The organism is Sporomusa aerivorans (assembly GCF_041428895.1).
Lineage (GTDB): Bacteria > Bacillota > Negativicutes > Sporomusales > Sporomusaceae > Sporomusa > Sporomusa aerivorans.
Genome location: NZ_CP156926.1, coordinates 4,314,524 through 4,400,000, shown reverse-complemented (window position 1 = coordinate 4,400,000; position 85,477 = coordinate 4,314,524). Strand labels below are relative to the sequence as shown.

The window sequence follows — 85,477 nt, the reverse complement described above, 5'->3', positions numbered from 1 at the left end:
TGGTACTATACGGGGACTATACTGCGTATGGTCCTATTACCGTGATAAATAGTACTGGAATTAGCAGGAAATAAGTTGTAGAAACTTGAATATATATCCTATGGCATGATGCTATAGGGGGCGATACTATGCAAAATGTTAACCGTGAGAGGCGAATCTATTTCCTGGATAATCTGAGATCTTTCATTGTTTTGCTTGTAGTTGTTTTTCATGCATCAATGGCTTATATGCCAAATGCTCCTTGGTGGTGGTATGTTCTTGATACACAAAGAAACTCTTTCTTTGATGGCTTTGTGTTAATTAATGATGTATTTATGATGCCGATCATGTTTTTTATTGCCGGCTATTTTTCGGTTAAATCATTAGTCAGACATAGTGCGGCCGCATTTGTCCGTGATAAAGTGACTCGTTTAATCATTCCCTGGATTATTGGTGTTATCTTTCTAGCGCCGGCAATTACGTATTTTATTTACATTACCCGCTCGCAAACACCGCCGGCTTATTTATACTACTGGTTTAATTTATTTTTCGGAAAGTCATATCAACAGGCGCATTATTGGTTTTTAGGTGCATTGGCTTTACTTTGTTTAATACTGGCTTTTGTGTATAGCTGCGGTTGGTTAAAGACGACACTGCTGAAAGCCAACAAACCTTCGACTGCTTTTTTGACGCTATTTGTACTTATTGGCAGTGTCGTTTTTTTCGGTGTTAACACTATAATAAATGATTATGAGTGGGTCAATGTGAAATATATACTGCTCATTCAGCCGACGCGATTTGTTTTATATATTCTCTATTTTATGCTTGGTGTATATGCTTATCGCCGCCAGTGGTTTATTCCCGGGGGGTATTGCCCCCGGCCGCTGAAATGGTCGTTGAGCGCAATCATTACTGGCTTTTTGTTTCTATATGGTAAATCTGCGTTTGCAGGTAATGGCGCTTTACCGGTGTTGGCTGCTAATGCATTATTGCATACACTATTTTGTTTGTGCGCAGTATTTGCACTGTTCGGTATTTTTCAGCGATGGGTGAATAGCCGGTCTTATATTTGGCGCCGGCTAGCTGCAAATTCGTACGCAATTTATTTTGTTCACCAGTTTCCGGTATTTATACTTAATTACGCATTGCTTAACCTGAAATACGGACCTTTTATTAAGTTTTTTATATCGGGCAGTTTGGCGGTAATTCTCAGTTATATTGTTAGTGTACTTTTCCTAAATCGGCTTCCAGTGTTTGGTACAGTGTCCAGTAGTCGTAACAAGATTTCACCGCCAACATATTGACATTACGTAGGTGTACTGATATTATAGACATATTCAAATATTGTTTTTCTGATAGAGGCGCGGCAGACCAAGAGTATGTATTGCGAGCTGGCAGCAATGATGATACAGAAAGGGGCTGACCGCCGAAGTGGAAGTTTTGGCCGAAAACTTTTGCTGGTCTTGCATTTAAGAAATGCAAGATTGTCACCTGATTGATTCCAGGTGGAGCGCTATCTTGCACAGCTGATAAGAACAAAGTTGTTGTCTTTAAGCAGTTTGCGGGGTTTAGCGCAAACTGCTTTTATATTACTATTCTTGAAGGGTAGGCGAAACAATTGGCTGAGAAAAAATTACCGTTTACAAAGGAACAATTAGTAGATGTCATTAAGCAATTCCCGACACCGTTTCATATTTATGATGAAAGAGCTATCCGGCAAAATGTACGCAAACTGACGCAGGCTTTTAGCTGGGCTCCGGAATTTAAAGAATATTTTGCTGTGAAAGCTACGCCGAATCCTCATATATTAAAAATATTGCGGGAAGAAGGGCTGGGGGCAGACTGCAGTTCATTGCCTGAGCTCCTATTAGCTGAAAAAGTCGGTATGAAAGGCGAAGAGATTATTTTAACCTCTAATGACACTCCGGCGATTGAGTTTAAAAAAGCACGTGAATTAGGTGCAATTATTAACTTGGACGATATTAGTCATATTGATTACCTTGAGAAACATGCCGGTATTCCAGAAATGATTTCCTTCCGTTATAATCCCGGTCCGCTGCGTGAAGGCGGTAACTCAATTATTGGCAATCCCGAGGAATCTAAGTATGGTTTGACCCGTAAACAGTTGCTGGATGCCTATCGAATTATGCAGGCAAGAGGTGTAAAGCGATTTGGTATTCACACCATGGTTATTTCCAATGAGCTAGATCCGAACTATTTTATTGAAACCGCTAACATGATGTTTGACCTCATTATTGAGATCAAACGTACCCTGGATATTCAGATTGAGTTTGTTAACTTCGGCGGCGGTATTGGCATTCCCTATCGTCCTGAGCAAGAACCAGTTGATATTACTGTTATTAGCCAGGGGATTAAAAAGGCCTATGAAAGTAAAATTGTCGCTAATGGACTGGCTCCCCTCAAAATTGCCATGGAGTGCGGCCGTGTGATTACAGGACCATATGGTTATCTGGTTTCAACCGTATTGCATAAAAAAGAAATTTACAAAAACTACGTTGGCCTGGATGCCTGCATGGCTAACCTGATGCGTCCTGCTCTCTATGGTGCATACCATCATATCACTGTGTTAGGCAAAGAGGATTGGCCGTTGGGCTATATCTATGATGTTACCGGTTCTTTATGTGAGAACAACGACAAGTTTGCTGTTAACCGTAAGCTGCCAATGTTAGATATTGGTGATGTAGTAGTGATTCATGACGCAGGGGCGCATGGTCATGCTATGGGCTTTAATTACAATGGTAAACTGCGTTCGGCAGAACTTATGCTGAAACCGGATGGCAGCGTGGAACTTATTCGCAGAGCGGAGACAATAGAGGATTATTTTGCAACCATCGATTTTGCAAGTTTATCCAACGACTAACCTGCTCTAAGACCCTGCTTCAACGAGTGGGAGCTATAGCCCTACGGGCACAGGCGAGCGGCTAAGTTCACTTTATAGAAACTTTAAGAAACACTTGTCCTGTGGCAAGTGTTTCTTTGCTTTATAGTATTTATATCAACATTTTTCTTTCATCTGCCTGACAGAACATAATTCTTTATGGTGGAAAAAATTATAAAAAAACTAATTTTTGCCTTCCAAAATAAGGGAATATCGTTTATAATGTTAATTGTTGTTGATACACGGATATTTTTGCTGGAGGGCTCAGGTGTTGTCAGAAAAAATCGAACCAATTAATATGTTTAATATAGAATATTTGCGGGAACAAATGCATTTGCTTGCTGCTTGTTATGGTTTGTCCCATCCACAGGTTCTGGAAGCAAGTCAGTTGTTAGACAGTGAAATCAGTAAGTACTACAGAATGCATCGATGTAGTTAATTTCTAGATATAAGCTTTGCTCATTTGGTAGAAACGGAAAGCTGTACCGACTGGTGAACGGAAGAAGGTTGTGTATGAGATGGTCGAGTCTTATTGCCATTGCGACAATAGGTTTTATTATTACAGACCAGTTTTATACCGCCGTTAATTATCGGATGCTGGCCATTGCCGCCGTTATATTACTGTTGGTATGGCCGGACTTTAAGCGTTTGCTATTACGTCAGTATGTTCGGCTGGTACGGGGCGTACGTTTTCTATTTACACCTAGTAAATATCATCATAAGTAACCATAGCCTCCCTTTACGGGAGGTTATTATTACTGTTACCCTGCAAAAAAGCATTGATGACGGCAACATCAACACTGGCTTTTACCAGTGATTCGGTGTAAGCCGTTTTCTCATAACCCTGGAGGTGGATGACTTGGACACGTTGGATACAGTATTAGCTGAAGTAGAGGAGCTATTTTATATTCCGATTTCACGGATTAATTCGATTGCCAGCCGGTTCAGGGATGCCATGGCAGATGGATTAGCCGGCAAGCAAAGTTCTCTTAAAATGCTGCCTTCTTTTATTGGCAGTCCGACAGGCCAGGAACAGGGGCGAGTAGTAGCTGTTGATTTTGGCGGTACAAACGTGCGGGTAATGCTGATTGAACTTACAACGTATGGACAGGCGCGAGTAATTGAACGTCGCTCTTTTCCACTAAAAGACAAATTGAACAAATACGATTATACTGCTGCGACATCATCCGGAGTAGAACTTTTTAAGTTTATTGCCGGAAAAATTGCCGAAATAGTGCCACAGGAAGGTATATTTCCTTTGGGCCATACATTTTCTTTCCCCTGCCGTCAGTATAGTGTTAATAAAGCCGTACTGATCAGTTGGACAAAAGAAATCAAGACTGAAGGGGTAGAAGGACGGGATGTTGGCGAGCTCTTACAGGCGGGATTAGACAGTAACGGTTTAAGCCATGTTAAATCACATGCTGTAATTAATGACACTACAGGTACATTGTTGGCAGCGGCGTACAGTGATGCGGCTGCCGATATTGGCGCTATCCTGGGAACCGGCCATAACAGCTGCTACCTGGAGCCTTACCATCCGGCAAACAGGCAGGCTATGATAATTAATTTGGAATCCGGAAACTTTGATGAAGTTGTGCAGACAAAATATGATGTACTTTTAGATGCGGCCAGTGAAAAACCGGGGGCCCAACGCCTGGAAAAAATGGTTTCAGGGCAGTATCTGGGAGAAATAGTGCGGCTGATTGTTAAAGAACTTGTTGCCCAAGGGCATATCCAGGCCGGTTTAGAAAGACTGGCGGTTCCCTACTCATTGCCGACAAACGATATATCAACACTGCTTGCCGACTCGTCTAAAGAGTTAAATGGCGTAGCCGCTATTGTAACAAGCAACTGGGGTATAGCTGAAATAACATTAAGTGAACGTAAGGCGATACAGAAGGTAGCCGGATATGTGGCTGCTCGTTCCGCTCGTTTAGCGGCCGCCACCTGGGCCGGAGTATTATTAAAGATTGATCCCAATTTAGAACGGCAGCACACAATTGCCGTCGACGGTTCGCTATTCGAAAAAATGCCTGGCTATTCCCGGTATTTGACGCAGGCAATCGCTGATATCTATGGAGATAAAACCAGCCGGGTCAGCGTAAAACTTAGCAAGGATGGCTCAGGTATTGGCGCCGCTATTGCTGCTGCTATGGCGTATAGAAACAGCCTGTGAGTAGAAAATATATGGCATTTGTGTTGACAACAGCGAATTTGCATAATATAATATTTAAGTAGTCATCAACTAACTTACGAAGTGGAAGTTCTTCACTTCACTCAGAACTAAGCGATTGACATATGTTCTCGTGTCGCCCCGCGGCTTACGACAACATAATTCGCTGCATGACTCCGTAGCTCAGCTGGATAGAGCGTTTGACTACGAATCAAAAGGTCGCAGGTTCGAATCCTGCCGGGGTCACCATAGGTATATCAAGGCTTTGCGAGTGATTTCGTGAAGCCTTTTTTTCGTTTTCATAGCAGTTTTACAACAACCGTACAACAACGCGGCGGAAACTGCATTTTCTAAAACTTTAATGAAGTGGTGTTTCATGATTGATCGGTGCGACCGGGAAGGAAGAATTCAGCCATGAGGCGATTTGTTCCTGGCCGCCGGATATCCTGTGGGTGTAGACATTGAGAAGCATTTGCGTGGTACTGTGGCCCAGTCGGTACTGGGCGTCTTTGATGCCGAAGTCGTTGGCCGACAGCCGGCTGGCATGATCGTGCCGGAGTTTATGAAAAGTGATAGCAAGGCCGGCCGTTTTGACCAGGCGTTGAAAACGTTTGGACCAGTTGCGCGGGTCCTGGAGTTTACCGAAGGAATTGGGGAATACCAGGTCATTGTTTTCCCATGGCAGGCCGTCGGCCTTATTGGCGGCGACGGTTGCCGTCTGGCGTGCCTGGTGTTGCTTGATCTCAAGTATGGTGACTTCCGGCAGCGGCAGGACGCGCTGGCGGGCGGTGGTTTTGGTGTCGTCGAGCTCCAGGCCGTTGTCGGTGATGATGACGGCCCGCTGGATGCTGACGCTGTCGGTGGTGAAATTGAAGTCTATCCACTTCAATCCCAAGAGTTCGGAGCGGCTGATGCCGGTGGCCCATTCCAGGGACAGGGCGGTATACATTTCCTCGTCGGCTTCGGCTGTCGTGAACAGGTGCGCCCATTCGGTGCTGCTCAAGGGCACAAATTCCTTGCGGCGCTTCTTCTTGGGCAGGGACACCGTTCTAAACGGCAGCCGGTGCAGGATTTCTTCGTTAAAGGCTTTGTTTAAGGCGGCGCGCAGGACGGCAAAGGTAAGTTCGGCCAGGCGCGGCCCGCCGCCGTTGTCTTTGATGGTGTTCACCATGTTTTGAATATCAATCCCCCTGAGTTTTTGCAGTTTAATCTCGCCTAACAGCGGCAGGATATGGTTGTTGACCACCGAGCGGTAGCCGATGTAGGTATTGCCCCGGACACTGGCCCGGGCGTAGATGGTCAGCCATTTTTCCACCCACTGGCCGACGGTGATTTTGTCGGCGTCAATAAAGACCGGCCCTTTGCTCCGTTCGAGCAGGGCGTCTTTTTTCTGCTGGACTTCGCCTTTGGTCTTGCCGTAGCAATACTTGCGGACGGGTTTGCCGGTTTCGCTGTCCCGGCCGATGATGACGGCCGTCATCCAGAGGCCGTTTTTGCGTTTGCAAATGGTTCCTTCGCCATTAGCCCGTTTAGCCATGAGCACACACCACCTTCGTCGATGTCGGTGGCAAGGGCGGCTGCACGCTGTTGTTGTATAACCCGTTGCCACCGCATGCGGTTTGCAACGAATTACAGGTACAGCCTAGCTGTGACTGGCAGTCAGGCCGGAAGGGGCAGGGAGTTCTTTGTTTTTAGCAAGGAGCTCCATTTTTTTCTGCAGCGCTTCCTGTTTGGTTTTGCCATAGCGATACTGGCGAACGGGCTTGCCAGTCACAGGGTCGCGGCCGCAGACGGCGGCCACCCAGCGGCCGTCCTGACGTCGATAGATACTGCCATTGCCGTATTTGCGTTGTTCCATGTCACACACCTCCTTTGCTGGCTGATTGCTCCGGGGAATAGCCGTAGGGCTTGTCCCTGCTACGGCGGCGTCCCGGAGCCACGCAGGCACTTTGCCGCATGCGCCATGTTCACACACCATCCTTTTATCCTATGTACCTATGCAAACGGCGGCCGCCACTCGCCCGCCTGTTTTTATTTCCGGCGCTTGCCGCCGGGATATAACATATTGCGTATCCACCGGTCAACCAGGGACAACTTTGTCTTTGTCTTCGGCTTTTAAGGCCGCCACGATTTTTTCAATGACGGCCCGCTCTGAGGGTGGCAGGTCGGCAATGTCTCTGGCCAGGTCAGTGACGTCGGCCGGCAGGGATAACACGCCGGCGTCGACGCCTAAGAGGTGGTCGGTTGAGACTTTTAAGATAACGGCCAGGCGGGCCAGCGTTTCGCCGTCGGGTTCGGTGCGGCCCCGCTCCCAGCCGGCCACCGTGGACTGATTGCCGGCCCCGATCAGGTCCGACAGGGCGGCCTGGGACAGGTGGAGCCGTTCGCGGGCAGCGCGGATGCGCTTTCCTATTTCTTTGCTCATGTTTTTTCACACACCATCATGTTTGATTTGCACACACTATAAAAAGAGCTGCTACCCACATTGTAATTGTTAAAGTACGATTTGTAAATATAAAAGTGAAAAACGTATTGAAAGATTACCAAATGACTGCTATGATTATTACATAATGCAATGATTAATTGCGTTAATTCACTGAAAGGAGAGGATGCACCATGACAAACACTAAACTGGTGGTCACGGTCAAGGAGTTTGCGGCCATGACCGGTATTGGCCAGAACCGGGTACGGGAGTTTTGCTATTTGCCGGACTTTCCGGCGTCGAAGGAGGGGAACCGTTTTTTAATTCATGTGGAGGCCGCCAATGAGTGGCTGCGGCGGCGGACCAGCGCCAAGACGGGCGTGAATACGGCCGGATTGAAACGTATCCTGCCGTGAAAACCGGGCGCCAGCGATACAAAGAAACCTTTTACCGGTGGAAGTGGGCGGGGCCATGAATTACATTGCCGAGCTCAACAGTTTTTATGCCCGTCTCTTGACGCGTCCGCTTTCGAGTGAGGCGCAGGCCTTGTGGAGTGTACTGATGCACCTGTTTAACCGGGCCGGCTGGCCGCCCCGGCTGACCTTGGCAGCCAGTACACTGTTAGGGTTTTTGGGTTATAGTTATGCGACGCTGTCGCGGGCCCGAGGCGAGCTGGTGGCGGTCGGCCTCTTAGTTCATACGCCCCGCCCCGGCCGGCTAGCACCGTATTATGAACTGCAACCACTGAGTGGCAAAGCTGTGGATAAATCTGTTGATAACCCTGTGGATAAACCGCGATTGACTTTAGTAAAGCCCATTTGCCAATCATAATGAATGACAAATGGAATGGCAAAACCGGATTTGTCAATCATTATGATTGGCAACCTGAATACATTATTTAAACGTAAACTTTATTTATAAACGTAAACCAATAATAGTAATAGAGCCTGTGACTATGTGGACAACAAGGGGGAGGACGGGCATGAATAAGGTCTTTCTGGTGGGAAGCTTGTCCCCGGACCTGGACATGCGCATAACCAACAGCGGCAAGGCGGTTTGTTCTTTTTCTTTGACCGTTGCTTTTAAGACCAGGGTGCGGGAGGAAACCGACGCGATTGACTGCGTCGCCTGGGATGCGCTGGCGGAGCAGATTGGTCAGGCGGGCCAAGGTGGTCGCCGGGTGGCGATTGAAGGGCGGCTGCATACGCGGCAGCTAGAAGGAGCAGACGGGCAGCGGCGGAAAGTGACCGAGGTGGTGGTTCGGGATATTGAGTTTTTGGACAGGCTGGGCCTGACCCGGCCGAGGTAGCCAATCAGACAGAGGTGTTGTGTGATGGAAAGTAAGACGTTGGCGGTAGCGATGCCGGAGCGGATGCATCGGGAACTGGCGAAGTTTGCGGCGTTGTTTATCGGCAAAACTGCTCAGGAGCGGCCGGACGCGGGAATATAGCCTGGAGGAGGCGCTGCTGCTGGCGGCTATGATTTATATTGATGACTACTTGTACCGGCAGCGGCAGAATGTGTCGCTGGGCGGCGTTTCCTCTTCCCCTCCCGTTTCGCGGGAGGGCTCAGGGGTGGGTCCATCAACCCTGAGCCAGGGCGAAGGTCTGCGTCAGCAGCGGTGGACGTCCGCTAATGTTTTGTTTATGTCCAGCGCAGCGGTAGCCCGGCGGAGCGAACCCAAGGGGGCGGGCGTGGACATAAAGGCCATTAGCGGATGGCCGCCTTCCCTTCCCTGGCAGGGAAGGGTTAGGGATGGGTGGCCGTCGCCCCCAGCAGGTCGGCGGCGAGCGTCAGAGAGCTGCGGGCCTGCTCCCTTGCCAGGCAGACGGATGCCGCCTGGCAGGATACGGCTTTAAGCGTCAGCGGTGGACGGACGGGAGCGGATGAGGAGAGTGGAGCGCCAGCGAAACGCCGCAAGGAGCGGACGACCGGCCATAGAGCGGTATCCGTCTGTAAGGCACTGAGCGGAGCAGCCCGAGGACGGCGGGCGGAAGACGCGGCAGCGGCTGCAGCGCCGCCCGCAGGGATGCGGAGCGGGCGGGCTTGCCTGTGTGGGGATTATTCTGTCTGACGCCAGATGGGATACGATCGGACATACGATAAAGGGGTGAGAAAGAAAAATGAAAATTGTCATCGACCCCGGCCATTCCGGGCCGGTGGAACCGGGCGCCTGCGCTGTCGGTATACGGGAGTGCGATGTGGTACTGGCGATTGCCAAGCTATTGGCCGAACAACTGGCCGATGCGGGGCATGAAATCATACTGACCAGGACGGGCGATATTGCGACCGATGACCTGGGTTTCCGGGCTGAATTGGCCAACGTCAACGGGGCGGATGTGTTTATCAGCATTCACGCCAACAGTGCTGCCAGCCCGGCGGCCCATGGCACGGAAGTGTATCATTATCCGGGCAGCGAATGGGGGCGACGGCTGGCAGTCTGCCTGCAGGCCCGGCTGGTGGCCGAACTCAATACTGCCGACCGGGGAGTGAAAGAGGCTAATTTCCAGGTACTGAGGGAAACGGACTGCCCGGCGGTGCTGGCGGAAGTGGCCTTTATCTCCAATGAGGCGGACCGGTCGCTCTTAACCAGTTATGCCGGACAGTTGGCGGCGGCCGTGGCCATGGCCGGCGGGCTGGCCGATTATGCGGCCGGGTAGTGGTTTTTAACGGCGAGGCGAGGATTGTTGATGCCGCCGGTGGGGTTCACGTTGCTGTACAGGTAGAAAATACTTTACAATATTGCGAATTGCTTATATAATAAATACAAAATGAAATAATGCTCCTGGAACGGGCAAAAAGTAGATGACCCGCGCGGTTTTTCGGCCGCGCTTGTCATAATCCGTTCCAGGCGCAAATCAGGCACACCTCCCGGGGTGTGCCTTTTGCGTGGGATTATCCGGGAAGGAAAGGAGGCGAGAGACAGTGGCCGTAGTAAAGTTACCGCAAACCAGCACGATCGCCATTAAGCTGCAAAAGGGCGTGACCACGTCCGGCAGTCCGGCCTATGTGACCCGGAACTATACCGGCAAACCGGCGGCAACCGACCAGGATTTGTTTGATGTCGCGGTGGCATTGATGGGACTGCAGGCGTATCCACTGGCGGAGATTGCGCGGGTGGACAACGCCATCCTGCTGAGTGAGTAAGGGCAAGGGGAAGTTTTTAACAAATGATAGGAAGGGGGGAACAGGATGGCTGATACCAATACCAAGACGCTGGAGCTGGTATTTATCACCGAGGGCAACAAAGAGGTGACGGTGGTGGTGAAAGACCCCAAGGACGGGGTGACGCTGGCCGAGGCTCAGGCAGTGATGGCGACGATTATTGCTAAGAATGTGTTTGCCGCCACCAGCGGCGATTTGGTGACCGCCAAGGAAGCGCAGCTTCGTCAACTGGCGATCACCGAGTTGAGCTAATGCGGGAAAGGAGGCCCTGCAGATGGAAGAGTTGGCCCGCCTGACGGCGACTTACGGTTTTCCCATGGCAGTAGCCTTCTATCTGTTGGTCAGGCTGGAAAAGCGCCTGACCGAGCTGACCAGCGCCATCAATCAGATGTGCAGTTGCGTCGAGAGGATGGAGGTCACGAAGAAATGATGCTAAAGACTGTGTATGGCCCGCCGCCGGCCGATCGGGAACGGATTGAGGCGACGACGGAAGATGCGATAGACGGCGCGCTGGTGCGCGAGACAACTGAGGAAGCGGCGACGGCTGCAGACCTCGCAAAGGCGGGTTGTCCGGCAGCCGGCCTCGACAGGCAGCCGGAATAAGCCGTACGTCTGGGTGTACGAAGGGCCGGTCGGGAATATTCCCGGCCGGCCCTTCGCGTTGCGTGCCGACAAAGCCGTGCGTAGGGGCCCGCTTTCCGGAAGCAGCAGGGAAAACTCCCTGCCGCGCAGTTTTTTTATTTGACGGTTATGATTTTCAACACGTCGGCGGTGATGTCCACGCCGCCGCAGACGACATCCTGTTTGCCGATGACAATGGACAGTCCTTTGGCTTTGGCCACTTCATTGGCAGCCGCCGTAACCTTGGCGGCAATCGGCCGCAGCAGCTCCTGGCGCTTTTGCTCCACGCGCAGGTCAAGCTGGCGGGCAAGGTTCTGTTTGTCGACCTCGTTTAAGCCGGCTGCTTTGCTGTCAAATTCCTGCCGGACCTTCTCTTGCTCGGCTTGTAGTGCAGTATTGGCCGCCGCCGTGTCGGGGTGCTGGTTGATGAGGGTGATAAAGTCCAGATAGCCTACCGGACCTGTGGCCGGGGCGGCCTGCGCCGTGCCCCAGGCGCCCAGCAGAAGGCACAGGGCCAGGAGGACCGGGACTATTCGCTTGTTCCGGGATGGTTGCATGTTGATCAGTCTCCTTGTTGTATCGCTGCCGCTGTGGCAGCGTTCGTTTGTTTTAGTACGCCGGCGGCTGTGAGCTGCCGGACGATATCCTGCTGAATGGCCAGCGCCTGGACGAAGCCGTCGAGCGGCAGAATAACACGCTGGTTGACTTCGACCACCGGCTGGCCGTTATCGCTTTTGAGCTGCGGCTGCACGGTCATGAGGTCGATGCGGACCAGGTTGCCCGTGACGTGGACGGCGCTGACGCCGTCGGCAAAAATTTCTTTGTTCATTCAGTTTCACTTCCTGTTGATGATGCAGAATTGGCGAGGCCGGCGGGAGTCAGGACAGTCAGCGGATAGCCTCCGGTGTTGATGCCGCTGCCGATGATGGTCAGCGGCGCGTAGAGATTAGCGCTGCCGGTCAGATAACCGCTGAGACCGGAAAAGGCGGCGCCGCCGGGAACGGCTCCGGCCAGATGTTCGGCGTGCAGGACGGCGCCGTCATAGGTTGGGTCGGCCATCCGGCCAGTAATGGTCAGGGTGCCGTTGACAAAGGTGATGGCATAGTTGGCGGCGGTCAGGCCGTCGGGGGTGATGGTATAGCTGCCGGGGCGAAGGGCTCCCTGGGACGTGCCGCCATAAGTGAGGGCGCCGGTCAGCACGGAGCTGTCCTCGTTATTGACGAAGCCGGAGTAGGTGACGCCACTGCCGCCGCTATAGGCGAGGCCGTCGTAGGTTTTACTGGAGCTGTTGGCGGTGACGGTGAGCGAAGCGGGAGTGACGGTGAGGGTGCCGTTGACATAGGTGATGGTATAATTGCCGGAAGCCAGGCCGCTGGCGATAATGTCGTAGGTGCCGGCGTTGCTCGCACCCTGGCTGGAGCCGGAGTAAGCGAGAGCACCAGTCAGCACGGAGCTGTCCTCGTTATTGACGAAGCCGGAGTAGGTGACGCCACTGCCGCCGCTATAGGCGAGGCCGTCGTAGGTTTTATTGGCGCTATTGGTGGTGACGGTGAGCGAAGCGGGAGTGACGGTGAGGGTGCCGTTGACATAGGTAATGGTATAATTGCCGGAAGCCAGGCCGCTGGCGATAATGTCGTAGGTGCCGGCGTTGCTCGCACCTTGGCTGGAGCCGGAGTAAGCGAGAGCACCAGTCAGCACGGAGCTGTCCTCGTTATTGACGAAGCCGGAGTAGGTAATGCCACTGCCGCCGCTATAGGCGAGGCCGTCGTAGGTTTTACTGGAGCTGTTGGCGGTGACGGTGAGCGAAGCGGGAGTGACGGTGAGGGTGCCGTTGACATAGGTGATGGTATAATTGCCGGAAGTCAGGCCGCTGGCGATAATGTCGTAGGTGCCGGCGTTGCTCGCACCCTGGCTGGAGCCGGAGTAAGCGAGAGCACCAGTCAGCACGGAGCTGTCCTCGTTATTGACGAAGCCGGAGTAGGTAATGCCACTGCCGCCGCTATAGGCCAGGCCATCGTAGGTTTTACTGGCGCTGTTGGCGGTGACGGTGAGGGCGGCCTGGGTGATATCGGCCGTCGTGGTGGTGCTGACGGTATAGTTAGCGGCGTCGGCGCCGGCGAGGGTGACAGTCACGGTCTTGCCGGTGCCGGCGTTTTTGTCGCTAAAGGTGCCGTCGCCCAACGTGACAGCGTCACTGCCGTAGATCGTGCCGGTTAATGTGCCGGATACGGTGGCGGCAGTGGTGCCGTCATAGACCTTGTTGGCTGCTGTGAGATTGCTGACGGTGAGGACGGCGGGGTTAATGGTCAAGGTGCCGTCATAGCTGATATCATAGCCTTGCTGATTGGAGTAAAGGCCGCTCAGGGTGAGGGTGTTGCCGGTAGTATTGGCGGTGGAGTAGGTGCCGGCGTTTTTGCTGCCCGTGGTGTAGCTGAGGCTGCCGGACACGCCGCTAGTGGCGTTAGAGTCGGACAGGGTGTAGCTGGAGGCTGTACCGTTGGCAGTGCCATTGTAGGTTGTGCTGGCGCTGGTTACAGTAACGGCAGTCAGAAAGCTTCTAAGCAGCGGATACGTGTAGCCGTCGTAGATACGCCAGACGCTGGTGCTGCCGCCGGTAGTCGCAATATCCCAGCCGCTGTAGCTGGCAGAGGAAAAGGCGGAAGCATACCCGTTGGTGCCCTGTGAGGTTAGGCCGGTCGCGCCGCTGTTCATTCCGCCGCCGATGCCTGTTAACGTACCCGAGGTGTCCACATCCCAGTAGCTGCTGGTAATAGAGGTACTGGTGTTATAGCCGACGAGCCCGCCGGCGTATCTGTTGGAAAAGGCGGCACCGAAGAAGTTGGTGGCAGTGGCGGTGGCGGAAACGCTGCCGGTACTGTAGGAGTTGGTGATGGTACCGGTGTTATAGCCGACGAGCCCGCCAGCGTAGCTGTTGGAATAGGCGGCGATGAAGAAGTCGAGGATGAAGTTGGTGGCAGTGGCGGTGGCGGAAACGCTGCCGGTACTGTAGGAGTTGGTGATAGTACCTGTGTTATAGCCGACGAGCCCGCCAGTGTAACTGTTGGAATAGGTGGAGGTGGTATCGGAGGAGGAGGAGGAGGAGGAGGAGGAGGAGGAGGAGGTAGAGAAAACGCTACCGGTGCTGTAGGAGTTGGTGATAGTACCTGTGTTATAGCCGACGAGCCCGCCAGCGTAACTGTTGGAATAGGTGGCATCGGAGGAGGAGGTAGAGAAAACGCTACCGGTGCTGTAGGAGTTGGTGATAGTACCTGTGTTATAGCCGACGAGCCCGCCAGCGTAACTGTTGGAATAGGTGGCATCGGAGGAGGAGGTAGAGAAAACGCTACCGGTGCTGTAGGAGTTGGCGATGGTACCTGTGTTATAGCCGACGAGCCCGCCAGCGTAGCTGTAGCCTAAGGAGTAGGAAGAGGTGATGCTGGCGTTTACGAGGCCGATGTCGCTAAGCTTAGCCGCACTGCCGGTATAGCCAAACAGGCCGATGTAATAGGTGGAAGGCCGATAAATCGTCAGGCTGTTGATGGTATGGCCTTGGCCGTCGAAGCTGCCGGTGAAGGGGGTGCTGGCATTGCCGATGGGGGCGAAGCCGGCGCCGGAGTTCCAGCTTGCCGTGCCGCTGGCGTCGATATCATTGGCCAGAGTATAGTACTTGCTCAGCATGCCGGACGAGCCGATGCCCTGCAGGCCGTAGACGTCGGCGATCTGGTAGGGGTCACTGCTGGTGCCGTCGCCGGCCAGCGCCCGGAGAAAGGTGCCGCCGCTGATGCGGAAGTCGGTGGCGGTGAAGCCGGACAAGGTGCCGGTGATTTCCCGCCAGGTGCCGCTCTGCAGAATAAAGGTGCCGACGCTGATGCTGCTGCCGTCGGCCGGGGTGATAATGCCGGTGGTGGCGCTGTCGCCGCTGCCGCTCGTGTTGGCGGCCAGCGTCAGGCCGCCGCTGGTGGCGGTGATGGAAGAATTGAGGTAGATGTTGTTATAGGCCGACAGCGTCAAGGTGTTGGCGCTGGTCCAGGTGAGGTCGCTGTTAACGATGATGTCACCGCTGCCGCTGGCGCTGCTGGTATCGGTTGTAGTTGGTGTACTGGTGCCCACCGTGACGGTATTACTCGAAGCACCGGTAGTAATGGTGATATTGCTGCTATTCAAGGCGGTGGACAGGTCGCTGGCATTCCAATAGTTGGCGCCGGTCGCGCCGCTGCCGATCGTAAAGTCCGCCGGGTCCAGGAGCCAACTGCCCGTCTGGCCGTTGGCCGCCAGCGTATTGACAGTGGCTGTATCGGCGACTGTCAGCGACTGTTTGCCGCTCGTCTCGACGCTGCCGCCGTCGCCGGACAGGCTGCCGCCTTGGGCGGAAATCGCCCCGGCGAACTGGGTCGTATCCTTGGCCCAGACCACGACCTGGCCGCCGTTGCCGCTGGTAATCGCGTCGGCGGTGATGGCTGCGTCCTGTTCTACCGTTGTATTCGTCGCCTGGTATTCGCTGCCGCCGCCCTGGTAATTGCCGCCGAGGAGGGCAGTGCCGCCGCCGGCGTCGCCGGAGACGTCAATGGTGGAGCCGGTTTTCACCGTGACGGTGTCGCCTAAGAGCTTGACGGTGCCGCCTATCTCTCCGGCGGCCTTGCCCGAGGCGTCGAGGGCGCCGGAGTTTATCACTGTGCTGCCTTCGAGCCGGATGACGCCGTTGTCGTTCTTTACGCTCTGCGCCCGGATGACGCCGCTGTTGTTGACGACGGTGTTAAGGAGTGCGTCCTTGGTGCCGGCGCTCATGACAACCAGACCGCCGGCGGCGGTGATGGTGCCGGAGTTGGTGGCGCTGCCGCCGGCCGCGCCGGTGTCGACGGTGAGGTTGACGAGCTGGTCGCCGCTAAAGTCAAGCGAGACGGCCTGGCCGGCTCCCAGGGCGGTGACCTTGGCGGCGATGACGCCTTCGTTTTTGACCTGCGGACCGATCAGCACCGCTTCACTCGCGGCGGTGATCGTCCCCTGGTTGGTGACGCCGTTGGTGGCAGTGCCGCTAAAGGTGTAGGTGCCGTTTAGAAAGTCACTGTCGGTGATATTGAGAGTCGAGGCTACCAGGCCGCCGGTGCTGACCTGCGATCCGGAAGCGAACAGAATCCCGTTGGGATTAATCAGAAAGACCTTGCCGTTGGCGCTCAGGGTGCCGTAAATAGCCGAAGCGTCGGAGCCGATCACCCGGTTTAAGGTCACGGCGGAAGACGACGGCTGGATAAAGTTCACCGTTTCGCCGCTGGCGATAGAAAAGCTCTGCCAGTTCAAAATGGCTTTGTCGGTGGTCTGGGTGACGGTGGTGGTGGCGCCGCTCGCCGTAATGGCGGCGCTGCCGCTGACCACCGTGCCGCCGGTGGGATTGGCGAAAGCCGGGTGGTAGCTGCTGAGAAACAGCAGTCCGGCGGCCAGAGGCGGCAGCAGGGTTTTTGTCAGACGCTGCCAGCGTCGTTTCCATTTGCGTTGCATGAATGTATCCTCCTTTAAAAATATTTGACGGCTTGCAGCCAGCAACGGCCGTTTTTGTCGGTGTCGGCGGTGGCAGTCTCCTGGCCGGCTTTCCAGGCGTAGTCGAGGCGGACGGTAAAGTCGCTGCCTTGCACCCAGAGCAGTCCCAAGCCGGCGGCGGCCAGGCTGCGGCGGTTGTCGCCGGTGGCGTAGGGGTCTTTATTGGTCATGACGCTGCCGTAGTCATAGAAGGTGTTGAGGTAGAGATTGTTTGGCCCGGACGAAGCGGCCGGCAGCCGCCAGCGCAGTTCGCCGGTCAGCTTGTAGCCCTGGTCGCCGCCGCCTTCGCCCTGCGGGTAGGCCCTGACGCCGTCGGCGCCGCCGAGGTAGAGCTTTTCGGAGGAGTCAAGGTTTTTGCCGGCGAGCTGGCCAGTGAAACTAAGGTTGAAATTGAGGTTTTGCGCCACTGCCTGTTGACGACGGTAATTTAACACTGTCTTAGTGAAGTGACCGTCCGTTTGGGCGGTGGCGGCGTCGGTCGCCAAGGAGGCCGCGTCGGTGAGAGCAAGGCTGCCCCAGTACTGGGTGAGGCTGAACGAATTGGCGCCGCCGCCCAGCCAGGCGTCGGCGCTAGTGCCGGCCAGGCCAACGTGCCAAAGGCCGCTGGTGCGGGGGTTGTAGCTGCCGTAGCCGGTCAGGTCGTCGCGGAGCTGTTTATGGTCGTAGCCGAAGCTGCCGTACAGGCTGGCGCTGCGGCTTCTGAGAAACGGATAGGAGAACTGGTAGGAAGTGACCGCCGCCCGGCCGGTGGCGCCGAGGGAGGCGAAGCTGTCGCCCAGGGTATAGCCGACATGGGAGTAGCTGACGTCGAACTTGGCGCCGTCGGCGCCGACCGGGACGCTGTAGGCGAAATTGTAGTTGTCGATGCCGTCACGGGTGGTCAGGCCGCCCAAGGTAAAGGCGTCGCCGCTGCCGCTGAGGTTATTGACGGTAAGCTGGGTGCCGTAGCGGGTGCGGCCGGTGTAGCGGCTGCCCCAGTTGTCGCTGTAGAGGGCGCCGCTGGTTTTGGCCGTGGCGGATGTTTCTAGGGTCAGGTCGGCGGTGCCGGCCTTTTTGCCGGGCGACAGGGTGGCTTGGGCGTGGACGCCGGCGAGGTCGTTGATGAGAAGCAAGGCCCGTTCGAGCGTCTCACGGGTGATGACGGTGCCGGGACGGACGGCGAACAGCATGGCGCGCAAGCGGTCCAGAGCGATAGGGCTGTTGCCGGTTATGTTCACCTGGCCGTATGTACCGGGGACGATGGCGATTTCGACGACGCCGTCCCGGATATCCTGGACCGGCAGGTAGGCAAAGGCGACGAGGTAGCCTTGCCGGCGAAGGTATTGGGTGATTTTGCCGGTCAGCCGGTTCAGTTCACCCAGGGTACTTTCTTTGTCGGCTGCGCTTTGCACGAGGGCCAGCAGTTCCATCGCCGGTACCGGCGTTTCGCCGCGAATGCGAAAGGCGCTGACGAAGATTTTCTGACCGCTGTCGGCTGCCGGGGCAACGGGCTGTTCTTCGACGGCGATAGCGGGGGTTTGCCGCTCAATCGGCTGCTGCGCCGCCGGCGGTTTTGCATTGTCGAGGATGGTGCCGGTGTCGGGCCGGGTGGCCGCCAGGGCCGGCAGGGCGGCCGAAAAAACGGACAGGGCGGTAAAGGCGATGAATTTTTTACCTGGATGCCAACAGTATGGTTTCATGGGATACTCCCTTTCTTTGTTTTTTAAAAATTTATCCGATGGCTAACCCGCTCTACTACTCCCGCTTCTACAAGCGGCGCGTAAAGAGCGGCTAAGTCCCTGGATCATTGCGACTGCAATTCAGGCGGCGTTAAAACGCCGTCTGAATGAAGTCTCCATATATCGCAGCGGTTTTATTTGGCGATCAGCTCGATAATTTCGCTGACGGCCATGGAGATGCCGCGCGGCCAGTACACCGCTTTGCCGTCGGTCCGGGCGGCGCAGAACACCTGCTCGTCCCGGAGGCTGGAGAAGCGGACGGTCTCCAGCTTGCTTTTCATATCCAGCGTGACGGAGTGGTGGTTGTCAAAATAAATCGTGATACAGTAACCGGCAGCAGGCACTGCTTTGAGTATTTTCATAGAAACCTCCTTTGGCAAAATTTCTCGTAATGATGAGACTTAGACTATTACGCCAATAAAAAAAGTCCTTCACTTTATCATAAAGTGAAGGACTTTTGAAAGATACTATACGAAAGTAGAGTCTTTTATGGTTCCCGGTAGTTTCGCTCCATTATCAGCCGCGCCAATGTCGCTCTGTTGGCGATGCCCAGCTTGGCGTAAATGTTTTGCAGCGCTTTTTTGACGGTCACCTCGGCGACGACCAGGTTCCCGGCAATGGTTTGGTTGGACAGCCCGGCGGCAACCAGACCGGCGATTTCCCGCTCGCGGGCGGTGAGGCTTGCCAGGTCGTCGCCAGGGACCCCCGCGGCCCGCATGACGGCCAGCTTGGGGGCGAAGGCGGCGTACGTCGCCGTGATGTTACGGATAAAACCGGCATACCGGTCGTCGTTGGCAAGTTCGCGGAGGACAGGCGCGAGGTCTGCCCCATTTTCCACGAACGGCATAATCAGTTGGTCGGCGGCGGCTATGTCTACCGCCTGGCGGAGCGCCGCCTGCGCTTCCCGGGGATGGTGCAGGCGGTGGTAGGCTGCCGCCGCATAGATGTGGGTGTACACTTGGCCGAGCAGGTTGGGAAAGGTACCGGCCACGTCAAGAAAGTGGCCGGTCAGGCCGAGCAGCTTCAGCTCCTGTCCGCTGAGCAGCAGGACCTTGCCGTAGACAATGTTGAAAAAGGTGTGGTTCAGCAGCGGCAGCCGGCTTGCCGGCAAATCCCCGCCCGCAATCCAGGGCGGGATTTTTTGTGCCTGCCCCAACTGGGCGTAGATGACGCTTTCGCATAAATCAACGGTATGGGCGTGCTGGTAATGTCCGTACTCATCAATTTCGGCGCGCAGCTGCCGCAAAAGCTCCCATACCGCCGGCAGGTCGCCGGCGATCAAAGCGAGCCGGCTCTGCAGGAACAGGACGCAGAGCCGGATGGCGCTTTGTCCGTTGTCCTGGGCCGACTGCAGGGCCTGATGGAGGGCAATGTCGGCAGGTTCAAAGTCGCCCCGGTGAAAAGAGAGTTCCGCCTGCAGCACGTATTCGGCACCGGCACCATGGCCGGAGGTAATCCGGCAGTAACGCGGCATATAGGCAGCGTAATCCCGTGCGGTTTGATCAAGCAGCCCGCTTTGCCGGTAAAACAGATACAGCACGGACGGCGAGCTGAGATTGTCGTCGTAAAACCGGGCCGGTCCGTCCAAGAGTTCGTACGCTTTGGCGTGATGCTCGGCCATGGCCCACAAGTCATTGTACTTGGCAAAGCTCATAATCAGCTCAAACTCGCCTAACAAATGTCGTTTTGTTTTTTCGTCGGGAACGGTTTCAATATAGGTACCGGCTTCCCGGCACGCGGCGACATACAGGTCTCTTTCATCAAAGGCGAACAGCTTTTGGGCATAGAGCAGGCAGGCTGCCGGATGGTTTCTTCTTATTTTTGCCGGGCAGTCTGTAAAATAGCGAATGAGTGTTTCTTTATGTTCAATATTGGTACTGCGGCCGGTATCCAGGACAAACGCCAGCAATAACTGGTCGAAATCACCGGACTCATAAAAGCAGTCCATGGCGTGGATGTACTCGCCGTTCTCCCGGTACCAGTGTCCCGCCGCCTGCAGGACGGCCCGCCGACGCTGCGCTCCCTGCTGTTCTAAAAGTTCCCGCAGGTAACCGGTGAAGATATTGTGCAGCTGATAGGTCCGGTTGTAAGGGTCGAATTTGATGAAGGCATTGTTGGCCATGAGATAGCTGACAATCTCCCCGGCGTTTTCCTGCGGGCACAGCGCTTTCGCCTGCGCCAGGGTAAAGCTGTCGAACACGCAGACGGTCAGCAAAAATTCCTTTACCGCCGGCGGGCACTGCCGGTAGACGGCTTTCTCCAGCAGTTCGGGCAGGCTGGCCTGCCGCTCAACCTTTCCTTCGCGGGCGAAGGTGAGCAGGCTGAGATACAGCGCGCTGATCCAGCCTTCGGTATAGGCGTACAGCGCGGCGGCTTCGCCGGGCCGGAGACGGATGCCGCACAGTTTGTAGTAGGCGATGATTTCTTTTTCGGCAAATTCGAAACAGCTTTTGCCGATGACCTGACAAAACCCTTTGAGGGCCAGTTCGGTCGTGTTTTCCCCGAACCGTGTCCGGGAGACGAGGATGATATAAAGATTAGTCGGCGCCGTCTTCACCAGGCGCTCGATGAATTGATCGACAGGCGGGGAGGCGAGCAGGTGGTAATCATCGAACACGAGGACCGTTCGTCCGGCGAATACGATATTGCCGATCAGCTCCAGCGCCGCTTCCATAAACACGCTGTCGGTGGGAACGCCCAGTTCGGCCAGGCGGTTCGCACGGCTCTCGTCGTTTTTTTTCAGCAGACGGCAGAAGCCGCGCCAAAAACCGCTGGCCGAGGTGTCGGCCAGCGTCTGCCACAACACGTTGGCGTCACTGCCTTGTAGGAAGTCTTTGACGGCAGTGGTTTTTCCGTAGCCCATCGGCGCTTCCACCACGGTCAGCGGCTGTTCCCAAATTCCTTCCAGGGCTTGACGGAGTTGTTGGCGGATATAAATGATATTGGCGGCTTTGACGCGCATGGCGATACCTCCGGGAGACTGCTCATTGCAGGTGATGCCGTGAGAAGGGGTTTCCTGTCACCTTGAATTTGCCGAATTTTTTCCTTATATGCTTATTTTAGTATGGCCAGAGTCGGTTGTCCAGAGATTGCGAAGTATACAAGATTGCCGGCAGTGATGGTAGTCAAGCGGGCGCTGCCTGTTGTAAAAGCCGGCGAATAAAGTCGAGCCTCATTGACCGGGCTGCTCCGCCCAGTGCTAATCAAACGGCTACCGCTCTATGCCCGGCCGTCCGCTCTTTGCGGCGATCTGCTATCCTCATCCGCTCCCGGCCGGCCACCGCTGGCGCTCAAAGCCGTATCCTGCCGAGTGGCCATTCGTCAGCTTGGCAGGGGAGCAGACCAGGTCACTCCTTGGTACTCGTGCCCGGACTGCAGGAAACGTCGGCTGGCCCCGCACACTGCGCGGGGCCTCGGCAGGCCACTCCAGCCGGACCGGCCGAAACACCACCGGCCGACCCAGCCGGGCGTCCTGCCGACCGCCGGGAACGACAACCAGACACGCCAGGGCTTTGGGCGACCAACCGCTCCACCGGGCCACCTGCCACCACTCGCCTGGCCGGGTGATAACCGCCGTTCGTTCCCTGCCGCGGCCGCGCCCGTCCCGCCCCGTGGACACAAAAAGCGCGTGTCCACTCTCCGTCCTCCCTTCCCCCCGAGCCCCCCCATCCCACCTGAATGGCGTTGCCGTCCAAGCTGTGGGCCGCGATTGAAATTCGGGGGTAAGGGAGGACTTCGGGCGCCCTGCGGGAAGGACTACCCCCCAAACCCCCCGCTAAGGTGCGGCCGAACAAATTGGGGGGTACGCGGCTACGGCAGGGCCCTTCACTAGCCGGGAGGCAATCAGACGGCGGCGGCACCAGACGGCCCGGATCCGCTTTAGGGGACCTACCCCCTGACCCCCTCCCGACGAACAAACGGGAGGGGGAAGTCGCAGCCCGGTACCTACAGCCCAATAGACGGCTTACCATGAGCAGCCACGAAAACCGTGTGGCCGCACATCGTAAGCCTGGCCGGTGGCGATAGTAAGCCGGGCAAGGAGTGCACCGGCCACGGCGGCCAAACCCATGCCGCCGCGTCCCGTGCCAACGGGCCTGCCGGCAGCAAGGGAGCCGCGAACTGCGCGGCCGGGGGAAATAAAAAGGCCGCCCTCGATGGAGAGGCGGCACGGTGAACTAAGCAAAGCGGGACCGGAAAAAATCTTTTTTGGACTGGTAAAATATGCTATACTAACGGTACAGGCTGCTCGGGGGACGGTTAGCCCCTTCCTTTTCAGGAAGGGGGTGGTAGGATGAGTATCTATGAAGCATTGACATTTGCGGTTGCATTTGCCACTCTCATGGTATTGATCACGACCAAAAAGAAATAGCCGCCCCTCCCCAAGGTGTGCGGCTATTTCTTAATAGCTTGAAACATATGGGCTAACCGTTTCCCGGTTAGACAGCCTGTGGGGCTGGCGTGTTAGCGCACGTCAGTCCTTTTCTTATATTATACCCATTGGTATAGGAATATGCAACCGGTCAGGAAAAAATCCTGCCGGCGGGGTTTAGTTTACTTGCAATTCATTGGAAATGAGCTATAATAACAGTAAGGTGGAAATTAAAAGTCGCCGTGACGCGGAAGTGTTGGAGCACTCCCGAGGCACGCGCAGGTGCAGTAACACCTACACGTAACAGCAAGCTGTCCACGACGACATTTCTATTATACAATGCCGCCCGCGTAAGCACAAGCGAGGCGCTGCGTGTAACGGAGATGCCGGCAAGGGGAGAGCAGGCTGTGCGACTTCATGCAGCAGAAGACGAAGCCTATTCCCGATACACTGTCAACGGAAGGGCAAGCATTCGCGTACATACTGTATTGACCGCTTTTCTGTTGAGGCCGGGTTGTTCCGGTTTATTGGTATTGGGTTTTAGCATACGATGAAGCCAAGCGCATGTGTAGGGTATAAAAAACCTCGCATGCGCTTTTAATTTCCCCCTATAAAAAAGCTGCCCGGCCAGTGCCTGGCTGCAGCTTGGGATAGGGGGTATAGAAGTTTGTCCAGCAAAAGGGTAACCTCACGTATTTTGACTGTCTATTATACATACCTGGGTGGGAAAGACCGGCGGCCGCTTATCCGGTTGCAAGGAAGATGGCTTGAGGAGCTTGGCTTTCAAAGCGGCGATAAAGTGGTGATCGAAGAACGCGGCGGGGCCTTGCTCATAAAAGCGGTGACCGATGAACGGCCCGCCAAGGAAAAAGCGGGGTCTAGCTGCTGAAACGCCCCGCCGCCGGTCTTTTCATGGTATCACACCGGTCAAGGCTGCGCCTGCTTCGCTTTGCTGCGCCCCTGCGGGTGACACGGTGTGCCGCTCTGAGGTGACGGCGGCGGGAGAGCCGCTGACGATGAGCGGGAGGTGCCTGGGTATGTGGGACGAACTGGTGAGGCGGTGGCGGGTGGAAGCCGCGCTGTGGGTTTGCTACTGGCACGCACTGGACCGGGATGACCGGCCGAGTGTCCGGTACTGCGCCGACCACAGCTTGCTGCTGTCGGTCTTCTGGCTGGCGGCGCTGGTCGGCGGGTTGATGGCTTTGGGTACGGTCGTACAGTTTTCTGCAGGGCGGCTGCCGGTGATGCCGGCGGCTTTTTTTTTGCGGCGGCCTGGCTGGTGGCCATGGCAAAAAAAAGACCACCACCGCACGGTGGTGGCAGTCGCAGACCAGGCATGATGTTTGCTGCCGGAGGACAGTTTTGTAGGATACAACTGACTAACGAGGGCCGCCATGCCGGCCGGAAACCGAGGGTTTCCCTTCGATTTGTTGTCCCTCAATCAGTCGTTACTACAACAACCGTACAACAACGCGGCGAAAAAGGTCTGTGACGGTCTGTGATGAAAATCCAGCATTATCAAGCATTCATGACATTTTGAAAACGAAAAATGATGGCGAAATTTGACTACGAATCAAAAGGTCGCAGGTTCGAATCCTGCCGGGGTCGCCATTGATTTTTCAAGAGCTTTACGAGGTTTTCGTAAAGCTCTTTTCGTTTTCATAGCAGTTTTATGCCGTACAATAATCGGTATATGTGTGTTGGGAGATATATAAACAAATCGAAAGAGTGACTGGCATATCGTGAAGTGTTGTAGGCAAACAGTTTGACGAAAAAGAAACATCTCCCATCTGTCTAAGCAAAACAGGATTTTTTGTAAGCGTATAGAATTATATTAAGGCTGACTAAAAATAAAATAAGCTTAAACGTCAATGCGCATCTTTTACTGTTTCTTTATCAAACAGTAAAAGATGCTTTTTAATTTACTTGCACTTGTATGTATAGAGGTTTCAGCATCATGCAAAAACAGCTTAAATTTTACTTCCGGTTAAATTGCTGCTGATTCAATGGTTATAGTTGATTATCTGCCAATCCGAAGAGTCTGTTTGAGCTAAAGGCATACTCAGTTTGTAAAACTAGAAAGAAAGGTTGCGGTAATATGAAAAGTATCAATTTGGTGGAATGTTTAGGCTATTTGGCTTCAGTTCTAGTAGCTGTCTCCTTCTTAATGAAATCTATAAATAAACTGCGTTTTATAAACATGGTAGGCGGCATATGCTTTGTTATTTATGCGGTTGCTATTAATGCAATGCCAGTGGCCTTAATTAATTTATTTACAGTATGTATAAATGCATATTATTTGACCCTGAAAAATGCTTCTAAGCAAGGGGAATAAGCGATATATCGTCTCAGACAGGTAATATAAACAAATAATAAATGGAGTGGCAACTGTTCGCGTACATATTTACTGACTGCTTTTCTGTTGACAGCCGGTCTGTTACGGTCTTATTGGGTTTGGGATTTAGCAAACGACGAGGCAAAGCGCTTGTGTAGGTATAAGACCTTGCATGCGCTTTAAATTTCCCCTATGAAAAGCAAACGGCAGGGCCGGTCATTATCAGGGCTTTGTTGTCACCAGCCCGGCCGTGGAGGCGTTTTTCAGAAAATCTGCCCAATGGTTCTTTTGTCCGGCCTTCAGGATACTTATTTAAATATTAAGGACCAGGAGAATTATATGCATGAATAATGAGAAATTTATATTTGTGGAAGAGCTAAAATAAAAGTAACTATTGACAATCTTGTTAATTAGACCAAGGCGTTAGTGTAATGAAGCTAGATGGAGGAAATATTATGAAACCTTACGTACTTTTTTTTGAACAGATTAACCGTTCCAGCCTGCCGTTAGTGGGGGGGAAGGGGGCCAATTTAGGCGAGATGACTCAGGCCGGTTTTCCTGTTCCCGGCGGTTTTTGCGTTACCACGCTTGCGTACCAGGATTTTGTCGCCACCAGTCCGGCCATGGAGCCCTTTTTCGCCGAGCTGAGCACAATTGACGCTGCCGACTTAAATCAGGTCAGAAAAGTAGGCCAAGGCCTACGGGAGCATTTGCAGCAAGTCGCAATCCCGGAGGAAATTACCGCTGAAATTCTTAAAGCCTGGGAAAAAGCGGGGACAGCGAATTATTATGCCGTTCGCTCCAGTGCGACAGCCGAAGATTTGCCCAGCGCATCTTTTGCCGGTCAGCAGGATACCTATTTAAACATTAAAGGCCGGGAAGAACTGCTAACGCATGTCCGCAAATGCTGGGCCTCGTTATTTACCGACCGGGCCATTGCTTACCGGGCCAAAAATGGCTTTGACCACCGGGAAGTCTATCTGTCGATCGTTATCCAACAGATGGTTATTCCGGAAGTTGCCGGCATCATGTTCACCGCTGACCCGGTAAATGGCAATCGGACCGTTGTTTCCATCGACGCCGGTTTCGGCTTAGGCGAGGCGCTGGTGTCCGGCTTGGTTACCGCCGACTTATATAAAGTCAAAAATCAGGCCATTCTCAGCAAGAAAATAGCGCGGAAGAAACTGGCCATTTATGCTGTGCCGGAAGGTGGTACGGTTACGAAAGAACTGCTGGCTGACGAGCAAGAGCAGCAGGTGCTGACAGACAGTCAAATTATCGAGTTGGCCGGATTAGGCAAAAAAATTGAAAATCACTATGGCCAGCCGCAGGATATCGAATTCTGTTTTGCTCAAAATGAGTTTTTTATCGTTCAAAGCCGGCCTATTACCACGCTATATCCTTTGCCGGACATGCCGGAGCAGCCGGTTCGTGTTATGCTGTCATTCGGCCATGCGCAAATGATGACCGATGCTATGAAGCCATTAGGGTTGTCGGTACTAAAAAACATATTTTCGCCACGGATCATCAAAGATGCAGGCGGAAGAATTTTTCTTGACCTGTCGGATATTCTGCATCATAAACTGGCCCGCATGATTGTCCCCAAGTTTTTGAGCAACGCTGATGAAGCCATGAGCCGCGCGATTGACACTGTTATTAAACGCTCTGAGTTTCTTAAAGGCGATCAGGCGGAAAGTGCAGTAACTGTTTCCACAGTGGGAAAAATGCTGATGCCGGTCATGAAGAAGGTTTGGACAATTATTCGCAACGGGGACCCGAAACTGGGCAGGGAGTATGTTGACAATTTCGTGCGGCAGCATATCGCTCAGACCCGAGAGGCGCTAAGCGGAGTGCGGGGGGCTGAAAGAATTGAAGCGGTAAAAAAACAGTTGGACTCCATTTTTGCGAAGCTTATTCTCAATATTATACCTTATGTTCTTGCGAGCCTTATTGCCAATGCCTTGCTGAAGAAAATATGCATCCGTAAGTTTGGCGACCAAACAGAGGTGGATCAATTAAACAAATCACTTCCCGGCAATGTCACGAGCGAGATGGGGCTGGTACTGGGAGATTTGGCCGATAAGGTGCGGGACTTGCCGGCCGTTCAGGAATATCTTAAGACGGCCGGGGATCAGGGCTTTTACGGCGGACTGGATGAGGTGCCGGGCGGGAGACAGTTTAAAGCCGGGTTTGCAGCGTTTATCGCTCAATATGGCATGCGCTGCCCCGGCGAAATAGACATCACCACGCCTCGCTGGTATGAAACGCCGACTCGCTTGACGTCCGCTATTTTGAGCCATATCCAAAGTCTAAAGCCAGGTGAACACCGCGAACGGTTTGCGCGGGGGGAACGGGAAGCGGCAGCAGCGGCCCGGCGTATTTTGCAGGCCGCAGAAGGACGGCTAAAATCGAAAATGGTTTCCCGGCTGATTGCGGTCTACCGGAATTTAGGCGGACTCAGGGAACATCACAAATTTCTGCTGATTGTTGTCATGGGGGAATGCAAACAAGCTATTTTGGCGGAAGCCCGGAACCTGGTGGACACGGGCGTTTTGAAGCAGGCAGAAGATAGCTACTACCTGACATTGGACGAATTATACCAGCTTTTGCAAAGCAATGATGCTAAGCCTGTTCATGAAATCATTGCGGAGCGCAAGGCTCAGTACCAACGGTATCAGGACTTAAAGCCGCCGCGCGTTATGACGAGCGAAGGCGAGATGGTCGTAGTTCCGCCGCGCCGGGATCATGTTCCGGCAGGAGCCTTGCTGGGCAGTCCGGTATCGGCAGGGGTCGCCGAGGGGATAGCCCGCGTCATTCTCAGACCGGAAGCTGCGGTGCTACATGCAGGCGAGATTCTTGTTGCCCCTCATACCGATCCGGGCTGGACGCCTTTATTTCAATCAGCCATTGCCATTGTTACGGAAGTTGGCGGGTTAATGACCCACGGGGCGGTTGTGGCCCGTGAGTATGGCATTCCGGCAGTGGTGGGCGTTGATGATGCAACAACGCTGATTCAAGACGGTGCGCGCGTACGGGTTGACGGAACGCAGGGCCTGATTGAATTTCTCAGGGATGCAAATGAATAGCCGCTGGTTTGTTCAAGCCTCCTTGTATTTGCCCGAAGCTTGCAGTACGAAGCCCTGCAGTACGGTATTGTCTTTTTTACGCTGGTGTTTTTCAGTTGTTTTGGCGGCAGCAAGCTTAAAGTGTAATTATAAAAAATGCAAGTTGAGCAATGGCAAATTGGGTTGATTCCTTTTATAGTAATTTAACAACAACGCGGCCGAATTGTTTCTTTTAAATTTTTATGTAACAGTGCTCGGTGGAAAAATAAAAACCGCCCTCAGTATGAAGGCAGTAAGCTGCGACAGCAGTCAGGACAAATTTTTTCTTTTTAGACTGGCAGATTATGCTATTAGCGATATTGCTATGTTGGACGATGCTCCGGGCTTTGTATTCAGACTGGGTGATTATTATTTAGAATTAGCGACATAACTACAATTCCGGACAATATGAATTCCCAATAAATAACTGTTGAGTAGAGAAGATTATGGGAAGGCTCAATAAACCATTTATCGAAGTCAGGTGAAGAGGATACCTTGTATAGTGATTCCAGGAAATAAGCCGATGTTAATACCGTTGCCATGATGTTTGTTAAGTTAAGCAGCAGCATTGGTGGAAATAGTTTGCAAACCATAAAGTGATATATATAGTACAGTATCCATACTGCGCCTAAACAATAAGTAGCCAGCGACTTTCCCTGCTGTGGTCCTGCGTAATCCAATAGTAAGCAGCAGAAGTTTTGCATAGGATATTTGTGAGTGGGTCCCAACGGGGCGCAAGATATACTTTTTGTAATTTCATCATTATTGTAGCGATTTATAAATCCGAAGTGCAACATAGCAGACATTACTGCCATAATGCCCAGAATGAGTTCAAACAAAGGCCCACCCCCATAATTCCTTTCCGTTTAGCTGACTGGAGAGGAATTCGTACTATGGTTGATAAGCTCTTGGGCAAACAGGCAGGAATGCTGCGCTTTTTCCGTATCCATAAAAACAGACTTATAACCTAAGTCTCTCTCTGCAAGCATTCCTATATATTGCAATTGAGAATGCTTACAATATCGCTTTACACCTTCTGCAAATAAATCAGCGCCTTTTTCGGGACGGTATCCACAAGTTGCGATTATCGCCAGCTGTTTTCCGGCCCAAAGCGCCGGACCCATTTTATCGCCATAGTACTTGTTCATGCCGTATACCAGGCGATCTAGCAGTGCTTTCATAGGCGGCGTGCAATACCACGAGTAGATCGGCGTCGCCAGCATAATGACATCACAGGCGATAATTTTATCAAAAATTTCCTGGGCATCATCGTTGTAGTGGCAGCCAAAAGTTGTCCAGTTCTTCTGGCAGACCCGGCAGGCAATACAAGGCTCGATCCGCTTGTCATAAAGCCAAATCAGATTGTGCTCAATATGATGTTGCCCCAATTCTTCCATAAAGGGCTCTAACAGGGCTGCGGTATTTCCTGTTTTTCTTGGACTTGCCATGAGAATGCAAACTTTCATTTTTACAACTCCTTAGCCGCTGGGCAGCGCGTTTCGTATTTATACTATTCTTATATACAGTTGTTAAAAGAATACTTGTACCAAAATCATATAAGCTATTGTGCCTCCGGCTATGGAAAAAAGCATATTTTTTTTCCAGATGTGAAGCAGTGCGACCGCCGTCGCCACTATGAGTTCGGGGAGGCCATGACTGTCAGAATAAAAGTTTATGTCCTTAAAACAATAAATTACCAGAAGTCCTATTACTGCCGAGGGGAGCACCGTACCAAGAAATTGTACACATTTAGGTGTAGATCGGCCGGTTGGAAAGGCTATAAAGGCAAGCGATCTTGTAATCATTGTTCCTAAAACTACCATAACGATTGTGATAAACTGCTCGGTTAAATTCATAGCGAGGCGATAGCACCTTCTTTCTCCAACCGTTTTCTAAGTGCGGTGAGTGTTCCTAAGATTGCAGCCATAGCAGGAATGATGAAATTTTCGCCGCCGAAAATAACAAGGCTGGCAAGCGAAAGCCCAAGCCCTATAAGCGCACTGCAGTGTTCTTTTTCCTTCCGCCACTGCTCGATAAATATGACAATAAAAAGAGCTGTCATAACAAACTCAAGTCCCTCGGTGTTAAACTGAACTAGCGAGCCAAAGACGCCGCCAATTGTAGCTCCCAAAACCCAATATAAATGATTGAGGAATGTGACGAAGAACATAAACCAGCCTTTGTCCACATCTTTCGGAATATCGGTCGTGCAATTGATTGAAAAAGATTCATCACAAAGCCCGAAAATCAGGTAGAACTTTTTCTTTCCTGTGTTCTGGTACTTATCCAGCATTGAAATTCCATAAAATAAATGGCGTGCATTCACCATTAAGGTAAGCAATAATGCGTTTAATGGATCAAATACTCCGAGCAATAAATTTGCCGCAACAAATTCCATTGAGCCCGCAAATATTGCCAGACTCATCAATAGCGGATAAATGGCGCTGAAGCCTAAAGAATTCATAAAGATTCCGTAGGCTATACCCAGAAATAAAAAGCCGGCTAAAATTGGTACGGTGTACGGAAAAGCCGTGTGCAAGGCAAGCATTATTTGTTTTCTGTTATGCATCTGTGTTCGTACTCCTAAACTAACGAAATGAATGGATTTTTATACGATTTTACCATTACAAATACATACAATCAATGATATAATTGTATGTATTATAATTTTTAGAGGTGTAATATGCCGGTAAATTCATTTGATAAATTCCCGATGTCCTGGAAGCCGGACAGGAAGGCTCTGAAGCGTCCGTTCTATCTGTCAATCGCTGCCTTATTAGAACAGGAAATTGTGAACGGTCTGTTAGCACCTGGTACGAAGCTGCCCCCGCAACGGGAATTGGCTGATTTTCTGGATATAAACTTTACAACCATCACCCGTGCTTATCGATTATGTATGGATAAGGGGTTAATTTACGCTGTTACCGGCCGTGGAACATTTGTCTCGCCTAATGCGGCTCGTTCTATCACCATTTCTGCGGACAAAATCCCGAGTGAATGCATTGATCTTGGCTTTGTTGCATCCTTCGAGCAAAGCAATGATATAGTGGCTGAGACTGTTAAAAAGGTCATTGGGAAAAGCTATTTGGACAAGCTGTTAAACTATAATGATCCGACCGGCATTCCCCATCAGAAAAAAGCGGGATTAAACTGGCTGGAGTCTTTTGGTATCCATTCCGATTCAGAGCATATGGCGATTGTTTCCGGTTCTCAGAATGCTTTGGCAATTGCGTTGGTTGCCTTATTTGAGCCAGGCAACCGCATTGCGACCGATCTATATACCTATGCTAACTTTATTGAGCTTGCCAAAATGCTTCATATTAAGTTAGTGCCCATCCCCGGAGATCAATTGGGTATGCTGCCGGAAGAACTCGAAAATCAGTGCCGCCAAATGGAGATTCATGGCATTTTTCTCATGCCTTCTTGCAGCAATCCTACTACGATTATGATACCCGATTCACGCAAGCAGGAGTTGGCGTCTGTTATTCGCAAGCATCACCTGATTTTGCTGGAGGATGATATTCATGCATTTCTGACTGCGGGGATTGACCCCGATTACAAGCAGCCTATGTTTGCGTTACTTCCGGATAAATCTGTTTATATCTGCGGAACCTCCAAATCAATCTGCTCAGGCTTGAGGGTTGCCTATATGGTATTTAGCGAAGCCTTGCATAAAAAGATTTTGCAAGCCATTTTCAATATCAATGTTAAGACCTCTTCGCTGGATGCAGAGATTATCACAGAACTCATCCTGTCAGGCAAGGCTTCTGAGGTTGTTTCCCGCAAGAAGCAATTAGCGCAGTCTGCCAATGCCGTATATGAGGAGCACTTTGAGCAAAACAGCCCTGCCGGTCATCCGCTTAGTTTTTATCGTTGGCTCCCAATTAAAGGACATTTTAATGCAGAAGAGATAGTAGCTGATTTGGAGCAGGCCGGCATTCGGGTGTTTCATTCCAATCGTTTCCTCTGCGGGCATGTTGCCTCCGGTCAATTTCTGCGTATTGCGCTCTCGTCTACAAATTCATTAAGTGAGCTGAGAAGTGGATTAGAGATTTTAAGACAGTACCTTAGCTAATTGAAGAAGAAATATGATCAGGAGAATCTTCTTGAACGCCCGTAAGGGTGAAAAATAGCAGGTGGGCTGAACAAATAAAAGTGCTGCCCTCAGCGATGAAGGCGGCACTTGGATAAACATACACAGAAATGGTTTTTTACTCTTGACTTGAAGTTAACTCTAAGTATTATACTATTTTAAATGGGATATCAGGAGGTGAAAATGCATGACGATCACAGAAGTAAGCCAGAAATTTGATATTTCACAGGATACACTTCGTTATTATGAACGTGTCGGACTGATTCCCCGCGTGAACCGTAATAAAAGCGGGATCAGGGATTATACGGAAGAAGACTGCAATTGGGTCGAATTTATCAAATGCATGCGAGGTGCAGGTCTTCCAATTGAAGTATTAATTGAATATGTCAAGCTGTTCCTTGAGGGTGATGTTGAAACGCTTGAGGCAAGAAAGGAACTGCTTATTGAGCAGCGTAAGCAGCTCCTGGCAAGAATGGAAGATATGAAAAAAACACTGGAACGTATCGATTATAAAATTGCCATATTTGACGAGAGAATAGTGGAAGCGGAAAAAACACTAAGAAGAACAGAAAACCCTATTTGCGGCTAAAGCAGCCGGCTTCGGGAGCGCCGGCAATTTCAAGTTTTCATGCGGCCAGTTCAGGCTAAGCATTAATGGACATCATAAGGTTGTATGCTGCAAACAGCTGGTATTGATAAAGAAAGCAGGCTCGAGCTTGAGCCTGTTTTCTTTATTGTAAAGTAAAGGGTAAAGACTCAACATTTCCCTCTTTTTATTTGCCGTTGTATTGCGTGGCGTTAACTTTTTCCATCCATTTGACGTTTTTGCCGCCAAGAGTTCCCGTAAGTGTAATATCAAATATACCGTTTACTTATGATGTACTTTGTTTTATGAATGCATTTTAGCTGCGCTCCATTAAAAAAAATGCTTGACTTGGTGTTAACTCCAAATGATAGACTTCTTTTAAAATGTAGACTTTAATATGATTGCGGTGGTGTCGAAGCGATCTCAGCAAGGAAAGCGGTATAGCTAATTAGTACTATCTGTGGAGCCTAACTTCCAGGTGATAGAATATGACCAAAAGGAGCTGTGAAGAAGTGGAAATAATGAATGATCAGCAAGAGAAAAAAACAAAGGAATTTACCAGACGTAATTTTCTAAAGTTTGCTGGCGGTACAGTGGCGGCAATGGCCGCAATTCCGTCGTTTAACCAGATAATTGCACATGCGCAGGAAAGCGGGCAGAAGCTGGTGACCTGGGAGGGATCACACGCAGTTTCGCAGTATGATCCGAGCAAGCCTGTTGTGTATTTTACACGGGATTTGAGCCCGGAAGGCGTACAAAAGATTTATGAAAAAATTAACCAGGGGATTACCGGTAAAGTCGGGATCAAACTGCATACAGGCGAGCCGCATGGACCGAATCTACTGCCTATTGAATACATTAAAAATCTGCAGAGGAAGATTCCTCATAGCTCAATCGTCGAATGCAACGTAATGTATAAAAGTCCGCGCAGGGAAACGAAAACGCATCGTGAAACGATTAAGACCAATGGTTTTGACTTTTGTCCTGCCGATATTCTGGATGCGGACGGAGATGTCATGCTGCCGACAGGCGCGAAGGAATTTCTCGATAAACACATAGATAATTTTGGCGGAACATTTCCTTTTGAGCCAGGAGTTCATCTGCAGGAAATTGCGATAGGAAAAAACGTGAGTAAGTATGATTCCCTGTTTGTCTATACCCATTTTAAAGGTCATGCAATGGGGGGCTTCGGTGGATCTTTAAAAAACATCGGAATCGGTATGGCTTCCGGTAAAGTAGGGAAGAGAATGATTCATGGGGATGGGTGGCCGCTGGGAAAAGGATTCCTGGAGCGAATGGTGGAATCCGGCAAGGCCGTTACTGAGCACTTCAAAGGTCACATCACTTATATGAACGTTTTGCAAAATATTTCTGTTGACTGTGACTGCGCTGGGGCTAGGGCCGCAAAACCGACTTGCAATGACATTGGGATTATTGGCTCGACAGATATCCTGGCAGCTGACCAGGCTTGTGTAGACTTGATTTATCAGATGCCTGCCGACCAGCGCCGTGATATCGTCGAACGCATTGAGTCCCGTCTCGGCCTGCATCAGCTCGAATATATGGAAGCGCTGGGGATGGGTAGTCGGGAATACAATCTGATAGAAATTTGATGCTTTTTTGGCATAGCCTGTTTGTCAACTGATTTTGTACAGGCAGTAAAGCAGTTGATTTGTGCATGCAGTAGGATTCAATCTAAGAATTACCTGCTAAATATGAAGGCAGCTGGGTTCAGACCAGCTGCCTTTTTATGATAACTTCTATATAACAGCAAGCTGAAAATACCATGGCAGTCAGGTTGGCTTGTTTGGCAGGCCATTACTTCTTAATCTTAGCCATATGCCAGAATACCTCGCATCCTTCGGCTATGCTGATATAGTCGGGATACGAGGGCAATACGCCCAACCTATTGAGCAGCCGTATACGGAACGGTACGTCCGGTGGTGCGAGAGGTCGGCTACTTAACTAATGGGTAGCCGGCCCTCTCAATTTTATGTACCGGCTTAGCTCACAGCTTATATGGCATATGTTATGTCGGCAATTACAAGCTGAGCAGGTTTGTTGACGGAGTTGGCCAGCGTTATCGCATTTTTTTTACAGCCGGTTTTGGCAGTGAGCAGCAGCAGGTCACCGGCCAGTAATTCAAAACAATCCTGCATGCCGATTGTAAAGGTGATTGAGCTATCAATACAATAAAAAGCCGTAGTCGTGGCCGCAGGATTAATCTCGATTGCCCGGCTGTCCAGGGCTGGGACGGCCAGGGACTTTAGCTGTCCGGAATAACCGGCGGACAGCATTAAATTAAAATCGCGAACTTTGCCGAAACTTCTGCTTGTCCAGTCACCAAGGAACCTGTCCTGTTCAAAAGGCTTCAGGTGTACTGTATGATGCCCGGCATGTTCCAGCTTCATTTCGCCGGCTAGTACCATAATTACCCGCTCTATTCCCGGCAGGGGAGTAAACAGGGATTCTTCCTGATCAACCGTCGCTGAACTAAGACGCCACTTAAAATTTCTTTCCCCGTAAACAGCCTGCGGCGGGTAAATGGCGATCTGCGTGGTTGTTCCGCCCGACCAGGCGCTGGTATTCTGTTCATGACAGCGTATTATTTCTACAGTATACGACATGGTTTTCTCCTCATATAAAATACAATATACATTAATTATACTCAGACTGCCATGATTTAGCTATGAATAAATAGTTGAAATTACAGGAATTGCCACGCTGTTTGTCGAAAAAAGCCTATGGAAAAGCAGATGCTCAAATGATAAAAGGATGAAAATGATGAACGAGTTATATGCGATTTTGCTGGGAAATCCTGAAATTTACTGGAATGGCAAGCGGTTGTTTTTCCCTTTTGCCAAAGCGGAAGCATTATTATATTACCTATTAGTGAAAAGGCACTGTTCCAAAGAAGAACTGGCGGCCTTGCTCTGGCAGGATAAGGAAGAGGCGGCGGCCAGAAAAAATCTGCGCAATACCCTTTATTTGCTGAGAAAGCTGACGACGGAAGAACTGGTAATGACACCGTCGCGGGAGAAAGTGCTGCTGAATACCGATGCCGTTACAATAACCACCGATATTGAGGAATTTCAGGCCGGCACGCAGGCAGAGTCGTTGCTGCTATACCGGGGAGAATTTCTGGCCGGTTTTGTGTGTAAAGACGCAGAAGCATTTGAATACTGGGCGGACCGGCAGCGGGACAGCTTTAAAGAAGCTATGATCGCGCGGCTTACCAAGGTAATTGTAGGCCAGTTAAACAACAAGGACTATAGCACAGCTGAGCGGTATCTAAAGGAACTGCTCCTGCTGGATGAGTATAATGAGAGCGCCTGCCGGACGCTAATGAAGCTTTATGAACGGGCAGGCGCAGGCAACAAGGCAATTGAACTTTATGAAGATCTCAAAGAGAAACTTGGCAGAGAGCTGGGAATAAGCCCGCAAGGCAAGACGCGGGAGGTCTGTGAACGTATCCGGGCAAAGCTGTCCAGCCAGCTGGTGACGACTGCCGAACCGTCTGCCGATACTTTTTTTGGCCGCGAGCGGGAATTAACCTGGCTGCAGGACAGGCTAGCCGATTTCTGTGCGGAACGTGCCCCTGGTGTGGGAGCGATCCTAAGCGGCGAGCAGGGCGTCGGCAAAACGATGATTGTGCAGCGTCTGCAGGAAATGCTGGCAGCCGACAGCATAACGGTATTAAGGACCCAGTGCTATCAGGCCGAACAGGATTACCCCTATAAAGCCTGGAACCCGGTTTTCTGTCAGGTAATGGACCTATTGGCCCGGCAAGGTATAGGCTTACCTGCAATCTGGTATCAGGTTATTGCCCATATTTTTCCTGCCGTCTTGAGCAGTAATGCCGTGATGGCCGGCCAAAGCCAGCCTGTGACCGGCTACACTATTCACTCCGGCATGATTGAGGATGTTATGTGCGGCATATTGGCCAAAGCTGCCGCACAGCGAAAAGTATTAATAATAGTGGATGATATCCAGTGGCTGGACCAGCAGAGCCGGTCGGTGCTCTGTCAACTGCTGCGATCAGGCCAGCAGCGCTTTTGGTGTGTGGCTACCTGCCGGCGCGAATATCAGGATCAGGTGGAAGTGTTTACCGGCAGTTATAATCTGAGTAGTTTGGTTGAATTCCTTACTATTGAAAAATTCAGTCAGGAAGAAGTTCTGCGTTTTTCCGAGCTAATGCTGCCTGCCGAGAAAATAACGGCTGAACTGCAGCAAAAACTGTATGAATATACGGATGGTAACGCTTTGTTCCTGGTAGAGAGCTGTAAATTGATCAATATGGGACAACCTGTCGACTGTCTGTCACCGCGCCTGCGGAGTGTCTTGCAGGAGCAAATTAACGCGCTTTCCGACAATGCCAGAAAAGTGCTTGACGTCATTTCCGCTTTTTTTAGCAATGTTGCTTATAATGAACTGCTGGCGGTATGCGGGATGAATGAATTCGAAATTGTGGAAGCCATCGAGGAGTTGCAGCACAAGCGTTTAATCCAGGAAATTAGCGCCGACGCAGGCTTGCGGGCGCCGGTATACAAATACGGTCATATCCGGATCAGGAGTTATGTGTATGACCAACTCTCATCGTCAAGGAAGCGAATGATCCACAACCGGGCCGGCAGTTATCTGGAAGAACTGCTGGACAAAGATTCTTCCGGCCGGGACGTATATTCGGATATCCTGTACCATTACGCGCAGATTGGCGAAAAGCTCAAGGTATTGGAATACACGATCAAGCTTGCGGAAAGATACTGCTGTCCGCAGTATGAACTATTTCCGGAATTTAGCGGAACCACCTATGGCGGCAATGGCTTTGTTTTTGAAAACAGGCTGCAAATTATGGCCTATTTAGATAAAATCAAAGAACTGTTGGCCGACCTGGAAGAGGAACAAGTGTCGCAGGCGAGTTTAAGTCGGTTCCGGGCAGCCGCTTTGGAAATGCTGGGTCGTTATCATATCTGGCGGGGCGAGCACCTGAACGGTTTAAAGACAATCCACAATTTGCTGCGTCTTGCCGCTAAAAAAGGATTTACCGATTACTTAATTAAAGGTTATCAGCAGGTAGTGTACTGTGCCATTCAAATCGGCCGGCCGGCACTGATTGAACATTTTGCCAATAAGCTGCTGCGGACGGCTCAGGAAGCAAGCCTGGCCGGGAAACAGGCCGTCATGCAGCGGTTCATGGGCATTGCTTTTGCCATGCGGCAGGAAACAAGCCTGGCAGAACAGTACTATCGCCAATCCATTGCCGGGTATAAGCGGCTTGGCGAAAAGCCGGAGGAATTTAGCCTGCATATTGCCGCCGGTTATAACTATATTGGCGATTTAAGGCGCATGGAGGCTAACTGGCCTGAAGCCCTTTACTACTATGAACAGGCTTTGCGGGTTGCCGGGCGTAATAATACCAGCGCCGGCGTTGCCATCTTTCTGGTTAATGCCGGATATACGGCCTATGACTTGGGCGAATACGGCAAGGCCTCGCTCTATCTGGAAGAAGCCCTGCTTATTGAAGACCAGTTTGGCGAGTATCAAGGTTATTGGTGCTTGCGCAGCTACTGTACTTTACACTGTATTCTGGCTTTGCTGGCCGTCAGAAACGGCAGACCGGACAAAGGACGCAGTTACCTGGAAAGGGCCGACGCTTTTTTACAGCAGTATCATGACCGCCGTCAGGCCGGCCTGGTTGTCAGAACCAAGCTGGAGATTGGTATCCGCATGCAGCAAGATGCGCAGGTCAGAGAAGCATTTGCCGGTTATTTGGCGTTACCGGTGGATGAATATTACCGGCAAGGGAAGGAGTTTTTCGGCAAAAGCGGGAGTGCGGCTGAACAAATGCTGCTGGACAAACTGTACCAGGAGGAATTGCGGTGATTTTTAACAGTATGATCTGTTTTTTGGATGATTATGATGTTGTGCAATATTGTGAATGCAGCGGCACGGACGGCAACGACGGCATTGCCGGCATGTGGAGTGAGTATATTGGCAAACGCATCACCGACTTTCTTGATATTGACCTGGAGCTGACCGGGGGATACGTCAAGTGGCGGGGCGCACTGCTGAAGTATGTCAAAAGCAAAAACCGGCTGGGCAAAGGCTCGGTAATATCGCTCACTGCCTGCACCGACAACAGTCCCATTTATGAAAAGGCCATGGATTGTATTGCCGAAGGCATTCAAGTTTTTGACAGGAACGGGTACCTGCTGTTTTGCAATAAAGGCAATGAACGCATTGAAAAGATGGACAGAAGCAAGATTATTAACAAGCATTTGCTGGATATCTACGAATTGGATGCTGAGTTCAGCACCATCTTAAATGCCCTTAAGAGTCAAGCGCCGGTCATTAACCGTTGTGATAACTTTAAAAATAAGCATGGTGAATTGATTACTACAATGAACTCGGGCTACCCACTGTTCATGGACGGCCAGTTGATCGGCGCTATTGGCCTGGTACAGGATAATTCCACGCTGGAAACCTACTGGACGAGAGCCAATGTTTTTGAAAAGTACATGTCGGAGCGAAAACCGGAGCGTCAGCATGGGAAACGGAAGGATTACTACACACTGAAATATTATACCTTCGCTGACCTCATTGGTAACAACGACAGTTTTGCGGAGGCTGTCAATCTGGCGCGCAATATCGCTTTGCAGGACTGTGCCGTCTTAATTCATGGCGAGACCGGGACGGGCAAGGAGTTGTTTGCCCAGAGTATTCATTCGGCCAGCAAGCGAAAATACAAGGAATTTGTCGCCATTAACTGTGCGGCCATTCCAGAAAGCCTGATTGAGGGAATTCTATTTGGTACCGAGAAGGGGACCTTCACCGGCAGTTCCGACCGTATGGGGTTATTTGAACAGGCGGAAGGCGGTACCCTGTTTCTGGATGAGATCAACTCCATGGATCTGCATGTTCAGTCAAAATTGTTAAGGGTGCTCCAGGAGAAAAAATTCCGGCGGGTGGGGGGGTTGAAGGATATCGACTGTGATGTCCGGATTCTGTCATCCACTAATGAAGAGCCGCTGGCATGTATTGAAAATAACCGACTGCGCCGGGATCTGTATTACCGGATCAATACCGTAACTGTGACAATCCCGCCTTTGCGGCAGCGGCTGAATGATATTGAATTGCTGACCGCCTACTTTCGGGATAAGCTGTCCGCCCGTTATTCGAAAAAGGTTACAGCGGTAGCAACCGAGGTTATTGCTATATTCAAGGCCTACAACTGGCCGGGAAATGTACGTGAACTTTTGCATGTACTGGAATATGCCTTCAATATTGTGAACGGTCCTTGTATTGAGCCGGTGCATTTACCGAAATATTTTCAAGTCAGGCAGCCGGATAAGCCCGAGACCGAGACAGATACACCAGCCATATGCCAACCTATTTTGCACCACAAAACGCTGGCGATCTTGATGGCCGAATATGAGCAGCAAGTTCTTACACAGGTATTTCAGGATTTAAACCATAATGTCAGCAAGACAGCCCAGCTTTTAGGGATTAGGCGGCAGAGCCTGCAATACAGGCTACGGAAATACAAGGTGAAACCAATACAATAATAAGGCTGCTGTTGTATATAAACAGAGACTGCAAAATGATTTTGCATGAAAAATCATTTTGCAGTCTTTTGTATTTTTGGGCAATTAGTATTTCCCAAAAACGTATTTTTTCATGGAAAATTTAAATTTTTCCAGTTAAATATCTGTATATAGCAGACAAAAATGCGAAATGTTTGGAATAAAAAAACATTTCGCATTGCCGCTTTTGGCATGATACTTGCTTTATAAGAGCGTGTAAGTAATCACTGACCGAACAGGGTGTAACAGGAGAGCAATATGAAAAAAAACACTAGTAAGATAATTATCGGTGATTCCCTGCAAATAGCGGATATTGTCAGGGTAGCACGGGACAAGGTGCAGGTGGAACTGTCGGCGGAGCGGGAAAAAACAGTCAGCCGATTCAGGGAAAAAGTAGACTCTTTTCTGCAGGAGGATCGGGTAGTCTATGGCATTACCACCGGTGTCGGACCATTCTGGCAGAAAAAAATTTCTCCGGCCGATTCCATACTTATGCAGGAAAAATTTATTATGAGCCATGCCTGTAATGTGGGCAGCCCTTTTGCAGAGGAGATCGTACGGGCGTTTCTCTTGGTTTTGGTCAACAATCTTTCCCGGGGTCACGCCTGTATCCGGCTGGCTACATTGCATACCGTTATTGCCATGCTCAATCAAGGAGTCACCCCGTTTATACCGCAGCAGGGGTCTGTGGGCTATCTGCAGCCGGGAGCGCATATGGCCCTGGTATTATACGGCAAGGGACGGGCGTATTACCAGGGAGAACTGCTGGACGGCGGCGAAGCCATGCGCCGGGCGGGGATACCATTGTTGCGGCTGGAGGCCAAAGAGGGACTCTCGCTTATGAACAATTCATCCTTTATGACGGCGCTGGGCAGCCTGGCGCTGTACGATGCCATCAATATGGCTAAGTGCTGTGATATTGCCGGTGCGATGACCTTTGAAGCTTTAGCGGGCAATATCAGTCATTTTGACAGCAGGCTGTGTGCGGTGCGGCCTTATCCGGGCATGCACAAAACCGCAGGCAATCTCAACAGGCTGCTGGCCGGCAGCCAAAATGCCGGCAATACTCCGCGTCGGCTGCAGGATGCCTTAAGTATCAGAATGATGCCGCAGGTGCATGGCGCCTGTAAGGATGCCGTCCACTATGTGGAACAAAATCTTCAGATTGAGCTGGCGTCAGTCAGCGACAATCCGCTGGTATTTGAAGAAGGCGGGGAAACGGTTGTTGTGCATGGCGGCAACTGTGACGGGGCGCCGGTTGGTCTGGCGCTGGATGTCCTGGCCATTCCGGTCGGGGAATTGGCCAATATTGCAGAGCGGCGGCTTTACCGGTTAGTTGATGGCAGTTTGAGCGGTCTGCCACCATTTCTCATCAACAACGGCGGGCTTAACAGCGGCTTTATGATAACCCAGTACACCGCCGCCGCGCTGGTGGCGGAAAACAAACTGCTGGCGCAGCCGGTATCGGTCGATTCCATTCCAACCGCCGCCGGCCAAGAGGATTATGTGAGTTTTGGCTGTATAGCCGCCCGGAAAGTCTGGACGATGGTAGCGAATCTGCGGCATGTCACAGCCATCGAACTCTTAGCGGCAGCGCAGGCCCTTGATCTAATGCCGCCGGGAACCCTTGGCGCCGGTACGAAGGAGGCCTATGCAGCCATCCGGGAAACAGCGGCGTTTATGGCCGAAGACCGCATTCTCCATAATGATATCGCCGCAGTCAGCCAATTGCTGCTGTCAGGGGAATTGGTTAAGCGCATCGAAACCAGTATCGGCGCGCTGGACTATTAATATAAAAAATTCTGGCCTGGAGGTGAGAGTGTTACCGGCGAATGTTGGCAAGATTGGTTTGTACACAAATTACAAAGATTTTTGAAGGCAGGTGTTTAGTTCATGTTGTTATCAAACTTCGATAATGCCGTTATTATTTTATTTACGTTGTTTATTGTCTTTGTCGGTTATCATTTTTCCAAAGCCGTCAAAGACATGGAGAGTTTTTACCTGGGCAACCGCAGTCTGCCCTGGTCGCTGATTGTCGGCGCTCTCGTCGCCACCTGGTATGGCGGGGTGGGGACGGTGGGAACGGTGGAATATGCCGCTTTGTATGGTCTGTCCATCTGGCTCATCTGGTGCGTTACCGCGCATGCCGGCCGGATACCGCTGGCGTTGTGGGTGGGGCCGAAAATTCATGTCCGGACAGACATAACGGTGCCGGATTTGTTGGAAAGTGTTTATGGAAAAGGAGTGGCCATACTTGGCGCTATTCTGATGTTTATCTATTGCACGCAGCTGGGCAACGTAACGGCCATGGGCTTTATCGGCAAAGCTGCCTGGGGCATTAGCAATGTGACGGCCGGCGTCATGTGTGTCGGTGTTGTGGTGGTATTGGCCGTGCTTGGCGGTTTAATGGGCGTCGCCGTAACCGATATGGTGCTGTTCTGGTGCATGTGCTTTGGGCTGACTATGGTCATGCCCGGACAATGGACTGATATTGGCGGCTGGGCAGGCCTCCAGCAGGCTTTGGCCGGTACACCCGAATTATTGGATCCGGTTGGCGGTCTTACGCCAATGAAGGCGGTTATGCTGTGTGTGCTGGCTTTTGGCGTTTATGCCGATCCGACCTTTTACCAGCGGTTTTCGGCCGCCGATTCCCCGAAAGCAGGCCGGCGAGCCTTGCTGTCCTGTTTTGTTATCTGGATTTGCTTTGATATTGTCTTAACACTGGCCGGTTTGGTCGTTAAAGCCAAATATCCCGACATGGTACCGGGTGAAGGGTATATCAAGCTGGTTTTGGAAAGCCTGCCGGAAGGCGTGAGAGCATTATTTATCATCGGTCTGGTTGGCGGGATTGTATCGGCCCTGGATGGTTACTATCTATCCGGCGGCGCTACGCTGGCCAATGACATTTATGCCCGTTTCAAAGGGGATCTTACGCAAAAACAACTGGTGACTGCCACCAGGATAGGGATTATCGTTGTAGCCAGTTTGTCGCTGTTGGTGGCTTTTCAGTTCACTACCGCGCAGGATGCCTTTATTTTCGTCGGCAGCCTGTGGATGGCCGCCGGTTTTGTACCCATTGTCGGCGCTCTGGTCTGGCCGGGAAGAAAGACGGTACTGGGCGGGTATATGGGTTTGCTGGCCGGCATTATCGTCTTTTCCTACTTTAAGGTTTTTCCTGTGGAAGCTTTTGAACTGGAACCGCTGGTGGCTGCTTTGCCGATCTCGCTTCTGGCCTGGATTATCGGTAATAAAGTCGGTACCACCGTTGTTGAAAAGGAGGTAGTATAAATGTCCAAAAAAGACCTGGAAATAAGCTGGCTTGGTATTGACGGCTTCCTGGTAGTCTTATATTTTATTGTTGTTGCCGTAATCTACTATGCTATCACTGCACAAAATGATTTTATTGTCGGTAAAGTCATACCCTATGGCATCATGATCACCGTAACCCTCATTTTTCTTAATTATTTATCCATTGTGTTTAAGTTTACTAAAAACAGCGGACGGGAAAACCGTGACGGCGAGCAAAAATCGGCTTGAGTTGGAGAGATAGTTATGGATATCCGGGCATTTCCCATTCGTATTGAGAAAGAGGAAGCCGGCAAAATGGCTGAAGAACGGGGCCGTTTCTTGCGGAAGATTTTCTGCCGGGGCAAATCGTTGTCGGAAATCAGACTGCATTTTATTGAATGCAAGCTGATTACTTATGAGATCACCCATAAACCTAATATCCTTGACAAACTATTTGCCAGGAAAACAGGCAACAGCAAGCAGAAAATTACCATGCTGGCAGACGGCAGCAACAGTTCTGTGGCCTGGGTGGATACCATGCCGGATGTTGTAACCCTGGCAGATGTGCACGAAGACCAGATTCAATATAGCGATAAAGACGAAAAAACGCTGGTTAACCGGGGCCGTTCGGTAGCCCTGAAGGTGGTTCACCGGCATGTCGGCGGTATTCCCGAGATCAGGACAGTACTGGTCGAAAGTGTGTTCAGACCATACTGGGTTGCCTTTTTCGGCGAAGTTGCCGATGGGAAAAAAGTCTATTATTCGCCCATTGCCGCCGATGGCTGCAAGATAAACAAGACGATTTGAGCATAGATTTTTGGGAGAAGCTGATTAACTTACCGGTACAGGTGCCCCTTAATTTTCAGACTGATAGTAGCGCCAGAGGTACTATCGGTCTTTATTTTGGTATGGTTTGCAGATAGACGCAAGTGTCGGGTTGGGGAAAAAGACCGAACAAGGGTAATTTATATTAGTCTTTGGTTAGTTGGAAATCAGGATTTGCATTGGGGGGGACGGTGAATCACTGTCCTCCTCACTAGGAGGCAATAGTTATGCTGGCAGAGAGAGATAATGATAAAACGTCAGTCATCGTACTCGACGGTAAAATGAACATTGCGGATTTGGTGGCTGTCGCCCGTTATGGCGCCAAAGTGGAGTTTTCTGAAGAGTATTGCCAACGGGTCAAAAAATCCCGCAGTCTGGTGGAAAAATGGATCGGGGAGGGCCGGGTAATGTACGGTATCACTACCGGTTTCGGCGCCATGTGCACCCAGGTGATTTCACCTGAGGAAACGGCTCAGCTGCAAAAAAATATTGTGCTGTCCCATGCTGTTTCGGTTGGCGAACCATTAGCCATTGAAGAAGTGCGGGCAACCATATTTATGGTATTGCAGAATGTTGGTCAGGGTTTCTGTGGCGCACGGCTGGAAACCGTCGAACTGTACAGGCAGTTTCTTAACCGGGGTCTTACACCCTTTGCCCCCCGGGAAGGATCGGTTGGCTATCTTAGCCCGGAAGCCCATATGGCTTTAGTCCTGATCGGGGAAGGGCAAGCTTATGTGAAAGGGGAACTGTTGCCGGCCGGCGAAGCGCTGCGGCGGGTGGGACTTAAACCGACCGAGTTGTCTGCCAAGGAAGGATTGGTTCTGGTTTCCGGGACAACCAGTGTTACGGCCCTGGGGGCCCTGGCTCTGTACGATATGCTTAATGCGGCTCGGTGTGCCGATATTATCGGGACCATGACGCTGGAGGTATTGAAAGGAACTACCCGGGCCTTCGATGAACGGCTGATGAGCGTACGCCCCCATAGAGATCAGTGCAGTACGGCGGCTAATGTAAGAACGATATTAAGTGACTCTGAGATTGCGGCGCATTTCCGCGATTACCGTCTGCAGGATGCAATGTCAATCCGCTGTATACCGCAGCTGCACGGCGCTGCCAAGAAAACCCTGCGTGATGCGCTGGCAACCATTGAGGTGGAGATGAATTCCTGCTGCGATAACCCGATTATCTGGCCGGAGGGGGAGGATGGCGAAGCAATTTCCGGCTGCAACGCCGACTCTTCTTATGTGGGGCTTGAGATGGACTCGGCCTGCATTGCCGCCACCATGCTCGCCAAAATGTCGGAACGGAGGAATAGCCGGCTGATAGACGGTAATATTTCCGGCTATCCCAGCTTTCTGATTAAGAAGCCCGGGCTCAATTCAGGGCTGATGATACCGCAATATACCCAGGCCGGATTGCTAAATGACATGAAGATATTGTCGCATCCGGCGACAATAGACGGTATCCCCACCTGCGGCAACCAGGAGGATTATGTAGCCATGGGTTATAATGCCGCTAAAAAAGCCAGACAGATTGTTGAAAAACTGGAGTTTATCCTGGCAATTGAACTTTTGTCTGTATATCAGGCGCATCAATTTCTGGAGCTCGATAAGGCGCCGTCAACTGCCGTGCAGGCTGTGCTGGCGGAAATTGCCCTGACGGTGCCGGTTATGAGTGAAGATATCCTGCTGTACCCTCATATCAATACCATCAGGGATCTGATTCATCTGCAAAAACTGGTTGAACTGGTGGAAGCCAAGGCCGGCAGCTTATCGTAAAAGTATTTAATATCCAAAGGAGAAGGGAATATGTCTCTTTTACAGGAATTTTGCAGTGTATTTGCGGTACCGGGCTTTATCATCCCTTACCTGCATTTTTTTGTTACGGCAGAGGAGATGCAGCTGGTTATTATACTGTCAAAAGAGCCTTCGCATACTGAAGCCATCGCCGCCAGAATGGGGAAAGAGGCGGCGGAGACGGCTGCTTTGCTGGCCGGCGCTTATCAGCGCTGCATTATTGACAAAGAGAATAACGCCGGCACGGACTATTATATTGCCGGCAGTTTTTACAACAGACTGAAAAAATTCTGCCAGTTTGGCAATTATCATGTGCTGCCCCGCCGGATACGAAAAGAGCTGGATGCCTGGGATTTTGATGAATATGTGAAAAGAAATAATTACTTCCGGCAAGTCCTGGCGCATGATCCGGAGTACGAAAACTGCCATAATGAATGGATACTGCTGCTGGCGGAAGCGGAAGCTATGATTGATGCGGCCTCTGCCATCCGGGTGTTGCCCTGTGATTGCAAAATGCTGGCCGATAATTGCGATCATTCCCGGGAAATTTGCCTGGTGCTTGATGAAAAGCGGCTTAGCGACCGCACAGGCGGACGTGAACTCAGCAAGGAGGAAGCAAAGCAACTGATCCGCAGACTGGATCAGGAAGGCCTGATGCATACCGGCGGACCGGCCAACTGGCGGGAAAGCGGTCCCCAAGTGGTGTGCAATTGCTGTACCTGCTGCTGTTATCCCTTTAGGGCGGGACAAAAATTTGGCACCAAGGGCCGGTGGCCTAAATCACGTTACCTAGCCGTCTATCATGCCGAAAGATGTGTTCAGTGCGGGTTATGTGTCAGGCGCTGCGGGTTTGAGGCCTTTATCTTTGCTGAAGAACAAGGGGAAAAAGTCGCAAGTATAACAAACCAGGTAGCCTTTATCCGGGAGCGCTGCTGGGGATGCGGTCTCTGCGCGAATGCCTGCCCGGCGCATGCCATAGAATTAATCCCCGTTGAACAGGCGTAAGTATTCGGTTCAGCCAAGACATTTTGTCTGTAAGTTCGGCCCGGAACGGTGTTGTAAAACCGGAAAATCAGGCCGGGATGATTACTGCCAGGATGGCGGATTTTTGGTAAAATAATAAATATGGACAATTATTGGGTTATCTACTTATTGTCAAAACATTAGAGGAACGGTATTTGACGTTTAATTGACGCAGGTATGTTAAAGTTATATTGAAAAGTAGGCAACACAGATGATATATATGGAGGGGTAAGTATGGTTATTGATAACAACGGGGTCGGTAATGCCATGACGGTGAAGCTGGACAATGCTTTGCCGGAAATGCCGGTATTTGAAGCAGGTATCCGGCGTGCACCCAACAGAGGGTTTCGCCTGACGCCGGCCCAGACCAAGGTGGCCCTGAAAAATGCGTTACGTTATGTACCGGAAGAGTTGCATGCCGTTTTGGCGCCTGAATTTATGGAGGAACTGCGCACTCTGGGGCGAATCTACGCCTACCGGTATATGCCCAAGGAAAAAATCTGCGGTAAGCCGATTGAGGCCTATAAAAGCAACTGTATTGAAGGGAAAGCTTTTCAGGTGATGATCGACAACAACCTGGACCCGGCGGTAGCCCTCTATCCCTATGAACTGGTTACTTACGGCGAAACAGGCAGTGTCTGTCAAAACTGGCTGCAGTATCAGCTGATCAAAAAGTATCTTGAGGTTATGACCGATCATCAGACCCTTGTGGTCGAATCCGGGCATCCGTTGGGTTTATTCCCGTCCCGGCCGGAAGCGCCGCGGGTTATTATTACCAATGCCCTGATGATTGGTATGTTTGATAATCAGGCCGAATGGGAAATTGCCGAGCAGATGGGTGTAGCCAATTATGGACAAATGACGGCTGGCGGCTGGATGTATATCGGCCCGCAGGGCATTGTTCACGGCACTTTCAATACCTTGCTGACAGCAGGACGTAAGCGTCTGGGCGTGTCGGCCGACGGCGATTTACGCGGGCACCTGTTCGTTTCTTCCGGTTTAGGCGGGATGAGCGGTGCTCAGCCTAAGGCCATCGAGATTGCCGGCGGCGTAGGGATTGTTGCCGAAGTTGACTACTCCCGGATCAAAACCCGTTACGATCAAGGCTGGGTCAGCAAAGTCTCCGCAAATCTGGATGAAGTATTTGCCTGGGCCAAAGAGTATATTGAGAAGAAAGAAACCATCTCTATTGCTTACCACGGCAATGTTGTTGACTTACTGGAGTATGCCGTTAAAAACAATATCCACATTCCGCTTTTGTCCGACCAGACCTCCTGCCACGTAGCTTATGACGGCGGCTATTGCCCGCAGGGACTGAGCTTTGAGGAACGGACCAGGCTCCTGGCAACAGACCGTAACCTGTTCCACGAATTAGTAGATAAAAGTCTTAGGCGTCATTTTGAACTGATAAAAGTATTGTCTGAACGCGGCACATATTTCTTCGATTATGGCAACGCTTTCCTGAAAGCTGTTTATGATGCCGGGGTTAAGGAAGTGGCCAAAAACGGGCATGACGAACGCGACGGCTTTATCTTCCCGTCCTATGTGGAAGATATTATGGGACCCGAACTGTTTGACTACGGCTATGGCCCATTCCGCTGGGTCTGCTTAAGCGGCAAGCCGGAAGACCTGCGCAAGACAGACAAAGCGGCCATGGACTGCATTGATCCCAACCGGCGCGGTCAGGACCGGGATAACTATATCTGGATTCGCGATGCCGAACAAAACAAGCTGGTTGTCGGTACGCAGGCGCGGATTTTGTATCAGGACGCCGAAGGCCGCTTAAAGATTGCACTTAAGTTTAACGAGATGGTGCGCAATCAGGAAATCGGCCCGGTGATGCTGGGGCGTGACCATCATGATGTGAGCGGCACCGATTCACCGTTCAGAGAAACCGCCAATATCAAAGACGGCAGCAATGTAATGGCCGATATGGCAGTGCAGTGTTTTGCCGGCAATGCGGCCCGGGGCATGAGTCTGATTGCCCTGCATAACGGCGGCGGCGTCGGGATTGGTAAATCCATTAACGGCGGCTTTGGCATGGTGCTTGACGGCAGCGAGCGGGTTGATAACATTCTGCGCCAGGCCATGCTGTGGGATGTTATCGGCGGTGTGGCCCGCCGGGCTTGGGCCAGAAACGAGCATTCCATTGAAACTATTGTGGAATTCAACAAGCAATATGCCGGCAAAGGGCATGCGACCCTGCCTTATATTCCGGCGGAAAATCTGATTGACAGCATTGTTGACAAGGTATTTGCCGATAAGAAATAATATAAGGTATAGCTGGCAGTCAATGGATATTTATTGCCTGTTGGCTGTTATGTGAAATCCCAGGAAGATTTTAGTTGCGGGCAGGATGCGAGCAACGCTGCGGCGCGGGTGCATAACGCTTTGCAGCATCCTGCCTGTAAAACTTTACTTTGACAAGGGGAGGCGTGAGAATATGACAGGTAAGAAATTGCTGATTAAACATGCGGCCGAGTTAATTACCTGTGCCGGACCGGCGCCCAAGACCGGGGCGGCGATGGCCGACATCGGTATAATTCCCGACGGCGCCTTGCTGGCTGAAGACGGCATCATAGTCTGGGTTGGACCCACTGCCGATCTGCCGGTTGACAGCGAGGACGGGTGGGAAGTTATTGATGCTGCCGGGCAGTGTGTTATGCCGGGTTTTGTTGACTCCCATACACACATGGTGTTTGGCGGTTACCGGGCCGAGGAATTTTTCTGGCGGCTGGGCGGTACGCCCTATCTCGAAATCCTGGAGCGGGGTGGCGGCATCTTAAGCACCGTTCAGGCAACTCGGCAGGCCAGTCTGGCCGAGTTAAAGGAACTGGCGGCCAAGCGGCTGAGCAATATGCTGGAGATGGGGGTCACCACCGTTGAAGGCAAAAGCGGCTATGGTTTAGACAAGGAAACCGAACTCAGGCAATTGGCCGTTATGGACGAACTCAACCGGGAGCAGCCGGTCGAAATCGTACCGACTTTTATGGGGGCCCATGCCGTACCGCCGGAATATAAAGGCCGGACCGATGAATATGTTGAATATATTATTAAAGAAGTATTACCGGCCGTAGCTGAACAAGGTATTGCCGAGTTTTGTGATGTTTTCTGCGAAAAGGGGGTTTTTTCGCTTGAACAGTCCCGGCGTCTGTTAGAAGCTGCCAAAACTATGGGCCTGAGAGCAAAGCTGCATGCCGATGAAATTGTTCCCTTAGGCGGAGCTGAACTGGCGGCCGAACTAGGCGCTTGCTCGGCCGATCATCTGCTGCAGGCATCGGACGCAGGTATTGCAGCTCTGGGCCAAAAGCAGACAGTAGCCACTTTGCTGCCCATGACCGCTTTCTGCCTGCGTGAATCCTATGCGCGGGCCCGGGCCATGATTGACAACGGTGCGGCTGTTGCTTTGGCGACAGACTATAATCCGGGCAGCTGCTTTAGCCATGCTATTCCGCTGGTAGCGGCGCTGGCAGCCATCCAGCTAGGCATGAAACCGGCCGAAATTGTTACAGCACTGACTATTAACGGTGCGGCCGCCGTTAACCGGACTGACAAAGTCGGCAGTCTGGAAAAAGGCAAACAAGCCGATATCGTCATACTGGAGTATCCGTCCCACTTGTTTTTGGTATACCATGCCGGTATGAATATCGTGGACAAGGTTGTCAAACAGGGGCAGCTTGTCTTAAATAAGTCAGCCAGTAAATAATTATATATATGAAAGGAAGTAATACATATGGCAAAACTTGTAGAATGTGTACCTAATTTTAGCGAGGGGCGGCGGCCGGAGGTCATCGCGGCTATTGTTAATGAAGTAAAAAACGTGCAGGGTGTCACACTGCTCAATGTTAACTCCGATGCCAGCCACAACCGTACCGTAGTTACGTTTGTCGGCGAACCCCAAGCCGCCAAGCTGGCTGCCTTTAATGCCTGCGCCAAAGCTGCCGAACTGATTGATATGGAACAGCATCAGGGCGAGCATCCCCGTGTTGGCGCAACCGATGTCATTCCCTTTATTCCCGTAAGCGATGTTTCCATGGAGGAATGCGTTGCGCTTGCCAATGAACTCGGCCGGGAAATCGGTGAAAAACTGAATATCCCTGTTTATTTATATGAAGCGGCTGCCAAAACGGCGGCGCGCGTTAAGCTGCCAGATGTCCGCAAAGGGGAATATGAAGGGCTGAAAACAGCCATTGCCACACCGGAACGCCAGCCTGACTACGGTCCGGCCCGCATGCATCCGTCGGCCGGGGCTAGCGTTGTTGGCGCAAGACAATTTTTAATAGCCTATAATATTAACTTAAGCACAAGTGATGTCAATATAGCCAAAAAGATTGCCACCAGTATCCGCGAAGCCAAAGGCGGCTATAAATACTGCCGTGCTATGGGGGTTATGATCGAGGAGCGGAACATGGCCCAGGTGACCATTAATATGGTTGACTATACCGGCACCCCGCTGCACAGGGTTTTTGAGACCGTTAAATCGGAAGCCGCGCGTTACGGCGTAAATGTTATTGGCAGTGAAATTGTCGGCATGGTGCCGCTGCAGGCGCTTATCGACACCGCTGACTTTTACCTCAGGCTGGAAGGTTTTGAACGCAGGCAGGTCCTGGAAGAAAATCTTAAATAAAGGGAGCGGATTCTATGCTGATACAGATGAAGGTTACCGAGTTGCTGGCAGAGCTGGGCTCTAATTCGCCTGCGCCGGGCGGCGGCAGCATTGCGGCCCTGGCAGGTGCGCTTGGCGGTGCCTTGACAGCCATGGTTTGCCGGCTGACGGTAGACAATACTAAATATACCGAAGTTCAGAGTGAGGTTGCCGGCATTCTTGCCGAAGCCGATATTCTGTCGGGTGATCTGGCGGCTTGTGTGGATGCCGATACCGAAGCATTTAACAATGTAATGGCCGCCTATAAGCTGCCTAAAATGACGGATCAGGAAAAGGCCGCGCGAAGTGCTGCCATACAGCAGGCCATTACTCATGCCACTGAACTGCCGCTGGGGGTTGCCTCAAGCTGCCTTCGGGTGTTGGCGCTGGCAGTGCGGATATTGGCTATTGGTAACAGCAATGCAGCCAGCGATGCCGCAGTCTCCGGCCTGATGGCCCATGCGGGCTTGCATGGTGCGCTGTATAATGTCAAAATTAACCTGGGCAGTATAAAAGACCAAAGTGTACATGCCGATATTCAGGCTAAAATGGCACGCATTATCAAAGAAGACGAGTGTCTCCATAATGAGCTGGTTGCGGTTGCCGGCAAGGTTATCGGTTAATTTTTTAAAGAACTGATCTCAATATTTGAGTATCAGTTCTTTAGTTTATCCGACGTCTAACCCGCTCTGCGACTCCCTTCTACAAGCGGAAGTTTACCCCTGCGGGCACAGGCGAGCGGCTAGTCACTGGATAAGGGCGATTCGGGGCTAAAACCCAATGACGCTAAGTCTGCTTTATACCATATTAAAAAGGGCTGGATGAGATGTTAAATAATCAGTATGTACCGGCAGATATGACTCTGTGGACAGGCCGCATTGACAGTGCGGATAACTATGATGCTTTTCGCTGGCATCAATGGATGCGGGCGCTTAACTTAAACAGTACCACGGTGTTACCGGCTGAGGGAAAGCTTGGTTTTGTCCTCATTGGTTTTTGTTGTGACGAAGGTGTCAGACGCAATCATGGCCGGACCGGGGCCGCCAAAGGTCCGGAGGCTATTCGGCGGGAGCTTGCCAATCTGCCTTGCGCATTTTCCCCGGATGTACTGTTGTTTGACGGCGGCAATATTACCTGTACAAATGGAAATTTGGAAGAAAGCCAGGCCACTCTGGCCGAGGCGGTAGCCAAGGTTCGCAGTTTGGGACTTTTTCCGCTGGTGTTAGGCGGCGGTCATGAACTGGCCCTGGGACACTACCGGGGACAGCGGGACTTTATGGCGAAAAGCGGGCAAGTAGCGGATATCGGCATTATTAATTTCGATGCTCATTTTGATCTTAGGCCTTTTACCAATGGCAGCAGTTCCGGGACCATGTTCCGGCAAATTGCGGAGGAGGCTCAAGAGTCCGGGCTGGTATTTAGGTATTTGTGCCTTGGCATTCAGCGGTTTAGCAATACTCTGGAACTTTTTAAAACTGCCGAACGGTTTGGCGTAGTCTCCATACCGGCGGAAGAGGTTAGTGTCAAAGGCGACTGGAACGTCATTGAAAAACTGGATGAGTTCCTAAAGTCGGCAAACGACATTTATGTTACGGTGTGTACCGATGTTTTTTCCACAGCCTTCGCACCAGGCGTCAGCGCCGCCCAGCCGCTGGGGCTCCATCCTGAAGATGTTTTAAAATACCTAAAGCACATCCTGCGTTCCGAGAAAGTTATCGGATTTGATATTGCCGAGGTAGCGCCAAGGTTTGACCAGGATAGTACTACCGCCAGCCTGGCCAAAGTGCTGATATTTTCAGTAGTCAGCACGCTGTGCAGGCTCAAGGGGCTGGCCAGATAGTTGGTTTTGCATTGCAGGTGCAGGGATTGCGATAACGGCATAAATGCCTGTCTGCTTTAATATTGAATTTGCAGTATAAAAAGGACTGATCCCGGTAACAGGGATCAGTCCTTTACATTGCGGCAGAGCTCCGGGGCTTACTTATTCGGCAGCAAAATGCACATTTCTGGTAATATTTAATTTCTTTATGCGTACCTGCAGGTTTTGACGGTGGATGCCAAGCGACAAAGCGGCTTTGGTGATATTGCCGTTATTGACTGTCAACGCGTTGATAATGAGTTTGCGTTCCAACTCGTCAAGTGTCTGCGGCAGTGATTGGTTTTTCGCGGGGACAGGGGCGGTGCGCGGTGGAGCCGGCTGCTGTTTGTGAAAATACTCGGGCAGACAGGCTAAATTTAATATGGCTTCGTTATCGCAGAAACTAATGGCATTCTCCAGTACATGGCAAAGCTCACGGACATTGCCCGGCCAGGCATGGCTAAGCAATATATTCTCCAGGTCAGCAGCGAGCCGGGTTATATGCTTGCCATAAACTTTATTGAACTTATTGATAAAATGTTTGGTCAGCAGTAATATATCTTCCTGGCGTTCACGCAGTGGCGCAATGGTTAGATTTACAACGGCCACGCGGTAATAAAAGTCTTCCCGCATTTGGTTTTCACGCAATAATTTGTGGCAGTCGACATTGGTGGAACTAATAATCCGGCATTTAACGGGTGTCTCCTGGCTGCCACCAAGGCGGCGGAACTTTTTCTCTTCCAGTATCCGCAGCATTTTAGCCTGCAACACCAAACTCATGCTGTTAATTTCATCCAGGAACAAAGTGCCCTCGCTGGCTTGTTCCAGCAAGCCGGGCGTGTTTTCCGCGCCGGTAAAAGCACCTTTGGTTGTGCCGAAAATCATGCTCTCCAGCAGTGTCTCCGGAATGGCGGCGCAATTTAGGGCGACAAACGGATGGGCGGCGGCCGGACTGTAGTTATGGATACTTTGGGCAAAGATTTCTTTACCTGTACCGGTTTCGCCTGTTAATAACACCGGGGCGAAGCCCAAGGCTGCCTTTTTGGCTTTATCAATCAGTGCTGCAATTTGCGGACTTTGACCAATAAGGCATTCAAAATTATAACTGGTGCCGTTTTGTAGCTTAGCGCCTCGGTCGCAGTAATTTTGCAGCTGCTCCTGCAGTTTGTAGACTTTGTTAAGTAAATTAGTCATTTCGGTAATGTTTTTATTAATAGAACAAACGGCAATAATTTCGCCTTTTCGTTTAATAGGAATTATTGTTGACAACATATGCACTTCACGATGGTCAATTGTGCGGTATTTTTTATATTTATCGTACGTTGGTTTGCCGGTACTAAATACATTGCGCAGTTCTTCGAGCATGTCTTTGCGCTGTGATGGCTCAAACCGCTCAATTCTGTTATTATAAAATAATTCGTCGCCATGCTTATTAATCACATATACCGCATCTTGAATGTGATTGGCAATCGTATATAAATACAATGATTGCTCAAGAGTATCCATGCTTTAACACCACCTGGCAAATGCTAACAATATTCTATCTAATAAATAGTGTTGTGTAAAGATGCAAATGCAATAAAATGTTGCGCAATATTTCGATGCGTTTGTTGTGATTTATATTATTAACCCCCAATATAACCGGGAGCAGGATGCTGTATATAGGCAATTTCGGGCAAAACAGAATTATTTATAAGAATACTATTATTGGCATGAATTATGCAAAAGTTAAAACCGGTTAAGCTTATAGCTGCAAACGCTCTAAAGGAGATGGTCGCGGTGACCGCTAAGATTGCAGATACAGCTAACGAAACAGAAGAAATTGTCGGCTCACCGGAGAAGCTGGCGGAAAGAATCAATCAGGCTTAAATTGATGTTTCATAGCAAAAACGATTATGACAATCGAGCATTATTTAGAATTAAAACTTAAGTTGCCAATGGAGAGGAGCGGGTATTTTGGATAATAGAACAGTTGTCCTAACAGGTGATAGTCTTACTGTGGAGAAAGTAGCGCAAGTCGCCATTGATGGCGCCAAGGTGGAATTTGCACCGGCGGCGCAGCAGGAGCTTCAGAAATCCCGGGAATTCGTCTACAAACTTGTGAATGACAATGTTCCGGTTTACGGCTTTAACACCGGGGTGGGAGCCAATAAGGACAGAACAGTTGCTGCCGAGTATTATAATCAGTTCAACGTCAATATGGTCAGGTCGCACTGTGTGGCCGTGGGTCCTGAGGCAGCCTTGCCGGAGGTGCGGGCCATGATGGTAGTCAGGCTCAACACACTGCTCCTGGGCTATACGGGTATGAGCCCGGAGATTGCTTATATGTACCAGAATCTTCTCAATAAGAATATTACGCCGGTTGTACCCGAACGCGGTTCCATCGGGGAAGCGGATATCGCTTGCCTGTCCCATATCGCCTTAACTATGATTGGTGAGGGGGAGGCCTATTATTGCGGTAAAAAAATGCCGGCGAAGGAGGCTTTGGCCAAAGCCGGTCTTCAGCCGCTGATTCTGGGACCCAAAGATGGTTTGGCGCTTGTCAGTTCCAATGCACTGGCAGCCGGGCAGGGTGTTTTGGTTATGCATGAACTCAAAAAGCTTATAAACCTTGCCGACATAATTTACAGTTTCAGCCTGGAAGCCTTCAAGGGCAATGTCAGTCCGCTTGATGAAGAAATCAACCGGGTGCGACGCTTTCAAGGGCAGAATGAAAGCGCGGCCCAGGTAAGGAGACTTCTTACAGGCAGCTATCTGTGGCTTCCCAATATTGCCAATGCCTTGCAGGATCCGCTGTGTTTTCGCTGTGCCTGCCATATCCATGGCGCTGTCCGTGATTCGCTTCATTATCTTGAGGAACTGATGAATATTCAGATGAATTCGTCTGATGACAATCCTTGCGTGCTGATGAGTCAAAATGCCATCATGTCCTGCGGTAATTTTGAAGTGGTAAACTGGGCAGTGGCTTTCGAAATGCTGGGAATTGCCCTTAGTCACCTTTCACGGGCGGCTTGCTTCCGTACTATCAAGTTAAGTACTGCGCATTTTACCGGATTGCCGCGCTTTTTGACACCTGACCCGGAACATGTAATTGCTTTTGGCACAATTCAAAAGCCATTAACAGCCCTGGATGCCGAAATCAGGCATTTGGCCAACCCGGTTAGCATGGATTTCTACGCTGTTGCCGGCGACATTGAAGACCACGCCAGCAATACCCCGTATGTAGTGCAAAAGACCCGGAAGATAGTTGATAACCTGTACTACATTCTTGGCATAGAAGCTATTCATGCCGCTCAGGCCTGTGATTTAAGGCCGGAAAAAGAATTCCAGCTGGGAACTGCCGGTCATACCGTGCAGCAAAAGATACGCGAGATTATCCCCTTTCTGGCGCAAGACCGCAATCTTACCACTGATATTGCCAGTGCGTACAAGCTGCTAAAGTCCGGCGGCCTCTTAGATGTATTACATATATAATATGCCGGCGCCTCCGGCAAGAGGCAGAACAGGAAGGGAGAGTTGAACAGATTTGCTGTTAGTAAAGAATATCACGTTGAGTGAATTTTAGGTGAGGAGGTAGAAAAAAGTTGTTTATTTCTGGAAAAAAGAAAATCCGCTGGGAAATTTTCGGTCCGATGACAGCAATTATTGTTGCCTGCGTTATTGCCGCAATTACTATTCCTCAGCAATTTTACAATGCTGAAAATGCACTAGTTGAAGGTGCTATTCAAAACTTTGGCTGGCTGTTTGATCTGTTTGGCATGTGTGCCGTACTCTTCTGTTTTTATTTAATGTTCTCCCGGTATGGCGATGTGAGGCTGGGCGGGCCTGACGCTAAGCCGGAATATTCCACCTGGAGCTGGTTTGTACTCACCCTAAAATGCGGTATTGCCATTGGTATTTTATTCTGGGGTATTGCCGAACCGCTATACCATTTTTGCACACCGCCCAAAGTGCTTGGTATTGAACCGTACAGTGAGAAAGCAGCCATATTCTCCTTGTCAACGGCTACTTTGCACTGGACCCTGACCCCTTACGCCATGTACACATTGGCTGGTCTGGCCGTGGGGCTGGTGCATTATAATCTCAAACTTCCTTATACCCAAGGGGCGACGCTGTACCCTATCTTTAAAAAACGCTCGTTTGGGTTGGTAGGAACCGTGCTTGATAACCTGTGTCTGTTTGCCATCGTGGGTGGCGTAGCTGCCGTTATGGGGGTTCTTGCCATGCAAATTGGCAGTGGTCTCCACATCCTGGCGGGTATAAACACCGGACCTCATATCTGGGCTATTGTCATAATCATCGCGACCATTGCGGCTGTCACATTAAGTATCAGCGGCATTAAGCGCGGTATCAGCCTTATGGCTAAAATCAATACAAACGTCTTTATCTTCTTGCTCCTGTTTGTACTCTTATTTGGGCCTACTGCCTTTATCCTTAAACTGGGAACCGCTTCACTGGGTGACTATCTGCAAAACTTTTTCACAAAGTCCTTATTCTTAAGTCCGATTGACCAATCGGACTGGCCAAGATGGTGGACTGTCTACTACTGGGCAATCTGGCTTGCTTATGCACCGATGAGCGGCATGTTTTTTGCCCGGGTTGCCTATGGCCGGACCATTCGTGAATTTATTCTGTGCAACCTTGTGGCCACTTCCCTGTTCGGCATGGTTTGGTTCTGGATCTTTGGCGGCTCGGCGGTGTTCTTTGAATGGCAGACCAAGGGCCTCTGGACAATTATTTCTTCGCCTCAGGGCGGCCTGGAGGCTTCGCTGTTTGCCTATTTGCAAAACCTGCCGCTTTCGACGGTGCTTAGCTGGGTCATGTTAGGCACCATTATCACATCGTTCAGCACCATGGCTGATTCTATGACAACAACGGTAGCTGCCATGAACACCACCGGCAATACGAAGGATGATCCGGAGCCGCCGTCCTATATGAAAGTAGTATGGGGCGTACTTATGGGGGGCATGGCCCTGATAACGCTGACTGTCGGTTCCGGGGGGAAGATTTCCGGTATAGACGCGACTAAGATGATTGCAACCGTGGCCGGTATCCCCATCCTTTTCTACGCCATAGCGCAAGGCTATTCCATCTTCTCGATACTTTTTAACCATAAAAGATATGATGTAACCTATTATCCTGAGACTGCGGAAAAAATTGAGGTTCCGGCTCATCTTCTTGATGAAGAGGCAGGCAAAGAATCTGCTGGCGGCGGCGTTAAAGCGTAGCTTGTAACGGCGTAAAGACGGCCCGCAATCGGCTTTGATTGACGGGCCGTTTTTACGAGATACCGGAACATAATACCTATATCCATGAGTTTATTACGAAATAGTCAAGAGGGGGAAGCAATGCTAATTCATCTGACAGTTAACGGCAAGCAGCATACGCTGGCGGTAGCGCCGCAGGAAAGGCTGCTTGACCTGCTGCGTAACCGGCTGAAACTGACGGGAGCTAAGGAAGGCTGCAGCGAGGGCGAATGTGGCGCCTGTACCGTTATCTTAAATGGCGAAGCTGTCAATTCATGCATGGTACTTGCCTATCAGGCCAGGAATGCTGAAATTCTTACCATCGAAGGACTTGCGGCAAATGGCGGGCTTGATGCTGTACAGCAGGCTTTTGCCGACAATGGGGCCATACAATGCGGCTATTGTACGCCGGGGATGGTTATGAGCGCCAAGGCCTTGTTAATGAAGCATGCTAAGCCAACAGAAGCCCAAATCAGGGAAGCTCTTGCCGGCAATCTCTGCCGGTGCACCGGTTATGTTAATATTATCAAAGCAGTTGAAGCAGCTGCTGACACCTTGAATGGGGGCTAGGCAGATGGGTGGCTATAAAATTGCGGGTTTTCAAAGAGTGGACGATTTACTCAGGGAACTGGCGCGTACATCGGCTCGCACTGTGTTTGTCAGCGGTGGTACGGATTTTATCAACAATTCGCTCGGCGAAAATGCTGAACTGGTAATTGATCTTTCGCAAGTCGGCGACTTGAAATTTATTACCGACTATGGTCCGGAAATTAGGATAGGCGCCGGGACTACCTTTGCAACCATTGCGGCTAGCCCCGTTATTCAGGCAAAAGCCTGCGCGCTGGCGCAGGCGGCAAGGCAGGTTGGTTCTGTACAAATAAGAAACAGGGCCACCATCGGCGGTAATATTGCCAGCGCTTCGCCGGCCGGTGACAGCTTGCCGGTGCTTGCCGCTTTTAATGCTGCCATTCATACCGCCGGACCCGGCGGCGGCCGTGTTTTAACACTGGCAGAAGCCTTGTGTGGACTTAATGCTAATGAAGTGATAACCGAAATTGTTATTCCGACTCCTGGTGAGAGTCAGAGCGCATTTGTAAAAATCGGCAGCCGGTCGCAGGTGACTATTGCCAGGGTGAGTCTGGCTGCAAACTTATATTTGGCTACCGATAAGAAGAAAATTATTGACGGCAAAGCCGCGCTGGGGGCCATAGGAAAAATGCCGGTATGCCCGCTTAAGCTTGAGCAATTTTTCTATCGGCGGGCAGTGGATGCCGATTTTGCTGCTGATTTAGCCTTATTGCTGGGTGAGATTGTAGATGAGATGATAGCGGGACGGGCTTCACATCCATATAAGAAATCCGCCGTGAAGGGGTTGGCGTATGATTTGACCGGGCTGTTATTTGACGCTTGCAATCAGAATTAACTATAGACAATTGGGCAGGAGGAAATGAGATGGACGCTAAACCTGCACGTAATTTCAAATATGTCGGCAGGTCAATTCCCATTGATGATGGAGCGGCAAAGGTGAGTGGACAAATCCGGTATACCGGTGATATGACTATAGAGGGCATGCTGTATTGCCAGCTGGTATTTAGTCAGGTTCCGCACGGACGAATCGTGAATATTGACTTTTCTGAGGCCATAGCTGTGCCTGGCGTTATGAAAATATACACGCGCAAGAATGCGCCAACCACCAGATTTAACTCGCAAATGTGGTATGCCGGCCAGAATGCTGTTGAAGATCAGGAGTTATTTCCTGAAGTGGTACGTTTTGTTGGTGATACCGTCGCGGCGGTGGTCGCGGAATCCAAAGAGGCGGCCGGAAAGGCTGCTAAACTTATTAAAGTGGATTATGAAATCCTGCCGCTGGTGATTGATCCGGAAGAGGCCCTTAAAGGCCATGTAACGCTTCATGACAGCGGCAATCCGTTTTTTACAATGGAAGCCAATTGCGGCAATGCCCAGGAAGTGCTGGCTGCGAATGAGAGATTGGTTGTTGAAGACCGGGTGGAAACTCCGAAAATTCATCATGCCGCCATGGAGAATCATGTCTGTATTGCCGTGCCTGATCACAAAGGCCGGATTACGGTCCATAGCCCCTGTCAAATCGTTTATTCGGTGCGCCTGATTGTGGCCAAGGTATTGGGTTTGCCTTATCATAAAGTCCGCATAATAAAAACTCCGGTCGGCGGATCATTTGGCGGCAAACAGGAAGTTACGCTGGAGCCGTACTGCGCTTTTTTTGCTCAGGATTTGAACAGACCGGTGAAAATAGAATTTGACCGGCGGGCCAGTATAATTGCCACCCGCACCCGGACGAAAACTATCGGTTATGTAAAGACTATGGTCAGTCCAGAGGGGAAAATTATCGCCCGGGACATGAAGCATATTATTGACACCGGGGCGTACACCTCCAACGGATGCGTCATATGCTACGCAATGGCCAAGAAACTGTTCAGGCTGTACCGCATTCCGAACCAGCATTACCGGGCTATTGCCGTACATACCAATACTGCCATTGCGGGGGCTGCCAGAGGTTATGGGTCGCCGCAGGTACAAACCATTACCGAAATTAACTTGGATCATGTGGCCAGACAGTTGCAAATGGATCCTGTTGAATTTCGTCTGATGAATCTGGTACAGCCATATGATGCTGATCCGACGGGAGGCCCCAATCTGGGCAACGCCCGTATTATCGACTGCGTACGCAAGGGTGCTGCTCTTTTCGGTTGGCGGGAGAAATGGAGTAAGCCTAAGTCTCACGGTCGGTGGCGGACCGGGGTCGGTATGGCCTGCGCCACCCATGTCAATGGTTATTATGGTGCATATCAGGAATTCGGCACCATGACTGTCAGAATGCTGGAAGACGGCAGTATTGTGCTGAATGCCGGTCTCCATGACTTGGGTAACGGCACAGTGACGGCCATGAAACAAATTGTGGCCGAAGTGCTGGACATCTCTCTGGAAATGATTGAAGCACCGGAAGCCGATACCGATGTTAGTCCTTATGATATCGGTTGTCAAGCCAGCCGGGTTATTCATGTCTGCGGGGCTAACGCCATGCAGGCCGCAGAAGAATTGCGCAGCATGTTTATCAGTGAAGCAGCCAAACTTTTCAGCTGCAGCCCGGAGGAAGTTACACTGGCAGACGGCCGGATTTTTAATAGCCGCGAGCCGGAACGGAAACTGAGTTATGGGCAGATGGCAGCCGCCATTCAACAGAAAAACCAGGTTGAATTGATTCGAACTGTCACTTACCGGTCGCCGGCCAATCCCGGCTCTTATGCAGTAAACTTTGCTGAAGTGGCGGTAGATACATATACCGGGTTTGTCAAGGTTATCGATGTTGTGGCCGTCCATGATATTGGTCAGGCCATCAACAGGGGTTTTGTAGAAGGGCAGATTCATGGCGGGGTTCAAATGGGACTGGGCATGGCGCTGGCCGAAGACCTTGCTTACGATCCCGGCTCAGGTGCAGCCCGGGGCGACAGCTTCAGCAAATATCATCTTGTGAATGCGCCCGATATGCCGCCGGTCAGAGTGCTCTTAATTGAAGAGGGGGAAGATTGTGGCCCTTATGGGGCCAAAAGTGTGGGTGAGATTGCAACAATACCCATTACGGCCGCTACGGTAAATGCCGTTAACCATGCCCTTGGGGCCAATTTTACATCCTTGCCGGTTACGCCTGATAAAATTCTGGCACAGATTAACAGATCCTGAAGCTTATTTGCATTGCCTTCGTAGTCAGCGGAGGCATTTTTTATTGTGTCGTACTGGCAGGACAATACAGTCTGGTGTCGAATTTACACACACATGCCGAAATCGTTATTTATTAAGCATTCTGTTACATAACCCGAATGAATGATTTTTTGAGCAGAACAAAGGTAGCGGAGGTGAGTAAGATGGCGAGAATTAAGGTGTTTGCTGAAAAATGCAAAAGCTGTGGTCTGTGTATTGAAGCGTGTCCGAAACAGGTGTTGGCTATCGGCGACAAAGCCAACTCGAAGGGATATTATACAATTATTGCCGCCGAGGAAGACAAATGTGTGGGTTGCGCGCTGTGCGCCCTAATGTGCCCTGATGTTGCACTGGAAGTGTATAAAGAGGCCTAAGGGAAGGAGAGAATTGCGTGGATAAAAAATTGATAAAAGGCAATGAAGCCATTGCGGAAGCGGCCATGCAGGCTGGCTGTAAGCTGTTCTTTGGTTACCCGATTACCCCGTCTACCGAGATTGTAGAGTACTTATCCAAACATCTGCCCAAAGCCGGCGGAACATTGCTTCAGGGTGAGGATGAGATAGCCTCCATTAACATGTGCTATGGCGCTGCCTGTACCGGTGCCCGGGTCATGACGGCTTCGTCCAGTCCGGGCTATAGTCTCAAGCAGGAAGGCTTATCCTATATTGCAGCTGCCGAACTGCCGGTGGTTGTCGTCAACATCAACAGGACAGGTCCCGGTCTTGGCGGCCTTGGACCTACACAGTCCGATTATTTTCAGTGTACCAAGGGCGGTGGGCACGGGGATTACCGGCTGATCGTGCTGGCTCCATCCAAAGGCCAGGAAATGTATGATTATACAATGGAAGCTTTTGACCTTGCCGATAAATACAGGAATCCTGTACTCATTCTCGCCGATGGCTTTTTGGGGCAGATGATGGAGCCTGTGGAACTCAAAGACCGGCCGGCAGTGGAATTACCGGCAAAGGACTGGGTGACTGACGGCTGTGCGGAACGGGCTAAACGTAAGATTGCCAGCTTTTCACTGACAAATGAAATTGGTGAGCTTAATAATCTGTATTGGGAAGCTAAATATGACAATATCAGGTTAGCTGAGCAACGCTGGGAAGAGTACGAGACCCAGGATGCCGAATATCTCATTGCCGCTTACGGCACTTGTGCCAGGATAGCCAAGACGGTGGTGTTGAATGCCCGTAAAAAGGGAATTAAACTGGGGCTTGTCCGTCCGATTACCCTGTGGCCGTTCCCGGAAAAAGCCTTTGTGCCTTATAAAAATAAGGTTAAAGGTGTGCTGACGGTAGAATTAAATACCGGACAGATGATTGAAGATGTGAAACTAGCGCTTGAATGCAGTGTTCCGGTTAAATTGCACCGGCGCTTGGGCGGTATGCTGCCGCATGAAGACGAAATATTATGTAATCTTATAGACCAATTTAATATCTCTGCAGATCGGGAGGTGTAGCGATGCAGAAAGTATTCAGTAAAACCACAGGCCTGACCGACTTGCCGTTTCATTATTGTCCTGGCTGTACGCATGGCATTATTCACCGGTTAATTGGGGAGGTAATGGAAGAACTTGCCATTATAGATAAAACAATTGGTGTGGCGCCGGTAGGGTGCGCCGGCTTTTCCCTGGACTTTTTTAGTTGTGACTTTGTCGGAGCCGCTCATGGCCGGGCGCAGGCAGTGGCTACCGGTATAAAACGGTCTCTGCCGGATAAGCTGGTATTTACCTACCAGGGTGACGGGGATATTGCGGCTATCGGGACTTCGCATGCCATTCATGTGGCGGCAAGAGGTGAAAAGATAACCTCAATCATGGTTAACAATGCTGTTTTCGGTATGACCGGCGGTCAGATGGCTCCCACAACATTAACCGGTCAGGTAACTACCACCAGCCCTTATGGACGCGATGCCGGACTGGCCGGAAGTCCGATTGACCTACCCAAAACACTTGCCACTCTTAATGGTGCGGCCTATGTTGCGGCTGTTTCCGTGGATTCGCCCAAAAATATTATTCAGGCCAAAAAAGCCCTGAAAAGAGCTTTTCAGGTTCAAGAGCTGGGGCTTGGTTTCGCCTTTGTGAGCATTCTGTCGACTTGCCCGACTAACTGGGGCCTGTCGCCGGTAGACAGCCTGAAATGGCTGCAGGAAAACATGCTGCCTGTCTATGAAATGGGTGAGCTTAAAGTACCGGAGGAGGTGAAAGCGTTATGATGGATAAAATCCTCTTAGCGGGCTTTGGCGGTCAAGGGGTTATGTTTATTGGCAAAGTACTGGCTTATTCGGGGATGTTGGGCGAACGGGAAGTTTGCTGGATTCCGTCCTACGGCCCGGAAATGCGGGGCGGGACAGCCAACTGTTCAGTCCTTATATCCGACGAAGAGATTAACTCGCCGGTTATCAGCCAGGCCGATGCCGGTATTGTGCTTAACCAGCCGTCCTATGATAAATTTTTGACCAGAATTAAACCAGGCGGCACGTTAGTGGCTAACAGCTCTATTGTCAATATTGCACAAAACAGGGATGATATTAACCTTATTGCCGTTCCGGCTACCGAGTTAGCCAACGAGATCGGCAACGCCAGTCTGGCCAATATGGTTTGTCTGGGCGCTTTGCTGCCGGCGCTAACCCTGATTGATATGGACAGTATAAAAAAGGCGATGGACGAAGTTATCGGCAAGAAAAAGCCTGACCTGTACGAGCTTAATGTGGCTGCCATTCGTAAAGGACTTGGCAAATAACATAACGAAAAAGGACTGAACTCAAGGGGGTGAGTTCAGTCCTTTTTCTATGTCAAAAAGAGGGGTGAGTTGTAAGTCTGACTTTACTGGATTTATTTAATTTCAATGCCGAAATAGTTTTTAGCATTGTTAAAGCAGATATTCTCGACAATAGTACCAAGCAGCTCTATATCGTCCGGTAACTCGCCCGCTTCCACCCATTCACCGATAAGATTGCAGAGTATACGGCGGAAGTATTCATGTCTGGTGTAGGAAAGGAAACTGCGGGAATCTGTCAGCATGCCGACAAAGCGGCTTAAGAGGCCCATATTGGCCAAAGCTACCATCTGCCGGATCATACCGTCTTTTTGATCATTAAACCACCAGCCTGAGCCAAACTGCATTTTTCCCGGAATACCGCCGCCTTGGAAGCTGCCGATAATGGCGCCAAGTACTTCGTTGTCACGGGGATTTAAGCAATAGAGGATGGTTTTGGGCAATTGGCTTGTGGACTCTAATGCATCAAGCAATTTGGCCAGGGCTTCGGCAAAAGTAAAGTCGCCAATGGCATCAAAGCCGGTATCCGGACCGATTGCTTTAAGCATGCGGGAGTTATTGTTCCGGATGGTGCCCATGTGCAACTGCATAGTCCAACCCAAGCGGGCATACTCCCGGCCTAAAAACAGCAGAATATTGGTCTTATATAAAGCTACCTCGCGATCAGACAAAACTTGTCCGGCGAGTGCTTTTTTGAGAGCCTGATCGGCCTCTTCATCGGTGCCCGCAGCAAAAACAACAGGGTCCAGTGCATGATCGGAAAGACGGCAGCCTACCTGATGGAAGAATTCTATCCGGCCGGCTATGGCTGCTTTTAAGGCGGCCAGGCTGGCAACGGCTGTACCGGCAACCTGGCCTAATTTGGCAACCCATTCAGCAAAGCCCGGTTTTTCAATATTGAAGCTTTTATCAGGCCGGAAGGCGGGTAATACTTTGGTCTCGAAGGTGGCGTCTTTAGCAAGTGCTATATGGTATTCCAGCGAATCCACCGGATCGTCGGTAGTACAGATGACTTTTACATTGGAGCGGCCGATGAGGCCGCGGACCGTGAAATCATTCTCTTTAAGCAGCGCGTTGCATGTTTCCCAGATCTCTTCGGCAGTTGCCGGCGAGAGGATTTTATCAATACCGAAATAGGTTCTTAATTCTAAATGTGTCCAGTGAAACAAAGGATTGCCAATACATTGGGGCATCGTTTCCGCCCATTTCAGAAATTTTTCCTTGTCAAGAGCGTCCCCGGTTATGTAGCGTTCATTCACACCATTTGCGCGCATGGCCCGCCACTTGTAATGATCGCCGCCCAGCCACACTTCGGTAATATTTCTGTAGCGTTTGTTCTCCGCAATTTCTTTCGGGTTTAAATGGCAGTGATAATCAAAAATCGGCATGTCCTTGGCATAGGTATGAAATAAAGTTTTTGCCGTTTGGTTGGTTAATAAAAAGTTGTCATCCATAAACGCTTTCATTGCAGTGCCTCCCATTGCGTATTAGCATTCTTATATTAATCATAGTCTGAAATTTCGCTCAAGCGTTATTGTGTTTTTATAGAAGTAATTGTAATTTTTTTAGAATTTTTTAAAAAATAATTTTATCCAACTGAGGGTATTCAATTTATTTTAGTTGTGATATCCTTAGAGGATATATTAATCGCAAGCGGCGATTTTTTGGGGAGATGGGTGCTGTGCTGAAGCGATTGCTCTTTTTGTTCTGGGGGCTTTTTCTATTTGCACTGGGAATTGTTTTAACAGTCAACAGCAACCTGGGGACCGCGCCCTGGGATGTTTTACATTTGGGCTTGACCAATTACCTTCCGTTTACCATGGGGCAGGTGTCCCAACTGACAGGAATTATAGTCATTATGGCTAGTTGGCTGCTGGGGGTTAAGCCGGGCTGGGGCAGTCTGGCTAATATGTATTTTATAGGCTTATTTATTGATATGATACTTGCCGCCGGCTGGATTCCGGTTACTCATTACTGGCTGGCTCAACTCGTTATGCTGCTTGCCGGTGTCTGGTTAATTGGCTGGGCCAGCTATTTTTATCTTTCGGCGGCATTCGGCGCCGGACCGCGGGATAGTTTTATGGTGGCAGCTGTGCAGAAAACCGGCTGGTCAGTTTGGAAGATCAGAACAGGTATCGAAACCAGTGTGGCCGCCTTAGGCTATTTTTTGGGAGGGCCGATTGGTGTCGGCACTCTCATCATCGCTTTTACCCTAGGTCCCTCAATACAATGGGCATTCAATATTATGGGCAAACGGGCGCAGGATATTGACCATGATTCTTTTATTTTTCAGAAAAAACAGGCGGTCGGTGAAAGTACAGACTGATGAGCCGGGAGGATGAGTACCAAGTGAATGCAAAGTCAGATCAGGCCAATGAACGATTATTAGGTGTGTTATCAGCGCTAGGCGCTTATTTATTGTGGGGAATACTGCCTGTTTACTGGAAACAATTGGCTGAGGTTCCTGCTTATGAGATTTTGGCGCATCGCGTTATTTGGTCTTTTGTCTTTATGTTTGCCATTATACTGGTTACCCGCAGCCTTCGGCAGTTTCTCGCAGAAACAGTGCAAATCGGGCGAAATCCCCGGAAGCTTACGGGTTTGATAGTCGCCTCGCTCTTAATCAGCGTCAACTGGCTGATATATATCTGGGCTGTTAATGAAAATCGCGTTGTTGAGGCCAGTCTTGGCTATTATATCAATCCCCTGGTTAGTGTATTACTGGGAATCGTGGTGTTAAAAGAAAAACTGTCCCTGTGGCAGACGGTATCTTTTGGCCTTGCTGCCGTCGGGGTAATTATTATGACCGTGAATTTTGGCGCTCTGCCGTGGGTTTCCTTATCGCTGGCCATTACCTTTGCCTTTTATGGAATGTGTAAGAAGATACTGGGTATTAGTGCAGTAACATCGACAACTTTGGAGACACTTATTGTTTCGCCGGTGGCGGCAGGTTATTTGCTGTTCTTGGCGGGGCAGGGCCAGGGCGCGTTTAGTTTTAACTCCCAGGCTGCCACGTGGCTGCTGGCGGGAGCCGGGGCGGTGACGGCCACACCTTTGCTATTGTTCGCCAGTGGGGCCAACCGTCTGCCGCTGAGCCTGCTAGGTTTTACACAGTATCTGTCCCCGACAATTTCCCTGGCACTCGGTGTGCTGCTTTATCATGAACCATTTACACATATTCACATGATAGCATTCAGTTTTATTTGGCTGGCCTTAGCCGTATTTTCCCTTGCCAAAACAAGGAGTTTCGTTCATGCCGAGGAATATCTGACGGAATTACGCAAAAGTCACGGAAACAAACCGGAAAAGGCTTGACATCCCGGAGATTTTTGCCTAATATTATATCAAATAATATAATTGTGACATAGAAGTCGCTTCCTTATAATTCGGGAAGCGGCTTTTTTGTTTTTAAGCTCCCCACCAAGACCCTGGCATTCCCATTAATTTTAGAGGAGGATTATCATGAACAAACCCAAACAACACATTTTTGTCTGTACCAGTTCCCGGCCCAATGGCCAACAAAAAGGCCATTGCCACACAAAGCAAGGCGTGGAAATTATGATGAAGTTTCTGGAGGAAATTGAAGAGCGGGAATTAGGCGGCGATGTGTTTGTCACCAATACCGGCTGTTTTGGCATTTGTGACAAAGGACCCATTGTCGTAGTGTATCCGGATAATATCTGGTATGGGACAGTATCGCCCGAAGATGTGGAGGAAATTATGGATACCCATATTGAGGGCGGCGCTCCGGTCAAACGTTTGGAAATTTAAGGGCCAGGATAATATGTTAAAACTTTTCTAACAGTTGACAATTTACTGAAAAGTATGTAAAATTTTAAAAAAACGACAGTGTAATATTGTAAAGTTTGAAATATGAGGCCTATTTAGATTTGTTTCTAAATAGGCTTTATTTAAGAAGATATTCACTGGAAAGGAGGAAAACAGTTAGAAACTGTTATTCCGCAATAAAATTTTAGAATTTTCGTGCGATAAGGGAATTGAAAAAGTTGAGGAGTGGTTTACATGAAAACAAGATGGCTGGTTCTTGTTGTGCTGGTATTTTTTACAGCAGCTATTGCCGGCTGCGGCACATCGGGTGACAGTAATGTCATTAAAATTGGCAACGCGGTTGCCTTAACCGGAGATAATTCTACCTGGGGGCAGGCCGAGAAAAATGCCTTAGAAATGGAGATCGAGAAAATCAATGCCCAAGGTGGCGTATTAGGTAAAAAACTCCAATTGGTGGCTTATGATACCCGGGCGGATGCTACCGAAGGCGTAAATGTTAGCAAAAGACTGATCAGTGATAAAGTAGTCGGCATCATTGGTCCTGGTCAGAGCGGTGTGGCTATTGCTATGACTTCGGTTACCGAACCGTCTAAGGTGCCTTTTATCGCAACATCGGCTACCAACCCTAAAGTTACCGTGGATGATAAGACGAATAAGGTTAGAAAATATGCCTTCCGCACTTGTTTTATTGATCCGTTCCAAGGGACAGTGGCAGCCCAGTTTGCTGCCAAAGAACTAAACGCTAAAACAGCGGCTATTGTTTATGATGTTGGTTCCGACTATTCCGCCTGGTTAGGCAAATATTTTACTGCTGAATTTGAAAAACAGGGCGGTAAGGTTGTCGCAAATGAAGCGTTCCGCTCCGGTGAGCTTGATTACCGGGCAATCTTAGGCAAGATAAAAGGAACTAACCCGGAAGTAATCTTTATTCCAACGATGCAAAAAGAAGCGGCTCTGGTTATGAAACAGGCGGCTGACCTCGGTATTAAAGCCAAATTTGTTGGCGGGGACGGCTGGGGCAGCCCGGATTTAATTACTCTGGGCGGCTCGGCGGTGGAAGGCTCTTATTTTGTAAATTTAGCCAGTATGGATGATCCTGATATTCAAAACTTTATTAAAGAATATCAGACTAAGTACAAGGCCGATCCGATTATGCCTAATCCGGTAATGGCGATAGATGCTTTGTATGCCCTGATTGATGCCATGAATAAAACCAATAGCACCGATCCGGCTATAATTGCCGAGCAGCTGGAAAAAACCAAGGATCTCCAGGTGCTTAGCGTCAAGCTGACTATTGATCCTAATACACATGATCCATTAAATAAGCCGGCCATAATTCAGGAAGTAAAAGACGGCAAGTTTGTTTTTAAATCCAAATTTGTCACCCAGTAACGACCGGTTAGGGACGGCGCGGGATTTATCCTCTGCCGTCCCTATATACTTAAGGAGATGGGCGTATATATGTTAATCCAAACACTCGTTACCGGACTTGCTATCGGCGGCATATACGCACTTATGGCAGTTGGTTACTCCCTGGTGTTCAGTATCTTAAACTTTAGTAATTTTGCCTATGGTTCCATTATCATGCTTGGCGCTTATATGGGTTATTTCTTGCTGATGGAAATGGGCACACCCGTATATGTGGCTATTCTGGGCTCAATTGCCGGCGCTGCTTTATTATGTTTATTGAATGAGCGACTGGCCTACAGTACCCTAAGGAAACGAAATGCGCCCTCGCTGTATTTTATGATCAGCGCTATGGGAACCTCCATTTTTCTGGAAAACTTTGTGTATGCTACTGTCGGGTCACGTTTTTACGCCTTTCCGGAAGTGCTGACCCAGCAGAATATTACCTTTGGCGGCGTGTCGATAGGCATGCTGGATATATTCGCCATTGTATTTTCCTTTAGCGCTATCTACGCCTTGCATTATTTTTTGCAAAACAGCAGAACGGGCATCGCTATCCGGGCGGCCTCTTATGATATGCAGGTCAGCCAGCTTAACGGCGTCAATATTACCAAAATGATTGGCTGGGTGTTCCTCCTGGCCGGGGCGCTGGCCGGTATCTCCGGGATGTTTCTGGGGATGAAATATATGGTTTATCCCACCATGGGCTGGATTACAAATAAAGCCTATATTGCGGCTGTAATAGGCGGACTGGGCAGCCTGCCGGGAGCTGTTGTCGGCGGATTATTACTCGGTGTTCTGGAGACCTTTGTTTCCGCGTATGTGTCGTCTGTTGTCCGCGATGTATTCAGTTTTTCGCTGCTGGTCATCTTGCTGTTGGTGCTGCCGACAGGCTTATTCGGCAAATTTCTCGAGGAAAAGGTATAGCAGGCTATGGCAGAATATATTAGCGGAGTAATAACCTTTAGTTTGATTTATGTTATTGCCACAGTCGGCCTGGCAGTTTTCACAGGCTTTACCGGTCTATTTTCGCTGGGGCATGCGGCTTTTTTTGCTATTGGCGCCTATACGGCAAGTATACTGACTTATTTTTATGATGTTAACTATTATCTGGCCCTGGCGGCCGGTACAGCTATGGCTGCTGTTGTTGGCGCACTGATTGGTTATCCGACACTCAGGGCCAAACTGCGCAGTGATTATTTCGCTATTGCAACCCTTGGATTTGGGGAAGCAATCCGCGTCCTCCTGGAAAACCTGGAGATCACCCAGGGAGCCCGGGGCTTACCCGGCATCGCCAATGAAACAACACTAACGGTTGTTGTGGTCGCAACTATTCTGGTAATCCTGGTAGCCCGGAATTTTGTCTATTCCCGCTATGGGCGGGCGGCAGTCGCCGTCCGGGAAGATTTTGTGGCGGCTGAGATGATGGGTATAAACCTGTTTCAGGTCCGTATACGGTCATTGGTATTTAGTGCTATGACCGCCGGGCTGGCCGGCGGATTGTTTGCTCATTACGTTTCTTTTATTCAGCCGGGTATGTTTACTTCTTATTTATCCACCCAGCTGACGGCCAGTGTAGTGGCCGGCGGTATGGGCAGCATTACCGGTCCGGTAATTGCGGCGGTATTATTTGTGGCTATTCCTGAGGCGCTCCGGGTGGCCAGCATGTGGCGCCTGGTTGCTTATGGTTTCCTGCTGGTTGCCATTATGGTCTTCAGGCCGCAAGGGCTGTTTGGGTTTAAAGAGCTTTCCTTTAGCAGCATTCGCCGTTTGTTCGGAAAAGAGGTGGTCTAATGAGTATTTTAGAGTTAAGAGCAGTAACGAAAGCCTTTGGCGGCATAATGGCTTGCCGGGATGTCAGTTTCAGCATCAGGCAAGGTCAGATAATGGGACTTATCGGCCCAAATGGCGCCGGTAAAACCACCATGTTTAATCTGATTACCGGTGTGTATGCGCCAACCAGCGGCAGTATCCTGTTTAAGGACAGGGAAATCGCCGGCGTACGTCCCGACAAGGTAGCAACTCGGGGCATTGCCCGCACTTTTCAGAATATCCGGCTGTTTCGCAATTTATCTGTCTTGGATAACGTGTGCATTGCCGTAGACAAACACGTACACTATCCGTTTGTTGCGGCGCTCCTGAGGACAGCCGGTGTTTTGAAGCGTGAGCAGGAGATCCGTGAGCAAGCGCTGGCATATCTTGGGGAAGTCGGACTAGCCGATAAAGCCAACTTTCGGGCTGACAGTCTGCCTTACGGATTGCAGCGAAAGCTTGAAATTGCCAGGGCTTTGGCCTTACAGCCCTCCCTGTTGCTCTTGGATGAACCGGCAGCCGGCATGAGCCCGGAAGAATCCCTTGATCTTGCTAAACTGGTACGCCGGATTCATCAACGCTATGATTTGACGATTTTGCTCATTGAGCATCATATGGATGTTGTTATGGAACTTTGCGAAAATATTTTTGTCCTCAACTTTGGGGTAAAGCTGGCTGAAGGGGACGCAGCGGATATTCAAAACAACCCCGATGTACTTAAAGCTTACCTGGGGGAGGGCTACAAACGTGTTAGAAGTCAGCAATCTTAACGTCAAGTATGGGCAGATACATGCTCTCCGGGATGTTAGCCTGACGGTGTCCGCCGGCAAAATTGTGGCAGTCATCGGGGCAAACGGCGCAGGTAAATCAACCCTGCTGATGACTTTGGCCGGCTTGATCCAACCGGCAAGCGGCGACATTGTTTATGAAGGACGCCCGCTGTCAAGCAAAGCCTATGAAGTTGTTGGTCAGGGAGTATGTCTTGTGCCTGAGCGGCGCCGCCTGTACGCCAATTTGACAGTAAAGGAAAATCTCTTAATGGGTGCTTTTCTTCGTCAGGATAAAGCTGGTATCTTAGCCGACCTGGAAAAAATGTATCAACTGTTTCCCATTATGAAGGAACGGCTCAAACAATATGCCGGCACCTTAAGCGGCGGTGAACAACAGATGGTGGCTATCGCCAGAGGGCTAATGTCCCGGCCCCGGCTGCTACTCCTGGATGAACCGTCTTTGGGGCTGGCGCCGCTTGTCGTGGCTAATATGTTTGCCGTTATCCGGGATATTCGTGCTCAGGGAACAACCATTCTGCTTGCCGAGCAAAATGCTTTCGAGGCTTTGGAGATGGCGGATGAGGCCTTTGTGTTGGAGACCGGCCGGGTTATTCTGGCTGGAGCCGGCGAAAATTTGATTGCCGATCCACTGGTGCGAAAGGCGTATCTGGGAGTCAGACATTGAAGAGGGGGAAAGCAGCCATGAAAATAGATACATTGCTTATTCACGGTGATGAAGGCGATAGCAATACCGGAGCTGCCAGCACACCGATATATCAGGCATCAACGTTTCGTCAGCATACGGTTGGTCAGGAAGGCGGCTACCAATATTCCCGGGGAGATAATCCTACCCGGCATGCGCTGGAAAGCCAAATGGCGCTATTAGAGGGCGGGAGCCGAGGCTTCGCCTTTGGTTCAGGCATGGCGGCCAGTACGGCTGTGTTTCATTTGTTTAACACCGGGGATCATATTGTTGCCAGCCGGAATTTATATGGTGGAACTTCCCGGGTGCTTGACAGGATTTTCAGCAGATTTGGTCTGACTGTAACCTATGCAGATTTTGCGGAGATTGCTGACATTAAAGCGGCAATCACACCGGCCACTAAGGCGCTGGTTATTGAGACGCCGTCTAACCCGACACTTATGGTGACAGATATCAGGGCTGTCGTTACTTTGGCCAAAGAACACGGGCTGCTTACCATTGCCGATAATACGTTTATGTCGCCGTATCTGCAGCGGCCGCTGGCGCAGGGGGTAGATATCGTTGTCCACAGCGCTACCAAGTTCATTGGCGGCCATAGTGATGTTCTGGCCGGGGTTGTGGTGGTTAAAGACGGTAAACTGGCTGAAGACCTGCATTTTGTGCAGAATTCTACCGGCGGAGTCCTGGGGCCGTTTGACTCCTGGCTGCTTTTGCGGGGCTTGAAGACCCTGGGGTTACGCATGGACAGGCAGTCTCACAACGCCTGTGTACTGGCCTCCTGGCTGCGCACCAAGCCGGAGGTGCAAAAGGTATATTACCTGGGCTTTGCCGATCACCCTGGGTACGAGCTGCATAAGCGTCAGGCCAGGGGAACAGGCAATGTTATTTCCTTTGATGTTGGTGACGGCGATTTTGCCCGTAGCATACTTAGCAAGCTTACACTGTGTATGCTTGCTGACAGTCTTGGCGGGGTGGAAACCATGGTCAATCTGCCTGATGTCATGTCGCATGGGTCGGTGCCGGCCGAAAGAAAATTGCGGATGGGTATCACCCCCAGTCTGATTCGCTTGTCAGTAGGTATTGAAGATCCGGCCGATATTATTGCTGATTTAGAACAAGCCATGACCTGTTAGCCAGCAGAAAACTGCCAGGGATTTTATCCCGGCAGTTTTCCTTAACTTTAAAAACTCGCGAATAGCGGGTATAATAGTAGCTATATGAAATCCAATAAAGCAGATTTAGTTTCAGGTGTGGTTTTAACCTAGCTGAAGGTTGGCCGTCGCATAAAAATTTTTTCGTAACTGCTCTTTATTGGATACTATATAGATAGACTATTTTAGTGAGGTTTCGTAAATGAGCAAAATATTGGTTTTAGCGGAAAAACCGTCTGTTGGACGGGATTTGGCCAGGGTATTGCAATGCAGCAATAAAGGCAACGGCTATTTTGAAGGGCCTAAATATATTGTGACCTGGGCGCTGGGGCATCTGGTAACCCTGGCCGACCCGGAAAGCTATGACGAAAAATATAAGGCCTGGCGGCTGGAGGACCTGCCCATGCTCCCAGCCGAGTTAAAACTTGTTATTATCAAGCAAACTGGCAAACAATATAATACAGTGAAAGAACAGCTTAACCGTAAAGATGTCGGCGAGGTCGTAATTGCAACAGATGCCGGACGTGAGGGTGAACTTGTCGCCAGGTGGATACTGGAAAAAGCCCGTAATAACAAACCGGTAAAGCGTTTATGGATATCCTCGGTGACAGACAAGGCTATCCGGGATGGCTTTAATAATTTAAAGCCGGGTAAAAATTATGAGAACCTGTACGCTTCCGCAGTGGCGCGGTCGGAAGCCGACTGGCTTGTCGGCATTAACGCTACCCGGGCTTTAACCACCAAATACAATGCCCAGTTATCCTGCGGGCGGGTGCAAACGCCAACGCTGGCCATTATTGCCGCCCGGGAAGATGAAATACACAATTTTCAGCCACGTACCTATTATGGTGTGCAAGCATCTGCCGACCGACTGAAACTAACCTGGCAGGATAGCAAAACAAAAGACAGCAAAACTTTTGACAAAGAAGCATGCGACAAAGTTATTAAAGGACTTGCCGGTAAAAAAGCCGAGATTATTGAAGTGCAGAAAGTTGAGAAGAAAAACTTTTCGCCGGCTTTATACGATTTAACGGAACTGCAGCGGGATGCCAACAAAATCTTTGGCTTTTCAGCAAAGGAAACTTTGGCGATTATGCAGAGGTTGTATGAAACTCATAAGGCTCTAACATATCCGCGTACTGACTCGCGATATATTTCCAGCGACATCGTTGAGACGCTGAAAGACAGAGTTAAGGCTTGTGACACCGGTCTATACTCCCGGCAGATCATGAAACTGCTGCAAAAACCGCTCCGGGCGGGCAGTCATTTTGTAGATAACAGCAAAGTTTCTGATCACCATGCAATTATCCCCACCGAGCAACCGGTCATTTTAAGTTCCCTGAGTGACAAGGAAAAGAAGATTTATGATCTGGTTGTTAAAAGATTTCTGGCAGTCCTTTACCCACCGTTTATATATGAGCAAACCACAATCAAAACTCAAATCGGTCCGGAAAACTTTATTGCCAAGGGGAAAACCGTACTGGCTCCTGGCTGGCGGGAATTATACAGCAGCAATCCGGAGGAGGAGGAAGCCGCCGATGAAATTGCCGAACAAATGCTGCCGTCCAGCCTGAATAAAGGCGATAGTTTAGCGATTACTGCTGTCAATATGACCAGAGGCGAGACCAAACCGCCGGCGCCGTTTAATGAAGCCACTTTATTATCGGCGATGGAGAATCCCGCCAAGTATATGCCGGGCGAAAGTCAGGCATTAAAGCAAATTATTGGTGAGACGGGCGGTTTAGGTACGGTAGCTACCAGGGCAGATATTATTGAGAAACTATTTAGCAGTTTTGTTATCGAGAAAAAGGGAAAAGATATTTTTATTACCTCCAAAGGCCGGCAGCTTTTGGAACTGGCTCCGGGGGAACTGAAGTCGCCTGCGCTGACCGCATCCTGGGAACAGAAGCTCAGTGCCATAGCCAAAGGCCAGTTGCAAAAACAAGCCTTTATTACTGAAATAAAAAGTTATACCAAGAATATAATAAACGGCATAAAAAACAGCCAGGAACAGTTTAAGCACGATAACATTACCCGCACCCGTTGTCCGGAATGCGGCAAATTCTTGCTTGAAGTTAACGGTAAGCGCGGTAAAGCACTGATTTGTCAGGATCGGGAATGCGGGTACCGGAAAAATGTTGCCCAGACAACCAACGCCAGGTGCCCTAACTGCCATAAAAAACTGGAGTTGCGCGGTGAAGGCGAGGGGCGCACATTTGCCTGCGGCTGCGGTTACCGGGAAAAGCTTGCTACTTTCAATGAGCGGAAAAAACAGGAGAACGAAACCAAGGTTTCCAAGAAAGACGTTTCCCGCTATTTAAAGCAGCAGGAGGCGGATAACCCTCCCTTTAATAATGCTCTGGCAGAAGCACTTTCCAAACTGAAGTTGAAGTAGCAAACATGCTGGCATTGCAAAGGCGGTGTTAGAGTGAGCAGGGAAATACTGATTATCAGATTAAGTTCTATTGGAGATGTTATTCACTGTACGCCTGTCGCCGCTTCGCTGAAAGCCGCCTGGCCGGACTGCAGAATTACCTGGCTTGTGGGTGAAGTCTGCGCCGACCTTATTAGATATAATCCGCATGTGGATTATATTATTGTTTGGCCGCGCGAACGCTTCGACAAGCATGTGCGCACACGGGAGTGGAGGCAGGCGCTTAGCCTGTGGCGTGATCTAAAAAAGCAGTTGGCGAAAAGAATTTTTTATGCAGCGCTTGATATTCACGGTCTATTTCTCACCGGTATGATAGCCAGGCAGGCGCAGACCAGCCTGAGGATCGGCATGGCCGAGGCCCGCGAACTTAATCCGTGGCTGATGACCAAAACTGCGCCACAACTAGGAACGCATATCATTGATAGATATCTTGGCGTCTTGACGCCGCTAGGCATCCGGCCGGCCTGCAGGGCGATGACGCTGGTTGTTCCTCAGGAAGCCAGAGAATTTGCCAAAGAGTATTTGCAAAAGGCAAACATCTCCGCACAGGACAAGCTGGTTGTACTGGTCCCCAGAACAACCTGGGCCACCAAAAACTGGCCCCCTGATTTTTTTGCCAGAGCAGCGGCAGCGCTTTCGCCAGATTTCAAGATACTGCTGTGCGGCGGCAAAAACGAGGAGCGTATGGGTGAGGCCATAGTGGCCGGCGCCGGAATAGCGGCTATTAATGCAATCGGTCGGACAAGCCTGTTGCAAATGGCGGCTTTGCTTGAAAATGCCAGCGTGGTAATTGCTGGCGATACCGGTCCTCTCTATATGGCAGCGGCTTTGGGTACGCCAACAGTAGGGATATTTGGCCCGACCAGCCCGGAAACCTACACTCCGCCCGGCAAACAGCATACAGCGGCAGTCAGCCGGCAAAGCTGCTCGTTCTGTCATAAAACCAAGTGTCCCAAGGAAAATCCTGTATGTATAAGCAGTGTAACGCCGGAACAGGTCATAGCCAAGGTTTATCATCTCTTAAACCATGATCCGCAAGCTTATCGATAACTCCATTTTGACTTTTAAAGGCTAATAAGAGTCTGTCGCCGTGTTGAAACAAATGTTGCAGCACGGCCTTTTTTGTAATGGATTTCGTGCTATACATGCAATAGTAATTAACGTATAATTAAATAGTCATTTTAAATGTTTATTTAAGTAAGGCGATAACAAATATTGGTTTGTTAAAACAAAATTATTTTTGGGGGTATATGGTAGACAGGAATTCTAATGTGGAATATAATTAAATCTATATTTTAAATTGTTTTTTAAAATTAAAGAAAAAACATGGAAAGAAGGTGAGGAAGGCGAACATAAAAATATGTGAAGAAAAGCCAACGGTGAACAAAATTATCGAAGCAGCAATTCCTCTGTTTGCCACTAAGGGACTAGCCTGTGTTTCAGTAAAAGAATTAGCCGATGCTGCGGGAGTTAATATTGCTTTGATTTCTTATTACTTTGGGGGAAAAGATAATTTATATGCATTTATCCTGGAAAGACAGTTGGCATTATTAGGAGATGCGCTTGACAGCATCAGTCAGGAAGAAATATCGCCTGTAATGAAAATACGGCGTTTTGCCGATATACTGCTTGAAACTTATAAACAAAGCCCTTACATCGACCGTCTTTTTTTTATGGAAATCCTGAGTCCGACTAAATATTTTGACAGCATTGTGAAAACTGCGGCTAGCCGTCTTCATGTTTTTTTGCAGGATTGTATTAAAAAAGCGGTGGATCAGGGTGAATTCAGGCCGGGAATTGATCCTAAGCTGGCAGCTATGTCTTTGATGAAAATACTGAATGTATCCTTTACCTCGCTGCATTTTTGCAAAGGATTGCTGGATAGTAAAGAGGATATTGCCGACCGCTACATGGCTAATGCGCTTGAAATCTATTTGCACGGAGTAACAAATGAGGGTTAGAGATTGTTATGGGAGGAGAAATGATGGTGAATAACAAGATCCTTTTATGCTTGGCTGTACTCTTTTTAGTTGTAACAGCCGGCTGCAGTAAACAACAAAGTGCCCGTCCGCCGCAGGAAGTAGCGGTCAAGGCCATGCAGGTTATTCAGCAGGATACGCCTGTTACATACGAGTTTGTCGGTGAAATCATTGCCAAAGAGGAAGTACCGATTAAAGCCCAGATTTCCGGTAATATTTCACAAAAATTAATCAAGGGCGGTGATAACGTCCGCGCCGGGCAACCGCTGTTTGAAATTGACCAGCGAAAATACTCGGCAGCCGTAGCCGATGCCCAGGCCCAGGTGGCGCAGGCGCAAGCTTCGCTTAGCAACATCCGTCGCGATGTTGCCCGTTATCAAAGCCTGGCTAATCAAGGCGGCATTGCCGTTCAAACCCTGGATACTTCCGTATCGCAGGCAGAGCAGGCCCAGGCGCAGGTAAATGCGTATCAGGCCAAGCTGGATCAAGCCAAAAATGACTTGGCTGACACGACGGTTGTATCGCCGGTGGATGGACGGATTGGCGTCGGTGAATTAAGTGTAGGTACCTATGTACAGGCTGGCAGCACTGTGCTAGCAACCGTTTCCACTGTCGATCCTATCCAGGTGCGTTTCAGCATGAGCGAAAATGAATATCTGAAATTCGCCCGTATGGGCAGCTCGCCGGATGCCTGGGGACAGAACCTTAAGCTTATGCTTAGTGATGGCACTGAATATCCGCTAACCGGACATTTAGAGCAAGTTGACCGTGGCCTGGCCAATCAAACAGGCACTCTGGCCATGAAGGCCGCTTTTGCCAACCCCAATCAATTACTGGTGCCCGGCATGTTTGCCAAAATTGTGGCTATTGGCGAGAAACGACAGGGCGCAATCCTGATTCCGCAGCGTGCCGTTCAGGAAATGCTGGGTAAAACCTTTGTAACTGTGGTGGGGGCCAACAGTGAAGCGGTAAGCAAACCTGTAAAATTAGGCCCGAAAATCGGCAATCTGCAAATTGTCGAGGAAGGTCTTACTGTCCAGGATGTTGTTGTTGTCGAAGGCTTTGCCAAGGCACAGCCGGGATCGCCGCTTAAAGTTTCTATGATCGGGCTGAATGACCTGAATATTCCGGTTGCGAAGTAAGGAGGCGGCAACATGGCACAATTTTTTATTAATCGTCCAATCTTTGCAATAGTTATCGCCATTCTCATAACACTGGCAGGCGGAATTGCCGCTTTTAACCTGCCAATAGCCCAATATCCTCAAATTACACCGCCGCAGGTTAGCGTCAGCACCAGCTATACCGGGGCGAACGCTGATGTTGTGGAAAAAACGGTAGCCCAGGTTATTGAGCAGCAGGTCAACGGTGTCGAAGGCGCGGTTGCCATGACCTCTACCAGTGCCGATTCGGGCCGGTATTCACTCAATGTTAAATTTGAACTCGGTGAAAATCCGGACATGGTTACCATGTACACGCAGAACCGGGTTGCTCAGGCTAATGCCGGCTTACCACAGGACGTCCAGCTTTCGGGTGTAACAACCCGTAAAGTATCGCCTGATACCGCCTTGTACTTCAGCCTTGTTTCGCCCAATGGCGCGTATGACAGCGTATTTTTGAAGAACTACGGCAGTATCAATATTATTGACGACATACGCCGGGTTAAGGGCGTTGGTGATGTCAGCGAATATGGCTCCGACTTTAGCATGCGTATTTGGCTTAAGCCGGATAAACTTGCCCAGATGGGTATTACGGCTGCCGATATCAGCAGTGCCATAAAAGAACAAAACGTGCAGGCGCCGGCCGGGACAATCGGCCAGCTGCCATCGGTAGCCAAGCAGGAATTCCAGTACACGGCCAGTGTGCAGGGCCGCCTGGTGACCGAGGATGATTTCAGAAAAGTAATTATCCGCTCGCAGCCGGATGGTTCGGCAATCCGTTTAGGCGATATCGCCACCGTTGAATTAAGTGCCAAGGACAATACTTTTAAGAGCAGTTTTAACGGTAACGACTCCGTTGTTTTTGCCGTTCAGCTAACGACCGAAGCCAATGCCTTGGAGACAATCGCCGGTGTGCGTGAGGTTATTGAGGATGCCTCCAAGCGTTTTCCGCCAGGCATGGAGTATCGCATTCTGACCGATAACACCAAATACATCCGTGAATCCATTGAAAAGGTAATGCATACTTTTCTGGAAGCGATAGCATTGGTATTGATCATTGTGTATTTATTCCTGCAGAATTGGCGGGCCACACTGATTCCTATGCTGGCGGTTCCGGTTTCCCTTATCGGCACATTTGGCGCGTTTGTGGTGTTAGGATTTTCCATCAACACCCTCACGCTGTTTGCAATGGTATTGGCAATCGGACTGGTTGTCGATGACGCCATTGTTGTTGTTGAAGCAGTTGAACATCATATGCGCCATTCAGGGCTTGGCCCTAAGGAAGCAACCATCAGGGCCATGCATGAGGTATCCGGTCCGGTTGTCGCTATTGCCTTTGTGCTGGCATCTGTATTCATTCCGGTTGCTTTTTTCGGAGGGACGACAGGTGTTCTTTACAAGCAGTTTGCATTGACAATTGCCGTCTCCATGGCCTTGTCGGCTATTGTGGCGCTGTCGCTGACGCCGGCGCTGTGCACAATGCTGCTTAAGCCTTATACCGGTGAAGCGCGTACCGGCATTATGGGCAGATTTTTTGACCGTTTCAATAATTGGTTTGAACGGATAACGGAAAAATACTCCAATGGCGTCCGTCATTCCATTCGCCGGGCAGGCTTATGGGGTGTTGGCTTAGCGGTTATCTTCATACTGTGTGTCGGTATGCTGAAGATCATTCCTTCGACTTTCGTGCCGAATGAAGATCAGGGCTTTATGCTATCGGTTGTCAGCTTGCCGGAGGCGGCGAATATGAACCGTACCCGGGCGGTCGCCACGCAGGTGGGTGAAATCTACCGCACACTGCCTGGTGTGGAAAACACCATGGAAATTGCCGGTTTTGATATGTTGGCCGGCGGGCAGAAGTCAAACGGTGCCATGGTAATTGCCGGCATGAAATCCTGGTCGGAAAGAACAACCCCGGAGTCGCAACTGAGCGCCGTTCTTGGGCAAGCTATGGGCAAAGTTGCCGGTATTCCGGAAGCCACAGTTTTTGCCTTTAACCCCCCAGCTTTGCCGGGGATTGGTTCTGTTGGCGGCCTGACTTTTATGATTCAGGACCGCGGCGGTTCTACGGTAGAAGAAATGAGCAATGTTTCCCAGCAGTTTATCGCTGCTGCCCGCAAACGGCCGGAGATCAGCATGGCGCAGTCCAGTTTCCGGGCCGATACGCCTTCCTACCGCTATGAAGTAAACAGGGAAAAGGCCAAGGCGCTGGGAGTACCCGTACAGGATATTTTTACAGCACTGCAAACCTTCCTGGGCGGTGTCCAGGTTAATGACTTTAACCGGTTTGGCCGTACTTACAAGGTTATGCTGCAGGCTGAACCACAGTTCCGTTCAGACGTGGATGCCACTCGCTTTTTCTATGTGCGCAGCACGGCGGGAACCATGGTACCGCTGAATACACTGGTAACCCCGGCTTCTACCACCGGACAGACACTGATTAAACGCTTCAACGGCTATCCGGCTATGCAAATCAATGCCAGTACAGCTCCCGGCTACAGTTCCGGTCAGGCGATGACGGCTTTGGAAGAAGTCGCGGCCGAGGTTCTGCCGAAAACTTTCACCTATGAGTGGGCTGATTTAAGCCGGGAAGAGAAGATTTCCAGCGGTCATGCGCCGGTTATTTTCGGTTTTGCTTTACTGTTTGTGTTCTTGTGTTTGGCAGCGTTGTATGAAAGCTGGAATATACCATTTGCCGTGCTTTTGTCGGTTCCCACGGGTATTTTAGGATCAACCCTGCTCCAATATGCCCGCGGCTTTGAAAATAGCGTCTATATGCAAATCGGTTTGGTTATGCTTATCGGTTTGGCAGCTAAGAATGCTATTCTAATCGTAGAGTATGCCAAAGTCAGAACAGATAAGGGCATGGACCCCGTGCAGGCAGCCATTGAAGCCTCCAGGCTCCGGCTGCGTCCGATATTAATGACTTCACTTGCCTTTATCCTGGGTTGTATTCCGTTAGCAATATCCACAGGCGCCGGTGCCGCGGCCAGGACTGCGCTAGGTACAACGGTAGTTGGCGGCATGTTTATGGCCACTGCCCTGGGTATTTTCCTGGTGCCGGTATTGTTCGTTGCAATTGAATACGGCACCGCAAAACTAAAGGCCCTTAAAGCCAGCCGCGCAGGTTAAGAGCGGCTTAATAAGTAAAATAAAGAAGAGACTGTATTGAATTTTTATTCAGTACGGCCTCTTCTTTTTGTCCTGTTAGCAAGTATACCTTTCCTTTGCAGGTATGACACCATCGGCCTTAGCCTGCGAAAAAGTGCGTTTGTTATTGAGGGCGATGTGCGGGGATATTACCAAACTGCAAGATAATGCTGTAATGCAATTGAGACCAATGCGACTGCAAGCCAGCAGGACAGTCCGAGAATAATGGGATTGATCCCGTTACTGATTAGTTGCTTAAAGTGTGTATTAAGACCTATAGCGGCCATGGCTATGACGATAAAAAATTTACCGGTTTGCGCTAACAAATTAGTTATAGCCGGATTAAGCAATTCGTTAGTGCTTACCAGTGAGGTCAGCAGAAAGCCAAGAACAAACCACGGAAATATTTTTATAAAATTAAATTCACTGTGTGCGTTGTTCTTCTTTGCCATAAATAGCGACAAACCTAATGTTATAGGAATAATCATTAATGTCCGGGTCAGTTTTACAATAGTTGCAAAATTACCCGCGGCATGGCTGTAAGTATAGCCTGCGGCGACAACGGAAGAAGTGTCGTTGATAGCAGTTCCTGCCCACATTCCAAAGCCAATATCACTCATTCCCAAAAGATGACCGGTAGCAGGAAAAATAAACACTGCAGCAACATTAAACAAGAAAATTGTTGATATTGAATAGGCAACCTCTTTATGAGTAGCGGATATTACCGGAGCGGTAGCCGCTATTGCCGAGCCGCCGCATATTGCGGTTCCGACCCCGATGAGAATCCTAATATTCCCGTCAATTTTTAGATATTGCCCCATGATATAAGCAGCCATAAATGCAGCGCTTAAGGTGAAAGCCATGATGGCAATGGATTGGCTGCCAACTTCCCAGACATGGTGCAAATTCATTTCGAAACCCAGTAAGACTATGGAAGCTTGCAATATTTTTTTTGCTGAAAATGTAATGCCGGTATCGTAAATAGAAGAGCGTTGCCAAAACGCGGCTGCCATGCCAAGCAGTATTGCAAATACCGGTCCGCCTATCAACGGAACTGAAAGGCCCAGATAATAAGCCGGAATGGCGATCGCCGTGACAAGGGCAATGCCAGGCAGTACCTTGAAAAAGCTGGTTATACTTATCATATCAATTCCCTCCCTAATTCGGATAATAACACTTGAAGAATGATAAGTAAAATACTATAATTTTATTAATATAATAAGTAAATACCTATAAGGGAGCTGCTCTTATGACGTTGCGGCATTTAACCGTTTTTTTATGTGTATGCGATGCGGGTAATATGACGGTGGCGGCTGAAAAACTCCATGTCGCTCAACCCTCTGT

76 protein-coding genes, 2 tRNA genes and 1 riboswitch (1 of these 79 only partly in view) are annotated in these 85,477 nt (G+C 50.2%); of the genes, 61 read left to right on the top strand and 17 right to left on the bottom strand.

Annotation, left to right across the window (positions count from 1 at the left end; genetic code table 11):
• The first annotated feature begins 128 nt into the window (after window positions 1–128).
• The 6 genes from SATMO3_RS21250 to SATMO3_RS21225 all read left to right on the top strand — a co-directional run bounded on the left by SATMO3_RS21250 (window position 129) and on the right by SATMO3_RS21225 (window position 5,303).
• Complete coding sequence (locus SATMO3_RS21250; protein ID WP_371371739.1) at window positions 129–1,283, top strand: acyltransferase family protein; 1,155 nt, start codon at window positions 129–131, stop codon at window positions 1,281–1,283.
• Window positions 1,284–1,327: 44 nt separating this feature from the next.
• A riboswitch (Lysine riboswitch) is annotated at window positions 1,328–1,503 on the top strand.
• A 94-nt stretch (window positions 1,504–1,597) separates the two neighbouring features.
• Window positions 1,598–2,860 carry a diaminopimelate decarboxylase gene (locus SATMO3_RS21245; protein WP_371371738.1) on the top strand — a complete coding sequence of 421 codons (1,263 nt, stop codon included), beginning with the start codon at window positions 1,598–1,600 and terminating at the stop codon, window positions 2,858–2,860.
• Window positions 2,861–3,176: 316 nt separating this feature from the next.
• Window positions 3,177–3,317: a Spo0E family sporulation regulatory protein-aspartic acid phosphatase gene (locus SATMO3_RS21240; RefSeq protein WP_371381765.1), complete on the top strand. Its 141-nt coding sequence runs from the start codon at window positions 3,177–3,179 to the stop codon at window positions 3,315–3,317.
• Between the two features lie 74 nt (window positions 3,318–3,391).
• A complete protein-coding gene (locus tag SATMO3_RS21235; RefSeq protein WP_371371737.1) occupies window positions 3,392–3,604 on the top strand; it encodes a hypothetical protein in 213 nt (70 codons plus the stop codon).
• A 133-nt stretch (window positions 3,605–3,737) separates the two neighbouring features.
• Window positions 3,738–5,057, top strand: coding sequence for a hexokinase (locus SATMO3_RS21230; protein WP_371371736.1), 1,320 nt, complete (start codon window positions 3,738–3,740; stop codon window positions 5,055–5,057).
• Window positions 5,058–5,226: 169 nt separating this feature from the next.
• Window positions 5,227–5,303, top strand: a tRNA-Arg gene (locus tag SATMO3_RS21225).
• 109 nt (window positions 5,304–5,412) lie between these two features.
• Here the strand turns inward: SATMO3_RS21225 and SATMO3_RS21220 are convergent.
• From SATMO3_RS21220 to SATMO3_RS21210, 3 genes are all read right to left on the bottom strand, one after another.
• Window positions 5,413–6,591, bottom strand: a complete 1,179-nt coding sequence (locus SATMO3_RS21220; protein WP_371371735.1) for a tyrosine-type recombinase/integrase — start codon at window positions 6,589–6,591, stop codon at window positions 5,413–5,415.
• A 105-nt stretch (window positions 6,592–6,696) separates the two neighbouring features.
• Window positions 6,697–6,912 carry a hypothetical protein gene (locus SATMO3_RS21215; protein ID WP_090939629.1) on the bottom strand — a complete coding sequence of 72 codons (216 nt, stop codon included), beginning with the start codon at window positions 6,910–6,912 and terminating at the stop codon, window positions 6,697–6,699.
• Window positions 6,913–7,134: 222 nt separating this feature from the next.
• Complete coding sequence (locus SATMO3_RS21210) at window positions 7,135–7,479, bottom strand: helix-turn-helix transcriptional regulator (protein WP_090939626.1); 345 nt, start codon at window positions 7,477–7,479, stop codon at window positions 7,135–7,137.
• 191 nt (window positions 7,480–7,670) lie between these two features.
• Between SATMO3_RS21210 and SATMO3_RS21205 the strand changes: the two genes are divergently transcribed.
• From SATMO3_RS21205 to SATMO3_RS21165, 9 genes are all read left to right on the top strand, one after another.
• Window positions 7,671–7,892 (top strand): helix-turn-helix domain-containing protein, encoded by a 222-nt coding sequence (locus SATMO3_RS21205; protein ID WP_090939623.1) that lies wholly within the window; start codon window positions 7,671–7,673, stop codon window positions 7,890–7,892.
• A 55-nt stretch (window positions 7,893–7,947) separates the two neighbouring features.
• Complete coding sequence (locus SATMO3_RS21200; protein ID WP_371371734.1) at window positions 7,948–8,307, top strand: hypothetical protein; 360 nt, start codon at window positions 7,948–7,950, stop codon at window positions 8,305–8,307.
• Between the two features lie 151 nt (window positions 8,308–8,458).
• Complete coding sequence (locus SATMO3_RS21195) at window positions 8,459–8,785, top strand: single-stranded DNA-binding protein (RefSeq protein WP_371371733.1); 327 nt, start codon at window positions 8,459–8,461, stop codon at window positions 8,783–8,785.
• A 450-nt stretch (window positions 8,786–9,235) separates the two neighbouring features.
• Window positions 9,236–9,550, top strand: coding sequence for a hypothetical protein (locus tag SATMO3_RS21190; RefSeq protein ID WP_371371732.1), 315 nt, complete (start codon window positions 9,236–9,238; stop codon window positions 9,548–9,550).
• A 49-nt stretch (window positions 9,551–9,599) separates the two neighbouring features.
• Window positions 9,600–10,136: an N-acetylmuramoyl-L-alanine amidase gene (locus SATMO3_RS21185; RefSeq protein WP_090939612.1), complete on the top strand. Its 537-nt coding sequence runs from the start codon at window positions 9,600–9,602 to the stop codon at window positions 10,134–10,136.
• Between the two features lie 265 nt (window positions 10,137–10,401).
• On the top strand, window positions 10,402–10,623 hold the full coding sequence (locus SATMO3_RS21180) for a DUF1659 domain-containing protein (protein WP_090939609.1): 222 nt from the start codon (window positions 10,402–10,404) through the stop codon (window positions 10,621–10,623).
• Between the two features lie 45 nt (window positions 10,624–10,668).
• Window positions 10,669–10,893: a DUF2922 domain-containing protein gene (locus SATMO3_RS21175; RefSeq protein WP_371371731.1), complete on the top strand. Its 225-nt coding sequence runs from the start codon at window positions 10,669–10,671 to the stop codon at window positions 10,891–10,893.
• 22 nt (window positions 10,894–10,915) lie between these two features.
• Window positions 10,916–11,071: a YvrJ family protein gene (locus SATMO3_RS21170; RefSeq protein ID WP_090939604.1), complete on the top strand. Its 156-nt coding sequence runs from the start codon at window positions 10,916–10,918 to the stop codon at window positions 11,069–11,071.
• Window positions 11,068–11,244, top strand: a complete 177-nt coding sequence (locus tag SATMO3_RS21165) for a hypothetical protein (RefSeq protein WP_175490583.1) — start codon at window positions 11,068–11,070, stop codon at window positions 11,242–11,244. Before SATMO3_RS21170 ends, SATMO3_RS21165 begins: the two co-directional genes overlap by 4 nt.
• A 134-nt stretch (window positions 11,245–11,378) precedes the next feature.
• Here SATMO3_RS21165 and SATMO3_RS21160 read toward each other — a convergent pair whose 3' ends face one another.
• The 6 genes from SATMO3_RS21160 to SATMO3_RS21135 all read right to left on the bottom strand — a co-directional run bounded on the left by SATMO3_RS21160 (window position 11,379) and on the right by SATMO3_RS21135 (window position 21,474).
• On the bottom strand, window positions 11,379–11,819 hold the full coding sequence (locus SATMO3_RS21160; protein ID WP_371371730.1) for an OmpH family outer membrane protein: 441 nt from the start codon (window positions 11,817–11,819) through the stop codon (window positions 11,379–11,381).
• Window positions 11,820–11,824: 5 nt separating this feature from the next.
• Entirely contained in the window at window positions 11,825–12,091 is a 267-nt protein-coding gene (locus SATMO3_RS21155) for a hypothetical protein (protein WP_371371729.1), read from the bottom strand.
• Window positions 12,088–16,755, bottom strand: a complete 4,668-nt coding sequence (locus SATMO3_RS21150; RefSeq protein ID WP_371371728.1) for a beta strand repeat-containing protein — start codon at window positions 16,753–16,755, stop codon at window positions 12,088–12,090. The genes SATMO3_RS21155 and SATMO3_RS21150 overlap by 4 nt, the downstream gene beginning before the upstream one ends.
• A gap of 14 nt (window positions 16,756–16,769) precedes the next feature.
• Window positions 16,770–18,473: a ShlB/FhaC/HecB family hemolysin secretion/activation protein gene (locus SATMO3_RS21145; protein ID WP_371371727.1), complete on the bottom strand. Its 1,704-nt coding sequence runs from the start codon at window positions 18,471–18,473 to the stop codon at window positions 16,770–16,772.
• 173 nt (window positions 18,474–18,646) lie between these two features.
• Entirely contained in the window at window positions 18,647–18,874 is a 228-nt protein-coding gene (locus SATMO3_RS21140) for a DUF2442 domain-containing protein (protein ID WP_090939587.1), read from the bottom strand.
• Window positions 18,875–18,999: 125 nt separating this feature from the next.
• A complete protein-coding gene (locus tag SATMO3_RS21135) occupies window positions 19,000–21,474 on the bottom strand; it encodes a LuxR C-terminal-related transcriptional regulator (RefSeq protein ID WP_371371726.1) in 2,475 nt (824 codons plus the stop codon).
• Between the two features lie 116 nt (window positions 21,475–21,590).
• On the opposite strand from SATMO3_RS21135, the gene SATMO3_RS21130 reads away from it, so the two are divergent.
• The 6 genes from SATMO3_RS21130 to SATMO3_RS21105 all read left to right on the top strand — a co-directional run bounded on the left by SATMO3_RS21130 (window position 21,591) and on the right by SATMO3_RS21105 (window position 28,302).
• Entirely contained in the window at window positions 21,591–22,079 is a 489-nt protein-coding gene (locus SATMO3_RS21130) for a hypothetical protein (protein WP_371371725.1), read from the top strand.
• Between the two features lie 1,469 nt (window positions 22,080–23,548).
• Window positions 23,549–23,770, top strand: a complete 222-nt coding sequence (locus tag SATMO3_RS21125; RefSeq protein WP_371371724.1) for a SymE family type I addiction module toxin — start codon at window positions 23,549–23,551, stop codon at window positions 23,768–23,770.
• 148 nt (window positions 23,771–23,918) lie between these two features.
• Window positions 23,919–24,221 carry a hypothetical protein gene (locus tag SATMO3_RS21120; protein WP_371371723.1) on the top strand — a complete coding sequence of 101 codons (303 nt, stop codon included), beginning with the start codon at window positions 23,919–23,921 and terminating at the stop codon, window positions 24,219–24,221.
• A 190-nt stretch (window positions 24,222–24,411) separates the two neighbouring features.
• Window positions 24,412–24,492: transfer RNA gene (locus SATMO3_RS21115), tRNA-Ser, on the top strand.
• Between the two features lie 487 nt (window positions 24,493–24,979).
• Window positions 24,980–25,216: a YgjV family protein gene (locus tag SATMO3_RS21110; protein WP_371371722.1), complete on the top strand. Its 237-nt coding sequence runs from the start codon at window positions 24,980–24,982 to the stop codon at window positions 25,214–25,216.
• A 455-nt stretch (window positions 25,217–25,671) separates the two neighbouring features.
• Entirely contained in the window at window positions 25,672–28,302 is a 2,631-nt protein-coding gene (locus SATMO3_RS21105; protein WP_371371721.1) for a phosphoenolpyruvate synthase, read from the top strand.
• Between the two features lie 371 nt (window positions 28,303–28,673).
• Here the strand turns inward: SATMO3_RS21105 and SATMO3_RS21100 are convergent, their stop codons facing one another.
• The 4 genes from SATMO3_RS21100 to azlC all read right to left on the bottom strand — a co-directional run bounded on the left by SATMO3_RS21100 (window position 28,674) and on the right by azlC (window position 30,889).
• The gene (locus tag SATMO3_RS21100) at window positions 28,674–29,159 is read right to left on the bottom strand and encodes a hypothetical protein (RefSeq protein ID WP_371371720.1); all 486 of its coding nucleotides are present in this window, start codon (window positions 29,157–29,159) and stop codon (window positions 28,674–28,676) included.
• Between the two features lie 27 nt (window positions 29,160–29,186).
• Window positions 29,187–29,786 carry a flavodoxin family protein gene (locus tag SATMO3_RS21095; RefSeq protein ID WP_371371719.1) on the bottom strand — a complete coding sequence of 200 codons (600 nt, stop codon included), beginning with the start codon at window positions 29,784–29,786 and terminating at the stop codon, window positions 29,187–29,189.
• Between the two features lie 63 nt (window positions 29,787–29,849).
• The gene (locus SATMO3_RS21090) at window positions 29,850–30,176 is read right to left on the bottom strand and encodes a branched-chain amino acid transporter permease (RefSeq protein WP_371371718.1); all 327 of its coding nucleotides are present in this window, start codon (window positions 30,174–30,176) and stop codon (window positions 29,850–29,852) included.
• On the bottom strand, window positions 30,173–30,889 hold the full coding sequence (azlC, locus tag SATMO3_RS21085) for an azaleucine resistance protein AzlC (protein ID WP_371371717.1): 717 nt from the start codon (window positions 30,887–30,889) through the stop codon (window positions 30,173–30,175). The genes SATMO3_RS21090 and azlC overlap by 4 nt, the downstream gene beginning before the upstream one ends.
• Window positions 30,890–31,003: 114 nt before the next feature.
• On the opposite strand from azlC, the gene SATMO3_RS21080 reads away from it, so the two are divergent.
• From SATMO3_RS21080 to SATMO3_RS21070, 3 genes are all read left to right on the top strand, one after another.
• Window positions 31,004–32,395 carry a PLP-dependent aminotransferase family protein gene (locus SATMO3_RS21080; RefSeq protein ID WP_371371716.1) on the top strand — a complete coding sequence of 464 codons (1,392 nt, stop codon included), beginning with the start codon at window positions 31,004–31,006 and terminating at the stop codon, window positions 32,393–32,395.
• 205 nt (window positions 32,396–32,600) lie between these two features.
• Entirely contained in the window at window positions 32,601–33,002 is a 402-nt protein-coding gene (locus tag SATMO3_RS21075) for a MerR family transcriptional regulator (RefSeq protein WP_371371715.1), read from the top strand.
• A 485-nt stretch (window positions 33,003–33,487) separates the two neighbouring features.
• Window positions 33,488–34,612 carry a DUF362 domain-containing protein gene (locus tag SATMO3_RS21070; protein WP_371371714.1) on the top strand — a complete coding sequence of 375 codons (1,125 nt, stop codon included), beginning with the start codon at window positions 33,488–33,490 and terminating at the stop codon, window positions 34,610–34,612.
• Window positions 34,613–35,014: 402 nt separating this feature from the next.
• Here the strand turns inward: SATMO3_RS21070 and SATMO3_RS21065 are convergent, their stop codons facing one another.
• Window positions 35,015–35,626 carry a HutD family protein gene (locus SATMO3_RS21065; protein WP_371371713.1) on the bottom strand — a complete coding sequence of 204 codons (612 nt, stop codon included), beginning with the start codon at window positions 35,624–35,626 and terminating at the stop codon, window positions 35,015–35,017.
• A gap of 154 nt (window positions 35,627–35,780) precedes the next feature.
• Between SATMO3_RS21065 and SATMO3_RS21060 the strand changes: the two genes are divergently transcribed.
• The 13 genes from SATMO3_RS21060 to hutG all read left to right on the top strand — a co-directional run bounded on the left by SATMO3_RS21060 (window position 35,781) and on the right by hutG (window position 53,999).
• On the top strand, window positions 35,781–38,882 hold the full coding sequence (locus SATMO3_RS21060) for an AAA family ATPase (RefSeq protein ID WP_371371712.1): 3,102 nt from the start codon (window positions 35,781–35,783) through the stop codon (window positions 38,880–38,882).
• A complete protein-coding gene (locus SATMO3_RS21055) occupies window positions 38,879–40,564 on the top strand; it encodes a sigma-54 interaction domain-containing protein (RefSeq protein ID WP_371371711.1) in 1,686 nt (561 codons plus the stop codon). Before SATMO3_RS21060 ends, SATMO3_RS21055 begins: the two co-directional genes overlap by 4 nt.
• Window positions 40,565–40,840: 276 nt before the next feature.
• On the top strand, window positions 40,841–42,373 hold the full coding sequence (gene hutH, locus SATMO3_RS21050; RefSeq protein WP_371371710.1) for a histidine ammonia-lyase: 1,533 nt from the start codon (window positions 40,841–40,843) through the stop codon (window positions 42,371–42,373).
• 102 nt (window positions 42,374–42,475) lie between these two features.
• Window positions 42,476–43,870, top strand: a complete 1,395-nt coding sequence (locus tag SATMO3_RS21045) for a sodium:solute symporter family protein (protein WP_371371709.1) — start codon at window positions 42,476–42,478, stop codon at window positions 43,868–43,870.
• Complete coding sequence (locus tag SATMO3_RS21040) at window positions 43,871–44,119, top strand: hypothetical protein (protein WP_371371708.1); 249 nt, start codon at window positions 43,871–43,873, stop codon at window positions 44,117–44,119.
• A gap of 15 nt (window positions 44,120–44,134) precedes the next feature.
• Complete coding sequence (locus SATMO3_RS21035) at window positions 44,135–44,677, top strand: hypothetical protein (protein ID WP_371371707.1); 543 nt, start codon at window positions 44,135–44,137, stop codon at window positions 44,675–44,677.
• Window positions 44,678–44,922: 245 nt separating this feature from the next.
• The gene (gene hutH, locus SATMO3_RS21030) at window positions 44,923–46,473 is read left to right on the top strand and encodes a histidine ammonia-lyase (protein WP_371371706.1); all 1,551 of its coding nucleotides are present in this window, start codon (window positions 44,923–44,925) and stop codon (window positions 46,471–46,473) included.
• A 30-nt stretch (window positions 46,474–46,503) separates the two neighbouring features.
• Window positions 46,504–47,496 (top strand): ATP-binding protein, encoded by a 993-nt coding sequence (locus SATMO3_RS21025; protein WP_371371705.1) that lies wholly within the window; start codon window positions 46,504–46,506, stop codon window positions 47,494–47,496.
• 252 nt (window positions 47,497–47,748) lie between these two features.
• Window positions 47,749–49,785 (top strand): urocanate hydratase, encoded by a 2,037-nt coding sequence (locus SATMO3_RS21020; RefSeq protein WP_371371704.1) that lies wholly within the window; start codon window positions 47,749–47,751, stop codon window positions 49,783–49,785.
• A gap of 172 nt (window positions 49,786–49,957) precedes the next feature.
• Complete coding sequence (hutI, locus tag SATMO3_RS21015) at window positions 49,958–51,220, top strand: imidazolonepropionase (protein ID WP_371371703.1); 1,263 nt, start codon at window positions 49,958–49,960, stop codon at window positions 51,218–51,220.
• Between the two features lie 27 nt (window positions 51,221–51,247).
• Entirely contained in the window at window positions 51,248–52,141 is an 894-nt protein-coding gene (gene ftcD, locus SATMO3_RS21010) for a glutamate formimidoyltransferase (RefSeq protein WP_371371702.1), read from the top strand.
• 14 nt (window positions 52,142–52,155) lie between these two features.
• Window positions 52,156–52,782 carry a cyclodeaminase/cyclohydrolase family protein gene (locus SATMO3_RS21005; protein ID WP_371371701.1) on the top strand — a complete coding sequence of 209 codons (627 nt, stop codon included), beginning with the start codon at window positions 52,156–52,158 and terminating at the stop codon, window positions 52,780–52,782.
• Window positions 52,783–52,985: 203 nt separating this feature from the next.
• Window positions 52,986–53,999 carry a formimidoylglutamase gene (hutG, locus tag SATMO3_RS21000; RefSeq protein ID WP_371371700.1) on the top strand — a complete coding sequence of 338 codons (1,014 nt, stop codon included), beginning with the start codon at window positions 52,986–52,988 and terminating at the stop codon, window positions 53,997–53,999.
• 141 nt (window positions 54,000–54,140) lie between these two features.
• On the opposite strand, the gene SATMO3_RS20995 is transcribed toward hutG, so the two are convergent.
• Complete coding sequence (locus tag SATMO3_RS20995; protein ID WP_371371699.1) at window positions 54,141–55,523, bottom strand: sigma-54 interaction domain-containing protein; 1,383 nt, start codon at window positions 55,521–55,523, stop codon at window positions 54,141–54,143.
• Window positions 55,524–55,973: 450 nt separating this feature from the next.
• Between SATMO3_RS20995 and hutH (SATMO3_RS20990) the strand changes: the two genes are divergently transcribed.
• The 9 genes from hutH (SATMO3_RS20990) (at window position 55,974) to SATMO3_RS20950 (ending at window position 65,745) form a co-directional block, all read left to right on the top strand.
• Window positions 55,974–57,491, top strand: a complete 1,518-nt coding sequence (gene hutH / locus SATMO3_RS20990; RefSeq protein WP_371371698.1) for a histidine ammonia-lyase — start codon at window positions 55,974–55,976, stop codon at window positions 57,489–57,491.
• Between the two features lie 110 nt (window positions 57,492–57,601).
• Window positions 57,602–59,245, top strand: coding sequence for a BCCT family transporter (locus SATMO3_RS20985; protein ID WP_371371697.1), 1,644 nt, complete (start codon window positions 57,602–57,604; stop codon window positions 59,243–59,245).
• 120 nt (window positions 59,246–59,365) lie between these two features.
• Window positions 59,366–59,833 carry a (2Fe-2S)-binding protein gene (locus SATMO3_RS20980; protein WP_371371696.1) on the top strand — a complete coding sequence of 156 codons (468 nt, stop codon included), beginning with the start codon at window positions 59,366–59,368 and terminating at the stop codon, window positions 59,831–59,833.
• Window positions 59,834–59,837: 4 nt separating this feature from the next.
• Entirely contained in the window at window positions 59,838–60,686 is an 849-nt protein-coding gene (locus tag SATMO3_RS20975) for a xanthine dehydrogenase family protein subunit M (protein ID WP_371371695.1), read from the top strand.
• A 29-nt stretch (window positions 60,687–60,715) separates the two neighbouring features.
• Window positions 60,716–62,983, top strand: coding sequence for a xanthine dehydrogenase family protein molybdopterin-binding subunit (locus tag SATMO3_RS20970; protein ID WP_371371694.1), 2,268 nt, complete (start codon window positions 60,716–60,718; stop codon window positions 62,981–62,983).
• Window positions 62,984–63,165: 182 nt separating this feature from the next.
• Window positions 63,166–63,375 (top strand): ferredoxin family protein, encoded by a 210-nt coding sequence (locus SATMO3_RS20965; protein WP_371371693.1) that lies wholly within the window; start codon window positions 63,166–63,168, stop codon window positions 63,373–63,375.
• A gap of 17 nt (window positions 63,376–63,392) precedes the next feature.
• The gene (vorB, locus tag SATMO3_RS20960; protein ID WP_371371692.1) at window positions 63,393–64,463 is read left to right on the top strand and encodes a 3-methyl-2-oxobutanoate dehydrogenase subunit VorB; all 1,071 of its coding nucleotides are present in this window, start codon (window positions 63,393–63,395) and stop codon (window positions 64,461–64,463) included.
• 2 nt (window positions 64,464–64,465) lie between these two features.
• Window positions 64,466–65,218, top strand: a complete 753-nt coding sequence (locus SATMO3_RS20955; RefSeq protein WP_371371691.1) for a thiamine pyrophosphate-dependent enzyme — start codon at window positions 64,466–64,468, stop codon at window positions 65,216–65,218.
• Window positions 65,215–65,745 carry a 2-oxoacid:acceptor oxidoreductase family protein gene (locus SATMO3_RS20950; protein ID WP_371371690.1) on the top strand — a complete coding sequence of 177 codons (531 nt, stop codon included), beginning with the start codon at window positions 65,215–65,217 and terminating at the stop codon, window positions 65,743–65,745. The genes SATMO3_RS20955 and SATMO3_RS20950 overlap by 4 nt, the downstream gene beginning before the upstream one ends.
• A 92-nt stretch (window positions 65,746–65,837) precedes the next feature.
• Here the strand turns inward: SATMO3_RS20950 and uxaC are convergent, their stop codons facing one another.
• Window positions 65,838–67,247 (bottom strand): glucuronate isomerase, encoded by a 1,410-nt coding sequence (gene uxaC / locus SATMO3_RS20945; protein WP_371371689.1) that lies wholly within the window; start codon window positions 67,245–67,247, stop codon window positions 65,838–65,840.
• A 215-nt stretch (window positions 67,248–67,462) separates the two neighbouring features.
• On the opposite strand from uxaC, the gene SATMO3_RS20940 reads away from it, so the two are divergent.
• From SATMO3_RS20940 to SATMO3_RS20875, 14 genes are all read left to right on the top strand, one after another.
• The gene (locus SATMO3_RS20940) at window positions 67,463–68,107 is read left to right on the top strand and encodes a YitT family protein (RefSeq protein WP_371371688.1); all 645 of its coding nucleotides are present in this window, start codon (window positions 67,463–67,465) and stop codon (window positions 68,105–68,107) included.
• Between the two features lie 23 nt (window positions 68,108–68,130).
• Window positions 68,131–69,096 carry an EamA family transporter RarD gene (gene rarD / locus SATMO3_RS20935; protein ID WP_371371687.1) on the top strand — a complete coding sequence of 322 codons (966 nt, stop codon included), beginning with the start codon at window positions 68,131–68,133 and terminating at the stop codon, window positions 69,094–69,096.
• A gap of 147 nt (window positions 69,097–69,243) precedes the next feature.
• The gene (locus SATMO3_RS20930; protein ID WP_371371686.1) at window positions 69,244–69,552 is read left to right on the top strand and encodes a 2Fe-2S ferredoxin; all 309 of its coding nucleotides are present in this window, start codon (window positions 69,244–69,246) and stop codon (window positions 69,550–69,552) included.
• A 252-nt stretch (window positions 69,553–69,804) separates the two neighbouring features.
• Window positions 69,805–70,962: an ABC transporter substrate-binding protein gene (locus SATMO3_RS20925; protein ID WP_371371685.1), complete on the top strand. Its 1,158-nt coding sequence runs from the start codon at window positions 69,805–69,807 to the stop codon at window positions 70,960–70,962.
• A gap of 69 nt (window positions 70,963–71,031) precedes the next feature.
• On the top strand, window positions 71,032–71,904 hold the full coding sequence (locus tag SATMO3_RS20920; protein ID WP_371371684.1) for a branched-chain amino acid ABC transporter permease: 873 nt from the start codon (window positions 71,032–71,034) through the stop codon (window positions 71,902–71,904).
• A gap of 6 nt (window positions 71,905–71,910) precedes the next feature.
• Window positions 71,911–72,771, top strand: a complete 861-nt coding sequence (locus tag SATMO3_RS20915) for a branched-chain amino acid ABC transporter permease (protein ID WP_371371683.1) — start codon at window positions 71,911–71,913, stop codon at window positions 72,769–72,771.
• On the top strand, window positions 72,771–73,559 hold the full coding sequence (locus SATMO3_RS20910; protein ID WP_371371682.1) for an ABC transporter ATP-binding protein: 789 nt from the start codon (window positions 72,771–72,773) through the stop codon (window positions 73,557–73,559). Before SATMO3_RS20915 ends, SATMO3_RS20910 begins: the two co-directional genes overlap by 1 nt.
• Entirely contained in the window at window positions 73,501–74,244 is a 744-nt protein-coding gene (locus SATMO3_RS20905) for an ABC transporter ATP-binding protein (protein WP_371371681.1), read from the top strand. Before SATMO3_RS20910 ends, SATMO3_RS20905 begins: the two co-directional genes overlap by 59 nt.
• 17 nt (window positions 74,245–74,261) lie before the next feature.
• Window positions 74,262–75,395 (top strand): PLP-dependent aspartate aminotransferase family protein, encoded by a 1,134-nt coding sequence (locus tag SATMO3_RS20900; RefSeq protein ID WP_371371680.1) that lies wholly within the window; start codon window positions 74,262–74,264, stop codon window positions 75,393–75,395.
• Window positions 75,396–75,615: 220 nt separating this feature from the next.
• Window positions 75,616–77,808 carry a DNA topoisomerase III gene (locus SATMO3_RS20895; protein ID WP_371371679.1) on the top strand — a complete coding sequence of 731 codons (2,193 nt, stop codon included), beginning with the start codon at window positions 75,616–75,618 and terminating at the stop codon, window positions 77,806–77,808.
• Window positions 77,809–77,841: 33 nt separating this feature from the next.
• Entirely contained in the window at window positions 77,842–78,897 is a 1,056-nt protein-coding gene (locus tag SATMO3_RS20890; RefSeq protein WP_371371678.1) for a glycosyltransferase family 9 protein, read from the top strand.
• Between the two features lie 329 nt (window positions 78,898–79,226).
• Window positions 79,227–79,808, top strand: a complete 582-nt coding sequence (locus SATMO3_RS20885) for a TetR/AcrR family transcriptional regulator (protein WP_371371677.1) — start codon at window positions 79,227–79,229, stop codon at window positions 79,806–79,808.
• Window positions 79,809–79,828: 20 nt separating this feature from the next.
• Complete coding sequence (locus tag SATMO3_RS20880) at window positions 79,829–80,968, top strand: efflux RND transporter periplasmic adaptor subunit (protein ID WP_371371676.1); 1,140 nt, start codon at window positions 79,829–79,831, stop codon at window positions 80,966–80,968.
• A 12-nt stretch (window positions 80,969–80,980) separates the two neighbouring features.
• Window positions 80,981–84,115: an efflux RND transporter permease subunit gene (locus SATMO3_RS20875; RefSeq protein ID WP_371371675.1), complete on the top strand. Its 3,135-nt coding sequence runs from the start codon at window positions 80,981–80,983 to the stop codon at window positions 84,113–84,115.
• 167 nt (window positions 84,116–84,282) lie between these two features.
• Here SATMO3_RS20875 and SATMO3_RS20870 read toward each other — a convergent pair whose 3' ends face one another.
• On the bottom strand, window positions 84,283–85,278 hold the full coding sequence (locus SATMO3_RS20870) for a YeiH family protein (protein ID WP_371371674.1): 996 nt from the start codon (window positions 85,276–85,278) through the stop codon (window positions 84,283–84,285).
• Between the two features lie 104 nt (window positions 85,279–85,382).
• Between SATMO3_RS20870 and SATMO3_RS20865 the strand changes: the two genes are divergently transcribed.
• Window positions 85,383–85,477, top strand: partial view of a LysR family transcriptional regulator gene (locus SATMO3_RS20865; RefSeq protein WP_371371673.1) — the beginning only. The gene runs 802 nt beyond the window's last position; only the first 95 of its 897 coding nucleotides appear in the window; it begins with the start codon at window positions 85,383–85,385; its stop codon lies off the right edge, out of view.

Excerpts from the sequence above, each read along its gene's own strand:
- SATMO3_RS21250 (WP_371371739.1), top strand. The coding sequence starts at position 129 with ATGCAAAATGTTAACCGTGAGAGGCGAATCTATTTCCTGGATAATCTG.
- SATMO3_RS21240 (WP_371381765.1), top strand. The coding sequence starts at position 3,177 with ATGTTTAATATAGAATATTTGCGGGAACAAATGCATTTGCTTGCTGCT.
- SATMO3_RS21235 (WP_371371737.1), top strand. The coding sequence starts at position 3,392 with ATGAGATGGTCGAGTCTTATTGCCATTGCGACAATAGGTTTTATTATT.
- SATMO3_RS21220 (WP_371371735.1), bottom strand. The coding sequence starts at position 6,591 with ATGGCTAAACGGGCTAATGGCGAAGGAACCATTTGCAAACGCAAAAAC.
- SATMO3_RS21215 (WP_090939629.1), bottom strand. The coding sequence starts at position 6,912 with ATGGAACAACGCAAATACGGCAATGGCAGTATCTATCGACGTCAGGAC.
- SATMO3_RS21210 (WP_090939626.1), bottom strand. The coding sequence starts at position 7,479 with ATGAGCAAAGAAATAGGAAAGCGCATCCGCGCTGCCCGCGAACGGCTC.
- SATMO3_RS21205 (WP_090939623.1), top strand. The coding sequence starts at position 7,671 with ATGACAAACACTAAACTGGTGGTCACGGTCAAGGAGTTTGCGGCCATG.
- SATMO3_RS21200 (WP_371371734.1), top strand. The coding sequence starts at position 7,948 with ATGAATTACATTGCCGAGCTCAACAGTTTTTATGCCCGTCTCTTGACG.
- SATMO3_RS21195 (WP_371371733.1), top strand. The coding sequence starts at position 8,459 with ATGAATAAGGTCTTTCTGGTGGGAAGCTTGTCCCCGGACCTGGACATG.
- SATMO3_RS21185 (WP_090939612.1), top strand. The coding sequence starts at position 9,600 with ATGAAAATTGTCATCGACCCCGGCCATTCCGGGCCGGTGGAACCGGGC.
- SATMO3_RS21175 (WP_371371731.1), top strand. The coding sequence starts at position 10,669 with ATGGCTGATACCAATACCAAGACGCTGGAGCTGGTATTTATCACCGAG.
- SATMO3_RS21170 (WP_090939604.1), top strand. The coding sequence starts at position 10,916 with ATGGAAGAGTTGGCCCGCCTGACGGCGACTTACGGTTTTCCCATGGCA.
- SATMO3_RS21165 (WP_175490583.1), top strand. The coding sequence starts at position 11,068 with ATGATGCTAAAGACTGTGTATGGCCCGCCGCCGGCCGATCGGGAACGG.
- SATMO3_RS21160 (WP_371371730.1), bottom strand. The coding sequence starts at position 11,819 with ATGCAACCATCCCGGAACAAGCGAATAGTCCCGGTCCTCCTGGCCCTG.
- SATMO3_RS21155 (WP_371371729.1), bottom strand. The coding sequence starts at position 12,091 with ATGAACAAAGAAATTTTTGCCGACGGCGTCAGCGCCGTCCACGTCACG.
- SATMO3_RS21150 (WP_371371728.1), bottom strand. The coding sequence starts at position 16,755 with ATGCAACGCAAATGGAAACGACGCTGGCAGCGTCTGACAAAAACCCTG.
- SATMO3_RS21145 (WP_371371727.1), bottom strand. The coding sequence starts at position 18,473 with ATGAAACCATACTGTTGGCATCCAGGTAAAAAATTCATCGCCTTTACC.
- SATMO3_RS21140 (WP_090939587.1), bottom strand. The coding sequence starts at position 18,874 with ATGAAAATACTCAAAGCAGTGCCTGCTGCCGGTTACTGTATCACGATT.
- SATMO3_RS21135 (WP_371371726.1), bottom strand. The coding sequence starts at position 21,474 with ATGCGCGTCAAAGCCGCCAATATCATTTATATCCGCCAACAACTCCGT.
- SATMO3_RS21120 (WP_371371723.1), top strand. The coding sequence starts at position 23,919 with ATGTGGGACGAACTGGTGAGGCGGTGGCGGGTGGAAGCCGCGCTGTGG.
- SATMO3_RS21110 (WP_371371722.1), top strand. The coding sequence starts at position 24,980 with ATGAAAAGTATCAATTTGGTGGAATGTTTAGGCTATTTGGCTTCAGTT.
- SATMO3_RS21105 (WP_371371721.1), top strand. The coding sequence starts at position 25,672 with ATGAAACCTTACGTACTTTTTTTTGAACAGATTAACCGTTCCAGCCTG.
- SATMO3_RS21095 (WP_371371719.1), bottom strand. The coding sequence starts at position 29,786 with ATGAAAGTTTGCATTCTCATGGCAAGTCCAAGAAAAACAGGAAATACC.
- SATMO3_RS21090 (WP_371371718.1), bottom strand. The coding sequence starts at position 30,176 with ATGAATTTAACCGAGCAGTTTATCACAATCGTTATGGTAGTTTTAGGA.
- azlC (WP_371371717.1), bottom strand. The coding sequence starts at position 30,889 with ATGCATAACAGAAAACAAATAATGCTTGCCTTGCACACGGCTTTTCCG.
- SATMO3_RS21080 (WP_371371716.1), top strand. The coding sequence starts at position 31,004 with ATGCCGGTAAATTCATTTGATAAATTCCCGATGTCCTGGAAGCCGGAC.
- SATMO3_RS21075 (WP_371371715.1), top strand. The coding sequence starts at position 32,601 with ATGACGATCACAGAAGTAAGCCAGAAATTTGATATTTCACAGGATACA.
- SATMO3_RS21070 (WP_371371714.1), top strand. The coding sequence starts at position 33,488 with ATGACCAAAAGGAGCTGTGAAGAAGTGGAAATAATGAATGATCAGCAA.
- SATMO3_RS21065 (WP_371371713.1), bottom strand. The coding sequence starts at position 35,626 with ATGTCGTATACTGTAGAAATAATACGCTGTCATGAACAGAATACCAGC.
- SATMO3_RS21060 (WP_371371712.1), top strand. The coding sequence starts at position 35,781 with ATGATGAACGAGTTATATGCGATTTTGCTGGGAAATCCTGAAATTTAC.
- hutH (WP_371371710.1), top strand. The coding sequence starts at position 40,841 with ATGAAAAAAAACACTAGTAAGATAATTATCGGTGATTCCCTGCAAATA.
- SATMO3_RS21045 (WP_371371709.1), top strand. The coding sequence starts at position 42,476 with ATGTTGTTATCAAACTTCGATAATGCCGTTATTATTTTATTTACGTTG.
- SATMO3_RS21040 (WP_371371708.1), top strand. The coding sequence starts at position 43,871 with ATGTCCAAAAAAGACCTGGAAATAAGCTGGCTTGGTATTGACGGCTTC.
- SATMO3_RS21035 (WP_371371707.1), top strand. The coding sequence starts at position 44,135 with ATGGATATCCGGGCATTTCCCATTCGTATTGAGAAAGAGGAAGCCGGC.
- hutH (WP_371371706.1), top strand. The coding sequence starts at position 44,923 with ATGCTGGCAGAGAGAGATAATGATAAAACGTCAGTCATCGTACTCGAC.
- SATMO3_RS21025 (WP_371371705.1), top strand. The coding sequence starts at position 46,504 with ATGTCTCTTTTACAGGAATTTTGCAGTGTATTTGCGGTACCGGGCTTT.
- SATMO3_RS21020 (WP_371371704.1), top strand. The coding sequence starts at position 47,749 with ATGGTTATTGATAACAACGGGGTCGGTAATGCCATGACGGTGAAGCTG.
- hutI (WP_371371703.1), top strand. The coding sequence starts at position 49,958 with ATGACAGGTAAGAAATTGCTGATTAAACATGCGGCCGAGTTAATTACC.
- ftcD (WP_371371702.1), top strand. The coding sequence starts at position 51,248 with ATGGCAAAACTTGTAGAATGTGTACCTAATTTTAGCGAGGGGCGGCGG.
- SATMO3_RS21005 (WP_371371701.1), top strand. The coding sequence starts at position 52,156 with ATGCTGATACAGATGAAGGTTACCGAGTTGCTGGCAGAGCTGGGCTCT.
- hutG (WP_371371700.1), top strand. The coding sequence starts at position 52,986 with ATGTTAAATAATCAGTATGTACCGGCAGATATGACTCTGTGGACAGGC.
- SATMO3_RS20995 (WP_371371699.1), bottom strand. The coding sequence starts at position 55,523 with ATGGATACTCTTGAGCAATCATTGTATTTATATACGATTGCCAATCAC.
- SATMO3_RS20980 (WP_371371696.1), top strand. The coding sequence starts at position 59,366 with ATGCTAATTCATCTGACAGTTAACGGCAAGCAGCATACGCTGGCGGTA.
- SATMO3_RS20975 (WP_371371695.1), top strand. The coding sequence starts at position 59,838 with ATGGGTGGCTATAAAATTGCGGGTTTTCAAAGAGTGGACGATTTACTC.
- SATMO3_RS20970 (WP_371371694.1), top strand. The coding sequence starts at position 60,716 with ATGGACGCTAAACCTGCACGTAATTTCAAATATGTCGGCAGGTCAATT.
- SATMO3_RS20965 (WP_371371693.1), top strand. The coding sequence starts at position 63,166 with ATGGCGAGAATTAAGGTGTTTGCTGAAAAATGCAAAAGCTGTGGTCTG.
- SATMO3_RS20955 (WP_371371691.1), top strand. The coding sequence starts at position 64,466 with ATGCAGAAAGTATTCAGTAAAACCACAGGCCTGACCGACTTGCCGTTT.
- SATMO3_RS20950 (WP_371371690.1), top strand. The coding sequence starts at position 65,215 with ATGATGGATAAAATCCTCTTAGCGGGCTTTGGCGGTCAAGGGGTTATG.
- uxaC (WP_371371689.1), bottom strand. The coding sequence starts at position 67,247 with ATGAAAGCGTTTATGGATGACAACTTTTTATTAACCAACCAAACGGCA.
- SATMO3_RS20930 (WP_371371686.1), top strand. The coding sequence starts at position 69,244 with ATGAACAAACCCAAACAACACATTTTTGTCTGTACCAGTTCCCGGCCC.
- SATMO3_RS20925 (WP_371371685.1), top strand. The coding sequence starts at position 69,805 with ATGAAAACAAGATGGCTGGTTCTTGTTGTGCTGGTATTTTTTACAGCA.
- SATMO3_RS20920 (WP_371371684.1), top strand. The coding sequence starts at position 71,032 with ATGTTAATCCAAACACTCGTTACCGGACTTGCTATCGGCGGCATATAC.
- SATMO3_RS20915 (WP_371371683.1), top strand. The coding sequence starts at position 71,911 with ATGGCAGAATATATTAGCGGAGTAATAACCTTTAGTTTGATTTATGTT.
- SATMO3_RS20910 (WP_371371682.1), top strand. The coding sequence starts at position 72,771 with ATGAGTATTTTAGAGTTAAGAGCAGTAACGAAAGCCTTTGGCGGCATA.
- SATMO3_RS20905 (WP_371371681.1), top strand. The coding sequence starts at position 73,501 with ATGTACTTAAAGCTTACCTGGGGGAGGGCTACAAACGTGTTAGAAGTC.
- SATMO3_RS20900 (WP_371371680.1), top strand. The coding sequence starts at position 74,262 with ATGAAAATAGATACATTGCTTATTCACGGTGATGAAGGCGATAGCAAT.
- SATMO3_RS20895 (WP_371371679.1), top strand. The coding sequence starts at position 75,616 with ATGAGCAAAATATTGGTTTTAGCGGAAAAACCGTCTGTTGGACGGGAT.
- SATMO3_RS20880 (WP_371371676.1), top strand. The coding sequence starts at position 79,829 with ATGATGGTGAATAACAAGATCCTTTTATGCTTGGCTGTACTCTTTTTA.
- SATMO3_RS20875 (WP_371371675.1), top strand. The coding sequence starts at position 80,981 with ATGGCACAATTTTTTATTAATCGTCCAATCTTTGCAATAGTTATCGCC.
- SATMO3_RS20870 (WP_371371674.1), bottom strand. The coding sequence starts at position 85,278 with ATGATAAGTATAACCAGCTTTTTCAAGGTACTGCCTGGCATTGCCCTT.